Source organism: Halomonas sediminis (assembly GCF_044871105.1).
GTDB classification, from domain to species: domain Bacteria; phylum Pseudomonadota; class Gammaproteobacteria; order Pseudomonadales; family Halomonadaceae; genus Vreelandella; species Vreelandella zhuhanensis.
Window position 1 is genome coordinate 2409289 of record NZ_CP085246.1, and the last position, 115343, is coordinate 2524631.

General features: G+C 57.8%; 110 protein-coding genes and 1 tRNA gene (1 of these 111 running past the window's edge). 40 read left to right on the top strand and 71 right to left on the bottom strand.

The genetic code is table 11. The features are described from left to right. Positions 1-701 carry the 5' portion of an anthranilate phosphoribosyltransferase gene (gene trpD / locus LG290_RS11435; RefSeq protein ID WP_499834924.1) on the bottom strand. The gene continues 316 nt to the left of window position 1, outside the view, so only the first 701 of its 1017 coding nucleotides appear in the window; it begins with the start codon at positions 699-701; the stop codon falls past the left edge of the window. 80 nt (positions 702-781) lie between these two features. Continuing rightward, positions 782-1384: an anthranilate synthase component II gene (locus LG290_RS11440; RefSeq protein ID WP_499834925.1), complete on the bottom strand. Its 603-nt coding sequence runs from the start codon at positions 1382-1384 to the stop codon at positions 782-784. Between the two features lie 358 nt (positions 1385-1742). On the opposite strand from LG290_RS11440, the gene LG290_RS11445 reads away from it, so the two are divergent. The 3 genes from LG290_RS11445 to LG290_RS11455 are packed head-to-tail and all read left to right on the top strand — an operon-like array spanning position 1743 to position 4326. Next, positions 1743-2615, top strand: coding sequence for a metal ABC transporter solute-binding protein, Zn/Mn family (locus LG290_RS11445; protein ID WP_499834926.1), 873 nt, complete (start codon positions 1743-1745; stop codon positions 2613-2615). Beyond that, the gene (locus LG290_RS11450; protein ID WP_499834927.1) at positions 2612-3397 is read left to right on the top strand and encodes a metal ABC transporter ATP-binding protein; all 786 of its coding nucleotides are present in this window, start codon (positions 2612-2614) and stop codon (positions 3395-3397) included. Before LG290_RS11445 ends, LG290_RS11450 begins: the two co-directional genes overlap by 4 nt. Continuing rightward, positions 3397-4326, top strand: coding sequence for a metal ABC transporter permease (locus LG290_RS11455; RefSeq protein ID WP_499834928.1), 930 nt, complete (start codon positions 3397-3399; stop codon positions 4324-4326). Before LG290_RS11450 ends, LG290_RS11455 begins: the two co-directional genes overlap by 1 nt. 38 nt (positions 4327-4364) lie before the next feature. Here the strand turns inward: LG290_RS11455 and trpE are convergent, their stop codons facing one another. The 3 genes from trpE to rpe are packed head-to-tail and all read right to left on the bottom strand — an operon-like array spanning position 4365 to position 7295. Next, positions 4365-5858 carry an anthranilate synthase component I gene (trpE, locus tag LG290_RS11460; RefSeq protein ID WP_499837091.1) on the bottom strand — a complete coding sequence of 498 codons (1494 nt, stop codon included), beginning with the start codon at positions 5856-5858 and terminating at the stop codon, positions 4365-4367. A 2-nt stretch (positions 5859-5860) separates the two neighbouring features. Next, positions 5861-6556: a phosphoglycolate phosphatase gene (locus tag LG290_RS11465; protein WP_499834929.1), complete on the bottom strand. Its 696-nt coding sequence runs from the start codon at positions 6554-6556 to the stop codon at positions 5861-5863. Between the two features lie 40 nt (positions 6557-6596). Next, positions 6597-7295 (bottom strand): ribulose-phosphate 3-epimerase, encoded by a 699-nt coding sequence (rpe, locus tag LG290_RS11470; protein ID WP_160417931.1) that lies wholly within the window; start codon positions 7293-7295, stop codon positions 6597-6599. 233 nt (positions 7296-7528) lie between these two features. On the opposite strand from rpe, the gene cysP reads away from it, so the two are divergent. From cysP to LG290_RS11495, 5 genes are all read left to right on the top strand, one after another. Continuing rightward, positions 7529-8539 (top strand): thiosulfate ABC transporter substrate-binding protein CysP, encoded by a 1011-nt coding sequence (gene cysP, locus LG290_RS11475; RefSeq protein ID WP_499834930.1) that lies wholly within the window; start codon positions 7529-7531, stop codon positions 8537-8539. A 9-nt stretch (positions 8540-8548) separates the two neighbouring features. Continuing rightward, complete coding sequence (cysT, locus tag LG290_RS11480; RefSeq protein WP_160417929.1) at positions 8549-9433, top strand: sulfate ABC transporter permease subunit CysT; 885 nt, start codon at positions 8549-8551, stop codon at positions 9431-9433. Next, positions 9433-10260 (top strand): sulfate ABC transporter permease subunit CysW, encoded by an 828-nt coding sequence (gene cysW / locus LG290_RS11485; RefSeq protein WP_499834931.1) that lies wholly within the window; start codon positions 9433-9435, stop codon positions 10258-10260. Before cysT ends, cysW begins: the two co-directional genes overlap by 1 nt. Further along, positions 10257-11351, top strand: a complete 1095-nt coding sequence (locus LG290_RS11490; RefSeq protein ID WP_499834932.1) for a sulfate/molybdate ABC transporter ATP-binding protein — start codon at positions 10257-10259, stop codon at positions 11349-11351. The genes cysW and LG290_RS11490 overlap by 4 nt, the downstream gene beginning before the upstream one ends. 80 nt (positions 11352-11431) lie before the next feature. After that, positions 11432-12025, top strand: coding sequence for a YajG family lipoprotein (locus LG290_RS11495; protein ID WP_499834933.1), 594 nt, complete (start codon positions 11432-11434; stop codon positions 12023-12025). On the opposite strand, the gene LG290_RS11500 is transcribed toward LG290_RS11495, so the two are convergent. The 3 genes from LG290_RS11500 to LG290_RS11510 form a co-directional block, all read right to left on the bottom strand. After that, entirely contained in the window at positions 12002-12658 is a 657-nt protein-coding gene (locus LG290_RS11500; protein WP_499834934.1) for a thiopurine S-methyltransferase, read from the bottom strand. The genes LG290_RS11495 and LG290_RS11500 overlap by 24 nt on opposite strands. A 3-nt stretch (positions 12659-12661) precedes the next feature. Continuing rightward, complete coding sequence (locus LG290_RS11505; protein ID WP_499834936.1) at positions 12662-13300, bottom strand: TIGR04211 family SH3 domain-containing protein; 639 nt, start codon at positions 13298-13300, stop codon at positions 12662-12664. A 71-nt stretch (positions 13301-13371) separates the two neighbouring features. After that, positions 13372-13698, bottom strand: a complete 327-nt coding sequence (locus LG290_RS11510) for a DUF1820 family protein (RefSeq protein WP_160417924.1) — start codon at positions 13696-13698, stop codon at positions 13372-13374. A 255-nt stretch (positions 13699-13953) separates the two neighbouring features. Here LG290_RS11510 and LG290_RS11515 point away from each other — a divergent pair, with 255 nt between their 5' ends. From LG290_RS11515 to LG290_RS11525, 3 genes are all read left to right on the top strand, one after another. After that, a complete protein-coding gene (locus LG290_RS11515) occupies positions 13954-15177 on the top strand; it encodes an ATP-grasp domain-containing protein (protein ID WP_160417923.1) in 1224 nt (407 codons plus the stop codon). A gap of 31 nt (positions 15178-15208) precedes the next feature. Then, a complete protein-coding gene (locus tag LG290_RS11520) occupies positions 15209-17236 on the top strand; it encodes a hypothetical protein (protein WP_499834937.1) in 2028 nt (675 codons plus the stop codon). A gap of 129 nt (positions 17237-17365) precedes the next feature. Next, on the top strand, positions 17366-18121 hold the full coding sequence (locus tag LG290_RS11525; RefSeq protein WP_499834938.1) for a TlyA family RNA methyltransferase: 756 nt from the start codon (positions 17366-17368) through the stop codon (positions 18119-18121). On the opposite strand, the gene LG290_RS11530 is transcribed toward LG290_RS11525, so the two are convergent. After that, positions 18113-18319 (bottom strand): hypothetical protein, encoded by a 207-nt coding sequence (locus tag LG290_RS11530; RefSeq protein ID WP_160417920.1) that lies wholly within the window; start codon positions 18317-18319, stop codon positions 18113-18115. The genes LG290_RS11525 and LG290_RS11530 overlap by 9 nt on opposite strands. Before the next feature lie 493 nt (positions 18320-18812). Next, on the bottom strand, positions 18813-18995 hold the full coding sequence (locus LG290_RS11535) for a hypothetical protein (protein WP_499834939.1): 183 nt from the start codon (positions 18993-18995) through the stop codon (positions 18813-18815). Positions 18996-19017: 22 nt separating this feature from the next. On the opposite strand from LG290_RS11535, the gene LG290_RS11540 reads away from it, so the two are divergent. From LG290_RS11540 to LG290_RS11555, 4 genes are all read left to right on the top strand, one after another. Further along, on the top strand, positions 19018-19992 hold the full coding sequence (locus LG290_RS11540) for a phospholipase A (protein ID WP_499834940.1): 975 nt from the start codon (positions 19018-19020) through the stop codon (positions 19990-19992). A 77-nt stretch (positions 19993-20069) separates the two neighbouring features. Then, positions 20070-20402, top strand: coding sequence for an ElaB/YgaM/YqjD family protein (locus tag LG290_RS11545; RefSeq protein ID WP_160417918.1), 333 nt, complete (start codon positions 20070-20072; stop codon positions 20400-20402). Continuing rightward, entirely contained in the window at positions 20402-20803 is a 402-nt protein-coding gene (locus LG290_RS11550; protein ID WP_499834941.1) for a phage holin family protein, read from the top strand. The genes LG290_RS11545 and LG290_RS11550 overlap by 1 nt, the downstream gene beginning before the upstream one ends. Next, the gene (locus LG290_RS11555) at positions 20781-21074 is read left to right on the top strand and encodes a YqjK family protein (RefSeq protein WP_499834942.1); all 294 of its coding nucleotides are present in this window, start codon (positions 20781-20783) and stop codon (positions 21072-21074) included. The genes LG290_RS11550 and LG290_RS11555 overlap by 23 nt, the downstream gene beginning before the upstream one ends. A 3-nt stretch (positions 21075-21077) precedes the next feature. On the opposite strand, the gene LG290_RS11560 is transcribed toward LG290_RS11555, so the two are convergent. Continuing rightward, positions 21078-22265, bottom strand: coding sequence for a BaiN/RdsA family NAD(P)/FAD-dependent oxidoreductase (locus LG290_RS11560; RefSeq protein WP_499837092.1), 1188 nt, complete (start codon positions 22263-22265; stop codon positions 21078-21080). Positions 22266-22525: 260 nt separating this feature from the next. Between LG290_RS11560 and LG290_RS11565 the strand changes: the two genes are divergently transcribed. Next, the gene (locus LG290_RS11565; RefSeq protein ID WP_499834943.1) at positions 22526-23608 is read left to right on the top strand and encodes an efflux RND transporter periplasmic adaptor subunit; all 1083 of its coding nucleotides are present in this window, start codon (positions 22526-22528) and stop codon (positions 23606-23608) included. Further along, positions 23608-26712: an efflux RND transporter permease subunit gene (locus LG290_RS11570; protein ID WP_499834944.1), complete on the top strand. Its 3105-nt coding sequence runs from the start codon at positions 23608-23610 to the stop codon at positions 26710-26712. The genes LG290_RS11565 and LG290_RS11570 overlap by 1 nt, the downstream gene beginning before the upstream one ends. Positions 26713-26802: 90 nt before the next feature. On the opposite strand, the gene LG290_RS11575 is transcribed toward LG290_RS11570, so the two are convergent. Next, positions 26803-27228: a DUF3617 domain-containing protein gene (locus LG290_RS11575; protein WP_499834945.1), complete on the bottom strand. Its 426-nt coding sequence runs from the start codon at positions 27226-27228 to the stop codon at positions 26803-26805. Between the two features lie 117 nt (positions 27229-27345). Between LG290_RS11575 and LG290_RS11580 the strand changes: the two genes are divergently transcribed. The 3 genes from LG290_RS11580 (at position 27346) to ahpF (ending at position 30132) form a co-directional block, all read left to right on the top strand. Beyond that, a complete protein-coding gene (locus LG290_RS11580; protein WP_114487226.1) occupies positions 27346-27552 on the top strand; it encodes a zinc ribbon domain-containing protein in 207 nt (68 codons plus the stop codon). A 256-nt stretch (positions 27553-27808) separates the two neighbouring features. After that, the gene (gene ahpC / locus LG290_RS11585) at positions 27809-28372 is read left to right on the top strand and encodes an alkyl hydroperoxide reductase subunit C (RefSeq protein WP_499834946.1); all 564 of its coding nucleotides are present in this window, start codon (positions 27809-27811) and stop codon (positions 28370-28372) included. Between the two features lie 203 nt (positions 28373-28575). Further along, positions 28576-30132, top strand: coding sequence for an alkyl hydroperoxide reductase subunit F (gene ahpF, locus LG290_RS11590; RefSeq protein WP_499834947.1), 1557 nt, complete (start codon positions 28576-28578; stop codon positions 30130-30132). A 99-nt stretch (positions 30133-30231) separates the two neighbouring features. Here the strand turns inward: ahpF and LG290_RS11595 are convergent, their stop codons facing one another. Genes LG290_RS11595 through hemA form a run of 5 tightly spaced genes read right to left on the bottom strand, consistent with a single transcriptional unit; the run spans position 30232 to position 34770 of the window. After that, positions 30232-31002: a HesA/MoeB/ThiF family protein gene (locus tag LG290_RS11595; protein ID WP_499834948.1), complete on the bottom strand. Its 771-nt coding sequence runs from the start codon at positions 31000-31002 to the stop codon at positions 30232-30234. Next, positions 30999-31499, bottom strand: coding sequence for an Lrp/AsnC ligand binding domain-containing protein (locus LG290_RS11600; protein WP_160417910.1), 501 nt, complete (start codon positions 31497-31499; stop codon positions 30999-31001). The genes LG290_RS11595 and LG290_RS11600 overlap by 4 nt, the downstream gene beginning before the upstream one ends. Positions 31500-31538: 39 nt before the next feature. After that, positions 31539-32390, bottom strand: coding sequence for a peptide chain release factor N(5)-glutamine methyltransferase (prmC, locus tag LG290_RS11605; RefSeq protein ID WP_499834950.1), 852 nt, complete (start codon positions 32388-32390; stop codon positions 31539-31541). After that, on the bottom strand, positions 32387-33478 hold the full coding sequence (gene prfA / locus LG290_RS11610; RefSeq protein ID WP_499834951.1) for a peptide chain release factor 1: 1092 nt from the start codon (positions 33476-33478) through the stop codon (positions 32387-32389). The genes prmC and prfA overlap by 4 nt, the downstream gene beginning before the upstream one ends. Continuing rightward, entirely contained in the window at positions 33475-34770 is a 1296-nt protein-coding gene (gene hemA / locus LG290_RS11615; RefSeq protein WP_499834952.1) for a glutamyl-tRNA reductase, read from the bottom strand. Before hemA ends, prfA begins: the two co-directional genes overlap by 4 nt. Positions 34771-34983: 213 nt before the next feature. Here hemA and LG290_RS11620 point away from each other — a divergent pair, with 213 nt between their 5' ends. The 9 genes from LG290_RS11620 (at position 34984) to LG290_RS11660 (ending at position 43607) form a co-directional block, all read left to right on the top strand. Beyond that, a complete protein-coding gene (locus tag LG290_RS11620; protein WP_499834953.1) occupies positions 34984-36756 on the top strand; it encodes a tetratricopeptide repeat protein in 1773 nt (590 codons plus the stop codon). Positions 36757-36799: 43 nt separating this feature from the next. Then, positions 36800-37423 (top strand): lipoprotein insertase outer membrane protein LolB, encoded by a 624-nt coding sequence (gene lolB / locus LG290_RS11625; RefSeq protein WP_499834954.1) that lies wholly within the window; start codon positions 36800-36802, stop codon positions 37421-37423. Between the two features lie 9 nt (positions 37424-37432). Then, entirely contained in the window at positions 37433-38284 is an 852-nt protein-coding gene (gene ispE / locus LG290_RS11630; protein WP_499834955.1) for a 4-(cytidine 5'-diphospho)-2-C-methyl-D-erythritol kinase, read from the top strand. 121 nt (positions 38285-38405) lie between these two features. Further along, positions 38406-39347, top strand: coding sequence for a ribose-phosphate pyrophosphokinase (locus tag LG290_RS11635; protein ID WP_319928094.1), 942 nt, complete (start codon positions 38406-38408; stop codon positions 39345-39347). Positions 39348-39445: 98 nt separating this feature from the next. Beyond that, positions 39446-40084, top strand: a complete 639-nt coding sequence (locus tag LG290_RS11640) for a 50S ribosomal protein L25/general stress protein Ctc (RefSeq protein WP_160417904.1) — start codon at positions 39446-39448, stop codon at positions 40082-40084. A gap of 84 nt (positions 40085-40168) precedes the next feature. Then, complete coding sequence (gene pth, locus LG290_RS11645) at positions 40169-40753, top strand: aminoacyl-tRNA hydrolase (protein ID WP_499834956.1); 585 nt, start codon at positions 40169-40171, stop codon at positions 40751-40753. 101 nt (positions 40754-40854) lie between these two features. Then, complete coding sequence (gene ychF / locus LG290_RS11650; RefSeq protein WP_499834957.1) at positions 40855-41946, top strand: redox-regulated ATPase YchF; 1092 nt, start codon at positions 40855-40857, stop codon at positions 41944-41946. 121 nt (positions 41947-42067) lie between these two features. Continuing rightward, positions 42068-43459 carry a membrane-bound lytic murein transglycosylase MltF gene (mltF, locus tag LG290_RS11655; RefSeq protein ID WP_499834958.1) on the top strand — a complete coding sequence of 464 codons (1392 nt, stop codon included), beginning with the start codon at positions 42068-42070 and terminating at the stop codon, positions 43457-43459. A gap of 71 nt (positions 43460-43530) precedes the next feature. Further along, positions 43531-43607, top strand: a tRNA-Met gene (locus LG290_RS11660). A 56-nt stretch (positions 43608-43663) separates the two neighbouring features. On the opposite strand, the gene LG290_RS11665 is transcribed toward LG290_RS11660, so the two are convergent. Next, entirely contained in the window at positions 43664-44968 is a 1305-nt protein-coding gene (locus tag LG290_RS11665) for a M18 family aminopeptidase (RefSeq protein WP_499834959.1), read from the bottom strand. A gap of 169 nt (positions 44969-45137) precedes the next feature. Here LG290_RS11665 and LG290_RS11670 point away from each other — a divergent pair, with 169 nt between their 5' ends. After that, positions 45138-47201: a carboxy terminal-processing peptidase gene (locus LG290_RS11670; RefSeq protein ID WP_499834960.1), complete on the top strand. Its 2064-nt coding sequence runs from the start codon at positions 45138-45140 to the stop codon at positions 47199-47201. Positions 47202-47378: 177 nt separating this feature from the next. Continuing rightward, complete coding sequence (gene arsB, locus LG290_RS11675; RefSeq protein WP_499834961.1) at positions 47379-48452, top strand: ACR3 family arsenite efflux transporter; 1074 nt, start codon at positions 47379-47381, stop codon at positions 48450-48452. A gap of 18 nt (positions 48453-48470) precedes the next feature. Here the strand turns inward: arsB and LG290_RS11680 are convergent, their stop codons facing one another. Further along, a complete protein-coding gene (locus LG290_RS11680) occupies positions 48471-50381 on the bottom strand; it encodes a sensor domain-containing diguanylate cyclase (RefSeq protein WP_499837093.1) in 1911 nt (636 codons plus the stop codon). Positions 50382-50826: 445 nt separating this feature from the next. On the opposite strand from LG290_RS11680, the gene rfaH reads away from it, so the two are divergent. After that, positions 50827-51348: a transcription/translation regulatory transformer protein RfaH gene (gene rfaH, locus LG290_RS11685; protein ID WP_499834962.1), complete on the top strand. Its 522-nt coding sequence runs from the start codon at positions 50827-50829 to the stop codon at positions 51346-51348. A gap of 96 nt (positions 51349-51444) precedes the next feature. Here rfaH and LG290_RS11690 read toward each other — a convergent pair whose 3' ends face one another. The 8 genes from LG290_RS11690 to LG290_RS11725 all read right to left on the bottom strand — a co-directional run bounded on the left by LG290_RS11690 (position 51445) and on the right by LG290_RS11725 (position 59069). After that, positions 51445-52485, bottom strand: coding sequence for a hypothetical protein (locus tag LG290_RS11690; protein ID WP_499834963.1), 1041 nt, complete (start codon positions 52483-52485; stop codon positions 51445-51447). A gap of 105 nt (positions 52486-52590) precedes the next feature. Beyond that, entirely contained in the window at positions 52591-53685 is a 1095-nt protein-coding gene (locus tag LG290_RS11695) for a porin (protein WP_499834964.1), read from the bottom strand. A gap of 270 nt (positions 53686-53955) precedes the next feature. After that, on the bottom strand, positions 53956-54762 hold the full coding sequence (locus tag LG290_RS11700) for a ProQ/FINO family protein (RefSeq protein WP_499834965.1): 807 nt from the start codon (positions 54760-54762) through the stop codon (positions 53956-53958). A 23-nt stretch (positions 54763-54785) separates the two neighbouring features. Further along, complete coding sequence (locus LG290_RS11705) at positions 54786-55319, bottom strand: dihydrofolate reductase (protein WP_499834967.1); 534 nt, start codon at positions 55317-55319, stop codon at positions 54786-54788. Next, positions 55316-56089: a thymidylate synthase gene (locus LG290_RS11710; protein WP_499837094.1), complete on the bottom strand. Its 774-nt coding sequence runs from the start codon at positions 56087-56089 to the stop codon at positions 55316-55318. The genes LG290_RS11705 and LG290_RS11710 overlap by 4 nt, the downstream gene beginning before the upstream one ends. Positions 56090-56182: 93 nt before the next feature. Then, positions 56183-56980 carry a prolipoprotein diacylglyceryl transferase gene (gene lgt / locus LG290_RS11715; RefSeq protein WP_160417893.1) on the bottom strand — a complete coding sequence of 266 codons (798 nt, stop codon included), beginning with the start codon at positions 56978-56980 and terminating at the stop codon, positions 56183-56185. A 72-nt stretch (positions 56981-57052) separates the two neighbouring features. After that, a complete protein-coding gene (locus LG290_RS11720) occupies positions 57053-57850 on the bottom strand; it encodes a sulfite exporter TauE/SafE family protein (RefSeq protein WP_499834968.1) in 798 nt (265 codons plus the stop codon). Positions 57851-57860: 10 nt separating this feature from the next. Then, positions 57861-59069, bottom strand: a complete 1209-nt coding sequence (locus LG290_RS11725) for a response regulator (protein ID WP_160417891.1) — start codon at positions 59067-59069, stop codon at positions 57861-57863. Between the two features lie 158 nt (positions 59070-59227). On the opposite strand from LG290_RS11725, the gene LG290_RS11730 reads away from it, so the two are divergent. After that, entirely contained in the window at positions 59228-60010 is a 783-nt protein-coding gene (locus tag LG290_RS11730; protein WP_499834969.1) for an NRDE family protein, read from the top strand. On the opposite strand, the gene ptsP is transcribed toward LG290_RS11730, so the two are convergent. Both ptsP and LG290_RS11740 read right to left on the bottom strand, forming a co-directional pair. Then, positions 60007-62268, bottom strand: coding sequence for a phosphoenolpyruvate--protein phosphotransferase (gene ptsP / locus LG290_RS11735; RefSeq protein ID WP_499837095.1), 2262 nt, complete (start codon positions 62266-62268; stop codon positions 60007-60009). The two genes, LG290_RS11730 and ptsP, sit on opposite strands and share 4 nt — an antisense overlap. Before the next feature lie 90 nt (positions 62269-62358). Further along, positions 62359-62853 carry an RNA pyrophosphohydrolase gene (locus LG290_RS11740; RefSeq protein ID WP_160417889.1) on the bottom strand — a complete coding sequence of 165 codons (495 nt, stop codon included), beginning with the start codon at positions 62851-62853 and terminating at the stop codon, positions 62359-62361. Between the two features lie 237 nt (positions 62854-63090). Here LG290_RS11740 and LG290_RS11745 point away from each other — a divergent pair, with 237 nt between their 5' ends. Further along, complete coding sequence (locus LG290_RS11745) at positions 63091-63747, top strand: histidinol-phosphatase (RefSeq protein WP_499834970.1); 657 nt, start codon at positions 63091-63093, stop codon at positions 63745-63747. A 98-nt stretch (positions 63748-63845) separates the two neighbouring features. Here LG290_RS11745 and LG290_RS11750 read toward each other — a convergent pair whose 3' ends face one another. After that, positions 63846-64820: a malate dehydrogenase gene (locus LG290_RS11750; protein WP_499834971.1), complete on the bottom strand. Its 975-nt coding sequence runs from the start codon at positions 64818-64820 to the stop codon at positions 63846-63848. 320 nt (positions 64821-65140) lie between these two features. Between LG290_RS11750 and LG290_RS11755 the strand changes: the two genes are divergently transcribed. Continuing rightward, positions 65141-66244, top strand: a complete 1104-nt coding sequence (locus tag LG290_RS11755; protein ID WP_499834972.1) for an efflux RND transporter periplasmic adaptor subunit — start codon at positions 65141-65143, stop codon at positions 66242-66244. After that, positions 66228-69290: an efflux RND transporter permease subunit gene (locus LG290_RS11760; protein ID WP_499834973.1), complete on the top strand. Its 3063-nt coding sequence runs from the start codon at positions 66228-66230 to the stop codon at positions 69288-69290. Before LG290_RS11755 ends, LG290_RS11760 begins: the two co-directional genes overlap by 17 nt. An 11-nt stretch (positions 69291-69301) precedes the next feature. On the opposite strand, the gene rsd is transcribed toward LG290_RS11760, so the two are convergent. The 9 genes from rsd to yrfG form a co-directional block, all read right to left on the bottom strand. Next, the gene (rsd, locus tag LG290_RS11765; RefSeq protein ID WP_160417884.1) at positions 69302-69796 is read right to left on the bottom strand and encodes a sigma D regulator; all 495 of its coding nucleotides are present in this window, start codon (positions 69794-69796) and stop codon (positions 69302-69304) included. 88 nt (positions 69797-69884) lie between these two features. Further along, the gene (locus LG290_RS11770; protein WP_499837096.1) at positions 69885-70355 is read right to left on the bottom strand and encodes a disulfide bond formation protein B; all 471 of its coding nucleotides are present in this window, start codon (positions 70353-70355) and stop codon (positions 69885-69887) included. A 53-nt stretch (positions 70356-70408) separates the two neighbouring features. Then, positions 70409-72064, bottom strand: a complete 1656-nt coding sequence (gshA, locus tag LG290_RS11775; protein WP_499837097.1) for a glutamate--cysteine ligase — start codon at positions 72062-72064, stop codon at positions 70409-70411. Positions 72065-72246: 182 nt separating this feature from the next. Further along, positions 72247-74592 (bottom strand): Tex family protein, encoded by a 2346-nt coding sequence (locus LG290_RS11780; protein WP_499834974.1) that lies wholly within the window; start codon positions 74590-74592, stop codon positions 72247-72249. A gap of 65 nt (positions 74593-74657) precedes the next feature. Then, complete coding sequence (gene msrB, locus LG290_RS11785; RefSeq protein ID WP_499834975.1) at positions 74658-75155, bottom strand: peptide-methionine (R)-S-oxide reductase MsrB; 498 nt, start codon at positions 75153-75155, stop codon at positions 74658-74660. A gap of 166 nt (positions 75156-75321) precedes the next feature. Beyond that, complete coding sequence (locus LG290_RS11790) at positions 75322-76878, bottom strand: phosphoenolpyruvate carboxykinase (protein WP_499834976.1); 1557 nt, start codon at positions 76876-76878, stop codon at positions 75322-75324. A 321-nt stretch (positions 76879-77199) separates the two neighbouring features. Next, on the bottom strand, positions 77200-78075 hold the full coding sequence (gene hslO / locus LG290_RS11795; protein ID WP_499834977.1) for an Hsp33 family molecular chaperone HslO: 876 nt from the start codon (positions 78073-78075) through the stop codon (positions 77200-77202). A 31-nt stretch (positions 78076-78106) separates the two neighbouring features. Beyond that, on the bottom strand, positions 78107-78499 hold the full coding sequence (hslR, locus tag LG290_RS11800) for a ribosome-associated heat shock protein Hsp15 (protein ID WP_160417878.1): 393 nt from the start codon (positions 78497-78499) through the stop codon (positions 78107-78109). Positions 78500-78510: 11 nt separating this feature from the next. Beyond that, entirely contained in the window at positions 78511-79176 is a 666-nt protein-coding gene (gene yrfG / locus LG290_RS11805; protein WP_160417877.1) for a GMP/IMP nucleotidase, read from the bottom strand. Between the two features lie 73 nt (positions 79177-79249). On the opposite strand from yrfG, the gene nudE reads away from it, so the two are divergent. Further along, a complete protein-coding gene (gene nudE, locus LG290_RS11810) occupies positions 79250-79846 on the top strand; it encodes an ADP compounds hydrolase NudE (RefSeq protein WP_499834978.1) in 597 nt (198 codons plus the stop codon). Between the two features lie 235 nt (positions 79847-80081). On the opposite strand, the gene ilvD is transcribed toward nudE, so the two are convergent. The 10 genes from ilvD to nrdR all read right to left on the bottom strand — a co-directional run bounded on the left by ilvD (position 80082) and on the right by nrdR (position 91230). Next, positions 80082-81926: a dihydroxy-acid dehydratase gene (gene ilvD, locus LG290_RS11815; RefSeq protein ID WP_499834979.1), complete on the bottom strand. Its 1845-nt coding sequence runs from the start codon at positions 81924-81926 to the stop codon at positions 80082-80084. Positions 81927-82045: 119 nt separating this feature from the next. Continuing rightward, positions 82046-84529 carry an endopeptidase La gene (lon, locus tag LG290_RS11820; RefSeq protein ID WP_499834980.1) on the bottom strand — a complete coding sequence of 828 codons (2484 nt, stop codon included), beginning with the start codon at positions 84527-84529 and terminating at the stop codon, positions 82046-82048. Positions 84530-84610: 81 nt separating this feature from the next. Next, complete coding sequence (locus LG290_RS11825; protein ID WP_499834981.1) at positions 84611-85864, bottom strand: DUF945 family protein; 1254 nt, start codon at positions 85862-85864, stop codon at positions 84611-84613. Positions 85865-85925: 61 nt separating this feature from the next. Continuing rightward, positions 85926-86399 carry a phosphatidylglycerophosphatase A family protein gene (locus LG290_RS11830; protein WP_160417872.1) on the bottom strand — a complete coding sequence of 158 codons (474 nt, stop codon included), beginning with the start codon at positions 86397-86399 and terminating at the stop codon, positions 85926-85928. Continuing rightward, complete coding sequence (thiL, locus tag LG290_RS11835) at positions 86396-87370, bottom strand: thiamine-phosphate kinase (protein WP_499834982.1); 975 nt, start codon at positions 87368-87370, stop codon at positions 86396-86398. Before thiL ends, LG290_RS11830 begins: the two co-directional genes overlap by 4 nt. A 23-nt stretch (positions 87371-87393) precedes the next feature. Beyond that, positions 87394-87897, bottom strand: coding sequence for a transcription antitermination factor NusB (nusB, locus tag LG290_RS11840; protein ID WP_160417870.1), 504 nt, complete (start codon positions 87895-87897; stop codon positions 87394-87396). Continuing rightward, positions 87894-88382: a 6,7-dimethyl-8-ribityllumazine synthase gene (gene ribH, locus LG290_RS11845; protein WP_160417869.1), complete on the bottom strand. Its 489-nt coding sequence runs from the start codon at positions 88380-88382 to the stop codon at positions 87894-87896. The genes nusB and ribH overlap by 4 nt, the downstream gene beginning before the upstream one ends. Positions 88383-88396: 14 nt before the next feature. Further along, positions 88397-89554 (bottom strand): bifunctional 3,4-dihydroxy-2-butanone-4-phosphate synthase/GTP cyclohydrolase II, encoded by a 1158-nt coding sequence (ribBA, locus tag LG290_RS11850; RefSeq protein WP_499834983.1) that lies wholly within the window; start codon positions 89552-89554, stop codon positions 88397-88399. A gap of 45 nt (positions 89555-89599) precedes the next feature. Next, the gene (ribD, locus tag LG290_RS11855) at positions 89600-90730 is read right to left on the bottom strand and encodes a bifunctional diaminohydroxyphosphoribosylaminopyrimidine deaminase/5-amino-6-(5-phosphoribosylamino)uracil reductase RibD (RefSeq protein ID WP_499837098.1); all 1131 of its coding nucleotides are present in this window, start codon (positions 90728-90730) and stop codon (positions 89600-89602) included. A gap of 38 nt (positions 90731-90768) precedes the next feature. After that, positions 90769-91230, bottom strand: coding sequence for a transcriptional regulator NrdR (gene nrdR, locus LG290_RS11860; protein ID WP_499834984.1), 462 nt, complete (start codon positions 91228-91230; stop codon positions 90769-90771). Between the two features lie 128 nt (positions 91231-91358). Between nrdR and LG290_RS11865 the strand changes: the two genes are divergently transcribed. Both LG290_RS11865 and dsbG read left to right on the top strand, forming a co-directional pair. Next, complete coding sequence (locus tag LG290_RS11865) at positions 91359-93116, top strand: sugar phosphorylase (RefSeq protein WP_499834985.1); 1758 nt, start codon at positions 91359-91361, stop codon at positions 93114-93116. A gap of 151 nt (positions 93117-93267) precedes the next feature. Then, on the top strand, positions 93268-94005 hold the full coding sequence (gene dsbG, locus LG290_RS11870; RefSeq protein WP_499837099.1) for a thiol:disulfide interchange protein DsbG: 738 nt from the start codon (positions 93268-93270) through the stop codon (positions 94003-94005). Between the two features lie 94 nt (positions 94006-94099). Here dsbG and LG290_RS11875 read toward each other — a convergent pair whose 3' ends face one another. From LG290_RS11875 to LG290_RS11915, 9 genes are all read right to left on the bottom strand, one after another. Next, positions 94100-95146: a c-type cytochrome gene (locus tag LG290_RS11875; RefSeq protein ID WP_160417864.1), complete on the bottom strand. Its 1047-nt coding sequence runs from the start codon at positions 95144-95146 to the stop codon at positions 94100-94102. A 12-nt stretch (positions 95147-95158) separates the two neighbouring features. Continuing rightward, positions 95159-95809, bottom strand: coding sequence for a c-type cytochrome (locus tag LG290_RS11880; RefSeq protein WP_499834986.1), 651 nt, complete (start codon positions 95807-95809; stop codon positions 95159-95161). A gap of 30 nt (positions 95810-95839) precedes the next feature. After that, complete coding sequence (locus tag LG290_RS11885) at positions 95840-97162, bottom strand: ATP-binding protein (protein WP_499834987.1); 1323 nt, start codon at positions 97160-97162, stop codon at positions 95840-95842. Further along, positions 97159-97860: a response regulator gene (locus LG290_RS11890; RefSeq protein WP_160417861.1), complete on the bottom strand. Its 702-nt coding sequence runs from the start codon at positions 97858-97860 to the stop codon at positions 97159-97161. Before LG290_RS11890 ends, LG290_RS11885 begins: the two co-directional genes overlap by 4 nt. A gap of 206 nt (positions 97861-98066) precedes the next feature. Then, on the bottom strand, positions 98067-98477 hold the full coding sequence (locus LG290_RS11895) for a DUF6691 family protein (protein ID WP_499834988.1): 411 nt from the start codon (positions 98475-98477) through the stop codon (positions 98067-98069). Continuing rightward, positions 98474-98935: a YeeE/YedE family protein gene (locus LG290_RS11900; protein WP_160417859.1), complete on the bottom strand. Its 462-nt coding sequence runs from the start codon at positions 98933-98935 to the stop codon at positions 98474-98476. Before LG290_RS11900 ends, LG290_RS11895 begins: the two co-directional genes overlap by 4 nt. 29 nt (positions 98936-98964) lie before the next feature. Beyond that, the gene (locus LG290_RS11905) at positions 98965-99156 is read right to left on the bottom strand and encodes a YgaP family membrane protein (protein WP_160417858.1); all 192 of its coding nucleotides are present in this window, start codon (positions 99154-99156) and stop codon (positions 98965-98967) included. 208 nt (positions 99157-99364) lie between these two features. Next, positions 99365-100585, bottom strand: coding sequence for a glycosyltransferase family protein (locus LG290_RS11910; RefSeq protein ID WP_499834989.1), 1221 nt, complete (start codon positions 100583-100585; stop codon positions 99365-99367). Then, positions 100582-101496 (bottom strand): HAD-IIB family hydrolase, encoded by a 915-nt coding sequence (locus LG290_RS11915; protein WP_499834990.1) that lies wholly within the window; start codon positions 101494-101496, stop codon positions 100582-100584. The genes LG290_RS11910 and LG290_RS11915 overlap by 4 nt, the downstream gene beginning before the upstream one ends. A 689-nt stretch (positions 101497-102185) precedes the next feature. On the opposite strand from LG290_RS11915, the gene LG290_RS11920 reads away from it, so the two are divergent. Continuing rightward, positions 102186-103337 (top strand): DcaP family trimeric outer membrane transporter, encoded by a 1152-nt coding sequence (locus LG290_RS11920; protein WP_499834991.1) that lies wholly within the window; start codon positions 102186-102188, stop codon positions 103335-103337. Positions 103338-103457: 120 nt separating this feature from the next. Here LG290_RS11920 and LG290_RS11925 read toward each other — a convergent pair whose 3' ends face one another. The 13 genes from LG290_RS11925 to LG290_RS11985 form a co-directional block, all read right to left on the bottom strand. Then, a complete protein-coding gene (locus tag LG290_RS11925) occupies positions 103458-104894 on the bottom strand; it encodes an MBL fold metallo-hydrolase RNA specificity domain-containing protein (protein WP_499834992.1) in 1437 nt (478 codons plus the stop codon). A gap of 857 nt (positions 104895-105751) precedes the next feature. Then, positions 105752-105886 (bottom strand): hypothetical protein, encoded by a 135-nt coding sequence (locus LG290_RS11930; RefSeq protein ID WP_499834993.1) that lies wholly within the window; start codon positions 105884-105886, stop codon positions 105752-105754. A gap of 92 nt (positions 105887-105978) precedes the next feature. After that, a complete protein-coding gene (locus LG290_RS11935; RefSeq protein WP_499834994.1) occupies positions 105979-106194 on the bottom strand; it encodes a hypothetical protein in 216 nt (71 codons plus the stop codon). Positions 106195-106228: 34 nt separating this feature from the next. Beyond that, on the bottom strand, positions 106229-107197 hold the full coding sequence (locus tag LG290_RS11940; protein ID WP_499834995.1) for an Rpn family recombination-promoting nuclease/putative transposase: 969 nt from the start codon (positions 107195-107197) through the stop codon (positions 106229-106231). A gap of 167 nt (positions 107198-107364) precedes the next feature. Continuing rightward, positions 107365-107493 (bottom strand): hypothetical protein, encoded by a 129-nt coding sequence (locus LG290_RS11945; RefSeq protein WP_499834996.1) that lies wholly within the window; start codon positions 107491-107493, stop codon positions 107365-107367. A 352-nt stretch (positions 107494-107845) separates the two neighbouring features. Further along, positions 107846-108616 (bottom strand): 3'(2'),5'-bisphosphate nucleotidase CysQ, encoded by a 771-nt coding sequence (gene cysQ / locus LG290_RS11950; RefSeq protein WP_499834997.1) that lies wholly within the window; start codon positions 108614-108616, stop codon positions 107846-107848. A gap of 93 nt (positions 108617-108709) precedes the next feature. Continuing rightward, entirely contained in the window at positions 108710-109948 is a 1239-nt protein-coding gene (locus LG290_RS11955) for an O-antigen ligase family protein (RefSeq protein WP_499834998.1), read from the bottom strand. Positions 109949-110200: 252 nt separating this feature from the next. Then, positions 110201-110749 (bottom strand): dTDP-4-dehydrorhamnose 3,5-epimerase, encoded by a 549-nt coding sequence (gene rfbC / locus LG290_RS11960; protein ID WP_499834999.1) that lies wholly within the window; start codon positions 110747-110749, stop codon positions 110201-110203. Next, on the bottom strand, positions 110746-111633 hold the full coding sequence (gene rfbA / locus LG290_RS11965) for a glucose-1-phosphate thymidylyltransferase RfbA (protein ID WP_499835000.1): 888 nt from the start codon (positions 111631-111633) through the stop codon (positions 110746-110748). The genes rfbC and rfbA overlap by 4 nt, the downstream gene beginning before the upstream one ends. 31 nt (positions 111634-111664) lie before the next feature. Continuing rightward, positions 111665-112549 carry a dTDP-4-dehydrorhamnose reductase gene (gene rfbD, locus LG290_RS11970; RefSeq protein ID WP_499835001.1) on the bottom strand — a complete coding sequence of 295 codons (885 nt, stop codon included), beginning with the start codon at positions 112547-112549 and terminating at the stop codon, positions 111665-111667. Positions 112550-112576: 27 nt separating this feature from the next. Beyond that, a complete protein-coding gene (gene rfbB / locus LG290_RS11975; RefSeq protein WP_499835002.1) occupies positions 112577-113638 on the bottom strand; it encodes a dTDP-glucose 4,6-dehydratase in 1062 nt (353 codons plus the stop codon). Between the two features lie 84 nt (positions 113639-113722). After that, on the bottom strand, positions 113723-114724 hold the full coding sequence (gene galE / locus LG290_RS11980; RefSeq protein WP_499835003.1) for a UDP-glucose 4-epimerase GalE: 1002 nt from the start codon (positions 114722-114724) through the stop codon (positions 113723-113725). A 465-nt stretch (positions 114725-115189) separates the two neighbouring features. Next, on the bottom strand, positions 115190-115327 hold the full coding sequence (locus LG290_RS11985) for a hypothetical protein (protein ID WP_499835004.1): 138 nt from the start codon (positions 115325-115327) through the stop codon (positions 115190-115192). Positions 115328-115343 lie beyond the last annotated feature (16 nt).

Below are 115343 nucleotides of genomic sequence, written 5' to 3' on the forward strand. Positions count from 1 at the left end.
GTAGGTGCCGCCAGAGAAATCTCATCCAGGCCATCCTCGGAGTGAACCACCATGACGTGGCGGCTGCCCAGATGCTGCAGCACCTCCGCCATCAACGGCACCAGTTCCGGTGCATAGACCCCTAATACCTGATTCGGCGCACCTGCTGGATTGGTCAGCGGTCCCAGGATATTGAACAGGGTGCGCACGCCCATTTCCCGCCTTGGGCCGATGGCATAACGCATCGCCGGGTGATGGTTGGGCGCAAACATGAACCCTACCCCGACCTGCTCGATGCAGCGCCCGACCTGTTCTGGCTTGAGATCCAGGTAAATTCCCGCCACATCGAACAGGTCCGCACTGCCGGAAGACGAAGACACACTGCGATTGCCGTGCTTGGCGACATGAGCGCCACCGGCAGCCGCCACGAAACTTGCCGCAGTCGACACATTGAAAAGGTTGGCACCGTCCCCCCCGGTGCCCACGATATCGACCACATTCTCGGCATGGATCGAGACGCGATTCATCAGTTCACGCATGACTTGAGCGGCGGCACTGATCTCTTCAGCCGTTTCTCCTTTCATGGCCAGCCCGATCAAGAACCCACCGACCTGAGCATCGGTGGCTTCGCCGGTCATGATTTGCCGCATGACGCTATGGGTATCTTCGAAGGATAAGTGTTCACGGCGCATTACCGCGTTGATGGCATCTCGCATCTGCATGAAAAGGACGTCCTCGCGTTCAGGTAATTGGATAGCACAGCATGGCACTTATCTAAGCTTTAATAAGCCGCGCCTAAACTTTAAACCGTGCTCGAGCCACGCTTGAGAAAATTGGCCAGTAGCTCATGGCCCTGGTGGGTCAGGATCGATTCGGGATGAAACTGTACCCCCTCTATATCCAGATCGCGATGGCGCAACCCCATGATCAAGTCGGGCGTCACGTCCTCCTTGCTTGTCCAGCCGGTCACTTCCAGACAGCCAGGCAAACTTTCTCTTGCCACTACTAGGGAGTGATAGCGCGTGACTTCCAAGGGATTGTCCAAGCCGGCAAACACGCCTGTACCGTCATGCTCGACGGCGGAGGTTTTACCATGCATGACTTGCGGCGCTCTAACCACCTCGCCGCCATACACCTGGCCGATCGCCTGATGGCCCAGGCAAACCCCCAGAATCGGAAGTTTGCCGGCAAAATGCTCGATTGCCGACATTGAGATACCCGCCTCATTGGGGGTGCAGGGGCCTGGGGAAATCACCAGATGGCTTGGCCCGATTGCCTCGATTTCTTCCACAGTGATTTCATCGTTACGATAGGTCAGCACCTCGGCGCCCAACTCCCCCAAGTACTGCACTATATTGAAGGTGAAGCTGTCGTAGTTATCGATCATCAAAACCTTTTTAGGCATAAGCTTTTGATTCCTATAGGCTTTGTTTTCCTGCCTTATGCGATTACTCACAATTCTATGAGCTGCGGCGCGGCATGCGTTGGTATTAAGGCCGATTGTACCGTCTGGTGTGGTTGGGTGCTACGCTGCTATTGCGTGGTCGCACCAGTGCTCAGGGCAACACTTAGTGAAAACAATTGATAATGTGTCTAACAGCGATAGTTTATTGATGCTGGTAAGAGCTCCGTGCAGTCTCTATCATCGTCAGCATTATCATGATTGCCGGGAGCGCGATATGCACAAGATGTGGAGCTACGGAAAAGCCTTTGTTTTTTCAGGAGTTTTTTCACTAAATCTAGGTCTGCTCAACATAGGATTGATGGCAAGCGTGACAACGGCCCATGCCGATAACCATACTCCCCTCGAAATCGTAGCCACCTTCTCTGTTCCCGCCGATTTGATAGAACGTGTCGCCGGTGAGCACGGCAATGTCACCTCGCTCACCCCTCGCGGTGCCGAAGCGCATGACTGGGAACTCACCCCCAGTAACTTCATGGCCTTGGAAGATGCCGACATCGTTTTCTATAATGGCTTCAACCTGGAACAGTGGATGTCTCAGGTCAGGGCGACCTTATCTGCAGACGTACCCTTGGTGGAACTGGCCGCGCAAGCCGATTATCCCCCCTTGCCGATTGTCACCGGTGACTACGAAGGTGAGTCCGACCCGCATATGTGGATGGACCCGCGTGCAGCCGCCGCCTATGTCAATGTGATTGCCGAATCGCTTGCCGCGCAACAACCCGCCCACGCCGATGCCTTTCATCAACGTGCTGAAGACACCGTCAACGCCCTCTATGTACTGCACCATGAATTGACCGAGTTGCTCAGTGCGATTCCCGACAACCAGCGCCTGCTGATCACCAGCGAAGCGGCATTTTCCTATTTTGCCAATGCCTATGACTTTACCCATAACGGCATCTGGGGCACCAATAGCGAAACCGAAGGTACCCCAAGCCAAGTCATGCGTGTGATCGACCTGGTCAATAGCCGCCAACCCAAGGCACTCTTCTGGGAGAGCACCATCTCCGACCGTCACGTCACTGCCGTAGCTCGCGATACTCAGGTTGAGATAGCAGGACCGCTTTATGTCGACTCGCTAAGTTCCGTTGAAGGGCCGGCAGCTGATTACTTCGCATTGATGCGCCACAACGCAAGACTCTTGCGCGACACTCTCGGGGGAAATCAGGAGTGACTTCAGAGCCTGACTCACCTGCAGTCGACATTCAGGGGATCTACGCCGCCTATGACGGCCAGCCAGTACTCATGGATATCAACCTGCGGCTGAAGGCCCATCAATGGACGGCCATTATCGGCCCCAACGGGGCTGGAAAATCGACCTTGTTTCATTTGCTGATTGGCAGCATGAAGCCTCTACGAGGCTTAATTCAGGTATTCGGCGGCTCCCTTTCCGAGCACCGCCGGGCCGGCACCATTGCTTATATGGCACAACGCGAAGCCATCGAATGGGATTTTCCGATCTCGGTAAAAGAAGCCGTGATGACCGCACGCTACGGTCTCATGCGCCAAGATTCCATCTGGCGTCGACTATTGCCTCCTCGCTGGTCTGATCGGGCGCATCACCAGGCCGTTGAAGAGGCTTTGAAAGCAGTGAACATGTCGGATCTTGCCAGGCGACCCATCGGTGCACTTTCCGGCGGGCAGAAAAAACGCGTATTGCTGGCGCGCGCTTTAGCGCAAAATGCCAAGGTACTGCTGCTGGATGAACCCCTGGCAGGAGTCGATCCAGTCAGTGAACGCTTGATTCTGAAGGTGTTGGCACAACAGCGCAGTGCCGGACGCACCATTATCATGGTAACCCACGACTTGGTGGGAACACGCCAGCATGCCGACCATGTGGTCCTGATCAATCGCGGTGTGGTCGACCAAGGTGTACCTGAGCAGATGTTGAGCGAACAGATGCTGGCACGCATGGCGGTGGCCACCCCGCTTGATTCAACCGTGGAGTGGCAATAATGCAAGCATTCGAGATGCTGGGCCTTTCCTTGGTCGAGCTGTTGATCAATGCCCTGATGGTAATCGTTGGCTGGCTTCCCGAATCACTGGCCGCGCCCTTTCAGTATGCCTTCATGCAACGCGCCCTACTGACCTCGATACTGGTCGGTGCGATATGCGGCATGCTTTCCTGCTTCGTGGTACTCAAGCGCTGGTCGTTGCTGGGGGATGCCATTTCCCATGCGGTTCTTCCAGGGGTGGCAATTGCCTATCTCTTGGGCTGGCCGTTTTTCGTCGGCGCCTTTATTACTGGCGCCTTGACCTCACTCGGCATCGGCGCCATAGAACGTCATACCCGGATCAAGTCCGATGCCGCCATGGGTTTGATGTTCACCGCCGCCTTTGCTCTGGGCATCGTCATCATCAGCAAGATCGCCTCTAACACTCACCTGATGCATATCCTGTTCGGCAATGTGCTCGGGGTGCAGCCTTCCGCCTTGTTACTCACGCTATTTTCCGGCGTGCTGGCAGTGGTCGCTGTGGGACTGGCCTACCGCCCTTTGTTGCTCTATACCTTCGACCCACAACAGGCCCAGGCCTTGGGCTTCAATACCGGCTTGATTCATTACGGGCTGATCCTGCTTCTGACCCTGACTATCGTCGCCAGCCTGGAAACCGTGGGCATTATCCTGGTGGTGGCCATGCTGATCACACCGGGAGCCACGGCCCACCTGCTTACGGATCGTTTTGCCGTCATGCTGGGCTTGTCGGTGGGCGTCGGGGTGTTGTCGGCGGTCATCGGGTTATCGCTTTCGGTGACGTTCGATGTGGCCTCGGGCGGCGCAATCGTACTGGTAGCCACCACCCTGTTTCTGCTGGCTTTGCTGCTGTCGCCTTCTCATGGGCTTATCGCCCGGCAATGGCGACGCCAACGCTACAAGCACGGCTGACGCCACGATAGTTGCACTCCCTTCTTTCCGGCCTAGCCTCAGCTTTCGTCGAGGTTATCCAGGCCGCGTTCGGCCATGGCTACTGCACGGAAAATCGCCCGCCCCTTGTTCAGGGTTTCCTGCCACTCCATCTCGGGTACTGAATCGGCGACGATACCCGCGCCGGCCTGAACATGCAGCTGGCCATCCTTGATCACGGCAGTACGAATCGCGATGGCGGTGTCCATATTGCCGTGCCAGGAAAGATAACCCACGGCACCGGCATAAACCCCACGCTTGACCGGCTCGAGCTCATCGAGAATTTCCAGTGCCCGGATCTTGGGCGCACCGGATACCGTGCCCGCCGGAAAAGTGGCGCGCAGGGCATCCATCGCCGTCAGGCCCAGCTTGAGCTTGCCGGTGACGTTGGAAACGATATGCATCACATGCGAATAGCGCTCGACGACCATCTGATCGGTCACTTCGACACTGCCGATTTCACTGATGCGCCCCACGTCGTTGCGCCCCAGGTCGATCAACATCAGGTGCTCGGCGATTTCCTTGGGGTCGGCAAGCAGGTCCGCCTCCAGCGCCTTGTCTTCCTCTTCGTTTTTGCCGCGTTTACGGGTACCGGCGATGGGCCGCACGGTCACTTCATCACCCTCCAGGCGGGTAAGAATTTCCGGCGAGGAACCCACCACCTGATGATCATCAAGGTTGAAATAGAACATGTACGGCGAAGGGTTCAAGCTGCGCAATGCCCGATACAAATCCAGCGGCGAGGCCTGATAGGGAATCGACATGCGCTGAGACGGCACGCACTGCATGATGTCACCCGCCAGGACGTACTCCTTGATTTTTTCCACCGCCGCCTTGAAGCCGCTTTCGGTAAAACCGGAGTTGAAATCGCTTTCCTGAACCGCGCAACGACCACTGCCACTGCTTTTCGGGTCGACACGCGCTTCACGCAGCCGCGTTTCAAGTCGCTGCAAATGGGCCTGCGCCTGCGCCAAGGCCTGGGGGTCGGCAGGGTCGGCGTGGGTCCATAGGGTCAAACGCCCGGAAAGGTTATCGAACACCACCAGGTCATTGCACACCATCAACAAGATATCCGGCACGCCCAGGGGATCGGGTTTTTCCACTCCCCGCAGGCGTGGTTCGATATAACGAATGGTCTCGTAGCCGAAGTAGCCCACCAAGCCACCATCGAAGCGTGGCTGGTCATCCAGCTTGGGCACCTTGAAGCGAGCCTGGAACTTCTCTATCCAGTCCAGCGGATCTTCCACTTCGGTCACGCCCTGTGTTTCACCGTCACGAATATGGTGAACCGTGAAACCGCGGACTTCGATACGCTCGTGGCTGGGCAGGCCGATGATCGAGTAACGCCCCCACTTCTCGCCACCTTGAACCGACTCCAACAGGAAGGTCCAGGGCGTATTGGCCAGCTTCAGGTAAGTAGAAAGCGGCGTATCCAGGTCCGCCAGCACCTCTAGCGAAACCGGAATACGGTTATAGCCGGCGAGGCTGAGTTCTTGGAAGCGTTCCGGGGTCATCATCAAGCGGTCCTTGTTGCATGGGGAACAGGCGAAAGCAGCTGCTCCAGGGAGTCGAGCACCACATCAGGCTCACTGAGGCGGATAGGCTGTCCATGATTGTAGCCGTAAGGCACGGCCAATGTCGCAAAGCCCGCCGCCTTGCCGGCAGCGATGTCATGACGCGAGTCGCCTATCATCAAAGATTGCGCGGGCAAAATGCCAAAATGCTCAGCGCAATGGGTAAGCGGTAGCGGGTCGGGCTTCTTGCGCGGCAGGGAGTCGCCCCCCAGACACCGCGAGAAATGCTCGGCCAAACCGAAATGAGCGAGGATCGGCTCAATGAAACGCTCGGGCTTGTTGGTCACCAACACCAGGTGCAAGGGAAGCCTAGCCAGGGCGTCCAGCGTCGTCTTGACCCCGGGGTATAAACGCGTCTGGACAATAGGCGCAAGGCCATAATGGTAAAGAAAATCGCTGTGTCCCTGCTCGCATTGGCTCGGCGTCGGCGTTTCGCCCAATGCCCAGTTCAAGGCGCGCTCCATCAATACCCAGGAACCATTGCCCACCCAGTCGCGCACTTCTTCCTCCTGCGGTTCGGGCAGTGCTTGCTCGCGCAGCGCCTTGCTCACTGCCACCGCCAGGTCGGGCACGGAATCGACCAGGGTGCCATCAAGATCAAACGCCAACAGGCGCTTGTCGTCCAGTATTGGATGCATATTTTCTCTCTTTATCACGACCTCTTTATATCTGCTCTCTTTAGCCTTGCGCCAATTGCTCACGCATCTGCCGGATGACGCTGTCGTAGCCATGGGGGTCACTGGATTGGTGCGCCTTGAAAATTGCTGAACCGGCAACAAAGGTATCAGCGCCCGCACGAGCGATTTCCACGATGTTATCTGCTTTTACGCCGCCATCCACTTCCAGACGGATGTCTCGCCCCGAGGCGTCGATACGCGCCCGCGCCTCGCGCACCTTGTCCAGCGTGGCTGGAATGAAACTCTGGCCGCCGAAACCCGGATTGACACTCATCAGTAGAATCATGTCGACCTTGTCCATGACGTAATCCAGGTACGAAAGCGGCGTCGCCGGGTTGAATACCAGGCCGGATTTGCAGCCGCCTTCGCGAATCAATTGTAGCGAGCGGTCGATATGTTCGGAGCCTTCCGGATGAAAGGTAATATAGGTGGCCCCGGCATCGATAAAATCGCCGATCAGACGATCCACCGGTTTGACCATCAGGTGCACATCGACAGGCGCCGTCACGCCATGTTTGCGCAACGCCTCACATACCATCGGGCCGATGGTCAGGTTGGGGACGTAGTGGTTGTCCATGACATCGAAATGCACGATATCAGCCCCTGAGGCCAGGACGTTATCCACTTCCTCCCCCAGCCGGGCAAAATCGGCGGAGAGAATCGAGGGAGCTATCAGGAAATCGCGTGACGTTGCGGTCATGGTGTCATCCAGAATAAAGCAGCGGAAAAATGAAGTAGCGAAGCACAACAGGCCAGCATTTTACCAGAGCAAGCGACACTGCACAGGCGTTCTGCGCACTCCCAAGGTACACCTATATTTCAAAAAAGAATAATAAACAGGATTGTAATTCCATAATAACAGGGCTACCCTTTTTCTCAATTAAATCCTGACCGCCCAACAATTAGTCAGGTTTACCGAACAAGGAGTACCCCATGACATTTCCTCTCTATTTGCGGCGCAGCGTTCTTGCTCTTGCTCTGGGTGTCGGCGTTTCCACCCCGGCGCTTGCTCAAGACCGCGAGATGCTGAACTCCTCTTACGACATTGCGCGTGAACTGTTTTCCGCCATCAACCCTGAATTCGAGGCCTGGTGGCAGGAAAACGAAGGAGAGGACGTTCTCATCCAGCAGTCTCACGGCGGCTCTTCCGCGCAAGCACGCGCCATCATGCAGGGCTTGCGTGCCGACGTCGTCACTTTCAATCAGGTAACCGATGTTCAGGTACTGGCCGACGCCGGCCTGGTCGCCGAGAACTGGCAGAGCCAATTCGACAACAATGCCTCACCGTATTATTCCACCACCGCCTTTTTGGTGCGCAAGGACAATCCCAAGGGCATCGAAAACTGGGATGATCTGGTGCGTGAAGACGTCGACATCGTGTTTCCCAATCCCAAGACATCCGGCAACGGCCGCTATACCTACCTGGCGGCATGGGGCTTTGCCGAGGATCAGTTCGATGGCGACGAACAACAGATCCATGATTTCATGCGCACCTTCCTGGGTAATGTTTCAGTGTTCGATACCGGCGGTCGCGGGGCTACCACCAGCTTTATCGAGCGTGGTATCGGCGATGTGCTGATCAGTTTCGAGTCCGAGGTCAATAACATTCGCGGCGAGTACGGCACGGAAGATTATGAAGTCATCGTGCCGCCGGTAAGCATTCTGGCCGAATTCCCGGTCGCCGTGGTGGAAGAACACGCCGAACGCAACGGTAATATGGACCTCGCCCGCAGCTACTTGGAATATCTCTATAGAGAAGATACCCAGCGTTTGCTCGCCGGTTTCAACTATCGGATTCACCATGAAGACGTCGTCGCCGAATTCGCTGATCAATTTCCGGCAACCAAACTTCTGGAAGTGGAAAATGTCTTCGGCAGCTGGAATGAGGCCATGGAAACTCACTTCGCAGGGGGTGCTCTCCTTGACCAGCTTCAGCGTCGGTAACCTCAACGCATGAAACTTAATGCTTTAAAATCAAGCGCTCTAAAACCCAACGCCCTGTTTCGCTCCGGTAGCACCCGTGTGCTGCCGGGGTTCGGCCTTTCCATGGGCATCAGCGTCACCTTCATTTCGTTGGTGCTGCTATTACCCATGACCGGTCTGTTCGGGCAGCTGGCTGGCCTCAGCCTGGCGCAATACTGGGCCATCATCACCGAAGGCCGAGTGGTGGCAAGCTATATGGTGACGATCGGCGCTGCTGCCGTGGCGGCGCTGATCAATGCTGTGTTCGGCTTGTTGCTGGCCTGGGTGCTGGTACGCTACAGCTTTCCCGGCAAGCGGCTTCTCGATGCGCTGATGGATCTGCCCTTCGCCCTACCCACAGCAGTTGCCGGCATTACCCTGGCCACCCTTTATGCCAGCAATGGCTGGATGGGCCGCTTGCTGGAACCGTTAGGGTTCCAGGTCGCCTATACCTGGGTGGGGATCGCCCTGGCCATGGCCTTTACCAGTATTCCGTTTGTAGTGCGTACGGTGCAGCCGGTATTGGAAGACATGCCGATAGAGGTGGATGAGGCGGCCATGTCGCTGGGCGCAACCGACGGTGTCGCCTTTCGTCGAGTCATCCTGCCGCATCTTTGGCCGGCACTGGTCACCGGCACCGGCCTGGCATTCGTACGCTCTTTGGGCGAGTTCGGAGCGATCATCTTCATTGCCGGCAACATGCCCTATGAAACCGAGATCACCGCCTTGATGATTTTCGTCAAATTGCAGGAATACGATTATGCCGGGGCTTCGGCGATCGCCTCGGTGGTGTTGTTCGTGTCACTTGCGCTACTGCTGGCCATCAACATCTGGCAAGGGCGCTTCATACGGCGCCTGCATGGAGGAAAAGGCTGATGAGACGCATTGGTGATTCTCCAGCTGTACGGCGCCTATTGATCGGTGCCGCCCTGTGTCTTGCCGCGCTATTTCTGCTGTTGCCGTTGGTGGCGATCTTCGCCCAAGCATTCGCCCAGGGCGTGGCGGTGTTCTGGGACAATGTCAGCAACGAATATACCCTGTCCGCCATCGGCCTGACCTTGTTCGTTGCTGTGCTGACGATCCCTGTCTGCCTGGTATTCGGTGTGGCCCTGGCATGGCTGGTCACTCGCTTCAGCTTTCCGGGGCGACGGATACTGCAGACCTTGATCGATATCCCCTTCGCTGTATCACCGGTCGTGGCAGGCTTGATTTATCTTCTGCTATACGGGCGTACCGGCTGGCTGGGCGCCTGGCTGGATAACTATGACATTCAATTGATGTTCGCCTGGCCAGGCATCGTCATGGTGACTATCTTCGTGACCTGCCCTTTCGTGGCCCGGGAACTGATCCCCCTGATGCAGGCCCAAGGTTCCAAGGAAGAAGAAGCGGCAGTGGTACTCGGCGCTTCGGGCTGGACCACGTTTCGGCGTATCACCCTGCCTAACATTCGCTGGGCACTGCTGTATGGCGTGATACTCACCAACGCTCGCGCCGTAGGCGAATTCGGTGCGGTATCGGTGGTTTCCGGCGCCATTCGCGGACAGACGAACACCTTGCCGCTGCACCTGGAACAGCTTTACCAGGATTATAATGCCGTGGGGGCTTTTGCCTGCGCAGCTTTGCTGGCCTTGATCGCCTTGTTGACTCTGGCAGCCAAGGCAGGGCTTGAATGGCGCGCATCGCGCCGGGAGGCATTTTTATGAGCATTCGTCTTCAGCAGATTTCCAAGCATTTCGGTAATACCCGAGCGCTGGAGCCGGTCAACCTGGACATTCACGAAGGTGAACTGGTCGGCCTGTTGGGTCCCTCCGGCTCGGGTAAAACCACCCTGCTGCGTATCATTGCCGGGCTGGAAAGTGCCGACACCCATCCCCGCTCGGGCAAGATCCTGTTCGGCGAGCGAGATGTAACCCATGTGCATGTGCGTGACCGGCGTATCGGATTCGTCTTTCAGCATTACGCCCTGTTTCGGCACATGAGCGTCTACGAAAACGTGGCCTTCGGTTTGAAAGTCATGCCGCGCAACCGACGCCCTAGCGCCGGCGAGATTCGTACCAGAGTGTTTCGCTTGCTGGAAATGGTCAAATTGGAAGACTTCGCCAACCGCTTCCCCGCCCAGCTTTCCGGTGGGCAGCAACAGCGCGTCTCGCTGGCCCGCGCCTTGGCAGTCAAGCCGGACGTTCTCCTGCTGGACGAGCCATTTGGTGCTCTCGATGCCAAAGTCCGCCAGGACTTGCGCCGCTGGTTACGCCGCCTGCATGACGAACTCAACTTCACCAGCGTGTTCGTCACCCACGATCAGGAAGAAGCGCTGGAGCTTTCCGACCGGGTGGTGGTGATGAGCAACGGCAAGATCGAACAGATCGATACCCCGGAAACGCTTTATCGTCATCCGGCCAACCGCTTTGTGTTCGAGTTCCTGGGGGATGTCAATCATCTGGAAGGCAAGGTACAGAACGGCATTCTGACCTGCGGCGATGCACGCCTGGACGTGGATTTACCCGATGGTCACGAAGAGCTACTGCTTCGCCCCCATGAACTCAGATTGATCGAAACGCCCACTGCGCATGCTCACTTACCGGTGACGGTTACCGCTACCGTTCCGGTGGGCGCTGAAGTCCGTGTCGAGTTGGAGGCTGATTGGCTGGCCAACCCCTGGCTTGCCACCATCAGGCACGCTGACTTCGAGCGCCTGCAGTTAACCCGAGGCCAACGGCTTTATGTCGAACCGCGTCGCTGGCATCGCTTTGCCCAGCGATCGCCTAGCCTCTCTCCTTCACCCAGCACGGCATGAGCATTTGCCTGGGGCAAGGCCCGCGCTATACTCGCCGAGGTTTTTTGTCTTGCTTTTGTCTTGCGCCAGGGAGCGTCACCATGCTGCAGCGTCATTTCTTTCATGGGTTTATTATTTTGCTGGTCAGCCTCTGGCTGGCCGGCTGTGCTAGCCCCCACTACTTACAACTTAACCCCCAACGTTCCGCCAGTGTTCCCCAGGTAGGCCAAGGCCAGAAAGTCACGGTAATTGCTCAGGACGGGCGCGACAGTGACATCATTGGCAATCGTACCGGTAAAGGCATGTCGTCGGCGCATATCACCGTGAGTAGTCATGAGCTGATTCCGCACCTTCAGAAAGAGGCCGAACGTGCCGTGCGCGATATGGGCTTCACTCCAACCCAGGAACCTGCCGAGGGCCGCCCGAGACTTGTTCTGGTGCTTGACAATCTGGCCTATGTTCGCGGTGACAGCGGCCAGGCATTGATCGATGAAGCGCGCCTGGAAGCGGTATTTCGTGCCGAAGCCAGCCATCAGGGCACTACCTATATCGGCACCTACACGTCACGCCGCACCCAGGGCTATGCGATCAAACCCGATCGTGACAGCAACACCCGCATGCTCAATGACTTGCTCAGTGATGGGCTGGACCGCGCCTTCGGGGACCCGGAACTAGCCGGACTTCTGGCTCGCTAGCCAGTCCCACGGACCGCGACGCTCGAGCGCCCATACCGACTCGGCTCTGCCCATGGCATCCGAGGCACTGTCTTCCAGATGGGTCAGGCGAAAGTTGGGAGAAAATACGTCTTGAATTTCCTGCGCCGGCACACTAAAAGGCGGCCCGGCGTTAGACTTTTCGTGGGTCAGACTTATCAGCAAGCCCTTCGCCCCGGGCGGAATCAGTTGAGCCAGATGAAAGGCATAACGCTGGCGTCCGGCCGGTGGCAAGGCAATCAAGGAGGCACGATCGTAAAATGCTCCGATTTCAGCCGCCTGCTGAATATGCAGATGAAAGAAATCACCGCACCACAACTCAATGCTGCCTTGGCGCGATACATCAAACCCAGCCTGGCGATAGCGTGACACTTCGCCCTGGCACTGGGCCAGAAACTGCTCGATGGCTTCCGGCACCAACTCGATGCCCAGGACCGGATAGCCATGCTGAGCCAACCAGCGCATATCCAGACTTTTGCCACACAGCGGCACCAGCACCTTGGTTTCGGGAGGCACTCCCAGTTGCGGCCAGTAGCGCTCCAGAGCGGGGTGGACGTCATTCAAATGAAACCCAATCCGCCCTTCCCGCCAGCGTGTCATCCATTCGAGGCTCATGCTCTAGAACCAACGGTCGCGTTTTTTACGCCGACGCGGCAAATGCGGCACGATCAAGCCCACCAGCAAACCCGCCCCGGCGACACTGCCGCCGTACATGAAATAACGCATCAACAAATCTTCTTCTTGGGTATCGAGTCGCGCTTGAAGCGCCCGCACCTGTTGGCGCGACTGTTCCGTTTCGCTGTCCAGCTCATTGTTGCGCACTTCAAGCTCGGCAATTCGCTGTTCACGAACTTCCAGGGTATGGGTCATGGAGGCGACTCGCTGCTCCCACGTCTCATTGATTCCTTCAAGCTCGGCACTCAATGCTTCGACCCGCGCCTCCAATACCGGCAATTGCTCACCAGCGCTGGGCGTTTCCTGTAGCTCCTTGCTCAGCACCCAAACAGTGTCACCCTCGCTATTTTCCACGCGAGCGTAGTCACCACTGGTTTCCAACACTTCTACCGGCTCACCTGCGGTGAGTGTCCCGATGATCCGATAGCCATCGGTTGGGCCGCTGCGCACATAAGTGGTCAGCTCTTCAGAAACCCAAGCGTTACCCTCCGCTTGCTGAGCCAGCATCATCAGACTGGTGGCACCCAGCAGCATACCCACCGCGAGACGCGAAAAAGGGGGATGAGATAAATTTACTCGCATTTGACCCTGTCCTGAATTGTAAACACCTACCTGCCCATGACTTCTACCCGCTCCATTCGCCCAAAAAAGGCTCATTCACCTCGTGGAGGCAAGGGGAACGGACGGGGAAATTCAGCGATGCTTGATTCACTTTTTACCGCCCTGAGAGGCCCTTCACGCTCCACTTCGTCAATACGCACGATAGCGTTCAGCGGCAGGTAACTGCGCTTGACGCCTTCGAAGGTACGTTGGAGTTTCTCTGTGGCAGTATCCACTACCAGTCGACCGGGATCTTCAAACACAAACTCCTCGACCTCGATAAAGCCCCAGAGTTCGCTTTGAAAGATCTCCCTGACGTATAAATCCCAAATTTCACCCTGTTGGTGCACTACGACACGATAGATCGGCTTGGCCGCCATCTTGGCCCGTTCCTCTTGCGCTGAATGATGTCACTGGAAATTGATAATACCTGCGACTAGATTATCACATTCACTTCCTGAAACCTCGAGGGTTACGGTGTCCATCCGTGCTTTTCGACAGCATTGCGTTAGCTGTACGAGCAATGACAACGCTAGCCAGCCTATGCAACTCTCGTCTATGGTAGATAGGGGCGGTGCGGGATGGGAAACAGAGCACCAGCTATCAACTATTTCATCAATAACGGAGTCATCACTATGCAAAAGGATCCGAACAAGGGCTATATCGCCCTGCTGGGCTGGAGCCTGAACGCCATCGAAGCGGCCGAAAATTTTGACCGGCGTTACATTGTGGTGGCCCCCGATTGGGCGGAAGACTATTGCCAGAAACATGACATACCCTACGTGCCCTGGAACTTCGAGCGTTTGAACGACCGCTCGATCGAAATCGCCGAAACATTAAAGGAAAAAGGCGTTGACGTGGCCATTCCGCTGTATGAAGAAACCGTGGAATGGGCCGGTGCGATCAACTCCGTGCTGCTGGATAACCCCCGCATCTACGGCCAGTCGCTGCTGTTGCGCGACAAGGCCTTGATGAAACGTCGGGCGCAGCTGGGCGGTATCCGTGTGGGCATTTTCGAAGAAGCCCACGACAAGGAAGATGTGGTGCGTTTCCTAAAGCGCGTCAACCAGACGCTGCTCAAGCTCGATGGCGATCCCAACGACCCGATTCACCTTAAAGCGTTTGACAAGGCCGGCTGCCTTGGTCACCGCGTCATCCGCACCCCGGATGAAGTCGATACCATTCCCGACGAGGAATTCCCGGTGCTGATGGAGTCGCACCTGGATGGTTGGGAATTCGCCGTGGAAGCCTGGGTCCACAAGGGCAAGATCGTCTTTCTGAACATTTCCGAATACGTGACGCTCGGATATTCAGTGTTCGTTCCCGCCTCGCCGGAGCTGGAAAAATACCGCGAACAGATCACCCAGCAGATCGAGAAGCTGATCAAGGCATTCGACATCGAGTTCGGCCTGATCCATCCTGAGTACTTTGTCACCAGCGATGGTGAGATGTACTTTGGGGAAGTGGCCTATCGTCCGCCCGGCTTTAAGGTGTTCGAGCTGCTGGAAAAGGTCTACGGCTTTAATGCCTACCAGGCCTCCATGCTGGTATTTGACCCCAAGAGCACCTCGGAAGAAGTCGCGGCCTTTTTCCCCAAGGAAGTCGTGGATGCCGATGGCTTCGCCGGTTGCTTTGGGGTGTATCCCCGTCGCCGCGTGGTAAGCCGTCTGGAAATTCCCGAGGAAACCGAAGACCACCCTTACTTCGAGTCGCATGAACTGACCGCGCCCATGGAAGAAACCGTGACCAAGCGAACCGCTTTCGGTACTCACTGGGGGCTTATTTACTTCAAGGGCGACGATGCGCATACCCTGCGCGACTTACTGAAACATCAGGAAGAGCTCGACTTCTATGTATAATCCCAGGCAATCGCCGGGATAAGGAGTCTTTGTGACTACTGATAATAGTGTATCGCCACCAAGCAATGAGAAATTGACCGGCCTGTTGGCCAAGCTTGATGACGCCGTGCGCCTGCTTTTGCAGGCGCCAGCCTTTTCCAAGCCCGGAAAACTGCCGCGCGTGCTGGATACCGCTCGCCGTGTATTGCTTCAGGAGGGCGGAGCGGCCGCTATCGAGCAACGCGCCCAGGCACTGGAGGCAGCTGGCGTGTTCGCTGGTTCCGACTGGGAAACGCCTCAGTATCTGGTGCCCAGCCTCACCCCTCATGCATTGAAAAGCGCCGACCCCAATGTGGTGGTCATCGAGTCCCTGAGCGAACTGCGCCTGCTGGCGGTTGCCAAGGGGGACTACATTCATGACCAAATTTCCGCCGAACATGCCCACCACTATCTGACCCAAACCATGGCGATCAATCTGTGGTTGTTGTTCAGCACTCCTAGCGAAGCCGAGCGTGAAACCCAGGGACGCCTGGCGATTATTCCACGCCATTTGTTTCAGCATCTCGCCGAGCGAATCGGTTACGAACACGTCATCGATCAACTAATCGAGGAAATCTGGCGAATTCTCAAGCAACGTCCAATCCAGGTCGATTCGATCAAGCAAATGATCATGCAGATAGCCCTGTGCCAAGCCAACCCGGAAATCGATCTGGGAAGCAGCGGTCAGGGAGCCGACCGTCTGGTTAGTTCCCTGTTCGGCCCGACCCAGGCATGCCGTGAAGACCCCGGACTCGATGTGTATCGCGAACGTCTCGACCATATGGACCAAGCCTCACTCCAGGCCGAGGCGACCGGCTTTGCTCGCGCCATGCACGATACCGGCCTGGTTTCGCCCTATCATCCGGTACTGTTGCGCCATTTGCTCGAAGAAAATGACAACCTGGTGGCCGAAACGCTAGGGCTCTCCTCGACCGGGCGCGATTGCCTAATGTGCTATCGGGAGTTGGTCCATGCCTTGATTCGAGGCGGTGTCTATCCGGCCACGTCCCAGGCACTGTATGGGCTTTCCTTGATGCTGGAACGCGGCATTCTTTATCAACCGCCGGTTGCCCCCGCCATGTGGCGCCAGCTCGGGCTTGTACTTTCCGAATGGTCCGAAGCCCGCTTGACCCTGACTTACGGCGACAGCGCTTCACCACGGGCACGTTTGCTGGAAGGCGTGGTTTGCATGCTGGGTATGCCGCTGGGGGTCGGGCAAGGCAACAACCCCACCTGTCAGTCGGCACGCGCGCTCTCCATGTGGGCCTACAACGACCCCGATTACCTGTTGCAGATGGTGGCTTGGGCCGCACGTGATGACGAGATCATCATGCACTTCGAAGGCCAGCCGATTTCCTCCATGGCCAGCCTTTCCGGGGTAGCCACCGAACTGCCCATGGACCTTGATCCAGTATCGCTGTTGGTGGTACCGCACCTAGATCGGATCTATGCCGAAATGGGTAGACGTTGCGTGGGACGTGAAGGTGATCCGCACCGCTGGGTCAACCCGGAATTCCACGGCTGGTGGTCGGGCCGTGGCTTTCGCATCAATGTGGATGTCGCCACCGGCAACCTCTTCGAGGTGGACGATTTCTTGCGGCATTTCTACGCCAGCTACCATCCCTACTACAATGGCAACCAGCCCCTGATTCACCCCCAGCCCGCCGGCATTGCGTTTACCGACAGCGCCGCCCGCTTCATTGGTTGGCACGCTATCACCATCTTGCGTATCACTCTTGACCCGCGCGAGGTGATGCGTGTGTATTTCTACAACCCCAACAACGATAGCGGCCAGGATTGGGGAGATGAGGTCAAGGTAGGTACCGCCGGCAGCGGCGAACGCTTCGGTGAGGCATCCCTGCCCATCGAGCAGTTTGCCTCGCGCTTGTACATCTTCCATTACGACCCTTTGGAGCGAGGCGATCTTGCCAAAGTGTCGGATACCGAACTGGAAAACGTAAAAGGCTACTTGTTCCGCAGTTGGGGAGCGTCACGCATACCGCCCACGGACTTTCAAGCCACTCAAGCCCCGGTCAAATAACACCATTGTTCCAGCATGCCAACGCCGTCGACTGGATGGCGGCGCTGGCATGACAACCAGACCCTCCCGATAGCTACGCCTTACAATGAAACGCTATACTGGCGGCTTACTCCTCACGGAATTTTTTACATGCTCCGACTTGACCAGCTGCTGCTCAGCCAAGGGCTGGCGCGCTCACGCACCCGTGCTCAGCGCTTGATTCGTCATGGGCGGGTTTCGCTGATGGAAGATGGCAGAGTGCTGTGCAAGCCTGGTGAAAAGCTTGCTGAAACCACTGGACTGTGTGTCGAGGACGACCCCGAAGAACGCTATGTTTCGCGCGCGGGTTTAAAACTTGAAGCCGTGCTGGAAGCATTGGCGCTGCGCCTGAAAGGCCAGTGCGTGCTGGACATCGGTCAGTCCACCGGAGGTTTTACCGACTGTGCACTACACTATGGCGCAGCACGGGTGGTGGGCATTGAAGTCGGCCACGGTCAGCTTGATGAGCGCTTGCGCGGCGATTCAAGCGTGGAATGCCTGGAAGGCATCAACGCACGCTATTTGAGCCAGTCCGAAAGAGTCATCACGGCACTTCAAGCCCAGCCCCCCAGTATCGCGGTGATGGATGTATCGTTCATTTCACAAACCCTGATTCTTGCAGAAATCGCCAGCGTACTTAAACCCGGTGGACAGCTTGTATCACTGGTAAAACCCCAATTTGAACTGGGGCCGGATGCCGTCGATACGCGGGGTATCGTGCGCGATGCCAGCCGGTACTCCGAGGTGCGACAACGCATCCAAGCCGCCTGCGAAATGTGCGGCTTTGAGGTACTGCATTGGCAGGAAAGCCCGATTACCGGCAGCGACGGTAACCGGGAATTTCTACTGCATGCCCGGTTACGCTGAATGGATGCTTTCCAGTTCCCCATATTGACGACGTTGCGTCACTCGAAATTGAAGCTGTACAGGCCATAACTCAAAAAGCGCCAGTTCTGCAACCTTAAACCCAATTTCTCCGTCCATTTTGTAGTCTTCGCTGACAATCAATTTCTGCATATCGCCGATGATCAGGCGTGTGGTAAGTGTAGCGAAAGACAGCACCACCGTTCAGGGCACCCGCCATTTCCGACATCCCGCAAACGGTGCTCTGGACAGACGCCCGCGTATCGACCTCGAATTGACGCAGCCCGGCGGGGATCGCAATCTCACCATGGCCTTGTCCCGTAGCACCCCGATCCGATGCTGGGCGCGCGCCGGTCGCTCATCAACACCTGCGGCCATGTCCGGCGCGTCCGCCATCTGCGCCAGAATGTCGACGACTTCCTTCACGTTCAGGATGTCCAACCTCGATGCCGTCCTCAAGCGGAACACCTGCAGTTCCAGGTCGGATGCCCGAGGGTTCTCGCAGCCTGGCGCACCAACCGAGGCACTGGTCGGAAATTCAGCGCCAGCGCCAAATTACTGAGAAAATCGCGATTTTCAAGCTATTATTTACACCATATGCCACTGCTGTTTACTCGCGCAATAGCCCGGAACCGGACAGGCGTTGTATTGTCGAACCAATGGTTGTGCTTGGCAATCACGGAAGTTGACTTGCTCATATGGCATCATGGAAACCGCCTTCCATTTTTTTACCCTTCTCTTTTTTCTCATGGATTGTTGCCATGCTCGTCGAAAACCCATGTATTAAAAATACTTGTATTAAAAACTCATGTAGTGATGAATTGTCTTCTGGAAAAATGGTGGATGTAAAAGGAGGTGCTAGAAAATGCTTGGTCACGGTTGCCCTCATGATTGCTGGCATGCTCCCTTTGAGTGCATCAGCCGAAAACGATACACAGGACATCGATGCACGCATCAGGGCCCTCAGTGCTGAGCTATTCGAGCTTCAACAACAACGGCGAGAGATTACCGACTCGACAAATCAGCAAGAAGCCCCCGAAACGCTCCCCGAGGTGGCCGCTTTCCAGGACCTCAATGAACGTCGCCACCTTGAGCAAGAATCAAGCCGTAATCCGTTTTCGATCACCACCCATCGGACAAACTACCTCTTCCCGGTTAGCTACAACGTGAACCCCAACCGCGAGGCATTTCGCCAATTATCGTCAGAGGCGAGCCCGGACAAGGCGGAAATAAAGTTTCAGTTCAGCACTAAAGTCAACTTGATCGAAGGACTTTTCGGTGACCATGGTGATCTTTACTTCGCATACACCCAACGCAGCTGGTGGCAAGCCTACAATACCGATGCCTCCTCGCCGTTTCGCGAAACCAATTACGAGCCGGAAATCTTCATCGATTTCGATAATGCCTGGAATGCTTTCGGCTGGGTCAACACTCGCAATCGGATCGCCCTGAACCACCAGTCCAACGGCCGTTCACAAGAGCTTTCACGCAGTTGGAATCGGCTGTATTTGGAGACTACCTTGCAGCATGGCGATTGGGCGTTGACCTTGGCGCCTCATTGGCGCATACCGGAATCTGAAAGTGAGGATGACAACCCCGATATCGACCGCTACCTAGGCTATGGTGATATCCGGCTGAGTAAACGCCTTAACGATAACCATGAAGTCAGTACTCAATTGCGCGGCAATCCCAGCGCTGGCAATATCGGCACTCAGCTGGATTACAGCTGGCCGGCATTCAATAGTCTGCGCGCCCATATACAGTACTATTACGGCTATGGAGAAAGCCTGGTCGATTATGATCATCGCGTACACCGCCTAAGCTTGGGAGTCAGTCTAAATCCCGTTTTCAGTGCCAGCGGTTTCAATCGTTAATAATTGATAGGTAACTTGTGTCCCGGCCTACGGCTGCTATGCTGGGTATGTCACCTAACCGTTAGAGGAAAATCTGAATGGCTAAACATTCCACGGAAACACCAACAAGCACGGATCAGCTAAAACAGGATTTGCGTTACCTAAGTGAGACGGTGGAAGAACTGGTTAACGCCACTGCCAAGGATGCCTCCGGCGAAATGCGTGAAATGCGTGATCGTGCTGAGAAGCGCTTGAAGGAAACGCGTTCGCGGCTTGAGTCGCGTGGCGAACATATCTATGACAATGCGCGTCAGAACATTAACTATCAGGCAGATGCCTGCGACCGTTATGTGCGCGACCATCCTTGGACCAGTATTGGTATCGGTGCTGCCGCCGGTATGATCATTGGTATGTTGCTCGGGCGGCGCTGATGGCACTGGGTCCTACCCAACGGGTATTCGAAGCCGCCAAGCGCTTACTGAAAACGCTTCTCTCCGGAGGAGAAACACGGTTACGCCTGGCGGTTCTTGAGCTTGAGGAAGAGCGTTCCCGCCTGCTGTCTCTACTGCTATTGGCAGGCGCCAGCTTGGTGCTTCTCCTGCTGGGCATCGCCACCTTGACGGCGCTGGTCGTGGTTATCTTCTGGGATAGCTACCGTCTCATCGCGATTGCCGGTAGTGCTGGCGTGCTACTTGCATTGAGCGGCATTCTCGCACTTCTTGCCGGCAAACAAGCCCGCACCCATACCCTGCTCAAGGAAACCTTGAACCAATTGGCGGCTGACCGAAACCTGCTGGAAGCGGATGCTCATGATGACAAATCGAGACGCTAACCCTTCTTCTCTGACTCGCCAGGAGCGTAAAGAGGCGCTGCTGACGCTGCTCGAGCAGCAGCGTATCGACCTTCTGGTAGAAAGTGAGCGTTTTCTGCGTGCCGGCCAATCTTTCGACAACGGTCTCAAGCGTTTGAAAACGCCGCTCTACATGGCGGGTGGCCTAGTGGCTTGGCACAGCCTGCGCCACCCCTATCGAATGCTGCACAACGCCAAGCGCCTCTTGGCGGGGTATGTCGTGGTGCGCAAGTTTCGGCAATATCTTAAATAGTACTTAAATAGAGTTGCCGCAGGCCACCCCACTTGCCCAGGCCCACTGAAAGTTGTATCCACCCAGTTCGCCGGTAACATCCAGCACTTCACCGATAAAGCGCAGCTGTGGCAAGGCCTTGACTTCGAATGTACGCGAAGAAATCGCATTCGTATCCACACCGCCCAATGTTACCTCCGCTGTACGCCAGCCTTCCGTGCCGGCGGGTTTTATCTGCCACTGATTAAGCCGTTCGGCCCACGCCTGTAGAGTGGCGTTGGAGCATTCCGCCAAGGTGCCACCCGCCAGGCCCGGGTCGGGATACCAGCCAAGCAGCGCCTGAGCCAGGCGTTTTGGAAAGCGCTCTCCCAGCCAGGTAGCCAATTGCCGCTTGGGTGTCTCTCTGCGTGCCAGACATAACTGTTCAAAAACGCTTTCGCCGGGCAACAGGTCTATTTCGAGTGACTCACCCGGTTGCCAGACGCTGGAAATTTGCAACATGGCAGGCCCTGAAAGCCCCCGGTGCGTGAACAGCAGCGGTTCTTCGAAACGCTTACCTTGGCAACTGACGGCTACCGGCAGGCTGAGCCCCGAAAGCTCGGCGGCGCGCGCTTTCCAAGGGTCACTCAAGGTAAATGGCACCAGGCCGGGGCGCGTGGGCGTCACCTCGATGCCGAACTGGCGGGCGATATCATAGCCGAAGCCGCTGGCGCCCATGCTCGGAACCGATAGCCCACCGCTGGCCACCACCACCGCACCTGCATCCACCTTGCCGGACGACGTTACCAGGCGCATGCCCTCGCCTTGGCGCTCGACGCGATCAATCCGGGTTTTCAACTGAACCGTAACGCCCGCCCATTCACATTCGGTAAGCAGCAAGGCAACGATTTCCTTTGCCGAGGTTGCGCAGAACAACTGGCCCGGGGCCTTTTCCACGTACTCGACGCCGTGTCGCTCCACCAGTTCGACAAAGTGTTCCGGACGGTAGCGTTTTAGAGCGGAGATGCAGAAAGACGGATTGGCCGAGGTGAAGTGTTTTGGCGTCGTGGCGAGATTGGTAAAATTACAGCGCCCACCCCCCGACATCAAAATCTTCTTGCCGGCTTTATTGGCATGATCGACTACCAGCACTCGGCGTCCGGCATAGCCGGCTGTCAGTGCACACATCAGCCCTGCGGCACCGGCGCCGACCACCACCACGTCATAGGTCATGAAATGCTGGCTCATAAAATGTCAGCTCATTAAAGCGATCATCCATTATCAAAACGGCTCCAGAGGGCAAGATAGAAGACAGTTATTCTAACAGCTAACCTTGGCCTCCCAGCAATCGAGACGGCAACGCTTGCGTGCTTGAAGGGCATTCCTATGGTATACAGAAGCTATACACAGCATGAACCAGAATAGCATGTCGCCTATTTTGTAATGCGTCACCGGCACACTTTTCAGACTCACTTGCTTTAAGAGATACCTCCATGCCCTTCCCCTTTCGTGGTTTTTTTCTTGCCGGGCTACTGACACTGCTGCTCATCTCTTCCGTGCAAGCCCAGTCCGTACCGACTGTCATAGGCGCCCGCGCGACACTCGAACCCTGGTCGGACCCGATCGAGGCACTAGGCACCCTGCGCGCTGACGAGAGCATTACCCTTTCCGCCACGCTTACCGAAATCATCGCTCAGATCAATTTTAGCGACGGTGAACAGGTGGAAGCCGGACAGCTTTTGATCAAGCTGGAAGACAACGAAGAACAGGCGCAACTGCGCGTCGCTCAGGCAATTCGCGATGAACGGCGCAATGCCTTGAACCGGGCGTCACAACTGTTGGAGCGCAATCTGGCACCGCGTGCGGATGTGGAAGATAGCCAAGCGCGGCTACGCCAAGCCGAGGCGGAAATCCAGGCGTTGCAGGCACGCCTTGCCAACTACCGGCTGTTGGCACCGTTCAGCGGGCGCGTCGGGTTTCGTAATATCAGTACCGGCGCTCTGGTCACCCCGGGCATGGCGCTTGTCACCCTGGACAAGCTCGACATCATGAAACTGGATTTCGCGGTGCCGGAAGTCTTTCTGGACGTTCTCGAACCCGGCTTGATCCTCACTGCCACCAGTGCGGCTTTTCCCGGCCATACTTTTCAAGGGGAAATCGCCACCATCGGGAGCCGGGTGGACCCCATCTCGCGCAGCATGAACGTGCGCGCCGAATTGCAGAACCCTGAGATGCGCCTGCGTCCCGGCATGCTGATGGAAGTCGTGGTGCGACGCCGCCCGCGCCAAGCGATCGTCATTCCCGAAGCCGCCCTGATTCCCGAAGGGGAGCGCCACTTCGTTCTGGTGATTCACGAAGAGGAAGAGAATCGCATCGAAAGGCGTCAGGTCCAGATTGGCCAACGCCGCCCGGGCGATGTCGAGGTGCTTGAAGGGATCAACAAGGGTGAGCTTGTTGTCAGCCACGGCGTACAGCACAGCCGCGAAGGCGATAATGTCCAACTGCTGGGCATCGCCAGCGACGAGACCTCGGTTCGCGAGCTTCTTGAATCGCGGCGCCAACAGGAAGACAGCTGATGCGCTTGTCGGATATTTCCGTTCAACGCCCGGTACTCGCCATGGTATTGGCAGCGCTGATCGTCGCCTTCGGTCTACTGGCTTTGAATCGGCTGCCGTTGCAGGAATATCCTTCCATCGATCCTCCTGTGGTCAGTATCGACACGCGCTATCCGGGCGCCTCTGCCAGTGTCGTGGAAACCCGCATCACGCAACTACTCGAAGACCGGATTGCCGGTGTGGCAGGCATCGAGGTGATTTCCTCCTCCAGTCAGGACGGTCGTTCAAGTATCAATGTCGAGTTCTCCCTGGAAATGGACATCGACGCCGCCGCCAACGATATCCGCGACCGTATCTCCGGCTCCTTGGATAACCTGCCCGAGGAAGCGGAACCGCCCGAGGTACAGAAAGCCGACTCCAGCTCGGAGGTGGTGGTATGGCTGAGCCTATCGGGGGAAGGTTACGGCATGGCCGAGCTCACCGATTATGCCAACCGCTACCTGGTGGATCGCTTTTCGGTACAGCCCGGCGTAGCTCAGGTAAGGGTGGGTGGCGGGCGTGATTACGCCATGCGCATCTGGCTGGACGCCAATGCCTTGGCCGCTCGCAACCTCTCGGCAAGCGACGTGGAAGCCGCCCTGCGCAGTGAAAACGTCGAGCTGCCCGGGGGCGCCATCGAGTCGCAGGACCGCCAGTTCATCGTGCGCCTGCCGCGCAGTTTTTCCACCCCGGAAGACTTTCGCCGCCTGGCTATTGTCCAGGGTGAAGACGACTATCTGGTTCGGCTCGGCGATGTGGCAAGGGTCGAAATCGGCGCCGTGGAAGAGCGCACCATCTTTCGCGGCAATGGTGTGCCCATGGTAGGGCTGGGCATGATGAAACAGTCCACCGCCAACGTGCTCGAGCTTTCACAGGGCGTGAAGGCCGAGATGGAACGCCTGCAGCCCACCCTGCCCCAAGGCATGACCCTAGGGTTGAATTTCGATGCCTCGGTATTCGTTTCAGGGGCAATTTCCCAGGTGGTGCAGACGCTGTTCATTGCCATGGGGCTCGTCGTGGTGGCGATCTTTGTCTTTCTGGGCAACCTGCGCACCACCCTGATTCCCGCCGTGACCGTGCCTATCGCCTTGATCGGTACCTTCGCTGCCCTGGGCGTGATGAATTTTTCGATCAATCTTTTGACCTTGCTGGCATTGGTGCTGGCCATCGGCCTGATCGTCGACGATGCCATCGTGGTGCTGGAGAACATTCACCGGCGCATGCACGACTATGGCGAAACACCCTTGGTCGCCGCCTTTCGCGGTACTCGCCAGATCGCCTTCGCCGTCATCGCGACTACCCTGGTACTGATCGCCGTGTTCATTCCCTTGAGCATGCTCCAGGGGGATATCGGCCGGCTGTTCTCCGAATTCGCCTTGACCCTGGCGGCGGCGGTGGCCATTTCCAGTGTGCTGGCGTTGTCGCTTACTCCGATGATGGCTTCCAAGATTCTCAAGCCGAACATGCATGAAGGGCGTATTGCCCATGCCGTTCAGAGGGGGCTGGAGCGCTCACGCGCTATCTATCGCGCCATGCTGTTGTGGGTACTCAAGGCGCGCCTGCTGGTGATTGCGGTCTTCGTCGGGTTGATCGGCGGCATGCTATGGCTCAATGGCCAGCTACCCAACGAATACACCCCTCAGGAAGATCGCGGCAATTTCTTCGTGATCGTCAATGGCCCCCCCGGCGCCACCTATGACTACATGCTCGACTACATGGACGAGATCGAGGCCCGGCTGCTGCCCATGGTGGATTCCGGCGAAATCGAGCGCGCCGTGGTACGCGCCCCGCGCGGCTGGGGCAATATCGAGAACTTCAATAGTGGCTTCGTGATCATCGGCCTGGCCGACTGGGGAGAACGACGCTCGGCCTGGGCGATCATGGCCGATATCCGCACCTTGCTCAGCGATCTTCCGGGGATTCGTGCCTTTCCGGTAATGCGCCAAGGCTTCGGCCAGCGGGTGGAAAAACCCGTGCAATACGTGCTCGGCGGCGGCACTTATGCCCAGCTCGCCGAATGGCGCGATACCCTGCTTGAGCATATCCGCGAAGACAATCCTCGTCTGACCGGGCTGGACAGCGATTATGAAGAAAACCAGCCCCAGCTGCGCGTGGACATTGACTATAACCGAGCCGCCTCGCTGGGGGTCACCGTCAGCGAGATCGGCCGCACCCTGGAAACCTTGCTGGGTGGACGCACCGTCACTCGCTATGTGGATGATGGCGAAGAATACGATGTCATCCTGGAGGGCGAGCCTAACGCTCGCCCCAGCCCGCGCTCACTGGACAGTTTGCAGGTGCGCTCCCAGCGCAGCGGCGAACTAATTCCGCTGGCAAGCCTGGTCACCCTGACCGACTTCGCCGGGCCGAGCACCCTCAACCGCTTCAATCGCCTGCGAGCAATCACTATCGAAGCCGATCTGGCCGACGGCTATCCCTTGGGAGAAGCACTGGCCTACCTGGATGCCAGCGTTGCCCAGGTACTGCCGGCGGAAGTCCAGACCGACGTCAAGGGCGCCTCCCGCGATTACCTTGAAGCCAGCGGGGCGACGGGCTTTTTGCTGGGACTTGGCATCCTGGTGGTATTTCTGGTGCTGGCCGCTCAGTTTGAAAGCTTTATCCATCCGCTGGTCATCATGTTCACGGTCCCGCTGGCAATCTTCGGCGCCTTGCTAGGGCTGTATGTCACCGGGCAATCGCTGAATATCTATAGTCAGGTGGGGCTGGTCATGCTGGTCGGCCTTGCGGCCAAGAACGGCATATTGATCGTCGAGTTTGCCAATCAGTTGCGTGATGAGGGGTTGGCTTTTCAGGAAGCGTTGATACAAGCTGCGGTGACACGCCTGAGACCCATCGTGATGACCGCCGTGACCACCATGGCCGGGGCGGTACCGCTGATCATTTCCAGCGGTGCGGGTGCCGAAACGCGCCTGGTGATCGGTACCGTGATCATCGCCGGGGTAGGCGCTGCCACGCTGTTCACGCTGTTTGTGGTACCAGTGGCCTACGACCTGCTGGCGCGACATAGCGGATCTCCCGGCGCGGTCAAACGTCAGTTGGACGAAGAAATGACCAAGGTCTCCTAAAAACACAGGGCCACCCTCGGGCGACCCTGTATTTTGCATCGGCATGAGCCTGATGGCTTAGCATTGGCTACTCAGCATTAAATTGACTGCTTAGCATTCCCCGATGCGTTCGCCTTCGATGGTGGTATTCATGCTGATTTCACCCATCGGCGACTGGGTAAGAATATCCACGCTGCCTTCCACACGCTCACCCATGAAGTTCATGTTGCCGTCGATGTTCGCTTCACCACCTTCCGCTCGGCATACCATGCTGTAGGAGAGGCCGTCAGCGTCGGCTTGCTGGCTCAATACCTCGCAACCTTCTTCTTCTTCGATGAAGGTGAAGGCGTCATTTTCAAGTTCTTCCTGGGTGATGCACTGACGCTCGGTTTCGGTCCGATCCGGGACCTGCATGTCGCCCTTGATCTGAGTCACGCTGACGAATTCCCATTCCCCAGGCTCGATATTGGGGGTTTCCGCCATGGCTGCCACTGGCAACGTCAAAGCGGCGGCCAACACGATTGAACGCATCTTCATTGTTTACTCTCGCTTATTTTAACGTGGAATCTACCCTGTGCATTATGCATCCTAGTGGATCGAAATACAGAATGCGCGTCAACTCGCTCATCTTTAGCCACACTCGATGGAGGCCCCATGCCGGAAGACGCTCTTGTTCCCTACCATTTCCACTGCCCTTACTGCGATAGCGCCCTGGAGTTCCTTATCGATGCCTCCCAGGGCAGCCACACCACCTGGGAAGACTGCCATCAATGTTGTGCGCCCATCCAGCTACAGGTAGAGGTTTCGCCGATGACCGATGAACTGACGGTAACCACCGGCCGTGACGATGACGTGCTTTAAGCTCGGATCCATCCGGGCAAGCCTTGCAATCCGCTTGAAACGGCCCAACATTCGCAGCAGCGCTCGAAAGGCAGCAGCAAGGCAGTAGCTGAGGACACTCAGCTAAATTGCCCAGTGAAAGAAGGATAGCCCAACTGATAAATAGTAAAAAACTATCAAATCAATCGGCACATTCAATTTTCACTATGGAGTGCCCGGCGCTACCCTACGCCCATCGACTTAGCCATCCACCCCACTCAACGGAGACACATCACTAATGTCCCTTATCAACACCGAAGTAAAACCATTTTCCGCCAAGGCCTATCACAACGGCGAATTCATCGACGTCAACGAAGAAAGCCTGAAGGGTAAGTGGAACATTTTCTTCTTCTACCCGGCTGACTTCACCTTTGTCTGCCCCACCGAGCTGGGTGACCTGGCCGACAACTATGAAGAATTCCAGAAGTTGGGCGTGGAAATCTACAGTGTTTCCACCGACACCCACTTCACGCACAAAGCATGGCACGACAGCTCCGAAACCATCAGCAAGCTTAACTACCCGATGCTAGCGGATCCGACCCACCTTGTATCGCGCAACTTCGAAGTCCTGATCGAAGCCGATGGCGTGGCCGAGCGCGGCACTTTTGTGGTCGACCCCCAAGGCAAGATCCAGATCGTCGAAATCAATGCCGGCAACATCGGCCGTAACGCCGAAGAACTGCTGCGCAAGGTCAAGGCGGCCCAGTACGTCGCGGCTCACCCCAACGAAGTGTGCCCGGCCAAATGGAAAGAAGGCGAAGAGACACTGGCGCCGTCACTGGACCTGGTCGGCAAGATCTAAACCGCCTGCCATACCGGCTCTGAAGCAGCCCAAGCCACTACTTAACGTACCCATGGTTTGACTGCGACGTTGCCCAACGCCCGGGCACCCGCTCGGGCGTTTGTTTTTCCCGCACATCGTTTCATCGGCCCACCCAGGGCATTGCGTTCTTGTGTGGGCACGCTACTTGAAGTCATCTTTTTTATTGCGAGGAAACCGCTGTCATGCTGGACGCCAATCTGAAAAATCAGTTGAAAACTTATCTGGAAAAGGTGACTCAGCCGTTCGAGATCGTTGCGTCCCTCGATGACGGCGCCAAGTCACAGGAGTTGCTCGGCTTGCTCGAAGACATCGACAGCCTGAGCGACAAGATTTCCCTGAAAACCGACGGTCAGGATAGCCGCAGGCCGTCGTTTGCCTTGAATCGCCCCGGCGAGGAGACCGGTGTGGTATTCGCCGGGATTCCCCTAGGCCATGAGTTCACCTCCTTGGTACTGGCGCTTCTCCAGACCGGTGGGCATCCGCCCAAGGTTTCCGATGAGGTCATCGAGCAGATCAAGTCGATCGAAGGCGACTTCCTGTTCGAGACCTATTATTCGCTTTCCTGCCAGAATTGCCCGGATGTCGTCCAGGCACTGAACCTACTGGCTATCTTCAACCCCGGCATTCGTCACGTGGCCATCGACGGTGCCCTGTTCCAGGACGAAGTGGAAGCGCGGGAAGTCATGTCGGTACCCAGCATCTACCTGAACGGCAAGCCGTTCGATCAAGGTCGCATGACCCTCGAGCAGATTCTGGCCAAGGTCGATACCGGTGCCGCCGAGCGCGATGCCAAGAAACTCAATGAAAAAGCCGCCTTTGACACCCTGATTATCGGCGGCGGCCCTGCCGGTGCCTCCGCGGCGATCTACTCTGCACGCAAGGGCATCAATACCGGTCTTGCCGCTGAAGCCTTTGGTGGCCAGGTGGCCGATACCATGGGGATCGAAAATTTCATTTCCGTTTCGCACACGGAAGGCCCCAAACTGGTCAGAGCCCTGGAAGAGCACGTCAAGGATTATGAGGTTGACGTGATGAACCTGCAGCGCGCGGTGAAATTCACCCCTGCGGACGTTCAGGGCGGTCTGCATCAGCTGAGCTTCGATTCGGGCGCTACGCTGAAAAGCAAGACCGTCATTCTGGCCACCGGTGCCCGCTGGCGGGAAATGAACGTCCCCGGCGAGCAAGAGTACCGTAACAAGGGCGTGGCCTACTGCCCGCACTGCGACGGTCCGCTATACAAGGGCAAGCGCGTGGCGGTGATCGGCGGTGGCAATTCCGGTGTCGAAGCCGCAATCGACTTGGCGGGTATCGTCGCCCATGTCACCTTGATCGAATTCATGGGTGAGCTGCGCGCCGACGCCGTGCTGCAGACCAAGCTCAAAAGCCTGCCCAACGTCACGGTCATCGCCAGCGCCCAGACCACCGAAGTCAATGGCGACGGCAACCGTGTCACCGGCCTGAGCTACAAGGACCGTCACACCGATGAGTTGAAACAAGTCGACCTGGAGGGGATTTTCGTCCAGATCGGTCTGGTGCCCAATACCGAGTGGCTCAAGGGTTCGCCTATTGAAATGACCCCGCGTGGCGAGATCATCATCGATTCCCACGGCATGACTTCCGTGCCCGGTGTGTTTGCCGCCGGCGATGTGACCACCGTCCCCTACAAGCAGATCGTGATTGCGGTAGGCGAAGGGGCTAAAGCGTCTCTCGGTGCCTTCGACTTCATCATCCGCAACTGATCGAAAAAACCGCTGTAAAACCCGAACGCCCGCTGCTCTTCGGAGAGTAGCGGGCGTTTTTTTATGCCGTTTTTTCAAAGCTCTATCATCAGTCCAGAGTCACTCGTCCCAGGCTACGCCACATACCGAGCAGGCGGGGTCACGCATGACACGAAAATGGCGCCACTGGCCGCTCAATCCATCGAAAGTGGAAAGCCCCTGATGCACCTTACCCGCACCGCTAAGCAACTTGATGGCTTCCAGCGCTTGAAAGCTCCCGATCAACCCCACCAGCGGTGCGATAACGCCGCTTTCGGCACAGCTCAAGGCTTCATCGCCCGAGTCATCCGGCGGATACAGGCAGGCATAGCAAGGGCTTTGAGCATCACGGGGGTCAAATACCGCCAATTGCCCTGAGAAGCGAATCGCCGCCCCCGACACCAGTGGTTTGCCGGTTTTTCTGCAGGCCGCGTTGATTGCGTAGCGGCTGGAAAAGCGATCGGTGCAGTCCAGCACCAAGTCCGCGTTGGTCACCGCTTCAAGCAAGGCGTCGCCCTGCAACTCGATGGGCAAGGCGGTGAGTTCACAATGCGGGTTGAGTGCCGCAGCGGCAGCGACAGCAGACTCTGCCTTGTTACGCCCGATATCGTCTTCACGATGGGCGATCTGGCGCTGCAAGTTGGAAAGTTCCACTTCATCGGCATCGGCAATCGTCACTCGCCCGACGCCTGCTGCAGCCAAGTACAGGGCCACCGGCGAGCCTAGCCCGCCCCCACCGACAATCAGCGCCCGGGCGGCCAGCAGGCGCTCCTGGCCGTCAATATCCACTTCCGACAGCATTATCTGGCGGCTATAACGCAGTAACGCTTGATCCTGCATCGGCTGTCTCATTTATCGTCGAATTCCTCGATATCGGGTACTGGCAAGGCGAAGCTCTCTTTCACTTCCTCCATGACCACATAGCTCTTGGATTCCTTGACCCCCGGCAGCGTCAACACCACATCGCCGAGTAGCTGGCGGTAGGCAGACATCTCGGGAATGCGGCATTTGAGAATGTAGTCGAACTGACCCGACACCAGGTGACACTCCTGAATCTGGGGCAGCTCCTTGACAGCCCGCCGGAATTCATCGAACACCGCCGGGGATTGTGTTTCCAGGCTGATTTCAACGAATACCAATAGATTGGCCTTGAGCGCTCTAGGATCGAGAATCGCCTGATAACCGCGGATGATGCCCGCGCGCTCCAGCCGTTTGACACGCTCGAGACAGGGCGTGGTGGAAAGGCCGACATCGGCGGCAAGGTCGACATAGGAGATACGCGCGTTTTCCTGCAAGGCGCGCAAGATTTTGAGGTCAATACGGTCCAGCGTTCGATTTTTGATTTTCATTGTGTTGTTGAGTTCCTATCGGGCTGTATTGTCTTAGGCTCAAGCAGGGGTTGGCAACCAGCGTCCCAGGGTCACACGTTCGTGCCCACCCAGATCCCGGCGACTTTGCACCTCGACATAACCGGCTTCACGCAAGGCCTGCTGCACCGCCAGAGCCTGAGTGTAACCGTGCTCCAGCAGCAACCAGCCACCGCTTTCCAGGTAGGCGCTTGCCGAGGCGATCAAATGATACAGATCCGCCAAGCCGGACTGCTCCGCCACCAGGGCGGAAGCCGGTTCAAAGCGAACATCCCCTTGCGTCAAGTGCGGATCATCGGCCGCAATGTAAGGTGGATTACTGAGAATGACATCGAACCGGGTAGCGTCATCCAGAACGGCGAACCAGTCGCTGAGCCGGAAGGTTACGTTAGCCAGGGCCAGGCGCCGGGCATTGTCCCGCGCAAGTGCCACGGCTTGCTCACGGATATCCACCCCCACCACTTGCCAACCGGGCCGCTCACTGGCAAAGGCCAGCGCGATGGCGCCGGTACCGGACCCCAGGTCGAGTAGGCGCCCGCCAGGCTGAGAGCCCTGCGCCAGCGCGGCTTCGACCAGGGTTTCGGTATCCGGACGGGGGATCAAGGTCTCCGGCGACGTTGCAAGGCGCAGCCCCCAAAACTCACGCTCACCGGTCAGGTAGGCCACCGGTATGCCCTGAACGCGAGCGGCAATCAGCGCATCGAAACGCGCGTGCTGCCAGGTGGGGCAGGGTTTATCGCCCCAGGCGTACAGCCAGGCGCGCTCACGCCCCAGCACATGGCAAAGCAGCACTTCGGCATCCAGACGCGGGCTGGATGAGCCGGCCTGCTTCAAGCGCTTGGCGGCCTGCATGACCAAGGTATCCAACGTCATCCGGCATCCTGCAATGCTGCCAACTGTTCGGCTTGATATTCGTTGATCAATGGTTCGATCACATCATCCAGCTGTTCACCGCTGATCACTTCGTTCAGCTTGTAGAGCGTCAGGTTGATGCGGTGATCGGTGATGCGCCCCTGGGGAAAGTTATAGGTGCGAATACGTTCGCTGCGATCCCCCGAGCCCACCAAGGAGCGGCGGGTGTCCGCCTGTGCCTGACGCTGGCTGTTCTGGGCCGACTGCTTGAGCTTGGCGGCCAGAAGCGACATCGCCTTGGCACGGTTCTTGTGCTGGCTGCGTTCTTCCTGGCACTCAACCACGACGCCGCTGGGCAAGTGGGTCAGGCGTATCGCGGAATCGGTGGTGTTGACGTGCTGGCCACCCGCCCCGCTGGAACGAAAGGTGTCGACACGCAAGTCGGAAGGGTTGATGTCGATGTCGCCGATATCGTCGACCTCAGGCATCACCGCCACGGTGCAGGCCGAGGTGTGAATGCGGCCTTGAGACTCGGTGGCCGGCACCCGCTGAACCCGATGGGCGCCGGACTCGAATTTCAAATGGGCGTAAACGTAATCGCCCTTTACCCGGGAAATCACTTCCTTGTAACCACCCTGCTCGCCATGATTGGCGCTGACGATTTCCACTTTCCAACCGCGTTTTTCGGCATAACGGGCATACATGCGAAACAGGTCCCCGGCAAACAGGGCGGCTTCATCACCCCCGGTTCCGGCGCGCACTTCCAGAAACACCCCGCGCCCATCATCCGGGTCCTTCGGCACCAGCAATCGCTTGAGCTCGGTTTCAAGCGCTTCCAGGCGCTCACGCCCTTCCGCCAGCTCCATCTGGGCCAGCTCGCGCATTTCCGCGTCGCTATCGTGGCTTAACTGCTCGGCGGCTTCCATATCGCCTTCGGTCTCGCGAAACCGGGCCCAGGTTTCAACCAGTGGTTCGAGTTCGGCATATTCCCGTGAGTAATCCCGAAAACGACGCTGATCGTTGATCACCTCCGGTTCGGACAGCAGCATGGAGAGTTCTTCGAACCGTTCACTAAAGGCTTCAAGGCGTTGACGCAACGTAGCTTTCATGCAGGCGTTTTATCCTTCTGACGATGGGCAAGAGCGGGCGTTTCGGCGGGGAGTAACAGGTTTGAGGCGGCATCGAGCAGGTCGTGTTGCTCACGGGAGGCGGCGTCACGAATCGCCTGGGTCGGCTGATGCATCAAGCGATTGGCCAACTGATGGGCGAGACGTTCGATCACCTCAGCCGGGTCTTCGCCACGCGCCAGACGCTCAAGTGCCTGTTGGCGCGAGATGTCGCGCAGAGCTTCACCTTGGCGTCGATAATCGCGAATCAATTCCCCACCATTACGAATACGCCGATCATGTTGCCAGCTGGCCACACCGTGATAAATCAAGGTTTCCGCCTGGTCGGCGGCCACCTGGCGATGCTTGCGATTTTCCTGGATGACCTCTTCCAAGTCATCCACCGTATACAGAAATACATCCGCAAGCTCACCCACTTCCGGCTCGATATCCCGGGGCACGGCGATATCGACCATGAATACCGGCCGGTGGCGGCGTTTCTTCAATGCGCGCTCGACCATCCCCTTGCCTAATATCGGCAGCGGCGACCCGGTGGAGGAAATCACGATATCCGCACGTTCCAGGGCCTGAGGGATTTCTTCCAGAGTAATGGCTTCGCCGCCCAGCTCGGCCGAGACGCGTTCAGCGCGCTCGCGCGTCCGGTTGGCAACGGTCAGATGGCGCACTCCGGCTTCGTGTAAATGGCGCGCCACTAGCTCGATGGTTTCGCCGGCGCCAATCAACAACGCTCGCGCCCGGGAAAAGTCATCGAAGATCCGGCTGGCCAAGCTGACAGCCGCGTAGGCCACGGATACCGGATTCTTGCCGATCCCGGTTTCCGTGCGCACTTGTTTGGCCACCGCAAAGGTGTGCTGAAACAGGCGCTCGAGTTCGCCACCCAAGCCATCGGCGTCGCGTGCCTGCTGATAGGCGTCCTTGAGCTGGCCGAGTATCTGCGGCTCACCCAATACCATGGAGTCCAGCCCTACCGCCACGCGCATCAGATGGCGGGCAGCATCGTTATCCAGGTAATGGTAAGCACAGCGCGCCAGCTCCTCAACCCGCAAGCCATGGAAACGCCCCAGCCAGTCGAGCACGACTTGCTCACCGTCAGCATCGGTCACGCAATACAATTCCGTGCGATTGCAGGTGGAAAGTACCGCCGCTTCGCTTATTTGCGGTAGGCTGCGCAGTTCGGCAAGCGCCATCTCCAGCTGAGTCGCTGTAAAGGCCACCTGTTCGCGTACGGCCACCGTGGCGGTGCGATGATTGATTCCCAGGGCAAGAAGCGTCATGCGTTATGCGTCTTCGCTAGTGTCAGTCTCTGCATGGTCATTGAATGCCCGCGTAAGGCAGATTTGATCGGTAATTTGAACGCGCCGGGGCTGTTCATCGCCCCTTCAAGGCGATATATCCTACCACAGCCATGAACCAACAGGCGCACACGACTTTGCCCTGCCGCGGCAAGCCGCTATGCTGACACTTCAGGCAACCTGAGCGAGAAATGCATGCCTTCACGTTGGACCCTATTTTCCTTGATCGCTGTGGCCGTTTTCTTCAGCGGTTGCCAAACGTTCACCTCTCAAGAAAAATCGCAGAAAGGGATACTTGAGACATTTCCCTCGGACCCCATGCGTTCGGCACCGCCGATTACCCAAGGGCTCGATGCCGCCGGTCTGAGCACGCTGCTGGGCGCCGAACTGGCCGGGCAGCGTGGCGATTACAGCGCGGCGGGCCGCGGCTACCTGGATGCCGCTCAACGTTATCCCACCTCGGAGCTAGCCGAGCGCGCCACATTGGCGGCACGCTTCGCCAACGACCCGACATTGCTGGAAGAAGCCGCAAGACGTTGGCGCGAGCTTTCTCCTCAGTCGGATGCTCCCGCCCGTCTATTGGCCGATCTGTCATTACAGCGTGGCAATTGGCAGGAAAGCCTCAGGCAGCGACTGAATGTCGCACGCAGCGGCGGCTTTGGTGACGTGGCAAGCTTTGCCGAAACGGCTGTCGCGGAAAACGCGCCGCTGGTGCCACTGGCTGCCCAGTTACATGCTTACCTGGCTCGCCCCGGTGTCGAAGCGCCAGAGATTCATAGCGATGTCCTTTTGGGAACCGCCCTGCTCGAAGCCGCTATCGGCGATACGCAAAGTGCCATGCGCCGGCTTGACCAAGCAGCAACGCTCGCGCCGGAAGAGCCCAGCCTGTGGCTAACCCGCGCCAACCTGGCATTGCAGAACCAAGACCCCGCCACGGCACGTCGTGCGGCGAAACGCGGTCTTGAGCTCTCGCCGGATGACGCACGTTTCATCCTACTGCTGACCCAAGCGGAAGCTCGGCTCGGCAACATTACCGCCGCCGAAGCATATACCGATGCCCTGCTTGAACAGCATGCGGGTAGCCAAGCGCTACGCATGGCCCTGGCTCAGCTTTATCTGGAAGAAAGCTACCCCGAACCGGCCGGACGTTTACTGCAGCCACTTATTGCCGAGGAGGACACGCCGCCTCTGGCCTACTATCTACTGGGCGCCATTACCCAGCATGAGGACGATGTCGATAATGCCCTACTGTATTACCGTCAGGTCGAACCGGGAGAGGAATTCATACCGGCGCGCATTGCCGCCGCACGCATGCTGATCGGGAATGATCGACTGCTCGATGCCCGGGCTTTTTTACGGATCGAACGCATGCGCTTTGAAGAATATTTCAGTGAATTGGTCATGCTTGAAGTCAGCCTGCTCGATGAACTCGGCATGAAGGCCTCCGCAGACGCTCTGCTTGATCGCGAACTTGGTCGCACCCCGGATGATACCCAGCTGCTCTACATGCGGGCGATGCGGGCTTGGGAAGACGGCGACCTCGCAGCCATGGAGCGGGATTTACGGCGCATTCTGAAAAACGAACCCGATAATGCCATGGTGCTCAACGCCCTAGGCTACACCCTGGCCGACCTTGGCCTTACCAATCGCCTGGAGGAAGCGCGCGAATTGATCGAGCGTGCTTACCAGCAAGAACCCGACAATCCTGCGGTACTGGATAGCCTGGGCTGGGTCCATTACCGCCAAGGCGACCCGCAACAGGCGCTGCCCTGGCTTGAGCGGGCTTATGCCCTGATGCCCGACCAGGAAATTGCTGCCCATCTGGCGGAAGTACTGCATGCCTTGGGGCGCGCCTCTGAAGCTCGCCAGGTGATTCTGGAGGTCATGCAGCGTTTCAGCGATTATCCGCAGATAGACAAATTGCTTGAACGCCACCCCCAGCTTGCTCCTGCCGCGAGTAGTTCATGATGCAACCCTTTCTCGTCACCTTTTACACTTTTCCGGAGTTTCCATGGCCTCTTTATTAGCGTCACCCACATTTTCACGTCTTTTACTCCCGGCGCTTGCCGTCATGCTTCTCGCCGGTTGCGCCGCCCCCGGTGCACCTCTCGAAGGCGAGCGTCAACGCGGCCAATGGGAAGCCCAGCAAACCGCGCTCGAACGACTCGATACCTGGGGCCTGATAGGCAAGGTCGGGTTGCGTACGCCAGAAGAGTCGACCAGCGCCAATCTCGACTGGAATCAATATCCGCACTATTTTCGCATGTTGATCAGCGGTCCCTTCGGGGGCGGACGTAGCGTACTGGAAGGCCGTGAAGGGCGTTACTCCTTGACCACCAGTGAGGGCCGCTTTGAAGCCGAGACGCCTGAAGCCTTGATGGAAGCGCAGCTCGGCTGGTCGCTTCCGGTAGACGCCATGCCTGATTGGGTACGCGGCCTTCCCGGTGACCATGCAAGCTACCGCCTGGAAACCGATGAGCTCGGCTTTCCCAGCCATCTTCAACAGGACGGCTGGGGAATCGATTATCGCGACTGGGAACGCTTCGATGATCTCTGGTTGCCACGCCGCATGGTACTCAACTACGACGACCTCAGAATTACCCTGGTGATCAATCAATGGCGTTCTGAACCCTGAGGAAATCGCATGACCGCAGGGCTGACTCTACCGGCACCCGCCAAACTCAACCGAATGCTGCATATCGTGGGTCGCCGTCACGATGGCTACCATGAGCTGCAGACCCTGTTTCAGTTTCTCGACCACGGCGACACCCTGACATTGACCCCCAGGCGGGATGGGGAGATTCACCTTTCCCCTGCGCTTGAAGCCGTTACCCACGAGGACAACCTGGTGGTGCGCGCCGCGCGGCTACTGCAACAAACCAGCCATGTCTCTTCGGGAGCGGACATTCATCTGGAAAAGCGCTTACCCCTGGGCGGCGGCTTGGGCGGCGGCAGTTCCAATGCCGCCACGACGCTTTTGGGACTCAACCAGCTGTGGCAACTCAGCCTGAGCCTTGAACGCCTTGCCGCCCTGGGTGCCCAGCTGGGGGCTGATGTCCCGGTGTTTATCCATGGCCGTGCAGCTTGGGCGGAAGGCATCGGGGAACGCTTGACCCCGGTGACCCTCGATACGCCCTGGTTCGTGGTGGTGCACCCCGGGATCAGCGTCGCCACCCCGCGGGTGTTCAATGACCCGCAATTGACACGCGACAGCCACCCCATTACCATGGCGCGCGCACTGCAGGGGGGAGCGCCTGAGTGGCGTAACGACTGCGAGCCCACCGTCAAGTTGCGTTATCCGCAAGTAGCACAAGCACTTGACTGGTTGTCTCAGTACGCACCCAGCATGTTGACCGGCACCGGTGCCTGTCTGTTTGCTCGCCTGGATTCCGAGCAGGCGGCACAGGCACTAGCAGCGGCTGCCAATCAACGCTGGCCTGCCTTCGTGGCACGCGGTCTCAACATCTCTCCTCTTCACGATGCTCTGGGGTGCTGAACACCCAGAGCCATCGCTTCGGTTGCCGAGCGGGATATCGAAAAATTGATCCCGCTGCTCTGAGCGATGGCCAAAAGGCCTGTTCCTCCCACGATCCCCAACACTGCAAAGGTGGTTGCGCGTGTCAAAATTGATGGTTTTCGCCGGGAATGCCAACCCCGAACTCGCTCATAAGATTGCCGAGAGTCTGGATAGCCGCATGGGTAACGCCACGGTAGGCCAATTCAGCGATGGTGAAATCGCGGTCGAAATCAACGAGAACGTGCGCGGCAAGGATGTCTTTATCCTTCAGTCCACCTGTTCACCGACCAACGACAACCTGATGGAACTGATCCTGATGGTGGATGCGTTGCGTCGCGCTTCGGCGGCTCGAATCACCGCGGTACTGCCTTACTTCGGTTACGCCCGCCAGGATCGCCGCGTGCGCTCCGCCCGCGTACCGATTTCCGCCAAGGTAGTCGCCGACATGATGGTCAAGGCCGGCGTTGATCGCGTCATGACCATGGATCTTCATGCCGACCAGATTCAGGGGTTTTTCGATGTGCCGGTAGACAACGTCTACGGCTCGCCGATTCTTCTCGACGACATCGAACGTCAGAATTACGATGATCTGGTCGTGGTTTCTCCCGATGTGGGCGGCGTGGTACGTGCTCGTGCGATTGCCAAGCAACTTCATGCGGACCTGGCGATCATCGACAAGCGCCGCCCCCAGGCCAACCAGGCTCAGGTGATGCATATCATCGGTGACATCGAAGGCCGTACCTGCGTGGTGGTGGATGACATGATCGACACCGCCGGCACGCTGTGCAAAGCAGGCGAGGCGCTCAAGGCACATGGCGCCAAACGTGTGGTGGCCTATGCAACTCACCCAATTCTCTCCGGCCCGGCGGTAGACAATATTACCGAGTCGGTGCTGGATGAAGTGGTGGTGACCGACACCATCCCGTTGTCCGATATCGCGCGTCGCAGTGGCAAGATCCGCCAGCTCAGCGTAGCCGGCCTGATTGCCGAGGCGATTCGCCGAGTCAGCAACGAAGAATCTGTCAGTGCCATGTTCCACTAAGCGGCACTGACAACTCAGCTCCACCAGGAGCTCCCGGAAACGTCGTTGTCTGGTCGCGGGCGGCGACGTTTCCTTACTTAAACCAAGAGGCACATTACATGTCTGATTTTATCCTTAACGCCAGCGTTCGTAACGACCTGGGGAAAGGTGCGAGCCGCCGCCTGCGTCGTGCGAACCAACAGGTTCCTGCCGTGATCTACGGTGGTGAAGCTGTTCCACAATCCATTTCCGTGGAAAAAACCGCTTTCTACAAGGCCATTGAAGACGAGACTTTCTTCTCTTCCGTGCTTACCTTGGTAGTTGACGGTAAGAAAGAGCAAGTGGTGGTGCGTGACCTGCAGCGTCACCCGTTCAAGCCGCTGCTGATTCATGCCGACTTCCTGCGTGTCGATGCCACTCACGAAATCACCCTGCGCGTGCCGCTGCATGTTGTGGGTGAAGAAAACAGCACAGGCATCAAGGACGATGGCGGTGAATTGCATGTCCTGGCCAACGAAGTCGAAATCAGCTGCTTGCCCAAGGATCTGCCTGACTTCCTAGAAGTCGACATTTCCGAGCTTGCTCTGGGTACCACCCTGCACTTGTCCGACCTGACGGTGCCTGCCGGTGTCACCATCGTCGCCTTGACCCATGGCGAAGATCATGACAACGCCGTGCTCAGCATCGTCAAGCCCAAGGTACGCGGTACCGAGGAAGACGAAGAAGGCGGTGAAGAAAGCGGCACCAGCGCAGAGTAAGCGCTTGCCAGGGCCATCTTCGCATGGCCCTCGTGATATTGATCAAGCGCTCCGGCGCTTGATCTTTTTTTTGGAGGTGAGAGTATGAGTCAGGTGACAGCCATCATCGGACTGGGTAATCCCGGGGCCGAATATGCCGCCACACGTCACAACGCCGGCGCCTGGTTGGTCGATGCCCTGGCCAGACAAGCGCATAGCGAACTGCGTCCGGAAAAGAAGTTTCTGGGGCTATACGCCAAGGTACGGCTCGACGATCATGAACTGCACCTGCTCAACCCGACCACCTTCATGAATCGCAGCGGCGCTGCCGTGGCCGCCCTGTGCCAGTTTTTCAAGCTGGTCCCGGAAAACTTGCTGGTGGCCCATGATGAGCTCGACCTCCCCCCCGGTCAGGCTCGCTACAAGACCGGCGGCGGACATGGCGGACACAATGGGCTACGCGACATCATCAGTGCGCTGGGTAATCAGAAGCAGTTTCATCGCGCTCGCATCGGCATCGGTCATCCTGGGGATGCACGCCAAGTCACCAATTACGTGCTTGGCCGACCCGGAAAATCGGAACAGGCCGCCATTGAGGATGCCCTATCTGAGTGCCTTGCCACCTTGCCGTATGTCGTGGTGGGAGATTGGGCCAAAGCCATGAACAGGCTACACAGCGTCAAGCCTTAGAGTGACGCGCCCTGGCGTTGCGCGGCGGTATTATTTTAAGCATTCAGTTTTTAAGTTCGCGCAGCTGCATTTTTTCAAGTACAGACTTTCAGGAATACATCATGGGCTTCAATTGCGGCATCGTTGGCTTGCCAAACGTCGGCAAATCCACCCTTTTCAATGCCTTGACCAAATCCGGGATCGATGCAGAAAACTTCCCATTTTGCACCATAGAACCCAACGTGGGCATCGTTCCCATGCCCGACCCGCGACTTGACAAGCTCGCCGAGATCGTCAAACCGCAAAAAGTGCTGCCTACCACCATGGAATTCGTGGATATCGCAGGCCTGGTGGCGGGCGCTTCCAAAGGTGAAGGACTGGGCAACAAGTTTCTGGCCAACATCCGCGAGACCGAGGCCATCGCGCATGTGGTGCGTTGTTTCGACAACGATAACGTTATCCATGTGGCCAATCAGATCGACCCTCGTGCGGATATCGAAATTATCAACATGGAGCTGGCGCTGGCCGACCTGGATACCGTAGAGCGCGCTATTCAACGCCTGGTACGCGTCGCCAAGGGCGGGGACAAGGATGCCATTGCCACCAAGGTGATTCTCGAGCGTGTCCAGCCCCATCTGGCTGAAGGCCACCCTCTGAGAAGCTTCGGCCTGGATGAAGAGGATCAGCGTCAACTCAAGAGCTTCGGTTTCTTGACACTGAAACCCACCATGTACATCGCCAACGTCAATGAAGACGGCTTTGAAAATAACGCTTACCTCGATGTGGTCAACAAAATTGCCGCCGAGGAAGGTGCCGTGGTGGTACCGGTGTGCAACCAGATCGAAGCCGAAATCGCGGAACTCGACGATGAAGAACGCTCCATGTTCCTGGATGAAATGGGCATGTCCGAGCCGGGTCTGGACCGCGTGATTCGTGCCGGTTACGCCCTGCTCGGTCTACAGACTTACTTCACCGCCGGAGTGAAGGAAGTGCGCGCCTGGACCGTCAAGCAAGGAGCAACCGCCCCGGAAGCCGCAGGCGTTATCCACTCCGACTTCCAGAAAGGCTTCATTCGCGCCGAAGTGATCGCCTATGACGACTTCGTTTCGCTAGGCGGCGAACAAGGCGCCAAGGATGCAGGCAAATGGCGTCTGGAAGGCAAGGAGTACATTGTCCAGGATGGCGACGTGATTCACTTCCGGTTCAATGTGTAGCAGCGATGGGCCTTGACGAGCATTAGGCGTGCCTGGGGCCGGTTAGCGCTGCCTTTCTGGCAGCGCGAAAGCCTGCTAGTCTTGATAAATGCCTTTATCTCGCCCACCCCATGATCGGGAAATGTGTCCCCGCCAGTTAATCGTCATCTTGCTACTGTCGCTGCTCGTGCTCCCGGGCTGCGAACAGGGCGAACCCCCGAGCGAATCACCACCCGTCACGCAGCTTGACCCGCCCGAACCGGGCGGGATACTCAAGGTGGCCACTCGGAACAGCGCCACCACCTACTACCTTGATCGTGACGAGACACCGGCCGGACCGGAGCATGATCTGGTCGAGTCATTCGCCGACGCCCACGACTGGCAGGTAGAATGGCTGCTGTTCGAGTCCACCTCGGCGGTGCTTCAGGCCCTAAAAGAGGGCAAAGTACAGCTGGCCGCGGCCGGTCTAACCCACCTTCCCTCGCGTGATGAACACTTCCACCGCGGACCCACCCATACCGACATCGTTGAGCAGCTAGTCTGCCATCGCGATATGCGGCCCTTGCCACGCCAAATAGAGGAAATGGCCGGGATCGATATCCGCGTCACTGCGGACTCCAGCTACACGGAAAAGCTCCAGAGTCTTGTCAACCAGCACACCGGCATCGCCTTCGAGGAGGATCCTCGCACCACCGAGATGCTGCTGGCCGAGGTGGCCGAAAAGCGCATTGACTGCACCTTGGCCGACTCCAATATCGTGCAGGTAGTGCGCCGCCACTTCCCGCACCTGGAGATTGCCATGAACCTCACCAGCGGCGATTGGCTGGGCTGGTACCTTCCCCCGGAACACCAGGCACTGGCCGAGATGGCCGATCAATGGAGGGAGAGCACCGAGGGCCAAAAGCGCGTCGCGGCGATGGAGGACCGCTACTATGCCTATATCGGCGAGTTCGACTTCGTCGACTTGCGCGCACTCAACCAACGTATCGGCGAGCGTCTACCTAACTTCCTCGACCTCTTTATAAAAGCCGAAGAAGAAACCGGGATGCCTGCCGATCTTCTCGCGGCCTTGGCCTACCAGGAGTCGCACTGGGATCCCCAGGCCGTTTCTCCCACCGGCGTACGTGGCATCATGATGCTAACTCAGAACACCGCTGAATCCCTCGGCGTCGATAATCGCTTGAACCCAGCAGCGGCTATCGACGGTGGCGCTCGCTACCTCGCCGACCGCCATCAGCGCCTACCCGACACCCTCCCTGAACCGGATCGAACCTACCTGGCTCTGGCAAGCTACAACATTGGCCGTGGTCACGTGCTAGACGCTCAAAAGCTGGCCCGCGAGCTGGGCAAGAACCCGCACTCCTGGGATGACATGAAAGAAGTGCTACCGCTCAAGGCTGACAAGCGCTACTACCCGCAGACCCGCTATGGCTACGCGCGAGGCTACGAACCGGTGCACTATGTACAGCGAATCCGCAACTACCAGGACGTGATAAGTGCTGCGATCGAGTGGTTACCATTAGAGGATGGCTGATGGCCTGTGCCCTTGCGCAATGAACGCTTGACGGGCGGTGCGTTGCTGAGTAGTATCCGCCCCCGTTGAAAGGCTACGTAGCTCAGCTGGTTAGAGCACATCACTCATAATGATGGGGTCCCCTGTTCAAATCAGGGCGTAGCCACCAAGATTGCCAAAAGCCCGCTGATTCCGTCAGCGGGCTTTTTGTATGCAAGGGCTCGATCAGCTCAGCTGCTTGCGATTGAGAAAGGCGGTGAGCACCCGGATCAAGTAGCCGACATCCTGGGTGCCGGCGGTTTCGCGAATCGAGTGCATTGCCCATTGCGCAACGCCCACATCCAGCGTCGGCACACCGATTTCCGTGGCCGTGATCGGCCCTATCGTGCTGCCACACCCCATGTCGGCCCGGGTAACGAATGTCTGTACCGGCACGCCCACTTCCTGGCAAACATCTCGAAAAAGGGCGCCCGTCGTGCTGTTGGTGGCGTAGCGCTGACTGGCATTGACCTTGATCACCGGCCCGCCGTTGATCCGCGGGCCATGCGCCGCATCGTGCTTGTCGGTAAAGTTGGGATGCAAGGCATGGGCGTTGTCACAGGAAATCATGCACGACGACTGCATCAAGCGAATCAACGCCTCTTCGCTCCCTTCACCGACCTGGCCATTGATACGCTTCAGCACATCACTCAGAAATGGCCCTTGTGCACCACAAGCACTGGCGCTGCCGACTTCTTCATGGTCATTGGCAACCAACAGCGCCGCTTGGCTGCCGTCACTTTCCAGCAACGCTTCCAGGCCGATGAAACACGAAAGCAGGTTATCCAGCCGCGCACTGGCGAGTAATTCCTGCTTCAAGCCTACCAAGGTCGCCGGTTGCAAATCGTAGAAGGCCAACTCGAAATCCATTATCTGGATGTTTTCCAAGCCATGCTGCTCGTGCAGCCAGCCCTCGAGCAGCGGCGCAAGCTCGGTTTGCTCACTTTGCATGACTACCGGCGCCATTTGCGTCTGAGGATTGACTGCTCGGCCGTTATTGACATCACGATCCAGATGAATCGCCAAGCTGGGAATAATCGCGATGGGCTTGTCGACATTCAGCAATACGCTTTCCAGGTGCCCGTCGGCGTGGCGCACATGCACCCGGCCGGCAAGCCCCAAGTCACGATCAAACCAAGGGTTGAACAGCACGCCACCATACACTTCCACCCCCAGCTGCAGCCAACCAGCGGCATGCTGGATGGCGTTAGGCTTGAGCCGCAACCCGGGACTGTCGGTATGGGCACCCAACATACGCAACGATTGAAGCTCCCCTTGAGGAAGCTGAATGGCTATGATCGAGGAGTCGTTACGGGTGACATAAAAGCGCTCGCCCGGCGACAGCTGCCAGGCGGCGGTTTCTTCCAAACGACGAAATCCTGCCGCTTCCAGGCGCTGAGCCATGCATTGCGTGGCATGCCAGGGAGTGGGAGATTGCTCTAAAAAATCACATAACCGCGCCAGCCCGTCGGCGCTAGCAGACTTGGACATGAAATTCCTCATAACTGTAATGAATGCGTCTCGGCCCAGCAGATGAACTGCTACAATGACCTTTCTTTGGCATGAGTTACGCCATCATGCAACTCATGGGCCGCTTGCAGGTCTAGAAAGATACGGGTCTAGGAACCAGAGTGTACACAAATCCGGGAGAGCTTGATTAATGAGCCTGTTTGCAACGCTTTCGCGCGCGACGGCACTTGCCTTGGTGCTGGTGATAGCCAGCCCAGTGGTATCGGCCCAGTTGCAGCCGACGGACGCCCAGCGTCATGTAGCGACAGAGATCGCGGATTCACTCCGCTACGGCCATTACGCCGAGGTAGAATTCGACGAAGAATGGTCGAAAGCAGCGTTTGAGCGCTACCTGGATATCCTGGATGGTCAGCGTGCCTACTTGCTACGCAGCGATATCGATGAATTCCGTGATCTGGAATCCCGCCTGGATCAAGTCATTTTCGATGGCGATCTCGATCGAATCTTCGCCCTTCACCGGCGCCTGAACGAACGCATGGAAAATCGGCTGGAGTGGCTACTGGCCAAACTCGACGGTGGGCTCGATTTCAGCTTTGACAGCGACATGCGCCTGGAACTGGAGCGTGAAAACGTGCCCTTTGCCAGCCGGGAAAGGGAACTTGACGAACTTTGGCACAAGCGCTTGAAAAATGCCGCCCTGACCCTGTCACTCTCGGACCAGGACGATGAGCAGGTCGAGACAACTCTACGCCAGCGCTATGAAGGCCAGCTCTCCCGGGTACGCCAGACTGAGCCGGAAGATGTCTTTGGGCTCTTCATGGCCGCCATCACTGGCACCATCGACCCTCATACCGGCTACCTTTCTCCGCGCCAAGGTGAATCCTTCGATATCCAGATGAGCCTTTCGCTTGAAGGCATCGGCGCCCTGCTTCAATCCGATGGAGAGTACGTCAAGGTATCCAGCCTGGTCCCGGGCGGTCCCGCCGAGCGTGCCGGTGCTCTCGAGCCCGCTGACCGTATCGTGGCCGTGGGCCAGGAAGACGGCGAAATGGTCAATGTAGTGGGCATGCGCCTGGATAACGTGGTTGATTTAATTCGTGGTCCCAAAGGATCGATCGTGCGTCTGGATATCGTCCCCGCCCAGGCGGTGGATATGACACGCTCGCACGTCATCAATATCACCCGGGATACCGTCGACCTAGAAGACCAGGCCGCTCAGGGTGAAGTCATCGAGATTGAACGTGAGGGCCGCACCCATCGTCTCGGGGTCATCAAGATTCCCACATTCTATGTGGATTTCGACGCTTGGCAGGCCGGCGAAGAGGAATATCGCAGCACCACCCGCGATGTGGCCCAGGAAGTCGAACGCCTCAAGCAGGAGGGAGTGGAAGGTATCGTACTCGACCTGCGCAACAATGGCGGTGGCGCGCTGCAGGAAGCCAACGCCTTGATCGGACTATTTATTGACCGCGGCCCCACCGTTCAGGTGCGGGATGCTCGCGGACGCATCAACCTCTATGGCGACAGCGAGAGCGGTGCCCTGTACGACGGTCCAATCGGCGTATTGGTCAATCGCCTGTCCGCTTCAGCCTCGGAGATATTTGCCGGTGCTATCCAGGATTACGGTCGTGGGGTGGTCTTGGGCAGCTCGACCTTCGGCAAGGGCACGGTACAAACCATGAGCGAACTCAGCCATGGCCAAATCAAACTGACCCGCGCCAAGTTCTACCGTATCTCCGGTGAAAGCACCCAGAACCGTGGTGTCGAACCGGACATCATCTTTCCCAGCCTGTTCGACCCGGAACGCATCGGAGAAAGCAGCCTGGATAACGCCCTGCCTTGGGATACGGTTCAGAACGTGCAGTACCGCCGTTACGGCGAGCCTGAGAATTTCATGGAATCCCTGCTCAGCCGCCATCAGACACGCGCCCAGGAAGAGCCCAACTTTCATTACCTGGAGCGCCAGTCGGAACTGGCACGCAAGCTGCGAGAACAACACACCAGTGTCAGCTTGAATCGCGAGCAACGCCAGCGTGAAATGCAGGCGCAAGAGGCCGAACAGCTCGCACTGGAAAATCAACGGCGTCGCGCTCTAGGCATGGACCCGCTGGAAGAATGGATCGATGCCCGCGATGAAGACATCGAGGAAGAAGAAAATACCCCGGTAGATCGCGCCCAAGTACTCGAAGCAGCACAAGTCCTGCTGGATTACGCTCAACTGGTCGAAGCCCAGCAGATTGCTCGGCGACAATAAGACCGAGCAAATCATCTTTTTTCATGCCGGGCTTATGCCCGGTATTTTTTTACCTGATGGCTAGCGTTTGAGACGCCCTTGAGAAAGCTCTTGAGAAAGCCCTTGGCATCACCTTATTAATATATGAAAATCCATATATCTATGGCACACCGACCCCGCTGACAAGGATATTGCCTTATGACCCAACAAGATGCTCCCAACGCTACCCAAGGAATGGGCAGGTTCGAACGTTTTCTTTCCGTCTGGGTGGCACTGGCTATCGTTGTTGGTATTTTGCTCGGTCAGCTGGCGCCCGCCATACCCGAGGCATTATCACGCTTCGAGGTTGCTCAGGTATCGATTCCCGTGGCGATCTTGATCTGGGCGATGATCTTTCCAATGATGGCGCAAATTGACTTTACCGCGGTGCTCGGTGTGCGTCGTCAGCCCAAGGGGTTGATCATTACCACCACAGTGAACTGGCTGATCAAGCCATTCAGCATGTTCATCATCGCCTGGTTTTTCCTGATGGTGGTGTTTCGACCGTTCATTCCAGAAGAGTTAGCCAGCCAATACCTGGCCGGCGCCATCTTACTGGGCGCAGCGCCCTGCACCGCCATGGTATTTGTATGGAGTTACCTGACGCGCGGCGATGCCGCCTATACCTTGGTACAGGTGGCCCTCAATGATCTTATTATGCTATTTGCTTTCGCGCCTATCGTGGTATTCCTGCTGGGGGTATCGAACATTCAGGTGCCTTGGGACACCGTGGCCCTATCGGTGGTGCTGTATATCGTAATTCCGTTGGTTGCCGGCTACCTGACCCGGCGCACATTGATCGCTCGGCATGGCACGCAGTGGTACGACAATATTTTCATGAAGCGCATTGGGCCCATCACCCCTACCGGCCTGATCATCACCTTGATTCTGTTATTCGCTTTCCAGGGAGATGTCATCCTCAATAACCCCCTGCATATTGTCCTGATCGCAATACCGCTGATTATTCAGACGTTTCTGATATTTTTTATCGCCTACGGCTGGGCCAAAGCCTGGAAAGTACCCCATAACGTGGCGGCTCCCGGGGCGATGATCGGCGCAAGCAATTTCTTCGAATTGGCCGTTGCCGCTGCCATTGCCCTGTTCGGGCTACAATCCGGGGCGGCACTGGCTACCGTAGTGGGGGTATTAGTCGAAGTGCCGCTGATGCTGGCTCTGGTGCGTATCGCCAACAAGACACGCCATCATTTTCCCGCCGGACCTGAAGCTGGGTGACTTATTCAAACAAAGCGCTCAATCGAATAGAGTGATCAGATCTTCATGGTTGCCAGTGGCATTTGCCACCTTGACCACCACACTGTTACGCCCAAGATTCTTGGCTTCATAACTGGCGGAATCGGCGCGCTCCATGGCAGCGTCAATGGCGGCATCATCTTCTGAAAAAACCGTCACCCCCAGGCTTAGAGTGACTTTATATTCTTTACTTGCCGTACCGTCCTTACTTTCTTGGATAACGGAAATTTCAGCCACCGCCTTGCGCAAGGAATCGGCAATGATCTTCGCTTGGCGTAGCGTACAGCTAGGCAGCAACACACCGAACTCGTCCCCGCCCTGGCGGGCCACATGATCACTGCGACGCACTTCCCATGCGATAACCTGTGCAATTCGCCGTAACATTTCATCCCCCAAGGCGTGGCCACCTTCATCATTGATCGGCTTGAAGTAATCGAGATCGAACAAGATCAACGCCGAAGGGATGCTGGTTTTCTGAAGATCGGCGAACGCTTCTTCCAGGCGACGCTCAAAGCCACGCCGGTTCAACAGGCCAGTCAGGGGGTCATGCTCGGCTTCCCAGCGCTGAATGGCTTCTTCCTGACGACGCTCGGTAATATCCTTGACCATTCCCACCAACCCCAATGAATGCCCTCCCTGGGTCAGCAACACGGCTCGGGCATGCACTTCCAACCACAGCATTCCATTATCACTGCGATGAAAGCGTAGCTGACGGTGAAATTCACTCCCGGTTCTCAAACTATGCCGCCACATGTCCACGGCACCCGGACGGTCATCAGGGTGAACCTGCTTGAGCCAATCGCTTGGCTGGGCACCGGCTTCAATTCCCAACATCTTGAGCAGTGCCGGGTTCATGTAGGTAATATCCCCATCCAAGTTGGCGACGAACATGCCTTGAGGGGTAGAACTCAGGATTGAATCAAGAAATGCCTCGCGTTCATGCAGGCTGGTCAGCAGCGTCTGGCGCTCATCCTCTACCCGGTTAAACGTATTGGAGACTTCACGTAGTTCGAACATATTGGTATCGAGATTGACCTTACGTCGCCTCCCCAGCCCCACTTCCCCGATTTGCTCTTCCAGGTGATGCAACGGCAACAGCATCTGTCTCAGTAACACCCATAATAGCGGCAACATGAGAATAGCCAGCGAAAGCCATACCCACCACAATTGCCGAATAAACTCCTGCAGTGGCAATTGTGCCTGCTCCATGGGCAAGAAGAGCCCCACTACCCAGTCCGCCGGCCAGACCTGAGAAAACGATTGAAGACCTCTCTCCCCGTTGAGCAACACCCCCACCCCATCGCCCTGCCAGCCATCCAGCGCCAGATCCAGCAATGGATTTTCGCTGGCTGACGGCACATCCTGCATGATCAAGTCACGATCGGGATGGTAGAGTATTTTACCTGTGGCGGTTGCCACGCTGGCATAACCTCTTTCGCCCAATCGAAGGCGAGCTAGCCGGTCGAACAAACCACCTCGATTAAGGCTCACCACACCGCCCACAAACCCCTGGAACTCTCCTTCGGGGCCTTTGCGAGGCACACTTATCAATACCATCGGTATCTTACTGGCCTGGCCTACAAACGGCTGACTGACGTAGGGTCGCCCGGTACTCCGCAGCATGCGAAAATATTCCTGCTGCCCGGTTTCAAGATTTGCTCGCCCAGGCACTACCGGCCAATCGGCGATGAGGCGTCCGGAGGCATCCGAAACTACCAAGCCTTCAAACAACTCCAGCAAGGTATCATGGTGGCGCAGTTCCATTTGTAGCCAGTTCGGATTAATACGCTGCGAAAAGAGCAATGAAAGCCGTTCCAGGGTTTTAATCCGTATGCTTACCTGCTGGGTGACTTCGTCCGCCAATAGACTTGATTCATAACGCAAATGCGAGATATTGGTTTCTTGCACCATTTCCTTTCCCAGCTGCCAGGTAATGCCTAGCACCAAGGCCACTATAAACAACCAGGCAAGCGCAACTCCCAGCAACAGCCGATTCTGTAGCGAACCATAGCAGCGCCTGAAACCTAGCGTATTAAATAAGCGCACAGGCAGCTTTTATCCTTGAAAATCAAAAATTTATCCTTAATAGCCTAGGAGAAAACCTGCCACGTGATTTGCTTCTGGGTATGCGTCAAACCCAACAAGAACAGTGACAAATGGCACATCCGAAACATCGCATCAAAACGTGACTATCGCTTACTCCTTGCCCTCCTCCAATCACCTTCTTTACGGCGCTTTTCAACGCATTGATCCTCGTCAATATTAAATCAATAAACCCTTTGAAGCTGAAAACGTTGACTATAACGCCCGCTCTTGAAAGAGTAGGCGTTTATGTTTCAAGCTCAAGGATGAACGTATGGAGCCAAACAAGCCGATGGCGAATGCAACACCCTACTGGTACGTCATTCAATGCAAAGGAGGCGAGTCTTTTCGCGCCGCTGAGCATCTCGCCAATCAAGGCTATGAAATCCTTCACCCTGTGCTGAAAATACAGCGAAAGCGACAAAATAAGCTCACCTGGATCACTGAGCCATTATTTCCTTATTACCTTTTTATCAGACTGGATAAAATCGCTAGCAACTGGCGCCCTATACGCTCGACAAGAGGCGTATTGCGCCTACTCACCTTTGCAGACAAACCCGTGCCCGTGAGCGATGATCTGGTGGAAACACTCAAGGCTCACGCCACAGCCGTGGATGAGACCCCCCATACTTATTTTATCGCCGGTGAAAAGGTCCGGATCACACAAGGGCCCTTCAAGGAACTCGAGGCCATCTTTACCCGTACCAAGGGAGAGGAGCGCGCCATCGTGCTGCTCAACATTCTTCAGCGCCCCCAGCACCTGGAAATGCCTCTTCAGCACCTCAAGAAAGATTGAGCAGGTAAGCGCCCACCCATTTTGATCGCCTGCCGTTGAGGCGGAGGAAACTCCGCCTTCAATTCACTTCCAAGCATCAGCCTTCATGAACAAGAGTTATCGACGATTCAGCTGTTCGACTTTCAGTTCGTAGTTGTTGACCCCTGAATGTGCGGAGCCGAACTTTTGTCCCTTCACACGAATCCGATAACGCCCCGGCGACAACCTGGTCTGAAGGTCGACATCGCCATCGAAGCCTTCTCCCGCGCCTTCTGCTACGACATTGCCCGATTCATCCAGAACGTCCAACTCGATACGATAGGTATCTTCATAGCCGCCAGGGTATGTGGACGTGGTAATCGCAATGGTGCCCGGCTTGGCTACCTCAAAGGTCAACACCTCACCTTTTGCGCGAATCTTGACATCAGTGACGATCGTTTCAAAACCCTCTCTCGGGGAGACGGAGGTTTCCTGTTGCGCTGCTGCAGCGCTAGTTTCACTGGAAGTCTGGGGCTGAGCACTGTCTGCTGCTGATGTAGCAGGATTACTCCCGGCAGTATCCGATGCAACGGAGGGGGCGGAAATCGTCGCAACAGTCTCCGAGCCACGCACGAAAACGCTACGGCTTGATTCACGGCCCTTTCCGGTAAAGACCAAGCCTTCACCTCTATCAACCGCATCCGTCTTCGGTCTGCCCTGCTTATCGAGCCCACTCACGGTAATATAGTAGAAGCTATCCATGGCATCGCTTCGGGTACCAAACCGATGCGCCTCGACACGCAAGGTATAGTCACCCGGCGTTAGCCGTTGGCGCATGGCCAGGCCATCGTTCTGGCCCAGTGCTTCGCTGCGGGCCAGTACGTCACCCTGGGCATTCAGCAGCTCTCCAGCTATGCGATAATCTTCGGAACGCCCGCCCGGCACCTCACTTTCGAGTAAATAAACGCCCGTTTCCTTCACGGTAAAATCATGCTCGTGCGTGCCACCGAACAGAAAACTCCGGCTGCGCGCATCGGTGTCGGACTGCAGGAAACCGGTTAAATCAAGCTGCTTGCCTTCTTCACGGAAACGCTCTTGCATTGCACTGTCCGCCATCGCCGGCGTCGCTATCATTATTCCCAACGCCACTAGACTCGCGGTTATGATCGGCTGTTTCATGGAACCTCGCTTACATGTCGGTTTACCAATGAAAAAGCCGATCCCCTGGAGGATCGGCTTTCGATAACAAAACCCTAGGGGGCAGGAAGCTCCTGCGACCGGGGTTTAGAACAAGTAGGTCACGCCAACACCAAAACCATCTTTATCGTCTGCTTCACGATCATACCAGGCAGCTTCGGCCCAGGTGTACATGGCATCGGAGATGTTGTAAGTAGCACCGAGAATTACCTCGTTGTAAGTCTCGTCACGCTCCTGCTCGTCCTGGAGAGTCTCATCCAGTTCGCTCAGCAGGCTACCTGCACCTATGTCGACATACTGGTAAGCACCGTAGATGTCACCGTTGCCGTAACCGTAGCGAGCACCCAATGCATAGAAATTGGCGTCTTGTACGTCACTTTCTGCATCGAAACGCTCAAGCTTGAGGGAAAGACGCAGCGTGTCGATGGTGTACTGACCAGTGATACCGTACTGGTTACCCACGCTATCCACACCACCGTTAGTGTCATACGTTATGTTATCAAGGTTGTCGTAAACCGCAGCGACGGAAAATGCACCGGCAGTATACTTGGCGCCACCGAAGAACGCAGCGTTACCAGAAGAGCGTGCATTCTCGTCTTCATTGTCGCCCTTGTACTGAGTACCTACGGCAAACTGTAGGCCGTTCAAGGCGGGTGAGGTATAAGTTACCTTGTCAGTCTGCTGATCAGCACCGCTTTCGTGAAAAACGGTGGAGTCAGAAACATCGAAGCCTTCGTTGTTGGTGATTGGATCCTGGATCCAGTCATCGATCAACTGGTCGTAGGAACCCAGACGCACGTCACCGAAGTTGCCCTTCATGCCGACGTAGGCAGTATCGCCTGCGTCGTTTGCATCAGTGGCAGTGGCCATCTCGTCGGCTTTGATGTCGTCAAACTCAAGCTTCAGGTAACCGGTCAGGTCACGAGTAATCATGTGTTCAGCGGCAAAACCAAAAGTAGTACCGTTGTCTGCAATTTGATCCAGACTTTCGGTAACGGTTCTTTCCTGAGCTGTGTCTTCATCCAACACAACGCCTGAATCAGTGTTGTAATAGGCGATCTGGATGTTGCCGTAGATGTCCAGCTTGGTGCCGTCTTGGTTATAGACGGTAGCAGCGTGGGCACCGGAGGCGGCCATTGCGGCAGCGCCGGCGATAGCAGTCGCTAAGAGTGTCTTTTTCATGTTTAAAATTCCTTTAACTAGCTTACTGTTTCGATCGTTTTCTGTAGGGCGCGATATGCGCCGATACAGCCGGCTCGCCGGGCATGCTCTTTTCAGCCATCCGTGGGGTTTTTCCCGACGGTATGTGGCATGTCCTCAGCTCAGCCTTGTTATATTCCAATGCTCGCAGGGCAAACTCTATACCGGGACTCCAACGAGCGCAATAGAAAAAAACACTGTTTTCCAATTATTCATCAGACAGGGCCGGAACCAAACCTCAGCACGGCAGTCTCAGCTGCCTTCATATTTCTGCCGAAGCGCAGCAAGCTTGCTTTGCATGGTTTCATTTTTGGGTGCAGCACTCGGCTCGCTAGCGTAATGAACGGCTTGGGGTTTTTCAGCACGATCAGTGGCTTCGCTGTGCCTATTCCTGCCGGCCCTGTTGGCAGCCGCTTTATCCTCAACGATACCTGATTGCCCGCTCGATTTTTCGCTAGAGGTAGACGCCTGGTGCTTGGCTAGACGGCGCGCGTCTGGCCTGCGCCTTGAAGCGGGGGTACGTTTTTCCGCGGCGTGCTGGGCGGCGGCCTTATCCACTACGCCTGCAGGCTTGCCTTCCAAATCGATACGTGTCGAACCCTCGCGCATGGCCTTGAGGTAACGCGGCAGGTTGACGTAACTGGCCAGGGTTCGGCGTATCAGCTTGTTCGACCACGGCTCCCTGGCTGCCAAATCTTCGTGAATGCCCACTTTCAACGGCTGGGTGTGGCCTTTGAAAAACGTCTTCGGATAGCGCTCATACCATTGAGCCAGCAATGTCTGAGGGGAAGGCGCCTCTTGCGCCGCTGAAACATTTTCTGCTGCCGGCTGCCGGGGTGGCGGTTGCACTTCGCCTTGAGTCGACGAGGAAGTAGCCGCTGGCGGGGGTTGCGGCTCGGGTAATGCCGACTCCGTCGCTACCGGCGTTTGCGGTGCCGCCAGGTTGCGAAGTTGCGCCTTGAGCTGGGCATTTTCTTCACGCAACGTTTGTAATTCCACGTTAGCCATGTCCAGGCGGTGCTCCAAATGTTCCAGTAACTGCAGCACAGATTGCGTCATACCCAATGTCTCCTTGGCATTGCCTACTGGTTCGGCTGCCGGCGCTGATAAACCACAAAATCGTAATCAGGCTGCCCCTCGACAGGGCTCCCCGCGACTCGCTGAGTTTCTTGCCACGTTACCGGGTCAATCTCGGGGAAGTAGGTATCGCCCTCCACTTCCACGTCAACCTCGGTGACATACAGCCTCTGAGCAAAGGGTAGCGCCTGGGCGTAGATCTCGCCGCCGCCCATCACCATAATTTCCTCAGCTGCATCAATGGTGGCTTGCTGATCGGCCAGCGCCAAGGCGGACGCCAGGTCATGACATACCCGTACGCCAGCGGGAGCAAAGGAAGTATCGCGTGTAACCACGATATTGAGCCGATTGGGCAGCGCCCTACCAATGGAAGTAAAGGTTTTTCGGCCCATTACCAGTGGTTTGGCCTGGGTGATACGCTTGAAGAACTTGAGATCTTCCGGCAAATACCAAGGCAGCTTACCCTCCACGCCGATAACACGATTTTTGGACATGGCGACAATCATGGCGACCGGCACCAGGGTTTCTGAAGCAGTCATACGGCGACCTCGGCCTTGATCGGGGGGTGAAACTCATAGTCTTCGATGGAAATATCATCGAAACCAAAGGCAAAAAGATCCTTGACCTCAGGATTGAGTACCAGTCGAGGAGCCGCTTTCGGCGAACGCGCCAGCTGCTCCCGTGCCTGTTCCAGATGATTCATGTACAAATGGGCATCGCCCAGCGTATGGACGAACTCACCCGGTTCAAGCCCGACCACCTGAGCCACCATGCTCAATAGCAGCGCGTAGCTTGCGATATTGAACGGCACACCCAGGAAAATGTCCGCGCTACGTTGATAAAGCTGGCAGGAAAGCTTGCCCTCGGCCACATAAAACTGGAACAGGCAATGGCACGGCGGCAGCTGCATTTCATCCACCTGTGCCGGGTTCCAGGCGGAAACGATCAGACGACGGGACTGCGGATTGGTGCGAATCTGCGCGAGCACCTTGCTGATCTGGTCCACATGGCCGCCCTGCGGGTCAGGCCAACTGCGCCACTGGTAACCATAAACCGGCCCGAGATCACCGTTTTCATCGGCCCATTCGTCCCAGATACGCACCCCGTTTTCCTTGAGGTAGGCAATATTGGTGTCGCCGCGCAAAAACCATAAAAGCTCGTGAATGATAGAGCGCAGATGCAATTTCTTGGTGGTCACCAGAGGAAAGCCACGCGAAAGATCGAAACGCATTTGATGACCGAAGATGGAGCGCGTCCCCACCCCGGTACGATCGCGACGCTCTACGCCGTTTTCCAGCACAGTGCGCATCAAATCCAGATAAGGTTGCTCAATAGCAGGCAATTTTTCAGCAGTCACGGTGTATCCAGCGTCAAATTAACAAATTGAATGTAAAACGGTTATTCACGCCGAGCGCTTTGTTCCATCCACCGGCTGGCTGCGTGACCACGCAACCAACAGCCCACCGAGAACGATCATGGGCAGTGAAAGCAGCATACCCATGGTTACCCAGCCGAAAGCGATGAAACCGATATGCGGGTCCGGCAAGCGCACAAACTCAACGGCAAAACGGAACAGACCGTAAAGCAGCAGGAACAAACCGGAAACCAGCCCACGCGCGCGTGGCTTGCTTGATACCCACCATAGAACAGTAAACAACACAGCACCTTCCAGCAGCGCCTCATACAATGCCGTGGGATGGCGTGGCTCCGGCCCCATACCCGGAAATGGCATGCCCCATGGCAGGTTGGTGACCCGCCCGGGAAGCTCATGATTGATAAAATTACCGATACGCCCGGCACCCAAACCGATAGGGACCAGCGGTGCGATGAAATCACCCAGAGTGAAAAGCGCCAACTTTTTCTTACGCGCGAAGAATATCGTGGCCACAACGACCCCGATCAGGCCGCCGTGAAAGCTCATTCCCCCATCCCAGACCCGAAATACCCATAACGGATCGGCAACCCACTGCTCCAGCCCATAAAAGATGGCATAACCCAGCCGGCCTCCAGCCACCACGCCAATCGCGCAGTAGAACAGCAAGTCGCCCACGTCATCCTTGTTCAAGCCGATACGCGGGGCACGGCGACAGCCTAACCACCAGGCGGCGACGAAGCCGATGACGTACATCAGGCCATACCAATGTACCTGGATAGGCCCTATGGCAATGGCGACCGGATCGATATCGGGGTATGTCAGCATCGGTTCTCTCTAAGTCTGTCTTAAAAGTCTGTCTGGTTTTAAGGACTGTGAATGAGTGTTCCTACGATGGGCTTACGTCAATAGAAAACGCATCCCCACGATTGCCAATAATCCGGCAAAGGCCAAGCGCAATACGCGCGCCGGTAATACATGAGCTAGTTTCACGCCCAGGTGAGCGAAAGGTACGCTGGCAATGACGATACCCAAAAAAGCCGGCCACATGACAAAACCGCTGGCCCAATCAGGGAGCAACGGGTGTCCCCAACCGACCACAATGAAGGTCAGCGCCCCGAACAGAGCGATGGGTAGCCCACAAGCCGCTGACGTACCCACCGCCTGGGTCATGGTCGCGCCGCAACGCGATAGCCAGGGCACGGCCAGAGTACCGCCACCGATGCCGAACAACGCGGAAATACCTCCAATCACCCCGCCGGCAATCCCCATGCCGAGCTTGCCTGGCGCTATGGAGCCAGGCTTGGGCGCCAACCCCAAGGCCATTTTCACGGCCACCAGCAGTACAAACACCCCGAACAGGGTGCCCAATACGGTACTGGATAATGTATCGGCGACAAAAACACCGCCCACCGCCCCGAGCATCAACCCTGGCAGCAATGCCAGAAACCAAGGCCGGTAAAGACTCCCCTTGCGAAAATGCCCCAAGGCCGAGGAAGTCGCCGTCACCACAATGGTAGCGAGCGAAGTCCCCACCGCCAGATGCATGATGATTTCCGGCGCCACTCCTTGCAACGTGAAGGCAAATGCCAGAGCGGGCACGATGATCAAGCCACCCCCCACGCCGAAAAGCCCGGCCAGGGTGCCGGCCGCAGCACCCAGCCCCAGGTAGCCCACCGATGTTGCCAAGGCGTTCATAAAGGCTGGCTCACTGCTGTTTTTCCTCGATAACGGTGGGAAACCACCGGCGAATGACGTCAAGCAAGGCATCAGGCTGATAAGGCTTGGCCAGCAAGTCATCCATGCCTGACTGAAGGCATTGTTCGCGCCCGGCCTGGTCGGCATTGGCAGTCAATGCGACAAGCACGCTACTGTTCTTTCCTGAAGCCTTCTGCCCGAGTGCCTGTTCCTGCTCACGCCACAAATGGCTGGTCTGCTTACCATCCAGGTCAGGCATGAAAATATCCATGAACACCAGATCGAAGTATTGCTGTTCGTGACGTTTTAGTGCCTGTTGTCCGCTACTGACACCCTCCACATCAAAGCCTTGGCTCTCCAGCATCTGGCATGCCAGCATAAGATTTACCGGACCATCATCTACCACCAGGATTTTCAAGCGTGAAGCCATCAGCGTCGTGCTTTGCTCATCCTCTGGCTCAGGCCCCTTCTCAGTGGCTGCGTCAGCGCCTTGCAGATTGGAAAGTAGCACACGAATGTCCGCCAATTGTTCGCGCATATCTCCGATATTGTTACGCCACGGTGTCGCATTGCCTTCCAACATCAAGCCATTGAGATAATCCATCAACTGATCGATTTCACGCTGAACCAATGCCAGGTAACTGGATTTCAAGCGGGATTCTTCCCGGGCTCGGTCACGCCCCAGAAGTGACTGTGTCAGTTGCTGTTGCTGCTGCTGTAAGCTTTCCAGCAATGAGTGTTCCCGGTGATTTTCCGGCGCCCCAGGCAACGATCTCGGGGAACCGGCACAGGCACCGCAGCGCGCAAGCTCTCCCAGATTCTCAGTCAAGCGCGACAGCCGCCCCAGTGGGGACGACCACCCACTGTCAGCACCTCGGTTTGGCAGGGGCGGCAAAGCCGAGGGACCGCCACATTGCCGGACTTCACCGGTGCACCGTTCGAGGTCATCCAGTTGCTGATTCAACTGGCTTTCGTAATGTTTGAGACGCGATTTTACCAGCATGAGAAACACAGCGACATTCAAGCTACTGCCGAGCAAGAGCGTCAGCATCAACCAGCCCGCCGCACTCCAGGTAACATAGGTCGGCATCATTCCCCACACCACCAAACCCACGCTCAAGCACAGCAGTACGAGCAACAACTGCGCCACCAACAATGGCCAGAGGAGCGGCCATATCAGCAGGCTCCAGAAATACGCTTGCTTATCATACTGAGCCATTTATTGTCGCCTTCCTGTTCGCACGCAGAAACAGGCCTGACGCCTGACGCTCACGGTGTGGAGTGTACGTGGCCTGGAAATGCTTGTCATATATACGCCCTGGCCCGCTTGATTGTACCCTTGGGCCAACGCTATGTTTCATCACAAGAGAACCTGCCATGTGTTTGATCGCCTTTGCTTGGCAACCGGATAGTCCACTGCCCCTGAGATTGATCGCCAACCGTGACGAATTCCACGCGCGCCCTGCGGCTGCGCTGTCAAGCTGGCCCGATGCGCCACATATTGTCGGCGGGCGTGACCTTGAAGCCGGCGGCACCTGGCTTGCGGTCAACCGGCAAGGACGCGTTGCCGCCTTGACCAATGTGCGCGACCCTCTCATGGCCACGCCCTTGGCAGCGCCTAGCCGTGGCGCCCTGGTTCGCCAGGCACTGGAATGCAAGAACCCGTCCGCCTGGTTACAGACCTTGGCTGAAAACGGCGCCCAGCGCTATGCCGGGTTCAACTTGCTGGTGGGCGATCAGCATGCCTTGTGGCATTTGCACCGGGGCCGCCTGAGTACGCACCTTCAAAGGGTGACACCCGGCGTTCACGGATTATCCAATGCCGACCTTGATACCCCTTGGCCCAAGCTCACGCATGTTTGCCAACGTTTGAGTGAAAATCTGAACGAAGACCTGCAAGACCATTGGCCGGACCGAGTGAAACAGGCAATTCAGAATACCCGAACCGCCCCCCTCGAACGCCTGCCTGATACCGGCATTGAGCTCATTTTGGAACAACAACTTTCCGCGGCATTCATCCTCGGGGAAACCTATGGCACCCGCGCCACCACCTGGCTGAGCCTGCATGGTGGAGAGTACATTACCATTACCGAGGAAAGCTTCGGACCCTCGGGCACACATCTCGGAGAAATACGTCTGAAGGTACCCATTAACGCTTAATCCCGGGGTGGCATCAGGTGTGAAAGTTGCCACTCATCCATCTTGGCTTCCAGATGGCGATGCACCTCCGTCGGGGTCGCTAACGCCAATACCTCACCCAGCAATTTCTTGGCCTCCGTCCATGACACTCGACGAATGGCAGCACGCACCTTGGGTAGACTCGGCGCGTTCATCGACAGGCTGGTAAAGCCCATTGCCATCAGCAGCAAGGCGCCGGCAGGGTCACCGGCCAATTCTCCACATAATGAAATCGGCCGTTCCAGCCGCTTGGCGTCGCGGGCCACCTCATCCAATGCCGCCAGCACCGCAGGGTGCAAGGCATCGTAGAGATCCGCTACACGCGGATTGTTACGATCCACCGCCAGCAGATACTGTGTCAGGTCGTTGCTGCCTACCGAGAAGAAATCCACCCGCTCGGCCAAGGCATCCATTTGATAGATGGTGGCAGGCACTTCAATCATCACCCCCACCTTGGGCCGCTTGACCTCGGCACCCTCTTCCTTGAGTTCCACGATGGCTCGGTCGAGCAGGCGCAGCGCCTCATCAACCTCTTCCACGTTGGTGATCATGGGGAATAGCACGTACAGGTTGTCCAACTCATGGGAGGCCTTAAGCATGGCCCGCAGCTGCACCATCAGTACTTCCGGATGGTCCAGCGTCACCCGCATTCCTCGCCAGCCCAGAAAGGAATTGGCTTCATCGATAGGGAAATAGGGCAGGTCCTTGTCACCGCCTATGTCCAGGGTGCGCATGACCACCGGTAGCGGCGAGAAGCTTTCCAGCTGGTCGCGATACAGGCGGGTCTGTTCCTTCTCGCCTGGAAAACGCTCGGTAATCATGAACGGGACTTCGGTACGATACAGCCCCACCCCACTAATGCGTCGCTTGAGCAGATTGGAGGCCTCTACCGCCAGGCCGGTGTTGACCATCAAGGGCATGTTGTAGTGATCGGGGGTTTCGCTGGGCAAGTCCTGCTCATGCTCCAGCAGTTCGCCCAAGGCCAGTTCTTCGTCAATAAGCGTCTGGTAGCGCACCCGGAGCTCTGGCGCGGGACGCACGAACAATCGCCCCCGGTGGCCATCCAGCACCACCGGCGCCCCGGATAACCGATGCAATGGCAAGTCAACCATGCCCAGCACGGTGGGAATGCCCATGGCCCGTGCCACAATAGCAACATGCGAGGTGCTTGAACCACGCACCGAGACTAGCCCACGCAGCTTTTCACGCGGCACCTCCCCCAACATGGCGACACTTATTTCATCCCCGACAAGAATGGTTTCATCCGGGTAGATCTCGGGCGTGGAAGGCGTATCTTCCTGTAGATGCGCCAGTACTCGGCGCCCCAGGTCGCGGATATCCGTTGCGCGTTCACGCAGGTAGTTATCGTCGACACGTTCCAGATACTGCACATGCCGGCGCACCACGTCGGCAAGTGCCCCCGGTGCCCATTGTCCTTCACGGATACGCTTTTCCACCTCTTTGGAAAGCGCCGCTTCCCCCAGCATCTGTTGATAGACATCGAACAACGCCAGTTCCTGGGCCGAGATCCGGCTGGCCAGACGCTCCCCCGCCGCGCGAATTTCGGCGCGGGTGCGGCCAATGGCTTGCTTGAGGCGGGTGATCTCGTACTCCTGATCGCTGGGCACCAGGTCCGGCACGCTATTGAGATCCGCCGGAGGAGCAATGACCACCGCCTCGCCCATTGCCATGCCCGGCGAGGCAGCCACGCCGGAAAACGTGGCCTGGCCGTCGGCCAACAACGGACGCGACAAGTTGCCGGTGGCCAAGGCATGCGCCAGCACCCCGGCCAACTGCGCCGCCATGGTCACCAGAAAAGCCTCATCTTCATCATCGTAACTACGCTTTTCCGCCTGTTGCACCACAAGCACACCCAGCATGCGGCGTTGATGAATAATCGGCACCCCAAGGAAACTGGAATAACGCTCTTCGCCGGTCGCTTCAAAATAGCGAAAGTGAGGATGGATTCGCGCATCTTCCAGATTGAGGGGTTCACTGCGTTTGGCGACCAATCCCACCAGTCCCTCTCCCACCGGCAATACGACTCGCCCGACCGCCTGGGTACGCAAGCCGATGGTTTCCATCAACACCAGGGTTTCCATTTCCTTGTCGTAGAGATAAAACGAACAAACATCCGTTTTCATCGCCTTGCGAATACGCCGCACCATGGTCGACAGAGCGGCATCCAGATTGCGCGCTCCGTTGACTTCCTGAATTATTCGACGCAGAACCTCCAGCATTGACATCTTAGTTTTCATTATTAGCCTCGCTGAGAAATTCCCTGGCATAAAGTGCCCGCTCTTGGGCAAGGGGTAAGTAAAACGACAACCTTAACATTCATCCCCCTGAGCCAGGTACTGAAGCCGCGGCAACAACTCACGCAGCGCTCGGCGATAGACCTCCCGCTTGAAAGGCACCACCTGCCCCAGTGGATACCAATAACTGACCCAACGCCAACCATCAAATTCCGGTTTGGGAGAGGCGGTCATACAGATTCTGTTTTCCTGGCAGCGAATCCTGAGTAGATACCATTTCTGTTTCTGGCCGATGCAAATCGGCCGGGACTGGGTACGAATCATGCGTCGTGGCAGGCGGTAGCGCAGCCACCCCCGGGTACAAGCGATTATTTCGACATCATCGGCGGTCAGACCAACTTCTTCATGAAGTTCACGAAAAAGCGCCTCTCGCGATGTCTCGTTCGCATTGATGCCTCCCTGAGGAAACTGCCACGCATTCTGTCCTACCCGACGCGCCCAAAGCAGTTGCCCCTGGCTATTGGCAAGGATAATGCCAACATTGGGGCGAAAGCCGTCAGCGTCGATCACGGACATCACCTTATTAAATTTTCAATTGCCCCATTTTTCCACAAGGCGATCAACCCCATCAATACAAACCGCTTCCGATCATGTTTTACGCTTTGCGCCGCGTTACTCCTTCGGCGCTTCTTGACTCAATTCGCCTTGTCCTTTGGTCGGGGCGCGATCAGTGGGAATAGCCCCGCGACTCTGCGATAATCCGCTCCCGCTAAACTACCTAACACAAACCACACTAAGGGGAGCGCCGTGAGTCTGGCCATTTTCGATCTGGACAATACGCTGCTATCCATCGACAGCGATCACGCCTGGGGTGAGTTCTTGCTCGAACAGGGCGCCGTCGATCCAGAAAGTTACAGCGAAGCCAACGAACGTTTCATGGCCGACTACAACGCCGGCACCCTGGATATCAAGGCATTCCTGGAGGTTGCCCTGAAGCCCCTGGCTGAAAATTCTCCCGAGCAGCTTGTCGCCTGGCATCAGCAGTTCATGGCGGCCAAGATCGAACCGCATATTCTGCCCAAGGCCGAGGAGCTTCTCGCCCGCCACCGCACCCGTGGCGATGTGCTGTTGATCATTACCGCCACCAACCGTTTCATTACCGGCCCGATTGCCGAACGCCTGGGCGTGGACCACCTTATTGCGGTGGAACCGGAAGTCCATGAAGGGCGCTATACCGGGGGCATTACCGGCATTCCCAGCTATCAGGAAGGTAAAGTCAAACGTCTGGAACAATGGCTGGAAGATCAGGACATCACCCTTGAGGATGCCTGGTTCTACAGCGACTCACATAACGACTTGCCCCTGCTGGAAAAAATCGAACATCCTATTGCCGTCGACCCCGATCCCATCCTGCGCCGAGTGGCGGAAGAACGTCAGTGGCGCATCATGAGTCTACGTGACTGAGTACAAAGCTCAGCCAATGACGACGACCAGCTGACAAAAAAAACGCCCCGACGACTCAGGTCGTCGGGGCGTTTTCGATTTACCGGCTCAGCCGATACTTAGCCGAGCAGATGTTCGACGGCCGCACGCTCAGCGCGCAGTTCTTCTTCCGTCGCTTTCATCTTGGCCTTGCTGAAATCGTCGAGCTCATAGCCCTGAACGATTTCATAATCACCGCTCTTGCAGCGTACCGGGTAGGAATAGATGATGCCTTCCTCGATACCGTAGCTTCCGTCGGACGGAATCGCCATGCTGACGATACCTTCGCAACCCAACGCCCAGTCGTGCATGTGGTCGATGGCGGAAGAGGCTGCAGAGGCCGCGGAAGAGGCACCGCGCGCCTTGATGATCGCCGCACCGCGCTGCTGCACGGTGGGAATGAAATCGTTCTCGTACCAGTCGCGCTCGACCAGATCGAAAGCAGCCTTGCCATCGACACGGCAGTGGGCCAGGTCCGGATACTGGGTGGCACTATGGTTGCCCCAGATGATCATACCGTCGATATCGGTGACGTGCTTGTTGGTCTTCTGCGCCAACTGGGTCAGAGCACGGTTATGATCCAGACGGGTCATGGCGGTGAACTGACCCGGGCTGAGATCAGGCGCGTTGCACGAGGCAATCAGAGCATTGGTGTTGGCCGGATTGCCCACCACCAGTACGCGAACATCACGGCTGGCATGGTCGTTGAGCGCCTTGCCCTGAACAGAGAAGATCGCGGCATTGGCTTCCAGAAGGTCTTTGCGCTCCATGCCCGGGCCACGCGGGCGCGCGCCGACCAGCAAAGCGAAATCGGCATCCTTGAACGCTACATTCGCGTCGTCGGTGGCAACGATGTCCTGAACCAGCGGGAACGCGCAATCGTTGACTTCCATCACCACGCCGTTCAGTGCATCCATGGCTGGCGTAATTTCCAGCAGCTGAAGAATGACTGGCTGATCCGGTCCCAGCATATCGCCAGCGGCGATGCGGAAAATGAGAGAATAACTAATCTGGCCGGCACCGCCGGTAATCGCAATACGTACGGGATCTTTCATCGTTGCTCCTTGGTTGGTTCGCCTGAGAATGACTGCCGGAGATGGCGTATAGCAAGGCTTGTCGCAATCGCTGGCGCGGACTCAAGACGCCAAGATGGTATTCTCACCGTGGGTAAAACTCAATCAGACCTGCGGCTAGTGCCGGCGTTACCCCTGTATCTACCGGCACGAGATCGGTACCTTCACGCCTGCAAAAGCCTTTCTTTGTGATAGCGTGTGCCCTTGCAGCACAAATTGTAGCTCAAATATAAGCAGCTCGAATAATGCAGCTCAGAGCTTGAAAGTGTAGCTCAGAGCCTTGAATCACACGGACGAATTTCATGCTGCGACGACGCCCCCCTTTTTCGTACCTTCTGGCCACGCTGATTACTCTCGGATTGCTGGTGTGGTTGGCACTGGGTGATTTTCAACACTTTCAAAGCGAGGCTCCAGCGGCAACCTCAGCCACTATCGAGCCGCCTGGTGTGGAAGTCAGCGAGCGCGTCAGTACTGATTACCTGCCTACGCTAAGTGTTCAAGGTCAACTCGAGGCCCAGCGCAACGTCACGCTGCGAGTCAACCAGACCGGTCAGGTCATGGAGCTACCTGTTGCCCAGGGCAGCAGTGTCGGTGCTGGCGATACCTTGTTGATACTGGATAGCCAGGCGTTGCCCGAACGCCTGGCCCTGGCGCGCGACGAGCTGGCTTTGGCACAAGCCGAGCTTTCCGGTGCCGAAAGTCTGCGTCAGCGGCAATTGATTTCCCAGCCTGACTTGCTGCGTTTACGTAGCGCCGTCACCCGCAGTCTGGCGGATGTAGCGGAGCTGGAGCGTCAATATGACGACACCCGCCCCACTGCTCCCTTCGATGGGAAGCTTGATCAAATTACCGTGGAGCTTGGCGACCTGCTCCGAGTCGGAGAAAGCTGGGGGCGGTTAATCGATGACCGTACTCTGCTGGCCAGCGGCTGGGTGGCTCAACAGCGCGTTCGTGAGTTAAGTCCGGGGCTTGCGGTGGATGTGCGCCTGCTCGACGGCAGGCAGCTTTCCGGCGAATTGACCTATGTGGCTAGCCGAGCCGACGAGGCCACGCGCAGCTTTCAGGTGGAAGCCGAAATCGACAACCCCCAGGGCTTGCGTCTGGCCGGTGCCAGCGCCGAACTCACCATCACCCTACCCGCCCGGCAGGTGCATGTCATTTCGCCTGCCTTGCTGGTGCTGGACGAAGCAGGCCAGCTGGCGGTCAAGCACCTGGATGACCAGAATCGAGTGCAACAGACTCAGGTGGAGCTGGTCAGCGCCGATGCCGAGGCCGCGCGAGTAACCGGCCTGCCCTCCCCACTGAGACTGATCACGCTGGGCGGCGGGCTGGTGAATGTGGGTGAGCGTGTGGAATTCGTGGTTGCCGAAACAGATCAGGAAGTAAAGCATGCGCCGACTGATTGACGCCGCGATTTCCCATGCCCGCACCACGCTGCTGTTACTTTTCGGGCTCTTGATGGCAGGCATCGTGGCCTGGCAAGTGATTCCCAAGGAAGCCAACCCCGATGTCACCATACCGTTGGTCTATGTGGCACTCTCGCTTGAAGGCGTTAGCCCCGAAGATGGCGAGCGGCTACTGGTTCGTCCCATGGAACAAGAGCTGAGCGGTATCGAAGGGCTGCGTAAACTCAGCGCCCAGTCCAGCGAAGGTCATGCCTCGATCACCCTGGAATTCGACCCAGGTTTCGACCCCGACGCCGCCCTTTCGGAAGTGCGCGAGCAAGTCGATATCGCCCGCACCACCCTGCCTTCAGAGGCTGATGAACCTCGCGTCATGGAAGTCAATGTCTCGGAGTTTCCCGTACTGAGCCTAGGGCTTTCGGGGCAACTGGACACCCGCCAGCGAATCACCCTGGCCCGGCGACTCAAGGAGGAGTTCGAAGGCATCGCCAACGTCCTGGAAGTGGATATCGGCGGCGACCGTGACGAGCTTCTGGAAATCGTCATCGACCCCCTGGTGCTGGAAAGCTATGACGTGGATTTCGATACCCTGTTCAATCAGGTCGCGCGCAACAATCGCCTGGTGGCCGCGGGCAGCCTGGATACCGGTGCGGGTCGCCTGGCACTGAAGGTTCCCGGGATCATCGAAACGCTGGAAGACGTCATCAACATGCCGGTCAAGGTGGAAGGGGATCGTGTGGTCACCTTCGGCGATGTCGCCCGGATTCACCCCACTTTCAAGGACCCGCAAGGCTTCGCGCGCATTGATGGCCAGCCGGCGGTGGTACTGGAGATTTCCAAACGGGCCGGCGCCAACATCATCGCCACTATCGGCGCTGTACGTGAGCGGCTCGCCGAGGCCCAGGACTTGCTTCCGGAGTCGCTGCGCATCACCACCATTCTGGACGAGTCCAGCACGGTGCGAGACATGCTCTCGGAGCTTTTGAACAATGTGCTTACCGCCGTGGTGCTGGTGTTGATTGTGGTGGTGGCGGTCATGGGCTGGCGTACCGCCTTGCTGGTGGGCCTGACCATTCCCGGCGCCTTCTTGACCGGCATCCTGCTGATAAGCACTTTAGGCTTCACCCTCAATATCGTGGTGTTGTTTGCCCTGATTCTGGTGGCCGGCATGCTGGTCGATGGCGCCATCGTGGTGAGTGAACTGGCCGACCGCCATCTGCGTGAACATCAATCCCCGCGGGATGCCTGGCTGAATGCGGCGGCGCGCATGAGCTGGCCGGTGATCGCTTCCACCGCCACCACCCTGGCGGTGTTCATTCCGCTGTTGTTCTGGCCCGGCGTGGTCGGCCAGTTCATGAAGTACCTTCCGGCTACGGTAATACTCTGTCTGCTGGCGTCACTGGCCATGGCGCTGATATTTCTACCCACGCTAGGCAGTATTTTCACCCGCAAGGCGGCTCTCTCCGACCAGCAACGCTCGACCGTCCTGGGCAGGTTCTACCGCACCACGCTCAGCCGACTGCTTGTTCATCCTGGCTGGGTACTGACGTTTACCTTGCTGCTGATCGCCTTGATCTACACCGGTTATGCCCGTTTCAACCACGGCGTGGATTTTTTCCCGGCGGTAGAACCGGACAGTGCGCAAGTCCTGGTGCGCGCTCGAGGTGATTATTCCGCCGAGGAAACCGATGCCATCGTGCAGCGCGTCGAAAAACGTCTGACCGGCATGAGCGAAGTCCAGGCGCTGTATGCCCGCTCCTTTGCAGTGCCCAACGAGCAGCTAGGCAACGATGTTATCGGTGTGCTGCAGTTCCAGTTGATCGACTGGCATCAAAGACGCCCCGCTCAAGCGATTCTGGATGACATGGCCGAGCGCAGCCGCGATATCCCCGGGATCATTCTGGAATTTCGCGAACAGGAGATGGGGCCCGGAGGCGGCAAACCCATCGTGCTGGAAGTCAGTGCCGTTCAACCGGAACGTATCGCCGACGCAGTAGAGCTTCTGCGCCAAGAGATGGCTGAGCTGGGCGGTTTCGAGGATATCCAGGATAACCGCAGCTTGCCGGGCGTGGAGTGGCGACTGAACGTCGATCGTGAGGCGGCGGCGCGTTTCGGAACCGACATCACCACCATTGGCAGTGCCGTGCAATTATTGACCACCGGCTTGCGCGTCTCCTCTTATCGCCCCCAGGGGGTCAATGACGAGGTGGACATTCGCGTTCGCTTGCCTGAGCAATGGCGCTCTTTGAACCAACTCGAACGCTTGACCCTCAATACCCCACGCGGCCAAGTGCCCATCACCAATTTCGTCGAGGTCACGCCGGGTCCCAAGGTAGGGACGCTGCACCGTATCGATGGTCGTCGGACAATTACCCTGGAGGCCGGCCTGGCCCCCGGCTACCAGGCCGACGAGCGATTGCGTGCCCTGGCCGAGGCCGCTTTTGCCTCATTGCCCGAGGGCGTCATGGTCAATGTCGCCGGCGAACAGGAAGATCAGCAGGAATCGGCACAGTTTCTGGGAACCGCCTTCATGGTAGCGATCGGCTTGATGGCGTTGATTTTGGTGACTCAGTTCAACAGTTTCTATCAGGCGGGGTTGGTGCTCTCGGCGATCGTATTTTCCACCGCCGGCGTCTTGATGGGGCTGCTGGTGACCGGGCAAGCCTTCGGTATCGTGATGGTCGGCATGGGGGTGATTGCCTTGGCGGGCATTGTGGTCAACAACAATATCGTACTGATCGACACCTACAATGAACTGCGCGGCACGGGGCTTGAGCCGGGCGCGGCAGCACTTGAAGCGGGTTGCCTACGCCTGCGCCCGGTACTGTTGACCGCCATCACCACTGTGCTGGGTCTGATGCCCATGGTGCTGGGGGTGAACGTGAACCTCTTTGCGCCATCCCTGGGTTTCAATGCCCCTTCGGCTCAGTGGTGGTCGCAGATGTCGAGCGCCATTGCCGGCGGCTTGACCTTTGCCACCGCCCTTACCTTGCTGCTGACCCCCTGCATGCTGGTGCTTGGTGGCAAGGGCAAGCGGCACTGTCGCTAGAGGGAGCCCGCTCAGGGTGCCGCTGAAGCAACATCCGCGCCGGGGCTATGCACGGCATGCATCCGGGCGATCAGCTGATCTTCGAGAACGAAGCGGTCACTCAACCCCTTGGACAGACGTTCGATCCAGGCCGGCAGGCGATAAAGGTTATGCTCGCAGCTCAGTGCAGTGGCGTAATCGGTATCGAACTCCAACACCAATTCGGTGGACATTTCCAAGCGTTCAAGCAGCTTGTCGGCAATCAGCAGCGCTTGAGCATCATCGAAGGCGCGAGCCTCCTCCGCCAGTTGCGGGTAGACCTCGAAATGCCCCGCACTGATGTAATCCATCAGCACTTCACTGAAATGGTCAATCCGCGCCTTGCTGACCGTTTCAAGCTCCGTATCACAGGCATCATTGAGCTCAACGAAACTCACCAGTAGCTCGTGGCGCTGATCCAGCCAGCGATCGATCAGTGAGTGCACACCACCCCAGCGTTCCCGGGCATTTTTACAATCTTCGAGCATGGAATTTTCTCCTTAGCATGAAAGTCTCTCCTTGGTGATACCAGCTCTCTCTTGATGAGGCTAGATTCGCCTGTTCCTGTTCCCGCTGTCAATCCCGCTGGGGAATGAACTTAGCGCCCTTGGCCCATGCCAGCCAAAGGAGCCTCAGCGGGACCAGCGCCAGAATGGCAAAACCGATCAACGTCCAGGCGGGCAGAGAAAGACCCAGCAGCATGAAATCAATCTCGGCGCACTCTCCCGAGCCGGAAAGCACCATCCCCACCACGTCCTGGAGCGGTAGAATATCCAGCATATAGTCCAGCCCCGGGCCGCAGCTAGGGACTTTATCTGCAGGTAGCGTCTGCAACCATACATGCCGACCGGCGATGAATGCGCCACCCCCCACAGTGACAAGCCCAAGCACGCCGTATACCGCCGTTCCCAAGCGCCCGCTAGGGTTGTGCACGGCTGCCACCGCGAGTACCGCTGCCGTGGCCAATACCGCCACACGCTGAAAGATGCACAGCGGGCAGGGTGCCAGTCCGACGATATGCTCAAGACCCAGGGCGACGGCCATCATCAGGGCGCAGAATGCCAGGCCCGCCAGCGCCACCGGACGTACGGTCGTGACATTCAAGAGGCAGCTCCGGAGGCAAGCGAGCTCGATATACGCGATTCGCGAGCCCGGCTGAAGTAATCGTCAAGAAACGCATCGAAACTCTGCGTATCGGCTTGTTCGATATCTTGCTGCTGTTGATGGGAGGTTTCCACCAACTGCTCCAGCAACGCCTCCCGGGCACGTTGAGACGCAGGTTGCGCCATAAATTCCGCCTGCTGTTGCTTGGCCAGCGCCAGCATGGCATCGCTCAGCGATTCCTGATTGACCTGCAGACGAGTCAACAAGCGACCGGAAGGAGTGAGCTCCGGGCTTTCCAGCAGTGGCGCCAGGGCCTGCAACGCCTCGGCATGCGGCGAGCCATCTTCCATGGCATCCAGCAACCGGCTTACCTCGGCCATTTCCGCAAAGATTTGCCCACCCCACTGGGCGATGGAACAGGCATCGCCATCATTGAGCAGACGCAACGCCGGGTCACGACCGCGCTCTACCACCAGGCGCCGGTTGTCGTCCAGGCGGTCACATTCCTCATCGCTGATCCAGGGGCTGTCGCTGAGCAGGCACCACATCAGGAAGGTATCCATGAAGCGCATCTGCGTTTCGGTAATCCCCAAGGCATCGAAGGGGTTGAGATCCAGGCAGCGCACTTCGATGTACTCCACGCCACGCGCTTCGAGTGCCTGGCTTGGGGTTTCGTTGTGACGTGCCACGCGCTTGGGGCGAATATCGCTGTAGTACTCGTTTTCGATCTGCAGGATATTGGCGTTAAGCTGTTGCCAGTGCGTCTCGCCCGATTCGTCGGTAACCTTGACGCCCAGCTTTTCATAATCCGGCCAGGGGCTGGAAATCGCATGGCGCAAGGTATTGACGTAATTCGACAGGGAATTGAAGCAGATCTTGAGCTGCGCCTGCACCTTGTTCTGATAGCCCAGGTCGGACATGCGCAGGGTCGTCGCGTAAGGCGCAAAGTACGTCTGCTCATCGAGCACCTTGAGTTTTTCCGGCACCTTGCCGCCGGGCAGGGCGTGCTTGTCGAGAAAGCTCTTGTCGATGGCCGGTGAGGCACCGAACAGATAGAGCAGCAGCCAGCTGTGGCGCCGGAAATGCCGAATCAAACCGAAATAGCGTGTCGAGCGATAATCGTTGAACGGCGTTGCGGCGGCGTCATCCAGTTCACGCAGCGCTTGCCACATGTCGTCGGCCAGTGAGACGTTGTAATGCACCCCGGCAATCGCCTGCATGATGCGCCCGTAGCGCACATCCAGCCCCTTGCGATACACCTTTTTCATCTTGCCCACATTGGATGTACCGTAATCGGCAATCGGGATGCTTTCATTGCCCGACAGGCGCGCGGGCATGCTGCCCGGCCAGATCAACTCATCCCCCAGGTAACGATAACTGTAGCGGTGCAGGTCGGCCATGAAGGACAAGGCCTCGCGCGGCTGGGAATATACCGGGGTGATGTATTCCAGCAGGGCCTCGGAATAATCCGTGGTGATATGCGGATGCGTCAGCTTGGAACCTAACGCCCAAGGGTGCGGGGTCTGGGCGATATGCCCGTCAGGATCAACACGCAAGCCCTCTTTTTCCAGACCACGACGCAGACGACTGATACGCCCCTGGCGAGCCGCCGGGATCAGACGATCCACCTGCCGGGTAAGGGCAGTCGGCACCGAGCTTGTGATTGACTCCGTGGATGAGCTTGGCACAGCAAGAGGTTCAAGCAAGGTGAACGCTCCTTGTCAAAAGGCCCGCCGGGCGGGCCTGGGTGAAATCGATCGGCGGGGCCATCAAGCAGAAGGATATGGCGCCGCCATGGCAAGATTCAAGCCACACAGGCTTAGTTATCACAGGCTTAATTATCCCGGCGCGCCTTGAGCAGCGCCGCGCCCAACGCTCCCATGGGGGCGTTGTCCTCCTGTGTCGCTTTTCCCCGGTTCTTGGCCGGGCGACGCCGGGCATTGGCGCTAGTGTCCGGCTGGCGGGAAGGTGCGGCGGCCTCTTCTTCCACGCTGTCATCCAGGCGCATGGAAAGACCGATGCGCTTGCGCGGAATATCCACGTTCATCACCTTGACCTGGACGATATCACCGGCCTTGACCACGCTGCGCGGGTCTTCGACAAAACGGTCGGCAAGCGCGGAAATATGCACCAGCCCATCCTGGTGAACACCGATGTCCACAAAGGCACCGAAGTGGGTCACGTTGGTTACCGTGCCCTCCAGGACCATGCCGGCTTCCAGGTCCTTCAGGGTTTCCACCCCCTCACGAAATTCAGCGGCACGGAATTCAGGTCGCGGATCACGCCCGGGCTTGTCCAGTTCCTTGAGAATGTCGCTGACGGTGGGAATACCGAAGCGTTCATCGGCAAAATCGGCGGGATCGAGCGCCTTGATCGCCGCACTGTCACCGATCAAACCACCCAGATCACGCCCGCTGTACGCGGCCATGCGCTTCACCAGCGAATAGGCTTCCGGGTGGACGGCACTTGCGTCCAAGGGGTTTTCCGCGGTGTTGATACGCAGGAAGCCAGCGCACTGCTCGAAAGTTTTCGGCCCCAGACGGCTGACCTCTAGCAAGGCCTTGCGTGTCTTGAACGCGCCCTGCTGATTGCGCTGCATGACGATGTTTTCGGCCAGGGTGGTACTCAGCCCCGCCACTCTTGAAAGCAAGGCACTGGAAGCGGTATTGAGATCCACCCCCACGGCATTCACACAGTCCTCGATCACCGCTTCCAGGCTTTTCGAAAGCTGCAGCTGTGAGACATCGTGCTGGTATTGCCCCACCCCGATCGACTTGGGCTCGATCTTGACCAGCTCCGCCAAGGGGTCTTGCAAGCGCCGGGCGATCGATACCGCGCCGCGTAGCGTGACATCCAGGTCGGGAAATTCACGGGCGGCGTATTCCGAGGCCGAATACACCGAGGCGCCCGCTTCGCTGACCATGACCTTGCTCAGGCGCTGCTCGGACGCCAGCAGCTGTACCAGTTCGGCGGCCAGCTTGTCGGTTTCACGGCTGGCGGTACCATTGCCGATGGCCACCAGCTCCACAGCATGGGTTTTCGCCAAGCGGGCGAGCTCGGCCAGGGATTCCCGCCATTGCTTCTGCGGCGCATGAGGGTAGATGGTGGTATGCGCCACGAACTGGCCAGTGGCATCCACCACCGCCACCTTGCAGCCGGTACGCTGGCCGGGGTCGATCGCCAGGGTGACCTTGGGTCCCGCGGGCGCGGCCAACAGCAAGTCTTTCAGATTGGCGGCAAATACCTCGATTGCGGTCAGCTCGGCCTGCTCACGCAGACGGCCCAGCAATTCTGTTTCCAGGGCGGTATAGAGTTTCACCCGCCAGGTCCAGCGCACCACCTCGGCCAACCAGCGGTCGGCAGCGCGCCCTTGATCGCGAAGGCCGAACTGCCGGGCAATCATCACCTGGGCGGGATGCAGCGGCGCCTCCTCTTCCCCCGGCAAACGAATCGCCAGGCTCAGTACGCCTTCGTTGCGCCCCCGGAACATGGCCAGCGCCCGGTGGGAAGGCACCTTGGCAAGGGCTTCATCATGTTCGAAATAATCGAAGAACTTGGCGCCTTCCTGCTGTCTGCCTTCCAGCACACGGGCGCTCAGCCGCCCTTCGGCCCATAACCGTTCGCGCAGCATGCCGATCAATTCCGGGTCTTCGGCAAAGCGCTCCATCAGAATCTGCTTGGCACCGTCGAGTGCCGCCTTGGCATCCTCGATGGCAGCAATATCGCCTTCAGCGGGACGCAGGTAGTGGGCGGCCTCGGTTTCCGGGATCAGCGTCGGGTCGCCAAGCAAAGCATCGGCAAGCGGTTCCAGGCCGGCCTCACGAGCTATCTGTGCCTTGGTGCGACGCTTTTTCTTGTAGGGAAGGTAAAGGTCTTCCAGCCGTTGCTTGGTATCCGCGGCTTGCAGCTTGGCCGCCAAGTCATCGCTCAGCTTGCCCTGTTCATCGATGGCGGCGATGACCGCGGCACGCCGTTCTTCCAACTCACGCAGGTAACGCAGGCGTTCGTCCAGTTGGCGCAACTGGGTGTCGTCCAGGGCACCGGTAACTTCCTTGCGGTAACGGGCAATGAAAGGCACGGTGGCGCCGCCATCAAGCAACTCGACAGTGGCGGTTACCTGCTGAGGGCGAACGGCAAGCTCGTCGGCAAGGCGCGAGATAATACGCTGATTGACATTCATATATCGCAAATAACTCATGCGGCATCAAAGATGCGACAAGGTATCACAATCGCCGCAATGTCGCTTCATGCCGGTACGAAGCGCAATGCCACCCCATTGTTGCACCACCGCAAGCCGCTAGGCTCAGGTCCATCCTCGAAGACATGCCCCTGGTGACCCTCACAACGCGCGCAGTGATATTCGGTACGCGGCCAGATCATGCTGAAGTCCAGTTCCGACAACAGGTGCCCTTTTACATGCTCGAAAAAGCTTGGCCAGCCGGTACCCGACTCGAACTTCATGGCGCTTTCGAACAACACCAGATCGCAGCCGGCGCAATGATAGCGACCTTCTCTCCATTCATCGTTCAATGGGCTGGAAAAGGCCGCCTCCGTGGCATGGTCACGCAGGACGTCATACTGCGCCGCAGTCAGTCTTTCCTGCCACTCGGCATCGCTGAGTTCGAGTGGTGTTATGTCGGCAGCACGTGAAAGTTTCAACCGTGGGAAGCCAAACGCGACACCCGGCAAACTCCCCACCAGACCGGTAGCCGCTGCCAACCCTAAAAAATGCCGACGCTTCATCAGAGTTCTCCTGCCTGATATGTATCAAGGCTGTAAAAGATTCTTCGCCCTTCTCCCCAGATGCCAGAAACACAACGGGAGAAGCGATATACGCTTCCCCCGTTCAGACTATCGTTTGAGCTGTCAGTTCTCATCCAGGCAAATATTACCCAAGCCTAACGTTCGTTCAGGTCAGCTGGGGACCGGCTTTGACGATGGCTTCACTGACGCCTTCGAATTTCTTGAAGTTATCCACGAACTTGGCCGCCAGCTCCTGGAGGTTGCGGTCATAGGCAGCACGGTCTTCCCAGGTGTCGCGCGGATCGAGCAGGCTGGAATCCACCCCCGGCACGGCAACCGGCACCGCCAGATTGAGGCCGTCCACATGGCGTGTTTCTACATCACGCAGCATACCGGACTGAATCGCGCTGATAATGGCACGCGTGGTGGGAATCGAGAAGCGAGCCCCCCCTTCACCGTAGGCACCCCCGGTCCAGCCGGTATTGACCAGATAGACCTGGGCATCCTTGGCATCCACCCGCTTGATGAGGAGATCGGCGTATTCACGGGCAGGACGCGGGAAGAACGGCGCGCCGAAGCAGGTCGAAAAGGTAGCTTCAAGCCCGTCGGCAGCCCCCATCTCGGTGGACCCTACCTTGGCGGTGTAACCGGAAAGGAAATGGTACGCTGCGGCTTCCTTGCTCAACACGGACACCGGCGGCAATACCCCGGACATGTCGCAGGTCAAGAAGACGATGGCGTTGGGTTCACCGGCACGGTTTTCCAGGACACGCTTTTCGATGTGCTCAAGCGGGTAAGCGGCACGCGAGTTCTGGGTCAGGCCGTCATCGGCGTAATTGGGTTCGCGACGGTCATTCAACACCACGTTTTCCAGCACGGTACCGAACTTGATGGCCTTCCAGATTACCGGCTCATTTTTCTCGGAAAGGTCGATACATTTGGCGTAGCAACCCCCTTCGAAATTGAATACCGTGCCTTCACCCCAGCCATGCTCGTCGTCACCGATGAGATAACGTGCCGGGTCGGCGGAGAGCGTGGTCTTGCCGGTACCGGAAAGGCCGAAGAACAGGCAGGTTTCACCATCTTCTCCGACGTTAGCCGAGCAATGCATGGGCAGTACATCGGATGCCGGCAACAGGAAGTTCTGTACCGAGAACATCGCCTTCTTCATTTCCCCGGCGTAGCGCATGCCGGCGATCAACACCTTCTGCTGGGCGAAGTTGATAATCACGCAACCGCTGGAGTTAGTCCCGTCGCGGTTGGGCTCACATTCGAAAAACGGCGCATTGAGAATCTGCCAGTTATTCTTGGCGCTGGGGTTGTATACCTCGGGGCGCACGAACATGGTGCGTCCGAAGAGGTTGTGCCACGCGGTTTCGGTCGTCACACGTACCGGCAGATAATACGTCGGATCACTGCCGACATGCAGTTCGGAAACGAAGTGATCGGCACTGGCCAGATAATCGTCAATCCGCCCCCAGAGAGCATCGAACTTATCTGCATCGAACGGGCGGTTGACGCTGCCCCAATCGATGTGATCGCGAGTCGAGGGCTCGTCGACGATGAAGCGGTCCTTGGGTGAACGGCCGGTACGGTCACCCGTGTTGACTACCAGGGCGCCATCGGCTGACAGGCGGCCTTCACCACGGGCTATGGCGCGCTCGATAAGTTCGGCGCTGCTGAGATTAACATGGACTTGGGGAGCGGCTTGAGTCGTGGTCATGTCGATTCCTTGGCCTTTGGGCCGATTCTCTCATTTACCAGGCGTCACCGACGCCATAAAAATCATCCCAACCCCATGCAACAACCGCTTACTGGGCCAGGTTCGATGAAAACGCGGGCATTATGCCAAAAACAACGTCCCCAGGGAACGGGGGCGTTGGCAGAAGATCTTGTAGTTAAACTACGACAGAACCACCATATGCTGTGCTGCTGCCGCGTTGAAATTAAAACGCTCATTTGCTTGGGGAGCTGACAGGCCTGAACTGTGTGATGCTTTGCTTTCGCGGCATCGGCAGCCACTTCCAGAATCGCGACTACATAATCAGTGAATCACGGGTGATGGCGCGTCGGGATTATCCAACATTGTTTCAATTTCGGCCGCCGTGTAGTGATAGCGCGAGTGACAGAAGTGGCATTGGGTGTCGATGACGCCCTGCTCTTCCAATATATCGCGCAGCTCATCCGCTCCCAGCGTCAATAGCCCAGCCCCCATACGCTCACGCGAACAGGTGCATCCAAAGCGCAGCGTCTTGGGCTCGAACACCCGCACGGTTTCCTCGTGATACAGCCGATACAGCACCTCGCGCTGTTCAAGACCCAACAATTCCTCGGCCGTGACGGTATCGCCCAACACAACGCTACGTTCCCAGGCATCCACATCCTGATTCTGCGCCTGCTGCGGCAGGCGTTGCAGCAAAACTCCCCCGGCCCGCTTGCCATCCGCCGCTAGCCACAGGCGAGTGGGCAGCTGTTCGGATTGGGAGAAATACGCTTCCAGGCAGCCCGCCAGGCTGGGATGATCCAGCGCTACGATGCCTTGATAGCGATTGCCCTCGCGTGGATCCAGAGTGATCACGATCTGTCCATTACCCACCAATTCGCGAAATTCGGCATGCTCTGCCGGCAAACTGGCGTCTTCAGCCACCCGAGCAATCGCGCGCAACTCACCGCCGGGGTTGGACTCGGCCATCAACAAGGAAAGCACTCCCTGGCCTCGCACTTCGATGCTCAGGGTACCGTCGAGTTTGACGGTATCGGTCAAAAGCGCCACGGCTGCCAGCAATTCACCCAACAGCGCATTGACCGCCGCTGGGTATTGATGGCGATCGAGCACTTCCTGATAGGCGCTCTCCAGGGTGACGATTTCACCGCGCACGTTGGTCTGGTCAAACAGGAATCGTTGTATCTGGTCGGTCATATCACTCTCAATTCAGAACTCTCAATTCGGTTCATTCATCGCCCTGATGGCGTTGAAACCGTTGGATGTCGCGGCGCTGTTTCTTGTCCGGGCGTTTCAAAGGATGCTGCATGACCTCATTGGTCAGCCGGCGCGCTTCGGCTTCACGTTCACGGCGTTCACGGCTCTCGGGGGTTTCTTCATAAAGCTTGCGGGCTTCCGGTGCCCCCCGGCGCTGGTCGGAAACCGCAAGCACTTCCACTTCGAGAATATCCCAACCTTGGGGCACGCGAATCAATGCCCCCTGCTCAACGATCTTGCTGGTTTTCGAGCGCCCGCCGTTGTAGTGAATCTTGCCGCCTTCTATGGCCTTCTTTGCCAATTGGCGAGTCTTGAAAAAACGCGCCGCCCATAGCCATTTATCCAGGCGTACAGTGTCGCTCATTCGCTCTCTCCTTAGGGGTAGGGTAATTCCGAGGGTAGCAAACGCGCGAAACGATCCAGCGCAATGAATTCTTCCAATTCCTTCTCGGGCTTGCGGCTATCAGGCTGCTTGATACCCATCAAATAACGAATCCCGAACTCACGAGCACTTTCCAGTACGGCGGCATTATCATCGATGAACAAGGTGCGTTCGGGATCGAACGGTTCGACGTCCTGCAAGGCAAACCAGAATTCCTGAGCTTCCTTGGGCACGCCGAGGTCGGCCGATGAGACAATTGCATCCAGATATTGTTCGATGCCTGTCAATGGCAGCTTGAGTGCCAGACTTTCACGATCGGCATTGGTTGCCAGCACCACGCGAGGGTGAGCTTGTTTAAGCCATTGGAGAAAGTCCAGAGCATCGCCGCGCAGACCAATCAGGTGTTGGATTTCGCGCTTAAGGGCGACGATATCCACCCCGAGCTCCCGACTCCAGTACGCCAGACTGTACCAGTTGAGCGTGCCTTGCTCGCGGATGATCCGCGCACGCAATGTCTCTTGGGTGGCTTCATCCAGACGGTGCAGTTCGGCATAACGTCGGGGCAGATGGTCGAGCCAGAAATGGCTGTCGAAATGCAGGTCCAGCAAGGTGCCATCCATGTCCAGCAGGACGGTATCAATAGCGCGCCAGTCGATCATTGCGGCTCCGGTCGTGGCGGTGATAAGCATGTTATTGTAGCGCAACCACCTACCGCCAGCCATGGAGGCCAGCATGTCCGAGTCCGAGACAGCCCCCGCTTATTTGCAGAAACCCCAGATTCTCAAGCGTACCAGTGTGGCCCGCAGCCGCCTGTTTCATGTCGAGTCGCTTGAATTACGTTTTTCCAATGGCGAGGAACGGGTGTTCGAGCGCCTGACCGGTGCCGGGCATGGCGCGGTGATGATCGTGGCCATGCCCGATCCCGAGCATGTGCTGTTGATTCGCGAGTACGCCGCGGGCTTTGAAGATTATGTACTCACCCTGCCCAAGGGCCTGGTCGACCCCGGCGAAGACGTGGTGACCGCCGCCAACCGCGAACTGATGGAAGAGTGCGGCTTCGGTGCCCACTGCATCGAGCCGCTGGTGGAATTTTCGCTGGCCCCCAACTACATGAGCCACCGCATGCAGGTGGTGCTGGCGACCGACCTCTATCCCAAGCGACTACCCGGCGATGAGCCTGAACCCTTGATTGTGGAAACCCACGCTCTCGACGAACTTCCCGCCCTGCTGCTGCGGGAAGATTTTCACGAAGCCCGCGCCATCGCCGCCCTGTATATCGCCCGCGACAAACTGCGCGCCGACAATCCAGAAGCACCCAAACTGCTATAAAGCCAACCCCTCGCGCGATGAATCGCCCTCCCACCCGGCCGAAACCCTATCAGCCCGGCTTTGTGGAGGGAGGCCGGTTTACCGGGCGAGCTTGTGGTTTGGGGGTGACCTTTACAGCCAACCCTCGCGCGCTGAATCGCCCTCCCACCCGGTCAAAACCCTATCAGCCCGGCTCTGTGGTGGGAGGCCGGTTTACCGGGCGAGCTCTTTGGGGTGGTGACAGCCTCCTGCCAGCTCAATCCAGCTTGGAAAGATCACGTACCGCACCCTTGTCGGCGGAGGTGGCCAGCAGCGCATAGGCCTTGAGCGCGGGAGTCACCTTGCGCAGGCGCTGAATGCTGGGCTTCCAGGCGTCCTTGCCGCGTGCGTTCATGGCCTCACGCCGGGCACTCAATTCAGCGTCGCTCAGTTTGACGTTGATGGTGCGATTGGGAATGTCGATGCGAATCAAATCGCCCTGCTCCACCAGCCCGATGGCACCGCCCGCACCCGCCTCCGGCGACACATGGCCGATGGAAAGCCCCGACGTGCCCCCCGAAAAGCGCCCATCGGTAAGCAAGGCACAGGCCTTACCCAACCCCTTGGATTTCAGGTACGACGTCGGGTAGAGCATTTCCTGCATGCCCGGGCCGCCTTTGGGGCCTTCATAGCGAATCACCACCACATCGCCGGCTTTCACCTTATCGTTCAAAACGTGTTCCACCGCTTGGTCCTGGGATTCGACGACATGCGCCGGACCTTCAAAGACCAGTATCGATTCATCGACACCGGCGGTTTTCACCACGCAGCCGTCAAGGGCGATATTGCCGTAGAGTACCGCCAGCCCGCCTTCGCGCGAGAAGCAATGCTCCAGATCGCGAATACAGCCGGTGGCACGGTCACCGTCCAGGCTCGGCCAGCGCGCACTCTGGGAAAACGCCACCTGAGTGGGCACGCCACCGGGGCCGGCGCGATAGAACTCCACCACCTCCGAGCTTGGATTGCGCATGATGTCCCACTCATCCAAGGCGGCTTTCAGGCTGTCCCCGTAAACGGTGGGCACCGAGGTATCCAGCACACCGGCGCGGTCAAGCTCGCCCAGAATCGCCATGATCCCCCCGGCACGATGCACATCCTCGATATGATATTTCTGCGTATTGGGGGCCACCTTGCATAGCTGCGGCACTTCGCGGGAAAGCCGATCGATATCGGTCATGGTGAAATCGATTTCGGCCTCCTGCGCCGCGGCCAGCAGATGCAGAATGGTATTGGTCGAGCCGCCCATGGCGATATCCAGGGTCATGGCATTCTTGAAGGCTGCCAGAGAGCCGATGGCACGGGGCAACAGATGTGCTTCTTCGCCTTCGTAATAGCGCCGAGCCAATTCCACAATGCGGTGACCGGCATTCTCGAACAAACGGCGGCGATCCGAGTGCGTAGCCACCACGGTACCGTTACCCGGCAGCGCCAGGCCCAGCGCTTCCATCAGGCAATTCATCGAGTTGGCAGTAAACATGCCCGAGCAGCTGCCGCAGGTAGGGCAGGCGCTGCGTTCAATTTCCGCCAGGGTTTCATCATCCACGCTGTCATCGGCGGCCATCACCATGGCATCGACCAGATCCAGGCCGTGATCGAGCAGCTTGGTCTTGCCCGCTTCCATCGGCCCGCCGGAGACGAAAATTACCGGAATGTTCAGGCGCATGGCGGCCATCAGCATTCCCGGGGTGATCTTGTCACAGTTGGAAATGCACACCAGCGCATCGGCACAGTGGGCGTTGCACATGTATTCCACGGAGTCGGCGATCAGGTCACGGCTGGGCAGGGAATACAGCATGCCGTCGTGGCCCATGGCGATACCGTCGTCCACGGCGATGGTGTTGAACTCCTTGGCCACCCCGCCGGCTTTCTCGATCTCGCGCGCCACCAGTTGGCCCATGTCCTTCAAATGAACGTGGCCGGGCACGAACTGGGTGAAGGAATTGGCCACGGCGATGATCGGCTTCTGGAAATCGCCATCCTTCATGCCGGTGGCACGCCATAAGGCGCGGGCGCCGGCCATGTTGCGGCCGGCGGTGGTGGTACGGGAGCGATACTCGGGCATGGTGTCCTCTAGCGATCATCGACCCGCTGCCCGGCGACAGAGCAAGGCCGACAGTGGGTGGTTGGAGTCAGCCGAGGATTTTGGCATGCCCCGCGGCGCCAAGCCAGAGCGCCGCCTTATTAGCCAAACACCACCTTGGCCACGTCAGGGTAGCGATCGGCAAAGTGCACCGTCATGCCTTCCTTGAGATAGTCCGGCAATTCGTGATAATCGCGCCGATTGGCATCCGGCAGAATCACCTCGAAGATGTCGCTGCGCCGGGCGGCGATGATCTTCTCGCGAATACCGCCCACAGGCAGCACCTGACCGGTCAACGTCAGCTCACCGGTCATCGCAAGCGGTCGGTTTACCGCCTGGTGCTTGGCCAGCGAGAGTAGCGCCGTGGTCATGGTGACCCCTGCCGAAGGGCCGTCCTTGGGGGTCGCCCCTTCGGGTATGTGCATGTGCACGAAGGCGGTATCGAAGAACGCCGGTTCCGCGTCGTATTCGTTCAAGTGGCCCAAGGCATAGCTGTAGGCGATGTTGGCCGATTCCTGCATGACATCACCCAGCTGCCCGGTAAGCTTGAAGCCGCGGTCCAGGGTATGTACCTTGCCCGCCTCGATGGCCAGCGTCGCCCCGCCCATGGCGGTCCATGCCAGACCGGTTATCACCCCTTCCCCTTTGAGTACCTTTTCCTTGCGGAACAAGGGGGCACCCAGGAAGTCTTCAAGGTTCTTGACCGAAATCTTGATCGTACCTTGCTCGCTTTCCAGCAGCTTGACCGCCGCCTTGCGCACGATGCGGTGCAGCTGTTTTTCCAGTTGGCGCACCCCGGCTTCTCGCGCATATCCCTCGATAACTTCCCTGAGTGCGGCATCGGTCAGGTTGATGCGCTTTTTGGGAATATTGTCGCGCTTGAGCAGTTTCGGCCAAAGGAAATGCTTGGCGATGAGCTGCTTTTCCTCGGCGATATAACCGGAAAGACGAATCTGTTCCATACGGTCCATCAGCGGACCGGGAATGCTGTCCGTGGTATTGGCGGTACAGATGAACAATACCTTGGAAAGGTCCAGTCGAACATCCAGATAGTGGTCGAGAAAATCCACGTTCTGCTCGGGATCGAGCACTTCGAGAAGTGCCGAGGCAGGATCGCCTTGAAAGGACTGGCCCAGTTTATCGATCTCATCGAGCATGATGACCGGGTTTTCCACCTTCACTTCCTTGAAGGTCTGCACCAGCTTGCCGGGCATGGCGCCGATATAGGTACGCCGGTGGCCCTTGATTTCAGCCTCGTCACGCATGCCGCCAAGCGAAAAGCGATAGAACTGACGCCCCAGCGCCTCGGCGATCGAGCGACCCACGGAGGTCTTGCCTACCCCTGGCGGGCCTACCAGCAGTATGATCGAGCCACCCACATCACCCTTGAAGGTACCCTCGGCAAGAAACTCGATAATGCGTTCCTTGACGTCCGTCAGGCCGTCATGGTCACGGTCGAGTACGGCACGCGCCTGGTTCAGGTCCAGCTTGTCATCGGTGGTGATCCCCCACGGCATGGAGGTCAGCCAATCGAGGTAATTGCGTGTGGTGCCGTATTCGGGCGACCCGGTTTCAAGGACCTGGAGTTTCTGGAGTTCGTCGTCGATACGCCCCTGGACCTTCTCCGGCACCACCAGTCCTTCCAGACGGGCACGAAAGGTATCCACATCGTTTTCACGGTCGTCCTTGGAAATGCCCAGCTCACGCTGAATGACCTTGAGCTGTTCGCGCAGGAAGAATTCCCGCTGGCGATCCTGCATCTGGGCATTGACCTGCTCGCTGATCTCGCCCTGTAGCTGAGCCACCTCGATTTCCTTGCGCAACAAGGGCAGCACCTTGTGCATGCGTTCGGCGACCGGCAAGGTGGCCAGGACATCCTGTAGCTCACGCCCCTTGGCCGAGGTAATGGCGGCGGCAAAATCGGTCAGAGGGCCAGGCTGATGCGGGCTGAAACGGTTGAGATATTGCTTGAGTTCTTCGCCGTACAGCGGATTCAGCGGCAACAGTTCCTTGATGCCGTTGATCATCGCCATGGCATAGGCACGCGTCTCCTCCTCTTCGGTATCCACCGGCTCGCGCGGATAGCTCACCTCCACCAGATAGGGGGGTTCCTTGGATAACCAGCGCGTGATGCGAAAACGCTTCAGACCTTGAGCAATGAACTGGATCTGCTGTTCGTCGCCCTTGAGCTTGTGCACCTTGACCGCCGTGCCGAACTCGGGAAAGGCCTCGTGATCCAGTGACTCCACGCCCTGTTCACCGACAAAAGCCACCCCGATGGTGTGATGCGGCGTATTACCCACCCGGCGCATGGTCTCTTCCCAGCGCTCGCGGTTTATCACCAACGGCTGTACCTGAGCCGGGAAGAAAGGTCGGTTGTGGATGGGCAGCAGGTAAATACGCTCAGGCAATATCTCGTCGGCGGGCACCATCGATGTGGAATGCTCACCGTCGGAGCGATACGCCTCCCCTTGGGCACCACTGCTGGAATCATCCGAGTCGGTGAACGCTTCCAGACCTTCCTGGGTGCCATCCTGCCACTCCTGGTCTTGGTCCTTATCCTTGTCAAATTCCTGATCGCTCATGCTCCCTCCATTGAACCCTGCCTATCGGCGTGAAATACCGTCTGGCCTTTGGTCATGGAATGCGGGCACCGGGCGCTAACTTCAAGGCCCGATATCAGGCATCGGTCGACCATTTACCCGTAAGCTTCCTCGCACCACATCGAATTCCAACGCCTGAGTACCCAACGGCAGCCCCAACCACAAGGCCGCCACAGCCGGGGCGTCATACCAGGTAAAGTCGCCATTGATGCGCTCAAGCCAGCGTGCTCGCTCATCAGGCTGGCCGAGATTTTCCAGGCTCAAGGCCTGGATGTCCCCGGCATCGAAAAATAGCGCGCCGTCGGCATCCACCTTGATACCCAGCAACGGGCTGTGCAAGGCGATGGTATCGACATCAAGGCGTGGGGAGTCACTCAACACCTGAAGAATATGCGGCTCCAGACGGGCCAGGAGGCCCTCGCCTATGGGCATCTCAGGGTCGCCCCAGGCGGCCTGCTGACGTAGCTCACCAATCACTCGACGAATGGCGTCGGCATCCAGTCGCGAAAGCTCCATCGACACCCGCCCATTGAGCAAAGGGACATTGGGGGCTTCGTCCGGCAATATCACGTCACCCAGTTCCAACTCACCACGCAGACGTAGTTCGCGCTCGTCCAGGTGCATGTGGCTATACACATCAATCGGCTGGATGCGCATATGCAGATCCGGGTGCTGCAATACCAGAGACTCGATGTGCAGGTGATCGCGCTGGTTAAAATGGTAGGCGTCTTCAATATAAGTGTAGCGGCTGGCGAGTTCCACCGGGCCCAGCGTTAAACTGGCGGAGGCGTCGGTCAGGGTCAATTGATCCAGCATGGCGCGTAAATGCCAGTCTCCCAGCACCCCCTCCAACCGCAAACGAGCGCCACGCACATCCAATTCCCGGCCGCTTTGCTGGATCACGAAAGGGGCCAGCGCCAGGCGAAGCTCACTGTACCCGCTCAAGGTGTGATAACGGCCTTGCCAGCGAGGCACCGAGGGCGCGGAAACCTCCCCGACAGCTTGCTGCAGAGCACTGTCGAGTCGTGGCAACACCGTACCTTGAACATCGGTGCTGAAAATACCATGCCGGGCGTTATAGGTGATTTCAAGACGCCAAGGGCGTCCCAACAGAGGCGACAAGATCAAACGGCCACGCGAACTCAACCACCCTTGATGGCTTTCCGTGCGGTTCACGCGCCATTCGCCCCGCGCTTCCAGATCTTCAAGCGACTGACGCAGGCTGCGTTCGAAAAGCAGGCTGGAAAGTAGTTGTGCCACCACCCAGCCCACTGCCACTACCACTACCACGGGTACGATCAATCGTTCCTTGCGCATCCTACCTCCCGGATGACGCCGAATGGCAAGAGACCATTCGGGAGCGCTCAGCCGGCCGTTATCAATGCAGCCAGAACCACAAGTGCATGGTGCTCCAGGCATAAACGCCCGCCATCACATCATCGATCATGATGCCGAAGCCACCAGCCACTCGACGGTCAGCCCAGCGAATCGGCCAGGGTTTGAAGACGTCGAAAATACGAAACACCACGAACCCCCACAAGGCGGCCTCCCAGGAAAACGGCACCGCCGCCATGGTGATCCAGTAGCCCACGAATTCATCCCAGACAATCCCGGAGTGATCGTGAACCCCGAGATCGCGTGACGTTTTCTCACATAGCCAGACACCCACCACAAAAGCGGCAAATGACAGCATTAAATACCAGCCTAGTGGTAAATCGGTCATCAGCCAATAGAATGGAATCGCAGCCAAGGTACCAAAGGTGCCCGGCGCCCAAGGGGCGGCGCCACTCCCCAGGCCGAAGGCAAAGAAATGCGTCGGGCGGCGCCATACGCTTGCAGGTGCACGGTTCATGGCGTCTCCCCGGAAAAATGCTGCCAGCCATCACGTGCATACCGGCCAACGCCTGATATACCCGGCGCTTCACGGCAGTGACCGATCACAGTCAGCGTCTGCCCTACCGCTGCCAGACGGCGTTGCGCCTCATCCAGCTGCGTCCTGTGCAGCGTCACCAACAGCTCATAATCGTCACCCCCGCCTAATGCCGCCTGAATCGCTGTATCTCGACCCAAGGCATCTTCCAGACCCGCTGCCAAGGGCACGCTTTCCGGCGCCAGCACGGCACCCACACAGGACGCCCGGCGTAGGTGACCGAGATCCGCCAGCAGCCCATCGGAAATGTCGATTCCCGCCGTGGCCAGGCCGCGAAGGGCTTGCCCGGCAGCCAAGCGGGGTTGCGGTAAAAGATAACGTTCGAGCAAAGGGTGGCTCAGGTCGCGCTCGCCGCGCTGCCATAATGCCAAGCCGCCGGCGCCACCGCCCACACTGCCGGTAACCGCAATCAGGTCATCCACCCTGGCTCCCCGGCGCGTGATTGCCTGGCCGTCGGGCACCTCTCCCATCACGGTAACGCCGATGGTCAGCTGCCCGCTAGTGACGTCTCCACCCGCCAGCACGCTATTGCTCTCCCGGCACAGCGATAGAAAGCCTTCGGCGTAGTCAGCAAGCCAGGTATCGCTTTCACCGCTTAACGGGGCTGAATGTTGATCGAGTGTCAACGCCATGAAACACCAGCGCGACCTGGCACCCATGGCCGCCAGGTCACTCAGCGCCACGGCCAGGGCGCGATGGCCGATTACCCGCGCTGGGGCCTCTGCAGGGAAGTGAACATTCACCACTGAGGTATCCACGCTGACCACTAACTGATGCCCGGAAGCCGGTGCCAGCAAGGCAGCATCGTCGCCCACCCCCAGACAAACGCCGGCTGCGGCATCCGCCGTCGACGTAGTGAAATAACGACGTATCAGATCGAACTCGGCAACCACAGAAGTCCCTCGCAGATGGCGACTCAGCGCCGACGGGCGCTGACCTCGGCACTGCGCAGGCGACTGGCCAGCTTGTCGAGAATACCGTTGACGTACTTGTGCCCGTCGGTGGCGCCGAATGACTTGGCCAGCTCCACCCCTTCGTTGATCACCACGCGATACGGCACTTCCATACGACGCGAAAGCTCGTAGGCACCCAGACGCAGGATGGCCAGCTCCACACCATCCAGGTCCACCAGGCGACGGTCAAGCAGTGGCGCAATGGCCGCGTCCAATTCACCCTTGAAGCGTGCCGTGTTGTGCAGCAACTCATGGAACAGGGCCATATCGGCAATTTGCATCACCTTGGCCCAGTTCTCATGATCTTCCATGTCATCGTCGGGCAATTGGCTGCGAAATTCGGCTTCGACGGTGGTCATCGACTTGCCGGTCATCGCCCACTGATAAAGCCCTTGTACGGCCAGCTCACGCGCGGCATGGCGCGCCTGCTTTGCCGCGGAAGACTTGTTCGCACGAGGCTCGTTCATCGTTCGACTCCAGGGCCCAAGGCGCGCAGCAGTGAGACCATTTCCATGGCCGCCATGGCTGCCTCGGTGCCCTTGTTGCCGGCCTTGGTGCCAGCACGCTCGATAGCTTGCTCGATGGATTCAACCGTCAGCACACCGTTGGCCACCGGGGTTTCGAATTCCAGCTGCAGGTTGTTCATCGCCGTATTACAGCCACCCGCGACATATTCAAAGTGCGGCGTACCCCCGCGGATCACCGCGCCCAAGGCAATCACTGCGTCCGGCTTGACCACCTTCAGCACGCGCTTGACCGCCAACGGCAGCTCCCAGGCACCGGGCACATGTACCAGGTCGATATTTTCAGAATCAACACCGTGACGCACCAGGCTATCCACGGCGCCTTCCACCAGGCTATCCACCACATGATGATTGAATCGGCCTACCACGATCACGTAGCGGCCATTCACATCAACAAAACTACCTTCGATTTGGGAAAGGGGTTGCATCAATTGATTCCTGCTCAAGAGGGTTGCTCGGGTGCCGGATCGTTCGGCCCCAGACGATCCACCACTTCCAGGTCAAAGCCCGAAAGCGCCGAGAATTTCCACGGAGAACTCAACAGCCGCATCTTGCCCACCCCCAGGTGACGCAATATCTGCGAACCGGTGCCGATAGTCAGGTAATTGCCGGCGCCATCGGAGTCGCTGGTGCGAGGCACGCGCACGCGCTCCAGAAAGACATCCAGCTGATCCTTGAGATCGCGGCGCGGGCGACCGTCGTCGATCAACACGAAGACACCATTTTCCGCCGCAGCGATCTCGTCCAGAGCGCGATGGCCATCCCAACGGTGCCCATCGTCATTGAGCAGCCCCAGCAGATCTCGCAGGGTATCCGCCAGATGAACGCGCACGGTTGTGGGCTGCTCCGGCTGTGGCTGGCCTTTCACCAGGGCCAGATGATGCGCGCCTTGAATGCGGTCACGGAAGACGTGCAACATCAGGTCGCCATGAATGGTCGAGACGGGGGTCGCTTCCAGATGATCGATGGTCTGCTCATTGACGATGCGGTAATGAATCAAGTCGGCAATGGTGCCCATCTTGATGCCGTATTCGGCGGCGAAGACCTCGAGTTCCGGGCGGCGCGCCATGCTGCCGTCATCGTTCATGATTTCGCAGATAACGCCACTCGGGTCACAGCCGGCCAACGCCGCCAGGTCACAGGCAGCTTCGGTATGCCCGGCACGCCTTAGCACGCCACCGGGTTCGGCCATCAGCGGAAAGATATGCCCCGGCTGAACGATATCCTCGGCACGCGCACCAGGCGCAACCGCCGCCTGCACGGTACGCGCTCTATCGGCTGCGGAAATCCCCGTGGTCACCCCTTCGGTGGCCTCGATGGACAGCGTGAATTTGGTCCCGAAACCCGACTCGTTGTCGCGTACCATCAATGGCAGTTTGAGCTGTTCACAACGCTTGCGGGTCATCGGCAAGCAGATAAGGCCACGGGCGAAACGAGCCATGAAGTTGATATGCTCGGCCTTGACCTTTTCGGCAGCCATGATGATATCGCCTTCGTTCTCCCGATCCTCATCGTCCATGAGGATAACCATCTTGCCCTGCCGAATATCCTCGACCAGGTCAGCGATGGGGGCCAGGCCCCCAGAGGAGGATTGCACCATGGAATCTCCAGAAAATATGCTTCGCATTACGTGCGATTTCGCGCGTCAGGGTACCTTGGTATCGCCTGTGGCGCTAGTCGGCTCGGGCGTGGCGATAATCCGCCAGTCGCGCCCCACTGCCCGCATGTCATGAATTACCAGGCGCCGCTGATCGGCCATCAGCGCAAGTCCCGGCAGGGCAAACAGCGCCCGGGCGTCGCCTCCCAGCAAGGTGGGAGCGACGAATAGCTGCATTTCATCGACGAGTTCGGCATTCAACATGGCACCTGCCAGCGTAGCGCCGGTTTCCAGCAACAATTCGTTGACCTGACGGTTTTCCGCCAACCAGCGTAACAAGGAAGGCAAGCTGATGCGGCCATCCTCTCCCGCCGCCAGGGCCAGCACTTGCGCACCGGCATTTTCCAGGCGCCAACGTTTTTCCAGGTCATGGTCGAGAACGGTCACCACCAGGGTGTGTCCGGGTTCCCGCAAGCAAGCCGCCGTCAGGGGCAGGCGCAACCGGGTATCCAGAATGACCCGCAGCGGCTGGCGGCGGACGATATGCTCGGCCTCGTCCAGCTTGAGTTGCTCGGCACGCAGGGTGAGCCGCGCATCATCCATGATGATCGATTCCACGCCGCTCATGATGGCACTCGAACGTGCTCTCAGTCGCTGCACCTGGGTGCGGGCTTCAGGGCCGGTAATCCACTGCGATTCACCGGAGCCCATGGCCGTACGACCATCCAGGCTCATGGCCATTTTCAAGCGCACGAACGGCCGACCGCGGCGCATGCGCGAAATGAAGCCCGGGTTGAGCCTCTCGGCATCCTCTTCAAGCAGGCCCACCATGACCTCGATGCCGGCCTTTTCCAACAGTGCCACCCCTTGGCCTGCTACCTGAGGGTTGGGGTCGACCATGGCTACCACCACCCGCGTCACGCCCGCATCGCGCAGCGCCAAGGCACAGGGGCCGGTGCGCCCATGATGAGAACAAGGCTCAAGCGTGACGTAAGCCGTAGCACCCGGCGCCGCTGAACCGGCCACCCTCAATGCATGAATTTCGGCATGCGGCTCTCCGGCCTGTTCATGCCAGCCCTCTCCCACGATGTTTCCGTCACGCACCAGAACGCAGCCCACTCGCGGGTTGGGGTCGGTGGTATAGAACCCGCGCCGCGCCAGCACCAAGGCCCGCGCCATAAAGCGATGATCCAGGCCGGAGGCCGTCTGCGGGCCAATCAAGATTTCGGCTCCTGGGAAATCCGGTCGATTTCAGCGCGAAATTCGTCCAAATCCTGAAATTTCCGATACACCGAGGCGAAGCGAATGTACGCCACCTGATCCAATTGCTTGAGGGTCTGCATCACCGTTTCGCCCACATCCCGCGCCTGAACCTCGCGTTCGCCTCGGGCGCGCAGGGTCTGGCGGATACGTTCCACCGCCGCCTCGATATCCTCCGCGCTCACCGGGCGTTTTTCCAGCGCCCGCAGCATACCCCCTCGCAGCTTGGCTTCATCAAAGGTTTCTCGCGAGCCATCGGACTTGACCACCCGCGGCATTACCAGCTCGGCGGTTTCATAAGTGGTAAAACGCTCGCTACAATTGGCACATTGACGGCGTCGGCGTACCTGGTCGCCGTCCACCACCAGGCGCGAATCCGTCACTCGAGTGTCGTTGGCACCACAAAAAGGGCAATGCATGAGAATCACAACCTGTTGTAGACCCGAGCCCGATACGCGAGCGCGAGTAAGCGATTTATTTTCTCATTGTAACGATTTGGCCTAGAAGCTGCAGTGTCTGTGGCATCTGTTTATGCGGGAGTCTCCCCATGTCAGCCTTTGATACCAACGCCCACCAGTACTTGGCTCATCTTTACGGCTTAAGTGCCGACGAAGTGCTGCAACGCCTGCAGCGCCTTGTTCAAAAGTACCAGAACACTCAAGAAAGCCTGAACGTTCAACAAGCCGCTCCCACCTGGAGCGAAAAGGATCTCTGGCTGATCAGTTACGGTGACTCGATCGTCGATGAGCCACGCCCACCGCTCGAGGTGCTGGAAACGTTTATCCGACAACGCCTGGGCCAGCGCATCAGCGGCGTTCACCTTCTGCCGTTCTTTCCCTGGAGCAGCGACGATGGCTTTTCGGTGATCGATTACCGGGAAGTTGATCCAGCACTCGGCGACTGGTCGCATATCCGCGCCCTGGCCGAGCACTACGATGTGATGGTGGACCTGATTCTCAACCACATCTCCCGGGAATCGCTGTGGTTCGTCGATTATCTCAGTGATAGCTTGCCGGGGCGCGACTACTTCCTGGAACTCGACCCCGAGACCGACCTGTCTCAGGTCGTGCGACCCCGCAGCACGCCACTGATGGTGCCTGTTGCCACGCGGCGCGGTACCCGGCATCTTTGGGCCACCTTTTCCGACGACCAGATCGACCTCAACTTCGCCAACCCGGATGTGCTGCTGGAATTCGTCGACATTCTATTGTTCTACCTGAAACAGGGCGCGCGCATCATTCGCCTGGACGCCATCGCCTTTCTCTGGAAACGCCAGGGCACCTCCTGCGTCCATCTACCGGAAACCCATACGGTGGTCCGCCTGCTGCGCGCCTTGGTGGATCACGTCGCCCCCGGCACCTTAGTGGTGACCGAAACCAACGTGCCGCACACCGAAAACATGAGCTATTTCGGCCTCGAGCGCACGGCCAGCGGCGAGCCGGATGAAGCCCATATGATCTATCAGTTCACCTTGCCGCCCTTGCTGCTGCATACCCTGACCCGCGGCGAAGCCGGAACGCTGCGAGAATGGCTGAAAAGCTTGCCGCCCCTGCCGCCTTCCTGCACCTACCTCAATTTCACCGCCAGTCATGACGGCATCGGTGTGCGCCCGCTGGAAGGCCTATTGCCCAACCACGAACGCGATGCCCTGCTGGAATTGATGCACCGTTTCGGTGGATTTGTCAGCATGCGCAGCCACCCCGAAGGCAACGACATTCCCTATGAAATCAACATCACCTGGTTTGAAGCCATGCAAGGTACCCATCGAGGCGCCGACCCTTGGCAGGTGGCACGCTTTCTGTGCAGCCAAGCCATCATGCTCGGCTTGCAGGGGATTCCCGCGCTCTATCTGCACAGCCTGACCGCCACGCCCAACGATCTGGAAGGCGTGGAGCGCAGCGGCAGGCTACGTTCAATCAACCGCCGTCATTGGCAGCTCAAGGAACTGGAACCTCTGCTGGACAGCGCCACGACGCCTACCCATGAGGTGTTTTCCGCCCTGTGCCGCTTGCTTGAACAGCGCCGCGAGGAGCCCTGCTTTCATCCCAGCGCCCCGCAGCGGGTGCTTCCCGCGCCCAACGAGCTACTGGTTATCGAACGCGGCCCGATGGCCGATGGCCGTCGCCTACTGGCACTGTATAACGTCACCGACCGGCCGTTCGATCTGAATCAGGGCGGCGAGATATTGAGCATGCGGCTCAGCCAAGGCCAGTGGCACTCAATCGACCCGGATTCTCCAGCCTGGACGGTCAACACGCCATTGCCGCCCTACGCCATCCGCTGGCTGGTGAGTGAAAGTGAATAAGAAGAAAAGGCGGATACGTCATGGAACTCATACCCTGATAATAAACTCATGAGAAGATGCTTCCATGGCCATTACCCCGACGAGGAATCTCATGTCATTACCGCTTCGCAAGCGATTCGCTGTGCCCGCCCTGGCCGGCGTTTCATTGATCATGGGCAGCCTTGCCCAAGCCGCCGAACCATTGCCCGCCCCGATACAGGCGTTAGCCGACCAAGGCATGGAAATTCATGGCCAATTCGAGGCGCCCGGCGGCATGCGCGGCTTTGGCGCCAGCACCCAAGGGCGTGAAGTGGCGATCTACCTGACGCCGGATGGGGAACATGCGGTACTGGGCACGCTGATGGATGGCGAGGGCACCAACCTGACCGAGCCACAGCTGGATGAACACGTTCGCGCCCCCTTGGAGGCCCAGACATGGCAGGTATTGGAAGACAGCCACTGGATTCAGGATGGCGAGCGTGATGCCCCGCGCGTGATCTATACCTTTACCGACGCCAACTGCCCCTATTGCCAGAAATTCTGGGAGCAGACACGCCCTTGGGTAAACGCTGGTAAGGTGCAGCTACGTCACATCATGGTGGGCATATTGCAACCGGACAGCCCCGGCAAGGCCGCCGCCCTGTTAGGTGCCGATGACCCGTCGCAAGCCCTGTATGAGCACAGCGAAATGGGCCAGTCCATCCAGGCCAGTGCCCAGCCACGGGCAATCGAAGAACAGGTCTATGCCAATAATCAGCTGTTTGAAGAATTGGGCCTCTACGCCACGCCTACCAGCGCTTTTCAACGCCGCAACGCAAACGGCACCTTGCGTATCGACCGGGTACAGGGAGTACCCAATGAAGAGCGCTTGATCGAAATGATGAACGGACCGGCTCCCCAGGCCGATTAACGTACTGCCACGCGCCAGGATGGTTAAAATGCAAGCGCCCGCCTGAGCGGTTTCAAGCGGGCGCCTTGCCTATACTGGACTCCTTATTGAAGGCTTATTCACTCAGCTCTTCAAACCGCGATACCCCGACATTCCAGGGCTTGAGAAAATCCTTTTCCCCGGTGTTGGCGTGATCGGCAAGGCGATGGTCGTCATGTTCACGCACCTCGCCATAGCGCGAATGGCGATGAAACGTCGAACCGAACAGTTCCAGTGTTTCATCCAGGTCACCGGTGTAACGTGGGTCCTGGGGGCGCTCCTGACTCACCATGTAGTAGGCGACATCCCACGCCTGCTGGTCGGAAAGTGAGTTGGGCTGGCCCAGCGGCATGTTGTTCTTGATGAACCCGGCCGCGGTATGGGTGCGCACGATACCCGCTCCCCAGTTGTTGGAACCATCGCCCCACAACGCCGGGAAGACGTACTCGCCCTCTTCATAATGGCCGGCACCATCGTCCTGGTGACAGATGGTGCACTGCGCCTGGTAGACCTCCTCGCCGCGTGCATAGTCCGGTTCTTGCTCGGGATCTGGCGGTGCCTGGAAGCCACGCCCGTAGATCGGCTGGTCGGGGTACATGGGCGCGCCGGTAGCCAGCCACTGATGGTAGGCGGAAAGCGCCACCATGTCGTCGCTACCATATTCCGGCGGTGTACCGTTCATCGAATAAGCAAAGCAGCCGGCAATGCGCTCTTCAAGATTGTTGACGTGCTGGTTCTTGCCGCGAAAACCCGGCAACGTCACCGCCGCCGGCCAAATCGGCGCGCTGAACGGCTGGCGACCTTCGCCCAAATGGCAGCTGGAACAGTTCATGTCATTGAAGACGTTCTCCCCGCGAAGCTGCTGAGTATCGGTGAACAGCTCATAGCCTCGCCGGATTACCTTCTTGAGCTCGGGATGGATATCGGCATCGTCCAGGTCGGCCATGGTGGGAGGCACATGAACCAGCTGGCCTTCCTGGGGTGCCGGGTATCCCAGTGCTGTCAGCCCTTGATAAGGCGACTCCCCCTGGCCATTTTCACCGCTGGCCGCATAGGCCGTCACGCCGAGGCCTGCGGCCAACGACGCTCCCAGTACCGCCAAGGTAATTTTCGATAGTTTCATGGTCACTCTCCCTTACTCGGCGGTCACGGATTGACGGGCAAGCCAGGCGGAGACAGCCTGGATATCCTCGTCGCTCATACGTTTGGCAATCGCGCCCATCAAGTTCTGAGGGTCGTTACTGCGCTCATCGTTCTTCCACGCCTCAAGTTGGGTGGCAATGTAGCCTGCATGCTGGCTGGCGATGCCCGGAAAATCGCTTCCCACGCCTTCGCTGCCCGGCCCATGGCAACTCTTGCAGGACACGATGTAGGCGTCCCAGTCACCCCGTTTCGCCAACTGCTCACCGCGCTCAAGCAATGCCTCACCCACCTCTTCTCCCCCTTGGGCGGGAGTCACCGGCATCTGAGCATAATAGGCCGCCACATCCGCGATTTGCTGGTCATCAAGCATGTTGGCAAACAGCGTCATGCTGGCATTTTCACGGCGCCCTGCCTGGAAATCGTGAAGCTGCTTGGCGATGTAGCCACTATCCAGCCCCGCCAGACGCGGCCAGGACTCACCGCCAGGCACGTTCATACCGCTACCATCTGCCTGATGACAGGCCACGCAGGTGGCACTCGCCTCCTGGCCACGCTGAGCATCCCCTTCCAATGCCATTGCAGCACCGGCATTCAAGCCGGTTCCCAGCAACAGGCCCAATCCCCTTATCACTGTCTTGTTCATTGCTTTCTCCCTCTTGTGATTATATTGATCCTAGTCGAGATCGATAATCGGCACCGTCAATTGTACTTGCAAGCCGCCACCGGGTGGGCTGAAAAACTCGATACCCCCATCGAAACGCTCGGCAATGGCGGCAACGATCGCCAGTCCCAAGCCACTGCCCTGCTGGCTTCCGGCACGCCAGAACCGTCGGGGCAGTTGCGCCAGTGCCTGTGCCGCAATACCTTGCCCTTGGTCACTGACACAAAACGTCATGCAGCGCCCGGCATGGCTCCTTTCGGCTTTCAGCTGTACCGGCGTATCGTCCGGGCCATGGCGCAAGGCGTTATCCAGCAAGTTGCGCAAGGCGGTAATTGCCAATTCACGCGGCATCGCCAATGTCGCCTCGGGCCAGATATCAGGCAGCGTAAAACGCCTGGCATCCGGGGTATTGGTATCAGCGATGGCCAATTCGACGATATCCGCCACCCTGCTTGGCTCACCGTCGTCGAATCCCAGGCGCCCTTCCACCCGTGCCAGCGTCAGCAGTTGGTCCAGGGTGCAGGCCAGGCGAGCCACACCTTGCTCGGCATGTTCAAGCGATTCCCGAGCGGCATCGCCCTTCACCCGCCTCGCCACCTGCAAATGGGTTTTCACCGCCGTCAACGGGGTGCGTAATTCATGGGCGGCATCGTTGGTGAAACGCTGCTCACGTACCAGGGTTTGTTGCACTCTTACCAGCAAGCCATTGAGGGTCTCGATCAGAGGACGAATCTCATGGGGAATACCGTAGGTTGACACCGGTGCCAGGGCGTCCGGGTCGCGGCGCTCGAGCGAGACGCGTAGCCGGGTCAACGGCGCCAGCCCGCGCCAAATGCCTAACCACAGCGCTCCCAGGCTGCCCACCAACGCCACGATGAAAGGCACTACCGCGACCTTGATCACGTCTTTGAGCAATAGCGTGCGTTCATCCATGCGATCCGCCGTGATGATGGTCAGCCCCTCACGCTCATAGGTGAAGACGCGCCAGGTCACGTCACCTTCCTTACGGTAGGTATGCCCGCGCTCTCCCGGGGTCAAGATGTCATCCATGTCGGCATGGGTGCGTGCCATCACCTCGCCACGCGGGGAATGTACCTGACAGGCCAGCCCCTCAATCGGCGGAATCGACAATGTCTGCTGGTCGACGGTATCCCAGACCTCGGCAGGCAGTTGCAGCATCAACCCGGCCACCATGCGGGCCGACTGGGCCAGACGCTGATCCAGCGTTTCCATGAGTTTGGCTTCCAGGTCGCGCATCAACCAGGCAGCCGCCACGCCCCATAGCAGTGCCAAGGTCAAGCCCAGGGTCAACAATAGCCGTAGCCGCAGGCTCATAACTGCCCCTTGGGCACGGTGCCCCGCAAGCAAATGGCTTCCGGCTTGCCCAGCCGATACCCCAGGCCGCGCACGGTCTCGATCACTCCCGTGCCCAACTTGCGGCGCAAATGATGGATATGCACATTGAGCGCATTGCTTTCCACGTCATCGCTCATGCCATACAGGCTATCTTTCAGCTGATTCGCCGAAAGCACACTGCGGGGTGCCTGCAAGAAGGTTTCCAGCAACACCAACTCGCGCCGGGAAAGCGGCACCTGATGGCCGTCAACACTGATTGCTCGGGCTCTCGGGTCAAGGGTCAGGCTGCCGTGCTGGATCATGGCACTCGAACGCCCGGCGGCACGCCGCAGCAAGGCGCGCAAGCGAGCCACCAGCTCATCGAGATCAAAGGGCTTCACCAGGTAATCATCGGCGCCGCCTTGCAAGCCATCCACCCGGTCGCGAACGGCGTCGCGTGCGGTCAGAATCAGCACCGGTGTAGCAACACCCGCCGCACGCCACTCTTCCAGCAAGCTCATTCCGTCGCCATCCGGCAAGCCTCTGTCGAGAATCACCACATCGCTGGCCACGGCTTGCATGGCCTGACGTGCGGCAGCCATGGTGGACACATGATCCACAACAAAATCGAATGTCATGAGTCCGGCCCGGATACCGGAAGCCACCAGGGCATCATCTTCGATCAGCAGTACGTGCATGGATATTTCCTTGTTATAGGCGTGAAGCATGCCAAGACACCATTAAACGAACGTTAACTGCGCTCGAAACAAAGCCAATAGAGCCAAGGCAATTAGTCGTAGCTTTCTTTGGGTTTTTGGCCTGATGCCCGGCCAACAGGCAAAACGCCCCCACCGGCAAGCCGGCAGGGACGTCTTATTCAAGCAACATGAGACTGATGAGGCTTTCAGGAAACGCTAAGCCGCCGAGCCGCAAACCAGCCGACCACCATGGCTATCAACATGGCGAAAAGCGGCGGGGTCAAGCCCCCGATAGAGGCGATTGCCGGTCCCGGGCAGTAGCCCGAAAGGCCCCAGCCAATCCCGAACAAGGCAGCGCCACCCAATAACTTGGCGTCCAGATCCTGGCGTGTGGGCAGCTGGAAGGCATCCCCCCACAAGGGCTCAAGGCGCTTGAATACCAGACGATAGCCAATAAAGGTAGTGATCACCGCGCCACCCAGTACAAACATCAGGGTCGGATCCCAGTTGCCGGCAATATCCAGAAAACCCAGCACCCGTGCCGGATCAGTCATGCCGGAAATCGCCAATCCCAAGCCAAACAACAAGCCGGCGATATAGCCCATTAATGTTCTCATGCCCCACCTCCCAGCACGTGCCGGACGATATACACCGTAAAGATGGCACATCCCAGAAAGACCCCGGTGGCGGCGAGTGAGCGTGGCGATAACCGCGCCAGCCCGCAGACACCGTGCCCGCTGGTGCAGCCGCTGCCAAGGCCAGTACCCACGCCCACCAACAAGCCCGCCAGCAGCATCATGGCCACGCCACCCGCGGGTTCACCTACGACAGCGCCCGGCCGACCCACGACATTACCCAGGTCGCCACCCAATGCCATCAGCAATAGCGGGCCGCTGATCAAGCCCAGCACGAAGGTCACACGCCAGGCGCTGTCACCTTTGGGACGCTGGGTCACGAGATTACCCACAATTCCGCTGATGCCGGCAATTCGCCCTAGCGTGGCCATCAACCAGGTAGCCGAAAGACCAATCAAGATGCCACCTATCAGCCCCTGAAGGCTTGCTGTCCAATCCACGCCTATCCTCCCTTCAACTTAAATACGGCTTATTTTTCGCTCTTGCAGGTATTGATACCCAGCAATTTGTACGCAGGACATACACCCAACAGACCTGTTGCAAGCGGGAGTATTCCAATCCAGCCCCAGACACCAATGACGCCGGCCAGTGCCAGCACGATCAACGCCAGGCCGATCACGATACGGGCGATTTTATCTACCTTGCCTACATTTGTTTTCATCCTATTGCTCCTTTTCTTTTTGATCCATCGGTCTGAAAAGCGTCAACACCGTGCCCGGCATCCCGCCAATGACATCCAGGTTAAAACAGATTGATCGGCACCTTTTTAATAACTAAAACATCTAAACAAATAACTTAAAATATTTGCATAGAGGATAGCCGGGATGGAGCCAGGCTGCCTGAGTCAAGTTGTCGCAAGGCGACGAAAGTCATACTGCGCCTTTATTGTCCTCTTCCACCGCGGCGTACATGCGTGTCAGAATATCCGGCACCGCCGCCTGCACTCGGCTCCAGCTGGGAATAAAGGGTCGTTCACGCGGGTTATCTAGAAACAGTGCACCCGCTTCCAGCAGATTCCCGGCGAACAGCTCCACTGCCTGCTCTTCGCTATGCCGGTCCAGGCTCAGGCCGTTCATGGTGGCATCGTGGTCGTAGGCTTCGATCAAATCCAGTGCCAGGCGGTAATAGGTCGCTTTCAGGGTACGAAAGTCTTCCGTACTGAAGCTCACGCCCTTTGTCGCCAGCTTGCGATACAGCGCCTTGGCAATATCCAGGCTCATACGGTTGAGGCCGCCACCCGGGTCGTCTTTACTTACCGGCTGATGCTTGTGGTCGTAGCAATCGGCGATATCCACCTGGCATAGCTGACGGTTGGAATAGCTACGGTGCAGCTCCGAGAGCACACCGATCTCCAACCCCCAGTCCGCAGGGATACGAATGCCTTCCAGGACATCGCTGCGCATGGCGAATTCGCCGGAAAGCGGGTAGCGGAAGCTGTCGAGGTATTCAAGGTAAGGCAAGGGTCCGTACATGATCTTCAAGGCACGCAATAACGGCGTCACCAGCAAGCGTGTGACGCGTCCATTGAGTTTGCCTTCGGCAATGCGCGGGTAATAACCTTTACAGAAGCTGTAATTGAAGCGGGAATGCGCCATCGGGTACATCAACCGAGCCAGCATGCCGCGTTCATAGGTCAGAATATCGCAGTCATGCAGCCCCACGACTGTTGAACGACCTGATGCCAACACATAGCCGGCGCAGTACCAGACGTTACGTCCCTTGCCTGGCTCAAGCGCACCCAATCCATGGCTTTCCAGCTCCTGATCAAGCTCGCGCAGGCGTGGGCCATCGTTCCACAAGATGCGGGTATGCTGAGGCAAACGGGAAAAAAAATCGCGGGCATGGAGAAACTGCTTGCGGTCGGCACGATCCAGCCCTATCACGATTTCACCCAGGTACGGCACCCTGGCCAGCTCATCGACGATTCCCGGCAATGCCGGGCCTTCCAGCTCGGAAAACAGCGAAGGCAGGATCAAGCCCATGGGGCGACGCCGAGAAAACTCGACGAGCTCCTCCTCCAAGCTTGCCACCGGGCGGCGTGTCAGGTTGTGAAAATCGGTGATCAGGCCGTTTTGATGAAAGTCGCTCATGCTGACACCGCCCCGGAGTCAGTCAGCCCCCCATCCTCACCGCCCCACCAATAATTCACGCCTTCGGCCCAGCCTGCCGGGCCGCTGGCCTGGGTGCGATAAAGCGCGGTAGTACGGGGTTCCACGGGCAAGTCATGACAGCCGCGTATCACCACCGCCTGATCGACCATTTCCAGCATGGAGATGTCATTGGGGCCATCGCCCAACCCCATGGAAAGCGGCTGCCGGCCACGCAACGAGGTAAAGCGTTGGATAAGCCACTCCACGGCGCTGCCCTTATCGGCCGAGAGGCCTAACACATGCCAGAACCGCCCTCCCCGCAGCAGTCGTAACCCATCACCCTCCAGTGCCGCTCGAAAACTCTCCAGGGCCGTATCGCTATCCTGCCAGATCAAGGGTTCGCTGCCTTCGCGAAGCCGGGCCAGGCGCACCCCCTCGTTATCCAGACCGGTAAGGGACTTGAGCTCTTCCAGGGTCAGCTCGCTCATGCAAGTGAATGACACCCCCAGGCGCTCCCGCCAGACATTGAGACGCGCCCGAATCAGGCCGACATCCACGCTGACATGCTTGATCACCAGCCCATCCGTGCCATTGCCGGGGCGGTCCAGCCGCGCATGGCACCAGGCTTGCGGCAAGCCGATCACGGCACCATTTTCAGCAATGAAGGGGCTATCGGTCAGCCCCAAGGCTTCACGCAACGGGGACACTTCAGCCCGGGTCTTGCTGGTGACGGGGATCACCGGTATTCCCAGCTGCCTGAGCCGGGTCAACCAAGGCTTGGCAGGCGACGCATCATAGCTGTGATGATCCAGCAACGAACCATCAAGATCGGTCAACACCAGACGCGGCTGAAGGGCCAGTGCCTCGCCAGAGGTAGCCGGTGAGGAAAGACGCGATAAACCTGTATTCATGGTGACACCTTAAAGGCTTGAAACCGGTTTTTAGTTGCCAACTTCTTATAAAGAGATTGCTCGGTAAATGGCTGCCTGACAACTGCTCCGCAAGAAAAAGCAGCTCTGTAACATTTAACTACAAAACAACCACCGCTTGCCCTTGGCAAACCTCTAAAAATATCTATACTGGAGCTGTACCTCATTGGATAGCACGTACACCCCCGCTTACCAATGGTCTACATAAGCCAAGCCTTTATGCCCGCCCCCTCGGCGGGTTTTTTTTATCTAATGACTCATTCCACATGAATCATTACTTCAACCCGCCGATTACGAGCTCGACCTTCCAAAGTTTCATTGTCGGCAATGGAACGAGGGTCAGCAAGCCCCATGGCACGCAAGATTCGCCAGGTAGGGGGCGATTTATCGCGCGAGGGATTGCCCTTAAACGCACCACCCGAAGCTCGCCCGACAAGTCGGCATCCTACCGTAAAGCCTCCCTCCCCTCTAATTTCAAACTTCGCTTATAAAACAAAACCTAATAAACTATTTGGACTTTTGTCTAGAGAGGAATCTGCAATTCAGTGTGATAGTTTAATGACTGTTGTGTTGCATGCATGACGAAGCTCAACTGCTTTGATTTAAAAGCCACAATAAATCAATGAGCCGGTACCAACTACAAATTATAATTTTGCTTGATAAGGGTAACCATGAAAACAATCTACGCTAAGCGTACTGCTCTGCTGGCCGCTGCCGTCGCTGCTGCTTCCTTTGCCGGCACTGCCTCCGCCTATAATTTTGAAGTGGGTGACACCACCGCCAGTGTCTATGGCTATGCCAAGCTCGACATGATCCACGATGTCGATGCTGACCTGGGCAACTCTGTTGTACACAGCAACATTCGTCTCGATGGCCAAGACGGTCCCGATGGACATACCGACTTCCAAGCTATCCAGAGCCGCCTGGGCTTCAAGACCTCCACTCCCATGGGTGGCAGCACCCTCAACACCACTATCGAAGGTGACTTTTACGGTAGTGGCGGCGGTGAACTGCGTTTACGCCACGCATTCGGTGAATGGAACGGCATCCTGGCCGGCCAGACCTGGACCAACTTCGGTAGTTTCATCGGCATGACGCCCACCATCGACTTCACCGGTCAGGTAGGTCAGGGCAACATCGCCCGTCAATCCCAGTTACGCTATACCACCGGCGGCTTCTCTGTGGCACTGGAAGACCCGGGCACTCTCGGTAGCAACATCGACAATGACACACGTCTTAACACTGAGGATGATGAACTCAAAAGCAGCCTGCCCGACCTGACACTGCGCTACCATGCCGGTGCCGGCAATCTGAATTACGCCGCTTCCGCCGTCATGCGCCAGCTCGAGTATTACAACGCTGCCAATGATAGCGATGAAAGTGCTTTTGCCTGGGGCATCAACCTGGAAGCCAGCGCCGAAGTGACCGAAGGCGTTACCGTGCGTGGTGCTGTTACGCATGGTGATGGTCTGGGTGGCTACATGTATGGCTCACCGGGCAAAGCTGGTTACATTGATAATAGTGGCGACGTGGAGAGTATCGAAGGCACCGGCGGCACTTTCGGTGTAAGCATGGCGGCAGGTACCGGCAACGTCAACCTGGCTTACGGCATTGCTACTGCCGACCTGGATGATGGTGTTGATGAAGGCCGCTTGCAGGCAAGCTCACTCGATAAGGTTGAAAGCATCTACCTGAACTATATCTGGTCCCCTGTCGACCGCATCAACTACGGTGTCGAAGCTGGCTATCACACCAAAGAGACTCACGCTGGCGACGATGGCGATGCCGTTCGTCTGCAAGGCATGGTGCAGTACACTTTCTGATTCTACCCAGGATCGGACATGCGTGATAATCACAACGCATAAGCTCGCTTAACTAGACTTACGCTCGTTTCGTTGCTCCGATGGTTAACCACCATCGGAGCTTTTTTGTGCGGCGTTTTCTCAAGTGTTTGGCAGTATCACCTCTATTTTATGCCCACGCCTGGCCGCCAGGTTTTCTATTTCGACTTTCAGAGCTCGACGGGCATCCTCATCGCCATGTACCAGCCGCACCTCTTTCGGCCACTGGCGCATTCGCTTGATGAAGTTCAGCAAATCACGCTGATCGGCATGGGCGGAATAACCGTTGATGGTAGTAATCCCGGCACGGATATCAATCCGCTCGCCATCAAGCTCGACCCAGCCACCCTCTGGTCCGTAGCGCTGAATATCGCGCCCCGGCGTCCCCACTCCCTGGTAGCCCACAAACAGTACCTGATGGCGGGCATCATTCAGCATTGCCTTGAGATAATTGACCACTCGCCCGCCGGCACACATCCCGCTGGCCGCGATGACCACTGCCGGGCGGCCGGATTGCGCCAGGTAGCTAACCGTGCGTTCATGGGTTTCGTGATCATCCACCGTATAGAGGTTATCGAAACTCAGCGGATGGCGCCCAGCCCGCAAGCGGCGTTGAGCCTCCCTGTCCCAATACGGCTTGAGCTGGCGATATACTTGGGTGAAGCGCGCCGCCAGCGGTGAATCGACGATCACCTCCAGATCACGCCATAGCGCTTCATCCTGTCTTGCGCCCGCCAAAATCAAGCCTTCCAGCTCGTAAAGCAGCTCCTGGGTACGGCCAATACTGAACGCCGGAATGATCACCGTGCCGCCGCTTTCCAAGGCCTTCTCGATAGCGGCTTTCAGGGCTTGTTGCCTGTCACGCCGGGGCGCATGCAAACGGTCGCCGTAAGTGGACTCCAGCACCAGGCTATCGGCAAAGTAAGGTGATTTCGGCGCCGGTAATAGCGGCGAATAAGGTGCGCCCAGGTCGCCGGAAAACACCACCCGCTGCTTGCCACCCTGCACACGGTCATGCAGCGACACTTCCACATAGCTTGAACCCAGAATATGCCCGGCACGCTTGAGCTTGGCTTGTAGCAACAAGCTGTCGTCATTCACCAAGGTGTGCCATTGGCCGTAATCCAAGGGCACCAACTGGCTCTCCACGCGCTGCTGGAATTGCTCGATCAAGCGCGTATCGCGAGTGAAGCCGATCTTCAGGGCATCCTCTATCACCAGGGGAAGCAACAGCGCTGAAGGCTGTGAACATAAAATCGGCCCTGCATACCCCGCGGCCAGCAAATACGGCAACCGGCCGATGTGGTCGATATGCACATGCGTGACGATCAATGCCCGCAAGGTACTGATATCGAAAGTCACTTCCAGCTGGTCAAAGGCATCTTGCGCTGCATCTTCCCCCTGAAACAACCCACAGTCCACCAGTAACGAATGGGTTTCATTGGCCAACAGCTGATGGCAGCTACCGGTCACGCCATCGGCGCCGCCGTGATGCAAGAATTGCGGAAAGGAAGTAGTGCGGCTGGCGGGATGACTCATCGACTCGCTCCTTGAGGTTAACGACACTCAAGAGTATGTGTTTTCTAGCCAAGTAAAACCTTGAGCTCAGTCGGGTGAAGATTCAACCACCCATACCCACCACACCCTGGTGGGAGGCCAGCTTGCCGGGCGAGGTGTTGGCCGGATTCAACCACCCATGCCTGCCCCCAGTAGGAGGCCGGCTTGCCGGGCGAGGTGTTGGCCGGATTCAACCACTCATGCCTGCCCCCCAGTAGGAGGCCGGCTTGCCGGGCGAGCTTTTGGTAGTGGGGCTTGCTCAGTCAACCCTCGCGCGATGAATCGCCCTCCCATCAGGTCAACCCCCACCAAGTTGCCCCCCAGTGGGAGGCCGGCTTGCCGGGCGAGCTTTTGGTAGTGGAGCTTGCTCAGTCAACCCTCGCGCGATGAATCGCCCTCCCACCAGGTCAACCCCACCAGGCTGGCCCCCGGTGGGAGGCCGGCTTGCCGGGCGAGCTTTTAGTAGTGGAGTTTGCTCAGTCAACCCTCGCGCGATCAATCGCCCTCCCATCAGGTCAACCCCTCAGACTGGCCCTATGGTGGGAGGCCGGCTTGCCGGGCGAGCTTTTGGTAGTGGAGTTTGCTCAGTCAACCTCTCGCGCGATGAATCGCCCTCCCACCAGGTCAACCCCACCAGGCTGGCCCCCCAGTGGGAGGCCGGCTTGCCGGGCGAGCTTTTAGTAGTGGAGTTTGCTCAATCAACCCCTCGCGCGATGAATCGCCCTCCCACCAGGTCAACCCCACCAGGCTGGCCCCCCTGGTGGGAGGCGCTGGGCGAGCTTTTGGTAGTGGAGCTTGCTCAGTCAACCCCTCGCGCGCTGAAGCGCCCTCCTACCAGGTCAACCCCCCAGGCTGGCCTTGAGCGCTTCGACACGGGCAGATACTGGCTCGGTCATTTGCCCTTCTTGCTCACCGAAGAAGGACTCGCCCGCCTCCACGCCCAGCAGGCCAGCATCGCGATCAAAGGTGACCAAGGCCTAATGCCAGTCAGCGTTAACTGACTGGCATTAGGCATCGGGGCTGCCCTTTTTGTGCATCAGGCGGGGATACAATCAATAAGGTGGGATCAGTGCTTATCTTCAATACGCAGCTTGGCAATCTCGTCCAATCTCAAGCCAGTCGCCTCCGCGATCTGCTCATCACTAAGCACGCCAAACGACAGTAAATGGCGCACAGTGTCACGCTTTTCTTCTAAAGCTCGAGCCTCTGCTTCCTGCAGAACCTTCTGGCGCTCTTCTCGGCGCTCTTGCTGCGCCCAGTTCTCTAAATTCTCTGCCAACATATCTTTATCCTCCACCAAACTGTAGAAGGCAGAATCAGTGCTGAGTCTCGGCACGCAGCTTTTCGACTTCCTCGACCGGCAGTTCTTCAATCTCGGCGATCAGCTGATCATTCATTTCGGTCAGTGCTATCAGCTTACGGGCCGCATTGCGCTTGCTTTCCAACGCACGCTGCTCTGCTTCCTGCAGAACCTTCTGGCGCTCTTCTCGGCGCTCTTGCTGTGCCCAGTTTTCTAAGTTCTCTGCCAACATGTCTTTATCCTCCACCAAACTGTTGAGCTGATCCAGGTTGACCTCAGCCCCGAGCCGCTGCAGGTGACGCTTGAGCCAGCGGGTGATAATACGGTCGATACGCTCTTTATTGGGATCGACCTGGATGATCGCCACAACCCGATCCACGGCCTGCTGCAGCCCTTTCCTGTTCGTAGACGCCTTCTCTATGCTGAACACTCCGCTCAGCGGTGTCTGCCGCAACCCCAGCTCCTCATCAGTGTAGCGCCCTTCGTCGATCAGGTAGTAGCGTAGATGTGGCTGGTAGACCTGCAGGAACGCGGGCGGTTCCGGGCGCACCATGTCGTAGATATCCTGTCGGGCCGTCCAGCGCTCGGCGCCGTTGTAGAGCACGATGGGTAGGATCGGCGGCAGGCCCTTGTGTGGCGTCGTCGTTCCATTCTTGAGCAGGTGATCATAGAAGCAGGCCACGTAGTGCATCAGCCGGATCGGCATACTGCGATCCACAGAGGACTGAAACTCCAACAGAATGTAGAGAAACACTTCTTGGGTCACGCCCTGCCAGGTCACTTCTACCGACCACACCACATCCTCGAATTTCTCTTCGAACAGCGGGGTGATGTAGTTGCCGCTGTGGTTCTTGAGCGTGGTGAAGTCCATTAGTTCGGCGATTTCGGCAGGCGCAAAACCTTCGATCAGCTGCTGTACGAACTCCGGATAGCTGAATAGCTCTTTATAACCCGTGTCGTGGTAGTTGTGAGTGGTATCCGCCATGCTGACTCCTGTCTCAATGCCATTATTTTACCACAACACGCACCGCCCAACGCTCATTCCCAAATGCAAACGTCCTTCCCATTCACGCTATTCCCCTGCCCCATCCCACGGCGCCGCGAACGGCAGCCGTGGGGGGGGGAAAGCAGGCGTGGGTCGCTGAAAGAGTCTTACAGCCAGCCCCGTTCGGCGAACGAGACATAGCCTTCGTAACCCACCACATGATCCCAGACGCGAATATCCACCAGGCCCAGATCGAGTTGATAAGCCGCCGTGCGGTCATGGCTGTTGGTAAGCACCAGTTCCGCCATGCTATGCCGACATTGATTTTCCGGTCGGGGTCTTGGCGAAAACGGATCATGTGTCTGGCCCCCCAGTGGGAGGCCGGCTTGCCGGGCGAGCTTTTGGTAGTGGAGCTTGCTCAGTCAACCCTCGCGCGATGAATCGCCCTCCCACCAGGTCAACCCCACCAGGCTGGCCCCCCAGTGGGAGGCCGGCTTGCCGGGCGAGTTTTTAGTAGTGGAATTTGCTCAGTCAACCCCTCGCGCGATGAATCGCCCTCCCACCAGGTCAACCCCTACCAGGCTGGGGGAATCGAAAGATTCAGCGCCTAGGCGATGGACAGCGCCGCGGATGCTGACTTTCTGACACTCAATATCCCCACACCACAAAGTGCGGGTTCAGCACTTCAGAAGGATTGGCATAGCTCAGAGGCTGACCTTCCAGGGTTTCTACCCGGCCACCGGCCTGCTCCACCACCGCCTGAGCGGCAGCGGTATCCCACAGGCAGGTCGGGCCTAGGCGCGGGTAGGTATCCGCCTTGCCTTCAGCAATAAGGCAAAGCTTCAGCGAGCTGCCCATGGGCAGCATTTCATGCTCGCCGAGCTTATCTAGCCAGGCAGCGAGATCCGGGCTGGGATGCGAACGGCTACCCACCACGCGCCAAGCGCGGCCTTCCGGCTTGCCGGCCACCCGCAGGGCATGGCGCTCGCCCTTCTCATCGACCTTGAAAGCACCGATACCCTCGGCGGCCAGATAGGCGGTGTTGAGTGCCGGAGCGGTCACCACCCCCAGCACCGGCCTGCCCTTCTCGATCAGGGCGATATTGACGGTGAACTCGCCGTTACGCTTGATGAATTCCTTGGTGCCGTCCAGGGGATCGACAAGCCAGTAGCGATCCTTCGCGTCCGGCCCCGGAAATCCCGCGACATCCTCCTCGGAAAGCACCGGAATCTTCAGGGACAGTGCCTCGAGTCCGCTGGCAATGATCTCGTGAGCCGTGCGATCGGCCTCGGTCAGCGGGCTCTTGTCGGCCTTCTCTTCGACACTGAAGTCGCGCGCATAGACCGCCATGATCGCATCGCCCGCCTCGCGGGCCAGGGTTTCCGTTGCGCTGAGCAAGTCTGCATAACTTAAAGACATGAGTTTCTCAGTGGTTATTAGTGCGAATGGATGGAGGGCGAAAGCCAGGAAGCTAGGTTTTGTACGAAAAACCTAGGAATGCACGGGCAACGATCAGGCACGGCAACTGTCTCCTTGCTCCCGTTCAGCCGTCTTCAAGCGGGAACTGAAGGAGCCCCACAATACGGCAAGCAAGAAGGCGAACATCATCACCCCGCTGTTATGGGTCAAAAACGCCTGCGAAAGTCCGAAATCGATGTATGCCACCGAGAGCAGCACCCCCGCCACTGCAAGCGAGCGCAGTTCAAGATTCTCAGCACTCATTTGCCGCGCAAAGAGCCGCATGGGGACAAGATACAGCGCCAGCAGTGCGGCAAGGCCTATCACCCCGCGCTTGGCGAAGGCATCGATGAATTCGTTGTGTGCATGGCCATAGTGAGTCACTACCGGATCGACGACCCCCTCATTCGCCAAGGCCTGCATGCCCTGCTGATAACCGTTGTCGCCCCAGCCGATGAGTGGCTTTTCCAGTATCAAGTGATAGGCCCCCTTCCACATTTCGAAGCGGGCACCGACTGACGTTGCCGGGTTCTCCCCCGTCACATAAAGTTCAACGTCATTGAAAGCTTCTTGTACCCGGAGCTGGACGCCGGTTTGCGGCAGGAGATACACAAGCAAGCCCCCTATCACAACCACCAGTAACGCCCCCACCTTCACTGTGCCCGGCAACTGGCGCCCAAAGCCCTTATAGAGCACCAACAGCACGAACGGCAAACCAATCCATCCCCCTCGGCTACCCGAGAACATCGACCCGAGCATGCCCGCCACCGCCCCGACCAGCAGCAGAGCCACCCAGGCCCTTCGGTGAGGCTGCACTACCGCCCAGCCCAACCCTGCCAGACAAAGAATACCCAGCAACATGCTCAGATTGCCGAATTGGATGACATAAGTATGACCCGTCGCACGCATTGCCCCCTCGCCGAGCTTTTGCCGACCGGCCCAGCTGCCTGCTCCGATGGCCCCCACGGCCAGGCCGCTCCACATCCAGCTCAAGCGGGGCGGATAGGCCATTACCAGCAGCATGGCCGGCACCGCCAACAGGAAGCGAACAGGCTTGTCGATCCCGCTCGTGCCCTGACCATCCCACCAGGCTTCCAGCATGCCAATGGCGGCATAGGCAGCCAAGGCAGCCATCACCAGCCAGTCCTGGCGCCTCAAATCCAGTGCCGGCCGCTTGACCAACAGCACAACACTGCCAAGCAACAACATGACTGCCCCCAGAGAGTAGCCACTGGACACGACCAAGGCGATCGCACTAAGTAGGAATACAGCCAGACTGGTGTATGAACGCATCGAAAGTCTCACCGCAGCGGGAAGGTAAGGCATGGTAGTCATAGCGGGTCCGTCGAGAGAAACCAGGAGGCAATAAAAATGGCCGGCACAAAGGCCGACCATTTTAACATATAGAATTGGATTGTAGTGCGGCTCAGGCTACAGCCAGAACATATCCATCCGCCGACTGCCGGATGCGAGCCGACATAACCCGCCCGTTACCAAGGCTGTCTCTTACCCCATCGCGCGATGAATCGCCCTCCACCAGGAAGTTCAGCTGAACACCTCCGCCTCACCGAGAGCCGCCCCGGCTTGATCCTTTTCGGAAAGCGCGACAGGCACCGGAAGCTCAGGCCACTCGATTCCCAGCTCAGGGTCATCGAAGCGAATGCAACGCTCGGATTGCGGGTGGTAGTAATCCGTCGTCTTGTAGAGAAAATCCGCCGTTTCAGAAAGCACGACAAAGGCATGGCCGAAACCTTCCGGCACCCACAATTGACGGTTATTTTCTGCGGAAAGCTCCACCCCCACCCACTGACCGAAATGCGCTGAGCTACGGCGCAAATCCACCGCCACATCCCAAACGCTGCCCTGGGTGACACGTACCAGCTTGCCTTGGGGCTTTTCCAGCTGATAATGAATACCTCGCAGCACCCCTTGGCGTGAACGGGAATGGTTATCCTGGACGAACTCACGCTTGCAGCCAGTCGCCTCCTCGAAGGCTTGCTGATTGAAGCTTTCCATGAAGAAGCCCCGAGCGTCGCCGAACACCTTCGGGGTCAATATCACTACCTCAGGCAAAGCAGTCTGTTCTACCTTCATACACCAGACTCCTTCGCACTCAAACGGCTCAACAAATACTGTCCATAGCCGGTCTTGGCCAAGGCGTTGGCGCCGTCGCGCAGCGCCTCATCGCTCAACCAGCCCTGCTGCCAGGCGATTTCTTCCAGGCACGCCACTTTCAACCCTTGACGATGCTCGATGGTTTGCACGTACTGGCTAGCTTCCAACAAGCTATCGTGGGTACCGGTATCCAGCCAAGCGAAACCTCGGCCTAGGCGCTCGACGCGCAAGTCACCACGTTCCAGGTAAGCATTGTTGATACTGGTGATTTCCAGCTCACCGCGCTCGGAAGGCTCCACTTTACGGGCTATCTCGACCACATCGTTGTCATAAAAATACAGCCCGGTCACCGCATACGGTGACTTGGGCTTGGCGGGTTTTTCCTCAATGGACACCGCCTTGCCCTCGGCATCGAACTCCACCACACCGAAACGCTCCGGGTCTCTCACCAGGTAGCCGAACACCGACGCCCCACTTTCCTGCTCCGTGGCGCGTTTCAACTGCTCGGAAAAATGCTGACCATGAAAAATATTATCGCCCAGCACCAGGCATACCGGTGCATCACCGATGAACGCTTCACCAATCAGAAAGGCCTGTGCCAACCCTTCCGGTCTTGGCTGCACGGCATACTCGAAGCGCACACCGAACGCCTCACCGGAACCCAAAAGATTCTCGTACTGCGGTAGGTCTTCCGGGGTAGAGATAATCAATATCTCGCGAATACCCGCCAGCATCAGCACTGAAATCGGATAATAGATCATCGGCTTGTCATAGATCGGCAATAACTGCTTGGACACCCCAAGGGTGATGGGATGTAGCCGTGTGCCACTACCACCCGCCAGAATAATACCTTTACGTTGCATGTTGCGTTGCTCCTTGCGTTCAGCGACGGCGCTATCGACGGGAAACCGCGATTTCTTCCAGCGTGAGAGACAGCTGGCTTTGCCAATCGGGTAAACGTATTCCCAATGCCTTTTGTAACTTATCCAGCTCCAGCCTTGAATTCAGTGGCCGAGGCGCCGGGGTGGGGTACTCATGAGTCGCAATCGCCGCGACGCCTTCCGGTGCAATAGCCATAGGTATGCCGATTTCATGCGCAAGCCGAAAAATTTCGCAGGCAAACCCGTGCCAACTGGTGTCACCTAGCGGGGCAAGATGGTAAATGCCAGGCGCCAACGTGGCCCGCTGCCCCAAGGCTTGCTGCGTGACCAGAGCAATAAGGCGTGCCGGTGTCGGCGCCCCTACCTGATCTGCGACCACCCTCAGGGCGTCACGTTCCGCTCCCAGGCGCAACATCGTAGACAAGAAGCTCTTGCCATGGGCGCTATATACCCAGCTGGTACGAAAAATCAGGTGGCGACAGCCGCTTTGCTCAATCGCCGTGTCACCGGCAAGCTTGGTTTGGCCATAGACATTGCCCGGCCCTGGGCTATCGCTTTCCCGCCAAGGAGTTTCTCCTTCGCCGGAATAGACGTAATCCGAAGAGTAATGCACCAGCCAAGCCTTACGTTCCCGACAGTAATCGGCCAGTTGCGCGGGCAAGGCCGCATTCAACCGTTCGGCTAGGGCATGGTTACTTTCCGCCCCATCCACCGCCGTGTAGGCCGCTGCGTTGGCCACCAGGTCTGGTTGATGCTCGGCCAGGTAAGCATCCACCGCCCGTGGATCGGCCAGATCCAGTTCGCCACGGCTCGGCGCGAGTATGTCGCCCAAGGTACTCAACTGGCGACGCAGTTCGAAGCCAACCTGGCCGCTGCCGCCGGTAATCAAGAGTTTCATTCTCTCTCCCTTTTTCATTGGCTAACGTTATTGGTTAACGCCCAGACGTTGGCCCTGGTAGCTGCCATCCTGCACCCGCTGCCACCATCCCCGGTTTTCCAGGTACCATTGCACGGTCTTGCGAAGTCCGGTTTCGAAGGTTTCCTCCGGCGACCAGCCCAGTTCACGGGTCATTTTTCCGGCATCGATAGCATAGCGCTGATCGTGCCCCGGCCGATCGCTAACAAAGGTGATCAAATCACGATACGGGGATTCTGCTGGGACCAACTCCTGGAGCAAATCACATAAGGTCTGGACCACGTCGAGATTGGCCTTTTCGTTATGACCGCCGATATTGTAGGTTTCGCCCACCGAGCCTTCGGTCACTACTTTCACCAAGGCGCGGGCATGGTCTTCGACATATAGCCAATCACGCACCTGTTGGCCATCGCCATACACCGGCAGAGGCTTTCCCGCCAAGGCGTTCAGGATCATCAACGGAATCAGCTTTTCAGGAAAGTGGTAGGGCCCGTAATTGTTCGAACAATTGGTAATCAGTACCGGCAACCCGAAGGTACGATACCAGGCGCGCACCAGATGGTCGGAACTTGCCTTGCTGGCGGAATAAGGGGAACTCGGCGCATAGGGGGTCTCTTCGGTAAAGAGCTCTTCCGGCCCTTCCAGGTCGCCATACACTTCGTCGGTGGAAACGTGATGAAAGCGAAACCCTGCGGCGCGTTCCGGGTCACTCTGCTGCAGCTGCTTCCAATAATCGCGTGCGGCCTCCAGCAACACATAAGTGCCTACGATGTTGGTCTGGATGAATTCCGCCGGGCCGTCGATGGAACGGTCCACGTGGGATTCCGCCGCAAGATGCATCACCGCATCCGGCGCGTGGGTGTCAAACACCTCGGCCATTTGATTCGCGTTGCGTATATCGGCATGCACAAAAAAATAGCGCTCGCTTTCAGCCACCGCCTCAAGCGATTCAAGGTTTCCTGCGTACGTCAGCACATCCACATTGACCACTTCATGGTCGGTGTGGGAAATCAAATAGCGCACCACGGCGGAGCCGATAAACCCCGCCCCGCCGGTAATTACAAATTTCATAGGGTTCTCACTATCTATTTACACGAATAAATATGGGTGCATCCTTAGCATTTCATGAGCGCATGCTTTATCAATCACTATTGATTAATGCTGAAGCAGCAAACAGCGTCTTTTCTCCCACGCCCACGCATGCTCGATAATGGTCGTAAGATCGGCATAACGAGAGTGCCAGCCAAGTGTTTTCTGCGCCAGACTTGCATCCGCTACTAAAATCGCCGGATCGCCGCTGCGCCGCTCACCCTCTTGCACGGCGATACGATAACCATCGAGACCAACCACATGCTGAGCGGCCGCGATAACCTCCTGTACCGAAAAACCGCTGCCATTACCCAAGTTAAACGCGCAGGCTCCCCGCAGCGTACCTGAAGCTAAATGCCCCAGCGCCAAACCATGTGCTGCGCATAGATCTTCGATATGGATATAGTCGCGAATGCAGGTTCCATCGGGCGTTGGGTAATCACGACCAAATACGGTAATTGAATCACGCTGGCCCACCGCCGCTTGCAGCACCAGGGGAATCAAATGCGTTTCAGGCTCATGCCATTCACCTAACTCACCCTCCAGATCAGCGCCACAGGCATTGAAGTAGCGCAATACAATTGAATTAAGCCCATACGCCTGAGCGTAATCTTGCAAAATGCGCTCCACCATCCACTTACTGGCCCCATAGGGGTTAATCGGCGCTTTGGGATGCGACTCATCGATAGGCGTATAACCAGGATTACCAAACACAGCCGCTGTAGAAGAAAAAATCAAATGCGGTGTCTGATGGCGCACCATAGCATCTAACAGATTTAAGGTATTAGCCACATTATTGCGATAATACTTGGCCGGATCGGCAACCGACTCGCCCACTAAGCTATGCGCTGCAAAATGCAATACCGCCTCGAAGTCATGGGTAGTGAATAGCGCATCCAACGCCTCAACGTTGGCCAAATCGCCTTTTATTAGGGTTCCGTAGGGTAATGCCACACGCCCGCCTGTGGAGTAGTTATCCAGCACCCATACGTGATGCCCCTCAACCGCCAACTGCTTTACCATGTGCGAGCCAATATAACCCGCTCCCCCCACCACCAAAACATTCACATGCCGCTCCTTTCTACTTCTGGGCAATCTGACTAGACTTCCGTTCCGGCTTCATTATTGCATTGCCGACATGCTGCCTTCCAGAAAGGCTCTTATCACTGGCTGAATGAGTCAGCCTGCTGCGAGCATCGACCCATCAGGCTTAATAACGTTCACTTTCAAAAGCGCTTGGCCTTCCCTCATCCGCGAGATGATTGAATGTCCGCTTTAGCCCAGTGCGGGTCACGGCGAAAATCGAGAGGTGAGGATCAGGGGAAATCGGTTATGGGAAGAATCTAGCAGCTCAAAGCGGCCCCATAGCCGCTTTATATGCTGCGGGATGAGTCATTGGCAGTGAGCAGCGCAAAACGCCGCACAGCGCGGTGTTGGCAATCGAGGGGTCAAATAATCGGCACGAAGGGCACGCAGCCGCTGAGGATCACACCCAAAATTAGAATCGTCAGGCTTGTTCGCATCGTTTTTTCCTTATGAATCGAAATCAAAGTTTAATTCTTCATCGTCTTCACCAAACACCGCTTCCAGGTTCTCCGGGGCAGCCACGGTGCCGGGATTAAGGCGCGCCAACCGGGCCAGCAAGTGGGTCTGGGGGGAAGAGAGATTCACTGTATAAACGATGGCA

What these genes read in the sequence shown, in the direction of transcription:
- ribH (WP_160417869.1), bottom strand. Translation starts at nt 88,382, where the DNA reads ATGCAACCCCTTTCCCAAATCGAAGGTAGTTTTGTTGATGTGAATGGC.
- LG290_RS11620 (WP_499834953.1), top strand. Translation starts at nt 34,984, where the DNA reads ATGCCTTCACGTTGGACCCTATTTTCCTTGATCGCTGTGGCCGTTTTC.
- prmC (WP_499834950.1), bottom strand. Translation starts at nt 32,390, where the DNA reads ATGACGTTGGATACCTTGGTCATGCAGGCCGCCAAGCGCTTGAAGCAG.
- LG290_RS11465 (WP_499834929.1), bottom strand. Translation starts at nt 6,556, where the DNA reads ATGCATCCAATACTGGACGACAAGCGCCTGTTGGCGTTTGATCTTGAT.
- ychF (WP_499834957.1), top strand. Translation starts at nt 40,855, where the DNA reads ATGGGCTTCAATTGCGGCATCGTTGGCTTGCCAAACGTCGGCAAATCC.
- LG290_RS11500 (WP_499834934.1), bottom strand. Translation starts at nt 12,658, where the DNA reads ATGAGCCTCGAATGGATGACACGCTGGCGGGAAGGGCGGATTGGGTTT.
- nrdR (WP_499834984.1), bottom strand. Translation starts at nt 91,230, where the DNA reads ATGCATTGCCCTTTTTGTGGTGCCAACGACACTCGAGTGACGGATTCG.
- LG290_RS11680 (WP_499837093.1), bottom strand. Translation starts at nt 50,381, where the DNA reads ATGGTGCAAGAAACCAATATCTCGCATTTGCGTTATGAATCAAGTCTA.
- LG290_RS11760 (WP_499834973.1), top strand. Translation starts at nt 66,228, where the DNA reads ATGCGCCGACTGATTGACGCCGCGATTTCCCATGCCCGCACCACGCTG.
- msrB (WP_499834975.1), bottom strand. Translation starts at nt 75,155, where the DNA reads ATGAAGCGTCGGCATTTTTTAGGGTTGGCAGCGGCTACCGGTCTGGTG.
- LG290_RS11925 (WP_499834992.1), bottom strand. Translation starts at nt 104,894, where the DNA reads ATGAGTCATCCCGCCAGCCGCACTACTTCCTTTCCGCAATTCTTGCAT.
- LG290_RS11695 (WP_499834964.1), bottom strand. Translation starts at nt 53,685, where the DNA reads ATGAAAAAGACACTCTTAGCGACTGCTATCGCCGGCGCTGCCGCAATG.
- LG290_RS11915 (WP_499834990.1), bottom strand. Translation starts at nt 101,496, where the DNA reads ATGAATACAGGTTTATCGCGTCTTTCCTCACCGGCTACCTCTGGCGAG.
- LG290_RS11895 (WP_499834988.1), bottom strand. Translation starts at nt 98,477, where the DNA reads ATGAGAACATTAATGGGCTATATCGCCGGCTTGTTGTTTGGCTTGGGA.
- LG290_RS11890 (WP_160417861.1), bottom strand. Translation starts at nt 97,860, where the DNA reads ATGCACGTACTGCTGATCGAAGATGATGCCCTGGTGGCTTCCGGTATC.
- LG290_RS11550 (WP_499834941.1), top strand. Translation starts at nt 20,402, where the DNA reads ATGGCACTGGGTCCTACCCAACGGGTATTCGAAGCCGCCAAGCGCTTA.
- yrfG (WP_160417877.1), bottom strand. Translation starts at nt 79,176, where the DNA reads ATGATCGACTGGCGCGCTATTGATACCGTCCTGCTGGACATGGATGGC.
- lon (WP_499834980.1), bottom strand. Translation starts at nt 84,529, where the DNA reads ATGAGCGATCAGGAATTTGACAAGGATAAGGACCAAGACCAGGAGTGG.
- lolB (WP_499834954.1), top strand. Translation starts at nt 36,800, where the DNA reads ATGGCCTCTTTATTAGCGTCACCCACATTTTCACGTCTTTTACTCCCG.
- mltF (WP_499834958.1), top strand. Translation starts at nt 42,068, where the DNA reads ATGTGTCCCCGCCAGTTAATCGTCATCTTGCTACTGTCGCTGCTCGTG.
- LG290_RS11505 (WP_499834936.1), bottom strand. Translation starts at nt 13,300, where the DNA reads ATGCGAGTAAATTTATCTCATCCCCCTTTTTCGCGTCTCGCGGTGGGT.
- LG290_RS11555 (WP_499834942.1), top strand. Translation starts at nt 20,781, where the DNA reads ATGATGACAAATCGAGACGCTAACCCTTCTTCTCTGACTCGCCAGGAG.
- ispE (WP_499834955.1), top strand. Translation starts at nt 37,433, where the DNA reads ATGACCGCAGGGCTGACTCTACCGGCACCCGCCAAACTCAACCGAATG.
- LG290_RS11600 (WP_160417910.1), bottom strand. Translation starts at nt 31,499, where the DNA reads ATGAAAATCAAAAATCGAACGCTGGACCGTATTGACCTCAAAATCTTG.
- LG290_RS11920 (WP_499834991.1), top strand. Translation starts at nt 102,186, where the DNA reads ATGAAAACAATCTACGCTAAGCGTACTGCTCTGCTGGCCGCTGCCGTC.
- LG290_RS11440 (WP_499834925.1), bottom strand. Translation starts at nt 1,384, where the DNA reads ATGCCTAAAAAGGTTTTGATGATCGATAACTACGACAGCTTCACCTTC.
- ribD (WP_499837098.1), bottom strand. Translation starts at nt 90,730, where the DNA reads ATGGCGCGGGCCTTGGTGCTGGCGCGGCGCGGGTTCTATACCACCGAC.
- LG290_RS11940 (WP_499834995.1), bottom strand. Translation starts at nt 107,197, where the DNA reads ATGGCGGATACCACTCACAACTACCACGACACGGGTTATAAAGAGCTA.
- LG290_RS11515 (WP_160417923.1), top strand. Translation starts at nt 13,954, where the DNA reads ATGCAAAAGGATCCGAACAAGGGCTATATCGCCCTGCTGGGCTGGAGC.
- cysT (WP_160417929.1), top strand. Translation starts at nt 8,549, where the DNA reads ATGAAACTTAATGCTTTAAAATCAAGCGCTCTAAAACCCAACGCCCTG.
- LG290_RS11700 (WP_499834965.1), bottom strand. Translation starts at nt 54,762, where the DNA reads ATGACGCAATCTGTGCTGCAGTTACTGGAACATTTGGAGCACCGCCTG.
- LG290_RS11490 (WP_499834932.1), top strand. Translation starts at nt 10,257, where the DNA reads ATGAGCATTCGTCTTCAGCAGATTTCCAAGCATTTCGGTAATACCCGA.
- LG290_RS11730 (WP_499834969.1), top strand. Translation starts at nt 59,228, where the DNA reads ATGTGTTTGATCGCCTTTGCTTGGCAACCGGATAGTCCACTGCCCCTG.
- LG290_RS11725 (WP_160417891.1), bottom strand. Translation starts at nt 59,069, where the DNA reads ATGGCTCAGTATGATAAGCAAGCGTATTTCTGGAGCCTGCTGATATGG.
- lgt (WP_160417893.1), bottom strand. Translation starts at nt 56,980, where the DNA reads ATGCTGACATACCCCGATATCGATCCGGTCGCCATTGCCATAGGGCCT.
- cysP (WP_499834930.1), top strand. Translation starts at nt 7,529, where the DNA reads ATGACATTTCCTCTCTATTTGCGGCGCAGCGTTCTTGCTCTTGCTCTG.
- hslO (WP_499834977.1), bottom strand. Translation starts at nt 78,075, where the DNA reads ATGACCGACCAGATACAACGATTCCTGTTTGACCAGACCAACGTGCGC.
- hslR (WP_160417878.1), bottom strand. Translation starts at nt 78,499, where the DNA reads ATGAGCGACACTGTACGCCTGGATAAATGGCTATGGGCGGCGCGTTTT.
- LG290_RS11565 (WP_499834943.1), top strand. Translation starts at nt 22,526, where the DNA reads ATGCCCTTCCCCTTTCGTGGTTTTTTTCTTGCCGGGCTACTGACACTG.
- LG290_RS11570 (WP_499834944.1), top strand. Translation starts at nt 23,608, where the DNA reads ATGCGCTTGTCGGATATTTCCGTTCAACGCCCGGTACTCGCCATGGTA.
- LG290_RS11595 (WP_499834948.1), bottom strand. Translation starts at nt 31,002, where the DNA reads ATGAGACAGCCGATGCAGGATCAAGCGTTACTGCGTTATAGCCGCCAG.
- LG290_RS11445 (WP_499834926.1), top strand. Translation starts at nt 1,743, where the DNA reads ATGGCAAGCGTGACAACGGCCCATGCCGATAACCATACTCCCCTCGAA.
- trpE (WP_499837091.1), bottom strand. Translation starts at nt 5,858, where the DNA reads ATGACCCCGGAACGCTTCCAAGAACTCAGCCTCGCCGGCTATAACCGT.
- hemA (WP_499834952.1), bottom strand. Translation starts at nt 34,770, where the DNA reads ATGACGCTTCTTGCCCTGGGAATCAATCATCGCACCGCCACGGTGGCC.
- rfbB (WP_499835002.1), bottom strand. Translation starts at nt 113,638, where the DNA reads ATGAAATTTGTAATTACCGGCGGGGCGGGGTTTATCGGCTCCGCCGTG.
- rpe (WP_160417931.1), bottom strand. Translation starts at nt 7,295, where the DNA reads ATGACCGCAACGTCACGCGATTTCCTGATAGCTCCCTCGATTCTCTCC.
- LG290_RS11510 (WP_160417924.1), bottom strand. Translation starts at nt 13,698, where the DNA reads ATGGCGGCCAAGCCGATCTATCGTGTCGTAGTGCACCAACAGGGTGAA.
- LG290_RS11540 (WP_499834940.1), top strand. Translation starts at nt 19,018, where the DNA reads ATGCTCCCTTTGAGTGCATCAGCCGAAAACGATACACAGGACATCGAT.
- LG290_RS11865 (WP_499834985.1), top strand. Translation starts at nt 91,359, where the DNA reads ATGTCAGCCTTTGATACCAACGCCCACCAGTACTTGGCTCATCTTTAC.
- LG290_RS11780 (WP_499834974.1), bottom strand. Translation starts at nt 74,592, where the DNA reads ATGAATGTCAATCAGCGTATTATCTCGCGCCTTGCCGACGAGCTTGCC.
- LG290_RS11880 (WP_499834986.1), bottom strand. Translation starts at nt 95,809, where the DNA reads ATGAACAAGACAGTGATAAGGGGATTGGGCCTGTTGCTGGGAACCGGC.
- ilvD (WP_499834979.1), bottom strand. Translation starts at nt 81,926, where the DNA reads ATGCCCGAGTATCGCTCCCGTACCACCACCGCCGGCCGCAACATGGCC.
- LG290_RS11935 (WP_499834994.1), bottom strand. Translation starts at nt 106,194, where the DNA reads ATGTTGGCAGAGAATTTAGAGAACTGGGCGCAGCAAGAGCGCCGAGAA.
- LG290_RS11545 (WP_160417918.1), top strand. Translation starts at nt 20,070, where the DNA reads ATGGCTAAACATTCCACGGAAACACCAACAAGCACGGATCAGCTAAAA.
- LG290_RS11560 (WP_499837092.1), bottom strand. Translation starts at nt 22,265, where the DNA reads ATGACCTATGACGTGGTGGTGGTCGGCGCCGGTGCCGCAGGGCTGATG.
- LG290_RS11665 (WP_499834959.1), bottom strand. Translation starts at nt 44,968, where the DNA reads ATGTCCAAGTCTGCTAGCGCCGACGGGCTGGCGCGGTTATGTGATTTT.
- LG290_RS11750 (WP_499834971.1), bottom strand. Translation starts at nt 64,820, where the DNA reads ATGAAAGATCCCGTACGTATTGCGATTACCGGCGGTGCCGGCCAGATT.
- cysQ (WP_499834997.1), bottom strand. Translation starts at nt 108,616, where the DNA reads ATGTCTTTAAGTTATGCAGACTTGCTCAGCGCAACGGAAACCCTGGCC.
- LG290_RS11825 (WP_499834981.1), bottom strand. Translation starts at nt 85,864, where the DNA reads ATGCGCAAGGAACGATTGATCGTACCCGTGGTAGTGGTAGTGGCAGTG.
- cysW (WP_499834931.1), top strand. Translation starts at nt 9,433, where the DNA reads ATGAGACGCATTGGTGATTCTCCAGCTGTACGGCGCCTATTGATCGGT.
- pth (WP_499834956.1), top strand. Translation starts at nt 40,169, where the DNA reads ATGAGTCAGGTGACAGCCATCATCGGACTGGGTAATCCCGGGGCCGAA.
- LG290_RS11790 (WP_499834976.1), bottom strand. Translation starts at nt 76,878, where the DNA reads ATGACCACGACTCAAGCCGCTCCCCAAGTCCATGTTAATCTCAGCAGC.
- LG290_RS11955 (WP_499834998.1), bottom strand. Translation starts at nt 109,948, where the DNA reads ATGCGTTCATACACCAGTCTGGCTGTATTCCTACTTAGTGCGATCGCC.
- LG290_RS11885 (WP_499834987.1), bottom strand. Translation starts at nt 97,162, where the DNA reads ATGAGCCTGCGGCTACGGCTATTGTTGACCCTGGGCTTGACCTTGGCA.
- LG290_RS11830 (WP_160417872.1), bottom strand. Translation starts at nt 86,399, where the DNA reads ATGAACCGTGCACCTGCAAGCGTATGGCGCCGCCCGACGCATTTCTTT.
- LG290_RS11710 (WP_499837094.1), bottom strand. Translation starts at nt 56,089, where the DNA reads ATGCGCACTGTGCTGGAAAACGGCGTAGAGCGTCGCGATCGTACCGGG.
- LG290_RS11525 (WP_499834938.1), top strand. Translation starts at nt 17,366, where the DNA reads ATGCTCCGACTTGACCAGCTGCTGCTCAGCCAAGGGCTGGCGCGCTCA.
- LG290_RS11690 (WP_499834963.1), bottom strand. Translation starts at nt 52,485, where the DNA reads ATGAAACAGCCGATCATAACCGCGAGTCTAGTGGCGTTGGGAATAATG.
- LG290_RS11640 (WP_160417904.1), top strand. Translation starts at nt 39,446, where the DNA reads ATGTCTGATTTTATCCTTAACGCCAGCGTTCGTAACGACCTGGGGAAA.
- rfbA (WP_499835000.1), bottom strand. Translation starts at nt 111,633, where the DNA reads ATGCAACGTAAAGGTATTATTCTGGCGGGTGGTAGTGGCACACGGCTA.
- nusB (WP_160417870.1), bottom strand. Translation starts at nt 87,897, where the DNA reads ATGAACGAGCCTCGTGCGAACAAGTCTTCCGCGGCAAAGCAGGCGCGC.
- LG290_RS11495 (WP_499834933.1), top strand. Translation starts at nt 11,432, where the DNA reads ATGCTGCAGCGTCATTTCTTTCATGGGTTTATTATTTTGCTGGTCAGC.
- LG290_RS11905 (WP_160417858.1), bottom strand. Translation starts at nt 99,156, where the DNA reads ATGAAAACAAATGTAGGCAAGGTAGATAAAATCGCCCGTATCGTGATC.
- LG290_RS11755 (WP_499834972.1), top strand. Translation starts at nt 65,141, where the DNA reads ATGCTGCGACGACGCCCCCCTTTTTCGTACCTTCTGGCCACGCTGATT.
- prfA (WP_499834951.1), bottom strand. Translation starts at nt 33,478, where the DNA reads ATGAAAGCTACGTTGCGTCAACGCCTTGAAGCCTTTAGTGAACGGTTC.
- LG290_RS11575 (WP_499834945.1), bottom strand. Translation starts at nt 27,228, where the DNA reads ATGAAGATGCGTTCAATCGTGTTGGCCGCCGCTTTGACGTTGCCAGTG.
- ahpC (WP_499834946.1), top strand. Translation starts at nt 27,809, where the DNA reads ATGTCCCTTATCAACACCGAAGTAAAACCATTTTCCGCCAAGGCCTAT.
- rsd (WP_160417884.1), bottom strand. Translation starts at nt 69,796, where the DNA reads ATGCTCGAAGATTGTAAAAATGCCCGGGAACGCTGGGGTGGTGTGCAC.
- LG290_RS11910 (WP_499834989.1), bottom strand. Translation starts at nt 100,585, where the DNA reads ATGAGCGACTTTCATCAAAACGGCCTGATCACCGATTTTCACAACCTG.
- arsB (WP_499834961.1), top strand. Translation starts at nt 47,379, where the DNA reads ATGACCCAACAAGATGCTCCCAACGCTACCCAAGGAATGGGCAGGTTC.
- dsbG (WP_499837099.1), top strand. Translation starts at nt 93,268, where the DNA reads ATGGGCAGCCTTGCCCAAGCCGCCGAACCATTGCCCGCCCCGATACAG.
- ribBA (WP_499834983.1), bottom strand. Translation starts at nt 89,554, where the DNA reads ATGGTGCAATCCTCCTCTGGGGGCCTGGCCCCCATCGCTGACCTGGTC.
- ptsP (WP_499837095.1), bottom strand. Translation starts at nt 62,268, where the DNA reads ATGCTGGAGGTTCTGCGTCGAATAATTCAGGAAGTCAACGGAGCGCGC.
- rfaH (WP_499834962.1), top strand. Translation starts at nt 50,827, where the DNA reads ATGGAGCCAAACAAGCCGATGGCGAATGCAACACCCTACTGGTACGTC.
- rfbC (WP_499834999.1), bottom strand. Translation starts at nt 110,749, where the DNA reads ATGAAGGTAGAACAGACTGCTTTGCCTGAGGTAGTGATATTGACCCCG.
- ahpF (WP_499834947.1), top strand. Translation starts at nt 28,576, where the DNA reads ATGCTGGACGCCAATCTGAAAAATCAGTTGAAAACTTATCTGGAAAAG.
- LG290_RS11670 (WP_499834960.1), top strand. Translation starts at nt 45,138, where the DNA reads ATGAGCCTGTTTGCAACGCTTTCGCGCGCGACGGCACTTGCCTTGGTG.
- nudE (WP_499834978.1), top strand. Translation starts at nt 79,250, where the DNA reads ATGTCCGAGTCCGAGACAGCCCCCGCTTATTTGCAGAAACCCCAGATT.
- LG290_RS11875 (WP_160417864.1), bottom strand. Translation starts at nt 95,146, where the DNA reads ATGAAACTATCGAAAATTACCTTGGCGGTACTGGGAGCGTCGTTGGCC.
- LG290_RS11705 (WP_499834967.1), bottom strand. Translation starts at nt 55,319, where the DNA reads ATGACTGCTTCAGAAACCCTGGTGCCGGTCGCCATGATTGTCGCCATG.
- LG290_RS11580 (WP_114487226.1), top strand. Translation starts at nt 27,346, where the DNA reads ATGCCGGAAGACGCTCTTGTTCCCTACCATTTCCACTGCCCTTACTGC.
- LG290_RS11455 (WP_499834928.1), top strand. Translation starts at nt 3,397, where the DNA reads ATGCAAGCATTCGAGATGCTGGGCCTTTCCTTGGTCGAGCTGTTGATC.
- rfbD (WP_499835001.1), bottom strand. Translation starts at nt 112,549, where the DNA reads ATGAAACTCTTGATTACCGGCGGCAGCGGCCAGGTTGGCTTCGAACTG.
- LG290_RS11770 (WP_499837096.1), bottom strand. Translation starts at nt 70,355, where the DNA reads ATGATGGCCGTCGCCCTGGGTCTTGAGCATATCGTCGGACTGGCACCC.
- LG290_RS11720 (WP_499834968.1), bottom strand. Translation starts at nt 57,850, where the DNA reads ATGAACGCCTTGGCAACATCGGTGGGCTACCTGGGGCTGGGTGCTGCG.